Raw genomic sequence first — 115343 nt, forward strand, 5'->3', positions numbered from 1 at the left:
GTCCTGCGCGTCGAGGTCAACCAGATGCGCTTCAACAAGGCCGGCTGGGAACTCGCCAAGGGCACCGTGACGAGCTTCGAGTTCGCCTCGACGCGTCCCGACGGCGACACCGTCGAGGCCCTGCCGATCGCGGTCCCGTCCTACGACGCCCCCGTCGACAACCTCAACCTCGCCCCGAACACGGCCACCGCGTTCCCGGTCGAGGTCGGCCTCGAAGGCCAGGACGGGTACGACCCCGGCGCCATCACGTCCTTCACGGCGAAGGTCTCCTTCGACGCCATCGACTTCATGGGCGGCAAGCCGGTCAAGGACTACACCTGGACCGACGTCCCCGTCGTCAACCGCGACGGGAAGTGGTTCGCCCTCGTCGACAACACCGCCAACGCCGGAGGCATCGCCTCCCTGTGGATCAACACGGTCGACTCGCACGGCACCAAGACCGAGCAGATCACCGTCAACCTCTATGGTGTCGCCTGACATTCGGGCGATAACGGCACAGGGCGGCCGGGCACTCCCCGGCCGCCCTGTGCGTTTGTCGCCGCTTCCCGCATACTCCTTTGCTGTGGAGCTGCGCGCGCTGGGCATCGACGCCGAACAGGAGCGGATCTACCGCCACCTGGTCTCGGCGGGACCGGCGCACGTCCCCGAAGTCGCCGCCGGGTTCGGCCTCGACGAGAACCGGGCCGCGCACGTCCTCGACGCCCTCACCACCGCCGGGCTCGCCAGCCGCGACGACGACCGCTACATCGCCGCCCCGCCGGAGATCGCCCTGCGCGCCCTCCTCGTCCGCCGGCGCGACGAACTCGGCCGCGCCGAGACGGCCCTCGCCGAACTCACCGAACTCTTCCGAGCCTCGGCCGCCGGGCGCTCCGTCCGTGACCTCGTCGAGGTCGTCGTGGGCGTCGACGGCGTCCGCCAGCGCTTCGGGCAGATCCAGAGCGGCGCGGCCCGTGACCTGCGGGCCTTCGTCCGCGCCAACCCCATGGCCGTCTCCGCCGCCCAGAACACCGCCGAAGGCGAGGCCATCCAGCGCGGCGTCCGCTACCGCGTCGTCGTCGAGAAGCCCGTCCTCGCCGAACTCGGCATGCTCGCCCGCGCCGAAGAGTCCCTGGACGCCGGCGAGGAGATCCGGATCATGCCCGAACTCCCACTGCGCATGATCATCGCCGACGGCGAACTCGGCCTCGTCCCCCTCAACAGCGCCGGCGAACCCGGCGCCATCGTCGTCCACCCCAGCGGACTCCTCGACGCCCTCATCGCCCTCTTCGAGTCGACCTGGGACCGCGCGATGGCCCTGCGGCCCGAGGACGGCTCCTACGCCGAGGACCTCACCGACCTCGACCGGCGCATCATCGCGCTGCTCCTCCAGGGCTTCACCGACAACGCCGTCGCCAAACAGCTCGACGTCTCCGCCCGGACCGTGCAGCGCCGGATCCGCTACCTCATGGACGAAGCGCAGGTCAGCACGCGTATGCAACTCGGGTACCGACTCTCGACGCTCCGGCGGCTGAGGCCGGGCGACGCGGGTGGATCACCGGGGCAATAATCTCTTGACTTGGCCACGCCCTCTTCCCGGAGGGAGGTGGATCCCCTCAGGATCCTTCCTGCCTCGTCGACGACCGCCCGCCCGGAGTGCTCCGTTGAGGTCTTACCCCGTCCACACAGGCCGTGACCGCCTGCACGCGCCCGGCCGCCCGGAAGCGGAACCCGTGCCCCCGCTTCACCCGCTCGGTCACGCCGCACACCCCGGACGGCTAGATTGTGAGAACGTCGACGCCGCGGCCCCTCCCCGGCACTCAGCGCCGGGTCGTCCGGGAGGAACCGCATGAGCCCCCGCCGTAACCGGCGCACCTCCGCACCCGGCACCGCCGACCCCGAGAGCGGCCGCCGCAAGGTCGAGGCCATCGAGGACGGCCCCGACGGCGAGCAGTGGTACGTACGCCACATCCCCGGCACCGCCGCCACCAAGGTCTACCGCTGCCCCGGCTGCGACCAGGAGATCGGCGTCGGACTCCCACACGTGGTCGCCTGGCAGGTCGACGGGCCCGTCGACGCCCGCAGGCACTGGCACACCGGCTGCTGGCGGGCACGCGGCCGGCGCTCGCCGAGGCTCTCCCGTCACCGCTGAGAGGCCGCTCCGCCATCACGCGCCCGCACACAGTGGCAGACTCGAAGCGTGACCTTGATCCGCGCGAACTCGATCCTCCCCGCCCGGCGTGAGGCCCTGCGGCTGGAGACCGCCGACGGCCTCGGCCTCGTCGCCGAACTCGCCCGCCCCGCCGACCGCGAACCGGTCGCCACGCTCGTCTGCCTCCACCCGCTGCCCACCCACGGCGGCATGATGGACAGCCACATCTTCCGCAAGGCCGCCTGGCGCCTCCCGGCGCTGGCCGACCTCGCGGTCCTGCGCTTCAACACGCGCGGCACGTCGAGCGTCCAGGGCACCAGCGACGGCGCCTTCGACAACGGCGAGGGCGAGCGCTTCGACGTCGCCGCCGCGCTGGAGTACGCCGAGTTCCACGAGCTGCCGAACATCTGGCTGCTCGGCTGGTCCTTCGGGACCGAGCTGACCCTCAAGTACGGCTGCGATCCGTCCGTCGAGGGCGCGATCCTGCTGTCGCCGCCGCTGCGCACGGCCGAGCCCGCCGACCTCGCGGTGTGGGCCGAGTCCGGACGGCCGCTGACGGCCCTGGTCCCCGAGCACGACGACTACCTCCAGCCGCCCGAGGCCGAGAAGCGCTTCGCGGCGATCCCGCAGGCCGAGGTGGTCGGCGTCCCCGGCGCCAAACACCTGTGGGTCGGGCACGCCGAACTCGTCCTCGACGAGATCGTCCGCCGCGTCAACCCGGCCGTCGCCCTGCCCCTCCCGGGCGAGTGGGACGGCGAGATGACCTACGGCGACGCCAGCGCCTACGCCGACCGCACGGTCGCCGCCTTCGCCGACGTGCCAAGGCCATGACCTCCGCGGTGGTCTACCGGGCTCACGGGGAAGGAACCCCGGTGGTCCTCCTGCACGCCTTCCCACTCCACGCCGGGATGTGGCGGGAAGTCGCCGACGACCTCGCCACCGGCCACCTCGTCATCACCGTCGATCAGCGCGGCTTCGGCGACTCCGCCGACATCGTCCTGCCCACCGCGGCGAGCCTCGACGTGTGCGCCGACGACCTCGCCGGCGTCCTCGACGAACTCGGCGAACCCGGCGCGGTCCTCGTCGGCGTGTCCATGGGCGGGTACGTCGCCATGGCCTTCGCCCGCCGCCACGCCTCGCGGCTGCGCGGGCTGGTGCTCGCCGACACGAAGGTCACCGCGGACACGCTCGACGCCGCCGCCAAGCGCCTGGAGATCGCCGAACAGGTCCTCGCCGAGGGCGACGCGCGAGGCTTCACCGCGTCGATGCTGCCGAAGCTGCTGGGTGAGACCACGCGCGCGGAGAAGCCCGACGTGGTGAAGGAGACCGCCGCGATCCTCGCCGAGGCCTCATCGGAGGCCGTGGCGTGGGCGCAGCGAGCGATGGCGGCACGGCCCGGCTCCGAGACGGTCCTCGCGGGCCTGCGGGGACTGGCGGTACGCGGTGCCGAGGACACGCTGATGTCCGCCGAGGACGCCGACGGCGTGGTCCGCGCGCTCGGAGGCGCGCCCGCGGTCGTCATCCCGGGTGCGGGACACCTGCCGCCGCTGGAGCGGCCGCGCGAGTTCGCGGAGGCCGTGCGGCGGCTGACGCGGGCGGTGTAGCGGAGCGGCCCCGGCCCGAGCCGGAGCCGCCCTTCAGCTCACGCAGTCGGCCACGTAGTCGCGGATCTTCTGCGGCACGCCGTCGGCGCACACGTCGTCGACCTGTTGCAGACGTCCGTGCACCCGGTGGGCCACGACCTTCGTGATGTCGTCACCGGCGCCGGACCCGCCGCGCAGCGGGCTCGGCCCGCGCACGGTCAGCGCCACGAAACCGTCGGCGCACAGGGTCTCGGTCACCGTCGAACCGTCGCCGTACCAGGCGACCGCGGCCGAGGCGAGCTCGTCCTCGGTCGGGCAGGACGTGGCCGTGTCGTCGTTGGTGCGCGTCGCGGCGTAGGTCGCCAGGCTCGCACCGCCCAGGAAGGCCACCGCCAGGGCGGCGACCGCGATCGTCTTCGTCGTGCGCCCCAGCCGGCCCTGCCGGTGCGGCTCGTTCGCCGGACGCGCGGGGATGGCCAGGTCGGTGACCGTGGGCGCCACCGCCGGACGCGGACCGCCCGTCGGCGCCAGTTCGGCCGCGACCGTCTTGGGCCGGCGGCCCGGTGCCGGGGCCGCCGAGATGTCCATCGTCGACAGGGCGTCGCGCAGCCGCGCCGCCGTCGGCCGGATGCGCGGGTCGGCGGTCAGGCACACCGCGAGGATGTCGGTCAGGACCGTGCTCACGCCGGGGATGTCGGGCACGGGAGCGGCCCGCAGCAGCGGGTCGCCGAGACTTCCGCCCTCGGTCGCCAGCCACGGCAGGCGGCCGCCCAGGGCCCCGTAGAGGAGCGTCCCGAGGTCGTAGACGTCGGCGGCGGGGCTGACCCCGAGTTCACCGGCGGAGGCGGCGTCCATGTGCTCGGGAGCCGTGTACGCCGACTTGCGCAGGGGCCTGGCCAGCAGGGGAGCGGTGGCGTCGAAACCGGCCAGCAGGAGCTGGTCGCCACCGCCGAGCAGCGTCGTCGCGGGATGGACGGCGCCGTGGATGAGGTCGATGGAGTGGACCGTGGCCAGGGCGTCGGCGAGCGCGACGCCGAGGTCGCGGCAGAAGCCCGGCGTCAGCGGGCCGGACTGGCGCAGCCGGTCGCTGAGGGAGGTCCGGGTGGTCTGGACGGCGAGGTACGGCCGTGCTTCGCCGGTGAGGCCGACGGCGTGCACCGAGGCGATGTGCGGATGCGCCGACAGCTTGGTGACGCGGCCGGCCCAGTCGAGGAACGTGCTGCGGCGTGCGCCGACGGCGCGTTCGTTGCCGAGCGTGACGACGAGCGGTCCCGGTTCTTCGGGCAGGGAACCGCTGAACACCGCGGCCACGTCGTCGCGATGCAGTAACCGGCGGAGGCGGACGGCGCCGGCGGCGGAGAGGTCGGTCATGCGCGTTTCACCCCCTTCCCGGGGTGACGGGTCGTTGCGGGCACGTTGGGCTCCTAAGCGAGGTCCTGGCGCGGGATGTGCACCTCACGCACCAGCAGCTGTATCGCGGCGACGGCGGGCACCGCCATGAGGGCACCGACGATACCGAACAGTGCGGTACCGATCAGCAGCCCCAGGATCGCGCCCAGGTCGCTGACTTTCACCGACCTGCTCATCATGCGCGGGTAGATGATCCAGTTCTCCAGCTGCTGGTACAGAACGAAGAAGATGATGCACGCGATGCCGACCGGTATGGAGACCGAAAAGCCTACAAGGCTCACGATAACCGCCCCAATCGTCGCGCCGACCTGTGGGATGAGATCGAAAATCGCCACGATGAGGGCGAGCGCGTAGGCGTACTTGATGTCCACGATGAACATGAAGATGAACGAGGTGACCCCGGCGATCGCGGCGATGCCGAGGGCGCCGATCGTGTAGTTGCCGACCTTGGTGAGCATCTCGTCGCCGAGGGCCCTGGCCCGGGGCCGCCGCTCGGCGGGGAGGAGCCGGTAGGCGCCTTCCTTGAGACGGTTGAAGGAGGCGAGGAAGTAGAAGGTCAGGATGACGACCATCAGTCCGTTGAAGACGGTCCCGCCGACCACGCCGAGTACCGAGACGAGTCCGCCGGCGGCGCTGGTGATGTTCTCGGCGCTGGCGGCGCTCTTGAGGTTCTCGATGATCGAGTACTGCTCGTTGAGGTCGTTGATGAAGCGGTTGCCCTTGAGGTTCTCGATGTAGTTGGGCAGCGCGTCGACGAAACTGTTGACCTCCGTGATGAGCGGAGGCAGGAGGGTCGCGAAACCGCCGCACAGGACGATGAACATCACCAGGGCGACGATGGCCACGGCGATGCCGCGCCGCTTCACCAGGCGCTCCACGCGCACGACCATCGGGTTGATGCCGATGGCGAGGAAACCGGCGATGATGATCGCGAGCAGGACGCCCCACGCCTGCTGGAGACCGATGTAGAGCATGTAGGCCACGATCAGGCCGATGCCGGCGAACAGCCCGAAGTGGAAGGGCGTGCGCGCGAAACGGCGCCCCGGGGTGCCGTACGGGCTCTCGGGGGTCTCCTCGGCGCGCGTCTCCTCCGCTTCGGGAGCGGTCGCGGCGTCGGCGTCGGTGGCGCCGGCACGCGGGGTGCCGGGGTCCGGCGGGCTGGCTCCGGCCTCAGTGGACATGCGGCCACTGTAGCGATTATTGAAGGTCAGCGGCGTTGCGGGCGTGTTCGGCACCGGGCGTGGCGGACAGTGTTGTGCGTACGCGGACCGAGCGGTCACTCGCGGTATACCGTGCGGCCTTCCGGTGGTCCCGGCCGCGCGGCGCCGGGCGACTCCGCTTGGCGGAGCGGCCGGGCACGGCGAAGGCGCCGCCGGTTGCCCGGCGGCGCCTTCGGGTGGTCGTGCGGCGCTACTTCTTGCCCGCCGCGGCCGGCTCGCCCTTCTTCTCCTGGGCCTTGTCGGCCCCGGACTCCTCGCCCTCGGCGGCCTCGGCTTCGGCCTTGGCCTCCGGCTCGGCCTTCGCGGCGGCCTTGCCGGGCGGAGGCGTGGGCTTCGGCGCCTTGGCGTCCTTGCCTCCCGCGACCTCGGCCGGGGCGGGCTGCTTGGCCGCGACGGGCTCGGCGCTCGCCTCAAGGGCGTCGTCGAGCAGGCTGTCGGCCTGAGCGCGCGCGGTGTCGAGGATCGCCTCGGCGTCGCGGCGGGCGGCTTCGGCGGCCTGCTTGGCGCCCTCTTCGGCGCGGGCGCGGAGATCGGCGACACGCTTCTCGGCGCGCGAGATGAGCTCGGCGGCCCGTTTCTCGGCGTCGGCGGTCAGCGCCTTGGCCTTGGCGTCGGCCTCGGTGGTGACCTTCCCGGCGTACTCGTCGGCGCCGCCGCGCGTGGAGTTCACGTATTCGTCGGCCGAGGCCCGGTTGGTCTCGGCGTACTGGTCGGCCTCGCCGCGGACCTTGGTGACGTGGGCGTCGGCCTCGGTCGTGGCGGTTCGCGCGGTCTCGGAGGCCTTGATGGTGACCGAGGCGGCGTGCTCCTCGGCCTTGGCGACCATCTCGGCGGCGCGCTTCTCGGCCTCGCCGACGAGCGTGCCGGCCTGCTCGTTGGCGGTCCGGCGCTGCTGCTCGGCGTCGGCGGCGTAGGCGTCGGCCTCCTTGCGGATGCGCTCGGCCTCGCTCGCGGCGTCGGTGGTGATCTTCTGCGCGGCCTGCTCGGTCTCGGCGCGGAAGGTGCGCATCTGCGTCGTGGTCTCGGTGCGGATGCGGTTGGTCTCGGCGAGGGTCTCGTCGCGGACCTTCTTCGCCTCCTGCAGCGCGGCGTCGCGGGTCTGCTGCGCGGTCGCCTCGGCCTCGGCCTGGCCCTTCTCGGCCGCCTCGCGGGCGGCGCGGGTGACCTGCTCGGCCTCGGCGGCCGCGGCCTGCTTGGCCTGCTCGGCCTCGACCTCGGCGGTCTGCTTGAGCTGCTGGGCCTCACCGCGCAGGCGCTCGATGTGCGCGACGAGCTGGCGGGCCTGCTCGTCGGCGGCGGCGCGGATCTGCGTCGCCTGCTCCTGGGCCTGCTGCGCCATCTGCGCGGCCTGCTCCTGAGCCTGGGCGACGATGCCCTTCGCGCGCTGCGTCTGGCGGTTCAGCTCGGCCTCGACGGAGGCACGGCGATCGGCTTCGGCCTTCTCGGCGGCGGTGCGACGGGCCGCCAGAGTGGTCTCGAAGTCACGACGGGCCGCCTCGGCCTCCTCGTTGGCCTGCGCGAGGATCTTGTCGACCTCGGCGCGCTGCCCGGCCACCGCCTGTTCGGCGCGTTTCTTGATGTCCTCGGCCTCCTCACTGGCCAAGGTCAGGATGTGCTCGACCTTGGCGCCGAGATGCTTGTAGGACACCTCCTCGCCGACCGCGGCACGCCTCCTGATCTCGTAGATCTGGGCCTGCATCTGCTGGACCTGGGACACCAGCCCCTCGACCTGCGCCTGCGCTTCGGCCTTTTCGGCCGCAAGGCTGGTCAACTGCGCGTCCATTCTGGCCATGTACGCGTCGACCTGCTTCTTGTCATAGCCGCGCAACTGCTGGTCGAAACCGCCGCCGCCCTCCGCGCCGCCGAAGCCCGCGAAGAAATCTCCACCTGCGCCTTGAGACATAGCCACATCCTCACATGCCAAACCCCGCCTCGCCGGAAGAGATGCCAGATGAACGGCAACCGATTCCGAAGCGGCGGGGTATGGCCTCGCACCCAATTTTTGCCCGAAGCCCTACCGTCAGCCGGCTCGTGACTCATCTGAAGTCAAGCAGCTTAAGCCATGACCGTAGCGCGTGAGGCTGAAAGACTCCTTAAGACGCCTGGGACGAGGCGGAGACCTTCTCGTCGTCGGACTTGTCGGCATCACCGGATTTCCCGGAGTCGCCGGTGAGACCGCCGAGGGCCTCGGCGGGGACGATCCCGGCGAGACCGGAGATCATCTGGCGCAGCTGGGACTGGAGCGAGTCGCGCTTGCGGGACAGCTCGTCGACCTCGCGGTTGGCGGCGGTCGTCTTGGCGTCGGCCTCGGCCTTCGCGTCGGCGACCAGGCGCTCGGCCTCGGCCTTGGCCTCGGAGACGTTCTTGTCGGCGGAGGACTTGGCCTTGTCGACGGTCTCGGTGGCGTAGCGCTCGGCTTCGAGGCGGCGCTGCTCCGACTTCTGCTCGGTCTCCTTGGCGCGCTCCTCGGCGTTGCGCGCGCGGCCTTCGGCCTCGTTGACCAGCTTCTGGGTCGCGGTGACCGCGGCGGTGTGGCGCTCGGACTCCTCGCGCTCGGCCTTCTCCCGGCGCTCGGCCAGTTCGAGGGCCAGGGCCTGGAGTTCCTTGTCGCGCTTCTCCTTGGCCTCGGCGTAGAGCTTGGCGGCCTCGGCGCGCTTCTCCTCGGCCTCGCGTGCGGCCTTCGCCCGGAGCTGCGTGATCTCGCGCTCGGAGGTGGCGCGCATGGTGGCGACCTCGCGCTCGACGGAGGCCTTCAGCTCGGCGACCTCGTGCCCGGTCGACGACCGCAGCTGCTTGGTCTCACGGTCGGCGTCGGCGCGCAGGGTCTCGGCCTCACGGCGGGCCTGCACGCGCAACTCGGCGGCCTCGCGTTCGGCGGCCGTGCGCAGGTTGCCGGCCTCGCGTTCGGCGGCCTGCTTGACATTGGCGGACTCGCCGCGCGCCTTGTCGGTGATCTCACGCGCCTCAAGGCGGGCCGCGGACAAGATGCCCTCGGTCTCGCGCTTCGCCTCGGCCCGGTGCTCATTGGCCTGTTCCTCGGCGAGGCGGAGGATCTGCTCAACACGGGTGCCAAGTCCCGACAGGGTCGGACGGCTGTTCTCCTCAAGCTGCTTGGCCTGGTCGGCAAGCCGCTGCTCAAGGCCGTTGACACGCTGCTCGGCCTGTCGCAGGCGTCGCTGGGCGTCGGTCATCCGCTGCTCGGCTTCGCTGCGCGCGCTCTCGGTCTGCGTGAGCGCGGCGTTCAGCCGCTGAACGAAGTCGTCGACCTGCGCCCGGTCGTATCCACGTAGCCCAACAGTGAAGTCAGGCTTGTTGTTGGCGTTATCGAAGAATGACTTAGAGGGCTGCTGGGGCATTGCCACATCGTTGCAGACAGCGGGTGGGGGTGCGCAACCCCCGTCGGGGTATCTGGAGCTCTCAATTTGCTGAGAGCGCCACTGTGGACACCGGCGCTCAGCGCCCAATGTCTGCTTCGTCCGGTTTAGGGGTGGCTGCAACGCTTCTCGGTGGAAAAGGTTACGGGCATGATCTACCTGAAAACCGGCGCAAGTTTTATTAGGGCCCCGCTGTGGCGAGGCCCTAACATCACGGTCGGTCGCCCCCGGGTCTCAGGAGTCCAGCAGCAGCGCGCAGTGGATGAACCCGAGGTGAGAATACGCCTGCGGGTGGTTCCCCAGTCCGCGCTCGGCCATCGGGTCCCATTGTTCGGGCATCAGACCGGTCGGCCCGGCGCAGTCGATCAGTTGCGTGAACAGCTCCTCGGCGTCGGCCCGCCGCCCGATCTTGAGGTAGGCCTCGATCAGCCAGGCCGCACAGATCAGGAAGCCGCCCTCGACGCCGGGCAGCCCGTCGTCACGGCGATAACGGTAGACCGCCGACCCGCTGCGCAGCGCCGCCTCGGTCGCCTCGACGGTGTCGATGAAGCGCTGGTCGCTCGGGTCGAGCAGCCCGGTCAGGCCGATCCACAGGGTCGCGGCGTCCAGGTCGGGCTCGTCGTAGGCGGCGGTGTAGGTCCGCAGGTTCTCGTCCCAGCCGTGCTCAAGGACGTTCTCGGCGATCGTGTCGCGCAACGCCGCCCAGCTCTCCTTGCGCGGCAGGCCGTGGTTGTCGGCCAGGTAGATCGCCTTGCTGATGGTGTGCCAGCACATGACCTTCGAGTACACGTGGTGCCGCGGGGGGCGGGGTGCCTCCCACAGACCGTGGTCGGGCTCGTGCCAGCGGCGCTCGACGGCGTCGGCCATCGCCAGGATGACCTCCGACTCGAAGTCGGTGAGCCCGCCGCGCAGGTCCGCGACGGCCGCGACCAGGTCGGCCACCGGGCCGAAGACGTCGAGCTGGACCTGCTTGTTCGCCGAGTTGTTGACCCGCACCGGCCGCGACCCGGCGTAACCCGGCAGCGTGTCGATGATGCCCTCGGGAGGCAGCGAGGTCCCGTCGATCGTGTACAGCGGCGACAGCCACTCCGGGTGCCCGGCCGTGGTCTCGATGACGTGCGCGCACCACTTGAGGAAGTTCTCCGCCTCGTGCAGTGAACCCAGCTCGACCAGGGCCTTGGCGGTCATCGCGCCGTCCCGGAACCAGCAGAAGCGGTAGTCCCAGTTCCGCACGCCGCCCAGCTCCTCGGGCAGCGAGGTCGTCGGAGCCGCCAGGATCGCGCCCGTCGGCTCGAAGCACAGGCCACGCAGCGTCAGCGCGCTGCGCATCACCAGATCGCGCTTGAGCTTGGGCAGCTTCAGCTTCGCCGCCCACTCCCGCCAGTCGCCCTCGTTGGACTCCCGGCGGTCTTCCAGCGAGGTTCCCGAGGCCGCCAGATTGTTCGTCCCGGCCCGCATCTCCAGCACGACCCGCCCGCCCATGGCGCCCAGGTCGATGTTCGCCGTCGCGGTGTCGTTCTGCCCGTCGGAGGTCACCTCCCACTCCACACCGGGGGAGCGCAGGACCAGCGGCTCGTTGTAGCCGAGCATCAGCAGCCCGTCGCCGAGCGGCTGGAGCCGCACCGGCAGACTCCCGAACTCCGGCCTCGGCGCGAACTCCACCCGCGCGACCGAACTGCCGGCCAGCTCACGGATGAGCGTCGTGGTGTGCGCGTCGCCCGAACGCAGGTCCGTCCCGTCCAGCCAGTCGGTCACCGACAGGCCCGACCAGCGCGTCTCCACGCTCATCGTCTCGTGCTTGTAGCGCTGCCCCAGGGGAAGGCCGCCCTCGACCGGCCCAACCGTGAAGTGCCCGGCCGTGGTCCCGCCGAGCAGGTCGGCGAACAACGCGCCCGAGTCCGGCTTCGGGTGGCACATCCAGGTGATCCGCGCCTCCGGGCTCACCAGGGCGTTCGCCGCGCCGTCGGCGATCATCGAATGCCGCTCGATCAGCACCGAGCGCTCGCCGTACAGCCACGACCGCCGCGTCTGGAGGAGCGTGGCCAGCAGCTGCGCGACCTCGTAGGTGTCGTCGACGCGGAACTGCGCGAGGGAGTTCCCGTCGCCGACCCGCACGCCCAGGTCGGGGCCGTGCAGGTGCGCGAAGGCGTTTTCGTCGGTCACGTCGTCGCCGATGAACAGCACGGCAGACGCGCCCAGCTGCTGCCGCAACGAGTCCAGCGCGGTCCCCTTGTGCGTGGTCATGACCGACAGGTCGATGACCTCCTTGCCCTCGGTGGACTGCACCTCGGGCCAACCGCCCGGGCCGGCCTTGATCGCCGCGATGACCTCCTCGGCGACGGGACGCGGGGCCGTACGGGTGTGCACCGCGATCCCGGCGGGCTTCGGCTCCAGCCGGATGCCCTCCTTGTCGCGGACGATGTCGGCGATCGCCGCGCTGATCTTGTCGCGCAGCGAGATCTGCTCGGAGGTGAGGGCGTGGGTGAAACTCACGTCGAACTCGGAGCCGTGGCTCCCGACGAGATGGATCTCGCTGGGCAGCCGCGACAGGGCCGCCAGGTCGCGCAGCGCGCGGCCGGAGATGACCGCGACCTTCGTCTGAGGCAGAGTCGCCAGCGCGCGCAGCGCGGCGACCGTCTCGGGTAGAGGGGTGGCCTTCGCGGGGTCGGTGACGATCGGCGCGAGGGTGCCGTCATAGTCACAGGCCACCAGCAGCTGCGGCGTTCTCGCCAGTGCTGCCAGGGACGAGCGGAGGTCGGCGTCCATGGTGGACGACATAATGGTCTCGGTCATGCCTTCAGGCTCCTGCGGGCGTGTCGAGATCACCCGCGTCATGCGCGCTCGGCGGGCGAAAGATCGTTGCGGTCAGGTCGAGTAACGGTTCGCGTGGGATTGCCACGTTATTACCGTCTTATTGCTGTTTCGTTTCGATATTGCCGGGATTGTACGCGGTCGCCGCCTGCGGAACCCCTAGCGCGGTCAGGAAGGCGCTCGCCCAGTGGCGGACGTCGTGTCCGCGAAGATACCGCCGCATGGTTCGCATGCGCCTGACGCGGTCGACGGTATCGGCATTGATGGCGTTCATGAGCGTCGTCTTCAGCCCGTCCAGGTCGTGCGGGTTGACCTGATAGGCCTGCCGGAGGTCCCCGGCGGCACCGGCGAACTCCGAGAGGACGAGGGCCCCGCCGAGATCGGTGCGGGAGGCCACGTACTCCTTGGCGACGAGGTTCATCCCGTCCCGCAGCGGCGTCACCATCATGACGTCGGCGGTCAGGTACAGCGCGGCCAGCTCGGCACGGCTGTAGGACTGGTGCAGGTAGTGGATGGCGGGCAGACCGACCCGGCCGAAATCGCCGTTGATCCGGCCGACCTCGCGCTCCACGGCCGCGCGGAGCGCCTTGTAGTGCTCGACGCGCTCCCGGCTCGGCGTGGCCACCTGCACCATCACCGCGTCGGGCACCCGGAGGCGGCCTTCGGCCAGCAGCTCGCGGAACGCCTTCAAGCGTTGCTCGATGCCCTTGGTGTAGTCCAGCCGGTCCACCCCGAGGATGAGGGTGCGGGGGTCGCCGAGCTCGGCGCGGATCTCCTTGGCCCGGCGCTGCACGGCGCCGCTGACCGCGGTGGCCTCCATCTCGGCGACGTCGATCGAGATGGGGAAGGCGTCGGCGCGTACGACCCGGCCGCCGACCTCGACCTCCTTGCCGCGCGGCTTGAGGTCGAGCAGGTGGCGGGTCAGGCGCAGGAAGTTCTGGGCGGCGAGGGGCCGCTGGAAGCCGACGAGGTCGGCGCCGAGGAGCCCGTCGAGCAGTTCGAGGCGCTTGGGGAGCTGCATGAACAGCTCCACCGGGGGAAAGGGGATGTGCAGGAAGAAGCCGATGCGCACGTCGGGGCGCAGGCGGCGCAGCATCGCCGGGACGAGCTGGAGCTGGTAGTCCTGGACCCACACCACCGCGTGCTTCGCGGCGACCTCGGCGGCCCGCTCGGCGAAGCGCCGGTTGACCCGGACGTAGGCCTCCCACCAGCTGCGGTGGTAGCTGGGCGGTTCCACGGCGTCGTGGTACAGCGGCCACAGGGTCGCGTTCGAGAAGCCCTCGTAGTACGAGGCGAGCTCGTCGGCGCTGAGGGGGACGGGGCTGAGCTGCATCCCGTCGAGCTCGAAGGGGGCGGGGGCCTCGCCGTCGCCGCCGGCCCAGCCGATCCAGGTGCCCTTCTCCGACTGGAGGACGGGCTTGAGGGCGGTGACCAGTCCGCCGGGGCTCTGCCTCCACTCCCGGCCGTCCTCGGTCATGACCTCGTCGACGGGGAGCCGGTTGGCGACGACGACGAAGGGGGCGCCTTCGCCGTTCTGACCGCTTTCAGGAGACACGTTGTGGTTCCTCCTCGATCGTTCGCATGCGTGGCGTGACGAGCCTACTGGCGCACGGTGACAGGAGGCGGGACCGTGATGGGAATCGGGCACGTGATCGTCACGGCGGGAATCCGACCCCAAGTCTAAAGGAGTGTCCGGTTCTTGTCAGCCAGGTTGGTTGGCGCTATGGTTCATCACACAAGTAATGAACCCATATACCCATCGGTCTGCGAGGTGATGCATGTTCGACGACCGGACACCGATCTACCAGCAGATCGCGGCCAGACTGAAGCAGGACATCCTGGACGGCACCCTCGCCGAGGGCGACCAGGTCATGTCCACCAACCAGTACGCCACGTACTACCGCATCAACCCGGCCACCGCCGCCAAAGGCGTCCACCAGCTGGTGGAGGAGGGCGTCCTGCACAAACGTCGCGGCCTGGGCATGTACGTCACCGAAGGCGCCCGCGAGAAGCTCCTCGCGCAGCGCCGGGACCGTTTCTTCACCGAGATGGTCGAACCCATGGCCGCCGAGGCGAGCCTGATCGGGGTACCCCTCGCCGACGTCGTTCGGCACCTTGAAGAGCTGGAGAACCAGAAGAGGCGCATGCGATGAACCCGGGCACCTCCGTCCACGAACAGCCGGAGAACCTCGTCGAGGTCGACGACCTCCGCGTGTCCTACGGCGACGTCACCGCGCTCGAAGGCGTCTCCCTGACGCTGGAGGCGAACAAGATCTACGGCCTGATCGGACGCAACGGCTCCGGCAAGACCAGCCTCCTGTCCGTCCTGGCCGCCTTCCGCCGCGCCGACGCGGGCACCGTCCGCGTCGAAGGCCGCGACCCCTACGAGGACGCCGACATCGTCTCCCGCGTGTGCCTCATCCGCGAGAGCGGCGACCTGCCCGCCGCCAAGATCCGCCAGATCATCGGCCTCTACCGGGAACTGCGCCCGAACTGGGACCAGGAACTCGCCGACCGCCTGCTGAGGCGTTTCGACCTCCCGGCCGGCCGGAACGTCTCGAAGCTCTCGCGCGGCATGAAGTCGGCCTTCGGCTGCCTGCTCGGGCTCGCGTCACGGGCACCGCTGACCATGTTCGACGAGTCCTACCTGGGGATGGACGCCCCGGCACGCTACATCTTCATCGAGGAACTGTTGCGCGACTACGTGGAGTACCCGCGCACGTTCATCGTCTCGACGCATCTGATCGAGGAGTTCGGGAGGCTCTTCGAGGAGGTCCTGATCGTCGACAAGGGCCGGCTGATCGTGCACGACACGGTCGACTCGCTGCGGGAACGCGGTGTGTCGATCAGCGGCCCGGCCGAACTGGTCGACCGCTTCGCCATGGGCCTCGACGTGCTCGGCGAGCAGGTGCTCGGGCCGACGAAGCAGGTCACCGTCTACAGCCACCCGACCGACGACCTGCGCCGCCAGGCGAAGGCGGCGGGGCTGGAGCTGGGCACGCTGCCGTTGCAGGACCTGTTCGTGCACCTGACGACGCGGCCGGAAAGGAACCCCTCGTGACCACCACCACCGCGACCGTCCCCGGCCGTAAGGTCCGCCGTCTGCGCGGTCTGTGGCCGACCTACTTCAGCGTCCTCTTCGGCAACGCCTGGTACGCCTGGTTCTGGGCCGTGATGATCCTCATCTACGCCGGGATCGCCGCCGGTATCGCGCTGTGGGGCACCACGGACATCAGCCTGTGGGAGACCTCCACCAACTCCACCAAGGGCACCATGGCCGCGATGGGCGTCATGTCCGTCCCGGCGTTCCTGCCGCTCATGGTCGCCGCCGGGGTGACGCGGCGGTCCTTCGTCGTCGGCGTGACCGCGGCGATCGGGACCCTCGCCACGGGCTCGTCGCTGCTGCTGACGATCGGGTACGTCATCGAGCGGCCGATCTACGAGGCCTACGGCATTCCCGAGAACCTCAGCACCAACCACCTGTTCACCGACTCCTCGCAGCTGCACCTGATCTTCACCGAGTCGCTGATCGTCCAGCTCGCCTACGCCGTCTCGGGCCTGCTCATCGGTCTCTGCTTCTACCGCTTCGGCCCGTTCCCGGGTCTGCTGCTCATCGCGCCGTGCGCGATCACGGCGGCCGGGACGGAGGTGCTGCTCACCGGCGGCACCTGGTTCGGTCCGGTGGCGGGTGACGCCTTCGGCGCGGGATGGCCGGTCTGGCTCCAGATCGTGGTCCCGGTGCTGGCGATCGCGGTGTCGACGGTGATCCTGCGGGCGGTGGCGATCGGCACGGCCCTGCGGCCGCGCAAGAACTGACGCGAGGGGTGTGACGGTCGTCGCGGCACCTTGGCGTGACCTGAGTTGGTGACCGTGGCGGAGGCTTGACAAGATTGAGCCGCGTGTCCAGCGCAGCAGTCGACAGCAACCGCTACCCAGCTTTGTGAGGAAGACGCCACCGTGGCTCAGTTCATCTACACGTTCGAGAAGGCCCGCCGCGCACTCGGGGACAAGGTCATCCTCGACAATGTCACGCTGTTCTTCCTCCCCGGCGCCAAGATCGGCGTCGTCGGTCCCAACGGCGCGGGTAAGTCGAGTCTGCTGAAGATCATGGCGGGCCTCGACAAGGTCACCAACGGTGAGGCCAAGCTGATGCCGGGCTACACCGTCGGCATGCTCGCGCAGGAGCCCAAGCTCGATGAGACGAAGACGGTCCTGGGCAACGTCGAGGACGCCGTCGCCGACACCAAGGCCAAGCTCGCTCGCTTCGACGCGATCGCCGAGGAGATGGCGACCGACTACACCGACGAGCTGATGGAGGAGATGGGCAAGCTCCAGGAGGAGCTCGACCACGCCAACGCCTGGGAGATCGACTCCAAGCTCGAACAGGCCATGGACGCGCTGCGCTGCCCGCCCGGCGAGGAGATGGTCGCCCACCTCTCCGGTGGTGAGCGCCGCCGTGTCGCGCTGTGCAAGCTGCTCCTCGAAGAGCCCGACCTGCTCCTGCTCGACGAGCCCACCAACCACCTCGACGCCGAGAGCGTGCTGTGGCTTGAGCAGCACCTGGCCAAGTACGCCGGCACCGTCGTCGCCATCACCCACGACCGGTACTTCCTCGACCACGTCGCCGACTGGATCCTCGAACTCGACCGCGGCCGCACGCACCCCTACGAGGGCAACTACTCCACCTACCTGGAGAAGAAGGCCGAGCGCCTGGCCGTCGAGGGCCGCAAGGACGCGAAGCTGCAGAAGCGCCTCAAGGACGAGCTGGAGTGGGTCCGCTCGAACGCCAAGGCCCGCCAGACGAAGTCGAAGTCGCGTCTCGGCCGCTACGAGGAGATGGCCGCGGAGGCCGAGAAGACCCGCAAGCTCGACTTCGAGGAGATCCAGATCCCGCCGGGGCCGCGCCTTGGCAACACCGTCATCGAGGTGAAGGACCTGGTCAAGGGCTTCGACGGCCGGACCCTCATCGACGGCCTGAACTTCTCCCTGCCGCGCAACGGCATCGTCGGCATCATCGGCCCGAACGGTGTGGGTAAGACGACGCTGTTCAAGACGATCGTCGGCATCGAGAAGCCGGACGCCGGCTCGGTCAAGGTCGGCGAGACCGTCCAGCTGTCCTACGTCGACCAGAACCGTGAGGGCCTGTCCGGCGACAAGACGCTGTGGGAGACCGTCTCCGACGGCCTCGACCACATCATGGTCGGCAGGGTCGAGATGCCCTCGCGCGCCTACGTCGCCGCCTTCGGCTTCAAGGGCCCCGACCAGCAGAAGCCGACGAAGGTCCTCTCCGGTGGTGAGCGCAACCGCCTCAACCTCGCGCTCACCCTCAAAGAGGGCGGCAACGTGCTGCTGCTCGACGAGCCCACCAACGACCTGGACGTCGAGACCCTGTCTTCGCTGGAGAACGCGCTGCTGGAGTTCCCCGGCTGCGCCGTGGTCATCTCCCACGACCGGATGTTCCTCGACCGGGTCGCCACGCACATCCTGGCCTGGGAGGGCGAGGAGGTCGACGGTCAGGAATGGCCGACGCCGAAGTGGTTCTGGTTCGAGGGCAACTTCGAGGCCTACGAGAAGAACAAGATCGACCGTCTCGGCCCGGAGGCCGCCAAGCCGCACCGTGTCACCCACCGCAAGCTGACCCGGGACTAGTCCCGACGATGGCCCGGTACGTCTACCACTGCCCCCTGCGCTGGTCCGACATGGACGCGTTCCAGCACGTCAACAACGCACGCTTCCTCACGCTGTACGAGGAGGCGCGTGTCGCGCTGATGTTCAACGGGGCCAAGAAGTTCGGGCTGACCTCCTTCGCCGAGGGCGTCGTCGTCGCGCGTCACGAGATCGATTACCTGCGTCCGGTGGACTACGGGATCGGTTCGGGCGACGGCGACTCCTCGCCGGAGGTGCGCATCGAGTTGTGGGCGAGCGAGATCCGCAACGCGGCCTTCGTGGTGGACTACGAGCTCTTCGACGACCAGAAGTCGGCCGGCAAGGTGGCGAGCCGGGCGAGGTCCGTGCTCGTTCCCTTCGACCTGGTCGCCGGCCGGCCTCGCCGGATCAGCGAGGCCGAGCGGGAGTTCCTGGAGGCGTGGCGCGGATGAGCGGGGTCGATCCTGCCGGGCTGATCGGCGCCGGGAGCGCCGAGGAGGCGGCCGACTTCGCCGCCCGGGCCATGCGGTTCAGTCCCGAGGCCCTCGTGCGGCTGCGGCCGTCGGGGGACGGCACCGGCCGGTTGTGGACGGTGCTGCCGTTTCGCGTGCTGGCCTGCCGGACCGTCGCGACCGCCCATGACGACGACGTGACGGTCCGGGCCGCCGACCTGCTGCGCTCCGGACCGCCCTCGCGCCATGACGGGTCGTGGCGCACGACTCTCCCCACCTCCGACGGCGAGGTCCTGGAGACCCTGCCGGGCGCCGAGGTCGTCCGCCTCGACCGGGCCGCCGGAGAGACCCTCCGCAGCCGTCGCGGTCAGGGCGTCGGCGACCGCCGCCTGCGTGACGCGCTGCTCGACCACGTCGCGGTCACCGTCGTCGGCGACGAGACCAAGCACGAGGTCCCGCTGCGGCTGATCGTCGGGCTGCTGCGCATGGGCCTGCACGACGCCGCCGCGCCGGTCTCCGTGCGTCTCGCCGGCCGCCGGATCGGTCTCACCGGTGCCAAGGGCTCGGTGTGGGGCCTCGAAGCCGGATTGCGCGTCCTCTAGCCGACTGGCGTCCACTTCTTACCGTGTATGGCGAAGGCTCGTACACCATGTCCTTTTCGGAGAGTGACCCAGGTCACCTCGATCGGGTGATTCGCCACGAACGGTGGATTCCAGGCGCATGAGCCGGGGATCCGCCGTTCGGCCGGTTTTCGGCCGGATCAGGCGTGATCGGGACCGCTGACCCTGGCCACGGGCCTTTACGCACCGGTACGGTTCGGGTCGGCGGGCCGCGCATGAGCCCGTCGTTCACGGGAGACGGCAACACCAAGGGGACGGACATGGCATGGTGGCGCAGCCGCCGGGCGGAGCAGGACCCGACCGGCGCGAAGGACGACGTGGTGACGACGGAGGGCTCCTCCGCGGTCACCGAGACGACGTCGATCACGGCGAAGACCGCCAAGGTCCCGCTCCAGCGGGGAGCCGCCGATGACACCGTCCGCGAGAACCGGGTCCCCGACGGGCTCGACCCGAACCTCGCCGCCGACCTCGACCGCCTCACCCGCAACGCGGTGCAGGCGACGACGGTCCGCCGCCTGACGACCGAGCGCATCACCGCGGCCCTCAAGCGCCTCAAGATCCGCTACCTGACCGACGAGAACGGCGCCGTCCTGGCGATGTGGGAGCGGCACGTGCTCCAGATCGCCTGCGAGGGGCCGGGCGGCGAGATCCTCGTACTGCGGGCCCGCGCCTACTCGACGGTCTCGCCGGAGTGGGTCGACCGCGCCTACACCGCGGCCAACGAGTGGAACCGCACCCGCCGTTTCCTGAAGTCCTACGTCGGCGCCGAGACCGAGAGCGGCCAGTTCCCGCTCTACGGCGAGGTGCAGCTCCCGCTGGTGCCGGGTCTGCACGACGCGCTGCTCGACGAGGTCATCGACTGTGCCGCCGCCGTCTCCGGATCGTGGGCCGACTGGCTCCACGACGAGGGAGCCGTGCTCTAAGACCTTCCCCCACCCCCGGTGCCCCGGCTCGACGGACCCCCCTCCGTCGGGCCGGGGCACGTTCTTCGCGCGGGCCCGGCCGACGGGCTCAGGCGCGCGGGGTCGTCGGCGAGTCCAGCCAGGCGTCGATGAAGGCGGTCATGTCCTCGCCCGCGTACTCGCTCACCCAGGCGGTGAACGACGCCCGGTCCTGGGTCGTGTTGCGCTGCTTCTGCACCCAGTCGCGCAGCATCGCGTCGAACTTCTCCGGCCCCATCTCGCCGCGCAGCCCGTGCAGCATCAGCGCGGTGCAGAAGTACACGTTGCCCGAGGCGAAGGCGCCGGGATCGTAGTCGCCGGGCGGACCGTACTCGTCGCGCATGCGCTGGTCCGCGCCCGACCAGACCGCGACCGCGTCCGCCTCGGTGAGCATGCCCTGGTCGACGGCCCACATCGCCTCGGCGTAGGTCGCCACGCTCTCGTTGAGCCACACGTCGCGCCAGTCGCGCGGTGAGACGGAGTCGCCGAACCACTGGTGGGCCAGTTCGTGCAGGATCACCCGGCGGTCGCCGTTTCCTCCGGCCAGGCCCGCGCTGAGGGTGATGGTGCCCTGCGTTTCCATCCCCGACCGCCCTCCGACCGCGACGATGCCGCTGTTGGGGAACGGGTACGGCCCGTACCGGCGCTCCAGCCAGGCCACGAGTTCCGGCAGCTCGGCGAAGAGCGGTTCCCACTGGGCCGCGAAGCCCGACGGGACCCACGAGACGTAGTGGACCTCCCCGGCGCGCTGCTCGTACATCTCGAAGCGGTCCACGGCGAGGGTGGTGACGTAGCTGGCGACCGGATCGGCCGAACGCCAGGTCGTGGTCGTGTACCCGTCGTCGGTCTCGGTGCCCTGGTAGACGCCGGTCGAGACGCCCGTCCAGCCTTCCGGCGTGGTGACGGTGACGTCGTAGAGGGCCTCGTCGGAGGGGTGGTCGTTGACCGGGTACCAGGTGAAGGCGCCGAACGGCTCCTGGAAGGTCCACAGCTCGCCGTCGGCACCGGTCTGCGCGCCGATGCCTCCGGCCATGTCCTCGCGCCGGGCGGGAGCGGGAACCGGTGCGGGCACACCGTTGTAGGCGACGGTCACCACGATGTCGCGGTCCTTGACGACGGCCGCGGTCAGCACGAGGTCGTCGCCTTCGCGTGCGGCGGGCGCAGCGACCCCGTCCACCGTGGACTCGGTCACGGTCAGGCCGGCGGCCAGGTCGAGACGCAGTTCGCCGGCGTCGTGGACCGGGCGGATCGTGAGCTCGGCGAGTCCGTTGAGGACGCGGTCGCCGGGGACATAGGTGAGCGCCAGCCCGTAGTGCAGGACGTCGATGCCTGGGTTGCCCTGCTGCGGGTACAGCGGGTCGGTGACGGGTTCGCTGCGTCCGGCCGACAGCTCCGACGGCGGTTCGGGCGCCGGCGGAGACGGCGGCGGCTCGGGGGAGGTGCAGGCCGAAAGGCCCACGGCCAAGGCGACCGTCAGCGCCAGGGGTGTCGTCCGCGCTCGCATGTCTCCCCGTTCCCGCCGGTCACCGTGGAGTCGTCGGTGAGTCCAGCCACTCGTCGATCAGCCCGGTCAGGTCCTCACCGGCGTACTGGTTGACCCAGGCGGTGAAGCTCTCGCGGTCCTGCTGGGTGTTGGGCTGCTTCTGGACCCAGTCGCGCATCATCTCGGTGAAGCGGGACTCACCGATCTTCGTGCGGATCTCGTACATCATCAGCGCGGTGCAGATGTACACGTTGGACGACGCGAACTGCCGGGCGTCGTACTGCCCGGGCGGGCCGGCCTCGTCGCGGAGGATCTGGTCGGCCGAGCGCCAGTTCTCCACGACCTCGCGTTCGGTCGTGAAGCCCTGGTCGGCGTTCCACATGTCCTCGATGTAGGTCGCCATCGACTCGTTGAGCCACACCCCGCGCCAGTCGACGGGCGTGACGGCGTCGCCGAACCACTGATGGGCCAGCTCGTGCACCATCACGCTCTCGATCAGCTCCGGGCCCATCGTGCCGAGGGCCGAGCTGAAGGTGATCATCTCCTGCGTCTCCATCGCCGACTCCCCGCCGACGAGCACGACACCCGCCGCGTCGAAGGGGTAGGGGCCGTAGCGTTCGGCGATGTAGGCGATGTGTTCGGGCATCTTGCGCAGCGGGGCCTCGAACTCGCGCATGCTCTCCCGTGGGATCCACGCGGTGATCGGCAGCTCGTTCGGGCCGGTCATCTCGATCTTCTCGAACTCGTCTACGGCCAGCGTGGTCAGGTAGCTCGCGACCGGATCGGCGGAGTGCCAGGTGAAGACGGTCCGGTCGCCGTCGGGCGCCTCGCCCATGAAGCGGCCGCTGGCCACGCCGGACCAGCCCTCGGGGACCGCGACGGTGATGTCGTAGAGGGCCTCGTCGGAGGGGTGGTCGTTGACGGGGTACCAGGTGAAGGCGCCGTAGGGCTCCTGCATCGTCCACAGGGAACCGTCGGACTCGGGCCGCATGCCGAGGCCGTCGTCGAAGTCCGAGCGCGTCGTCGGCGCGGGCGCCTGCTCGGGAACGCCCTCGTAGACGACGGTGAGGACGGCCTGCGCCTCGGCGGCGAGGGAGGCGTCGAAGGTGACGTCGTGGCCGGACTGGCTCGCGGTGACCGGCGTGCCGTCCAGAGTGGCCTCGCCGACCCTGAGGTTGTCGGCGAAGTCGAGACGGAGTCCGTCGACGGCCCGCACGGCCCGCAGGGTGATCGTCGCGGTGCCGGCGAGGACGGAGGTCGTGGGGTCGTAGTCGAGGGCGAGTCCGTAGTGGAGGACGTCGACGTCGGCGTTGCCGTAGTCGGGGTACAGCGGGTCGGCGACGGGTTCGCTGCGGCCGGCCGACAGGTCGGCGGGGATGTCCGGCTGCTGCGACGGGGACCCGATGGGCGGGTTCACGTGCGGCGCGGGTGTGCAGGCGGCGAGGACACCGAGCCCGGCGAGAGCGCCGACGGCGCCGCGGATGATTCGTCGCCGGACCATGTCCACCCCACTATTTCCGATGCCGTGACGGATGGCGAGTGTAACCAGCGGCGTCGAGAGCGTGGGGGCGGCGGATCGAAGGACGTCGAAGGCCGACCGTTCGGTCAGCGGGGGAGACTCAGGCGTTCAGCATGCTGTGCTGTTTGCTTCATGCTGAACGGGCGTGGTTACGCGCGATCCGTCTCAGGCGTTCAGCATGCTGTGCTGTTTGCTTCATGCTGAACGGGCGTGGTTACGCGCGATCCGTCTCAGGCGTTCAGCATGAAGTGCGCCGCGCGCTCCAGGTACTCCCACAGCGGCTGCTCCAGCTCGTCGGGGAGATCGAGCGAGTCGACGGCCGTGCGCATGTGCTTCAGCCACGCGTCGCGGGCGGCGGCGTCGACCTTGAAGGGCGCGTGCCGCATGCGCAGCCGCGGGTGCCCCCGCTCGTCGGAGTACGTGTGCGGCCCGCCCCAGTACTGCTCCAGGAACAGCTGGAAACGCCGCGCCGCAGGACCGAGGTCCTCCTCGGGGTACATGGGCCGCAGCAGCGGGTCGGTGGCCACGCCCTCGTAGAAGACGGTCACCAGACGCTCGAACGTCGCCGAACCGCCGACCGCCTCGAAAAAGCTGGTGGGGACGGGTGTGTTCGTCAACGAGAGCTTCGACTGCTCGGGCACGTGTGTCATCCTGCCAGTGGTCGCGTGGTCATGGAATCCAAGGCGGCGCCCGTCACATTTTCTAGGCGTCGGCCTTGGCGGCGTCGGGGCGACCCAGGGGCGAAGGCTTCGGCTCCGCCTCCTTGACTTCGGCGGGCTCGGCCGGTTTCTCCGCGGCCTGCGGCTTGGCCGCCGCGGTCGCTTCCTCAATGGTGCGCGCAGAGGGCCATGTGAGCACAAGCAGACCGACGAGGATCACACCGGCGATTCCCCACAGACCCACCGTCTGGGCCATCGACAGGGACGTATTGGCCACCGCGCCGACGATCAGGACCGCCGCGCCCTGCGTGAGCATCAGCCCGGTCTGCATGACGCCGAAGGCGCGCGCCCGGAAGTTGCCCGGGACGGCCTGAACGAACAGTCCGTTGAGCGCGATGAGGATCCCGACCACGAAGTTCACCAGCAGGTTCAGCGCGAAGACGATCTCGACGCGCGGGCCCAGCAGCGCCGGGATCAGCAGCAGCGGGGCCGCGATCGCCAGCGGCCGGATGAGCTTGAGACGGACCGAGGGCTTCAGGAAACGCCCGATGATCAGGGACCCGAGCGCCGCACCGACGGGCGCCGCGGCCATGATCGCGCCCTGCATGAGCGAACCGCCGCCGAGCTCGGAGGCCCAGGCGGGTGCCGCGGCCTCGGGTACGACCGTGAAGGCCACCAGGACGAACACGAGCAGCGCGATCGACCGCAGGACCCGGTCGCTGAACACCAGCCGCACGCCCTCACCGGTCTCGCGCAGGAGGTTGCGCCGGACGTTGTCGGCGCCCTCCGCGGGCCGGGTGGCGACGAAGCCCCAGATGAGCAGCGCCGAGATCCCGAAGGTCCCGGCGTCGACGAGGAGGGCGAGACTCGCGTTGACCGCGGCGAGGGCACCACCCAGGAAGTAGCCGGAGAGCAGCGCGATCTGGCGCGTCATCCCCCCGACCGAGAGCGCGACCACGTACCGGTCGCCTTCGAGCACCTGCGGCAGGATCGCCGACCGGGCCGAGCGTTCGGCCGGGGTCACCATCGCCACGCAGAACAGCAGCGTCAGCATCGACCACAGGGGCATGCCGGGCACGGCGATCACGCCGATGAGGCACATCCGCAGCACGTCGGCGGTGATGATCGTGCGGCGGTAGGGATAGCGCTCGGCCAGCGCCGACAGGATCGGCGCGCCGAGAAGGTAGGGGGCGTAGCTGACCGCGAAGGTCGCCGCCGTCAGCAGCGTGTCGCTGGTCTGCTGCCAGACCAGGAACGTGACCGCGACGCGGGCGAGCATGTCGCCGAGGACGGACACGGTGTCGGAGAGGAACAGTGCCCGGTACTCGCGTACGGAGAAGATCTCACCGAAGGTGGCCGTACGGTCCCGTTGCCCTTCAGACACCCTGGCTTCGCCTTTCCCGACTTCGATGCGGATCACCGGCCACATCGGACTTACGCCATGGGCCGACATACTTTCGTCACACGAGTCTGCCCTATCGGCTGATGTCTTGGGTAGTGCGGGGACCGATCTGCCGCCTAAAAAATCGCCAATAGTCTGACTTCTGACGATTTTTGGAGCACCTATTTGACCGGAGCGTTACCACCGGACCGGTTCTGGAACTGTGCGTCGGTGAGACCGGAGGCGATCCCGGCGGCCCGCAGCGCCTCGCTGATCCGGCCCCGCAGTTCGCGGCCGAGCGCCCACTGCGAGTCCGGGTCGGTCTTGACGCTCACCCGGAGGTTCGTCGCCATCGCCGTCATGCTCTCGACACCGAGCATCTCGGGCTCGGCGAGCATGACCCGCGACCAGCGGTCCTCGTCGGTCATCGCGTTCAGGACACCGGAAAGGGCCGCGCCGGCCTCCTCCACGCTCTCCGAGGGCGCGATCGGCACGTCGATGATCACCATCGCCCAGCCCTGGCTCATGTTTCCCACGCGGATGATCTCCCCGTTGCGGACGTACCAGAGCGAACCCTTCGCGTCCCGGATCGTGGTCACCCGCAGCCCGACCGCCTCGACCGTCCCGCTCGCCTCGCCGAGGTCGACGACGTCGCCGACGCCGTACTGGTCCTCCAGCAGCATGAACATGCCCGAGATGATGTCCTTGACCAGAGCCTGCGCCCCGAAACCGATCGCGAGACCGGCGATCCCCGCGCTGGCCAGCAGCGGACCGAGGTTGATGTTGAACTCGGCCAGGATCAGCATGAACATGATCGTGAAGACCACGCCGGTCACCAGCGAGCGCAGCACCGATCCCAGGGCCCGGGAGCGCTGGCGGCGGCGCTCACCGACGATGCTGGCCGGGTCGCCGAGGACGTTGGGCACCTTCTCCTTGAGGGGCCGCAGGATCCCCGGCGACTTGCCCTCTCCGTTCGCCCTGGTCATGCGGGTGATCGCGCGGGTGATCAGGTTCCGCGCGACCAGGCAGAGCACGATGATGAGCAGGATGCGCAGGGGCTTGACGAGGAACTCGCTCGACTCGGCCAGCCACGCGTTGCTCGTCCAGTTCCAGATGAGCCCACAGGCCGAGCCGGAGTCGGTGCTGGCGACGCAGGCCGGGGGATCTTTGGTGATCAAGGTGATGGACACGCGTCTGTTCCTACCTCACCCGTCCGGAGGCGTTCCAGGTGGGTGGCGGCGTCGGTGGGCCGTCTCGCACATGCCCTCGGGGACGGCGAACGCGGTCGTGCATCCGAGTGTCCCGGGCGGGAAACCCGGGCTCGGTATGAGGAGTCGCGGTGCCCGGCGGTCACCTCCCGGTCGTGTCGCCCCACCCGTGGACACCCGACGGATTCATATCGCTTGGTTAATGGGCATGCATTTGTTGTGCTCATGAGTAAGACTTGCAGCGGTAACAGGAGGTGAGGCGGTGAGTGGAACACACATACCGAGCCCGGGACCGGCGACCAATGGTCACGCCGCGCTGGTCCTGAACGCCACGTACGAGCCCCTGTGCGTGGTCTCGGTCAGGCGTGCCGCGGTGCTGCTTCTCTCCGAGAAGGCCGAGGCGATCACTCATGGGGAAGGGTTCCTGCAGAGCGCCCTCAAGACCATCCCCATTCCCTCGGTGGTCCGGCTCAACAGATACGTGAAGGTGCCGCACCTGCGGAAGGTGAGCCTGTCCCGCAGGGCGATCTTCGCCCGTGACCGGTGGCGCTGCGCCTACTGCGCCGGCCCGGCCGAGACGATCGACCACGTCATGCCACGCAGCCGCGGCGGCGGGCACGTGTGGGAGAACGTGGTGGCCGCGTGCGCGCGGTGCAACCACAAGAAGGGCGACAAGACCCCCAAGGAGATGGGCTGGCGGCTGGCCACCGCTCCGACGGTGCCGAAAGGCGCCGCGTGGCGGGTCCTGGGCCACCGCACGCCCGACCCCCGCTGGGAGTTGTGGTTAGGCAGCCGTAACTGAGCCGGACGCCCCTCACCGACGTGAGGGGCGTTTGCTCTGTTCAGGTCACGCGGCCCGGTACGGCGTCGAAGGTGAGGTGGCGTTCGCCGGCGACCAGGTCCCGCAGCCGTGACAGTCCGGTGTGGACCTCGGCGAAGGTCGTGTACAGCGGGGCCAGGCCGAGACGGACGCGGTCGGGTGTCCGGTAGTCCGGGACGACCTTGGCGTCGCGCATGGCCTGGGCGATGCGCCAGGCATCGGGGTGGTGGACGGTCACGTGCCCTCCGCGGCGGTCGTCCTCGGCGGGCGTCGAGACGCTGAACCCCAGCGGTTCGAGCCACGACCGCGCCAGCCGCAGCGCGTAGGACGTCAGCAGCGTCGACTTCGCCCGGATCGCCGGCATCCCGGCCTCGGCGATGATCCGCGCGCCCTCCCGCACGGCGGTCACGCCGAGGACGGGCGGCGTGCCGACCTGGAAGCGCTCGATGCCGGGCGCGGGGTCGTAGTCGGCGCCCATCGCGAACTGGTCGCGCTGCCCGAACCAGCCCCAGATCGGCTGCCGCAGCGAACGCTGGAGCTCCTCACGGACGTACAGGAAGGCCGGGGCGCCCGGGCCGCCGTTGAGGTACTTGTAGGTGCAGCCGACGGCGAGGTCCACATCGCACTCGTTGAGGCCGACGGGGACGGCGCCCGCCGAGTGGCACAGGTCCCACAGGGTGAGGACGCCGGCGCGGTGGGCGGCGGCGGTGATCGCGGCCATGTCGGCGATCGCGCCCGAGCGGTAGGAGACGTGCGACAGGCACAGCAGCGCGGTCCGGTCGTCGAGGGCCGCGGCCACGTCGGCGGCGTCGACACCGCGGTCGAGGTCGGTGGTCAGGGTCCGCAGTTCCAGGCCCCGCTGCGCGGCCAGGCCCTGGAGGATGTAGCGGTCGGTGGGGAAGTTGTCGTCGTCGGTGATGATCACCGAGCGGTGCGGGACGGCGTCGAGGGCGGCCGCCGCGAGCTTGTAGAGATTCACGCTCGTCGAATCCGAGACGATCACCTCACCGGGCCGCGCGCCGACGATCTCGGTGGCGATCACGTCGCCGGTCTCGCGCGCGAGGTCGATCCAGTGGTCCCACGCGCCGATCAGCTCGCCGCTCCACTCCTCGTCGACGACGCGCTTGATCGCCTCGCGGGTCGCCTTGGGCGTGCGCCCGAGGGAGTTCCCGTCCAGGTAAATCACGTCGGGGTCGCCGACGACGAAGCGGTCCCGGAAGGAGGCCAGGGGGTCGGCGGCGTCGAGCGCCGCCGCCTCGTCGAGGGGGTGATCCATCGCCATGACGAATATGAGAGCAGATCGCCACCCTGCCGATGTCGGCGAGGCGGCTTCGATTACGGTTAGCTCGGCAGTTTGGACAATCCATCATCGTCGAGGCCACACATGACAGTCCTGGAAGCAGTGCTGGTATTCGCCGGCATCCCACTCGCAGTGGTCCTGATCATCGTCGGGCTGGTCTACGGCCCGAGCACCGGCTCGAAGTCGCGCCGGTACCGGCCGGGACGCCCGTTCACGTTCACCCCGGTGTGGTTCCTGGCACGCCCGGAGGAGATGTCCCTGACCAGCGCGGGCACCGATGTGCTCCCCGCGAGCGTCAAGGCCCTGCCGGCGGGTGAGGACGCGGAGCTGACCGGTCTGGTCACCGCGACGGTCAAGGGAGGCGCAAGTGGCAGCTGGTGAACTCGCCGTCCGCGAGGAGTCGCACGCGACGCCGCCCGTCACGGCCCCCGTGCCGCGCCCGGACGTGCTGGACGGCCCCTTCACGACTCGTCAGCTCCTCCGCATCGACGAGGCCCTGCGTCTCGCCGAGCGCACCGCCGAGACGCTGACCTTCAGCGTCTACGTCGGGCCGCTGCACGAGCCGACCACCGGTGCCGCCCGCAAGCTGCACGACCAGCTCCCGTCGCCGGAGGACTCGGTGCTCATCGCCGTGTCGCCCGAGCAGCGCAAGCTGGAGATCGTCACCGGCACGCAGGCCGCCAAGCTGATCCCGGACCGCTCCGCGGCCCTGGCCGCGCTGTCGATGACCGCGGCCTTCGGCGGCGGCGACCTGACCGGCGGCATCGTCACCGGTCTGCGCATGCTCGCCGACCAGGCCAGCTAAGACGTTTCACGAACGGCCCCGGCTCGCGTGAGCCGGGGCCGTTCGCCGTTTCCTCGTCAGTCGACGAGTCCCGACTCCCACGCCCAGGCGGCGGTCTCGACCCGGTTGCGCAGGCCGAGCTTGCGCTGGATGCTCCCGAGGTGCGTCTTCACCGTCGAGATGGTGATGTGCAGCTGGGCGGCGATCTCGGTGTTCGTGCGGCCGCGCGCGACCAGGCGCACGAGGTCGAGTTCGCGCTCGGTGATGGGCAGGTCCCCGATGGGTTTCCTGGGCGTCGTGAGCTGCTCCAGCAGGCGGACCGTGATGGCCGGGGAGATCATCGCGTCCCCGGCGGCGGCCGCGCGGACGGCCTCGATGAGCAGCGTCGGGCCGCCGTCCTTGAGTAGGAAACCGCACGCGCCGCCGCGCAACGCGCCATAGACGTACTCGTCGTGGTCGAAGGTCGTCACGATGATCACCCGCAGCGGGGAGACCACGCCGGGTCCGGCGACCAGGCGCGTCGCCTCCAGGCCGTCCAGGCGGGGCATGCGGATGTCGAAGAGGCACACGTCCGGCTTGAGTCTGCGCGCGAGTTCGACCGCCTCCACACCGTCGGCGGCCTCCCCGATGACCTCCATGTCGGGCTGCGCGTTGAGGATCATCGCGAAACCGGTGCGCACCATCTGCTGGTCGTCGGCGATCAGAACCTTGATCATGCCCGCGATTGTCCCGCAGGCGGGCCGAGCGGCAGGACGGCGGCCACGCGCCACCCGCCACCGGGCTCGTGACCGGCCACAAAGGACCCGCCGAGGGCGTCGGCGCGCTCGCGCATGCCGGTGAGCCCGAAGCCGCCCGAGGGCGCGCGCGTGCGCCAGCGGGTCGAGGGCGTGCCGTCGTCGATGACCTCGACCCGGATCGCGCCGTCCATGGGGAGGATGCGCACGACGACACGGGTGACGGCGTTGCCGTGCTTGCGGACGTTGGTGAGGGCCTCGGTGACGACCCGGTTGACCGTCGAGGCGACCGCATAGGGCAGACCCGCGCTCCGGACGGCGGGATTGATCTCCAGACTCACCGGGGGACCGACCTTGTCGTACTCGGTGACCAGCCGTTCCAGCTCGCCCAGGCTCTCGGCGGGCGCCGTGGTCGTGGCCTCCTCCGAGCGCAGGACGCCCACGAGACGGCGCATGGAGGCGAGCGCCTCGACACCGCTGTGCTCGATGTCGCCGAACATACGCTCGTAGGTCTCCCGGTCCGGCTCGGTGGTCTGCGCGAGGAACCGTGCCGCCTGCGCCTGGACCACGATCCCGGTGATGTGGTGGGCGACGAAGTCGTGCAGGTCGCGGGCGAGTTCGAGGCGCTCGCCGCGTTTGGCGTCCTCGGTCCGGCGGCGGCGTTCGGTGTCGACACCGCGCAGGTAGAGGCCCGCGGCCAGGCACACCGCGGCCCAGCCGAAGCTGAGGGCGAGGAAGAAGGCGAGCGAGCTGCCGTCCAGTTCCCGCAGCGGCACCGCGATGCCGACTCCCGCGACGGCTACGGCGTAGGCGACGACGATGGAGCGGTCGAGCTCCCGGACGACCGCGAGCAGCAGCAGCGGCGTCCAGAACATGTCGGTGATGCTGTGGGTTTCGATCTCGCCGCCGAGGGCGATCATGAGCACGGTCGTGCCCCCCGACAGGGCGATCGCGACCGGCGCCCAGAGCTGCAGCGGGCGCATCCAGAGGGTGACCAGGACGACGACGCCGCCGCTGGCGGTGATCAGCAGGTCCCACTCGATGGCGGCCGGGGAGGCCAGGCCGGCGAGCATCATGGTGCCGGCGATCCCGGTCGCGCAGAGGCGCAGGAGGATGCCCGCACAGGAGTGGATGCGCGGGGTGAGGCCGCGGAATTCGCCGATCACCTGGCCGAGATTACGTGGCGTGCGGGAGACGGCATCGAACTTTCGGCCGAGGCCGGGGCGCCATGACCGGTCTCTGGTCCGATGTCCCGGACCCGGTCTCGGCCGCAATCTCGAAGCATGACAGCTCTCTTCCAGATAGTCGTTCCCGTCGTCGCGCTTCTCGGGGTGGTCGCCTTCATCGGCGGTGGCATCCTGCTTCCACTTTTCGAGATCCAGGAAGAGCGCGACGCGAAGGCTTCGGCGCGCAAGGTCGCCCGGTGAGCGCCGTGACGGGCGCGCCCGTCCTCAGCGGTGAAGGCCTGGTCAAGCGTTTCGGTTCCACCACCGCCCTGGCGGGCGTCGACTTCGCCGTCGGCCGCGCCGAGTCGGTGGCCATCATGGGCCCGTCCGGTTCCGGGAAGTCGACCTTGCTGCACTGCCTGGCGGGGATCCTCCGGCCGGACACGGGCACCGTCACCCTCGACGGCAAGCGCATCGAGGGTCTCGGCGAGGCGGCCCGCAGTGTCCTGCGCCGGACCCGCTTCGGTTTCGTGTTCCAGTTCGGGCAGCTGCTTCCCGAGTTGCCCGCGGTGGAGAACGTCGCGCTTCCCTTGATGCTCGACGGTGTCCCACGGCGGACCGCCGTGGCCCGTGCGGCCGCCTGGTTCGCGCCTTTGGGTCTGTCGGGGCTGGAGCAGCGCCGTCCCGGCGAGCTGTCGGGCGGGCAGGCGCAGCGCGTCGCCATCGCCCGGGCGTTGATCTGTGAGCCCGCGGTGGTCTTCGCCGACGAGCCGACCGGGTCGCTCGACCAGAACACCGGCGCCGACACTCTGCGGTTGCTGACGTCGGCGACTCGGAAGCAAGGGGCGTGCCTGGTGATGGTGACGCACGACCCGACGGTCGCCGCGGCCTGCGACCGGGTGATCGAGGTGCGGGACGGGCTGATCCGTGGCCAGGGCTCGCCGTCCGCCGCGGCCCCCGTTCACGTCGGGCATGGCTCGCGTGGGGGCGTGGCGCCCGTCCCGGTGGCCGGAGGTCTCGCCGGGCACGTCTCCCCGGCCGTCGTCAACGGCGCGCGGCCTGTCGCCGCGGCCCCGGTGGCGTCGGAAGGCGCACCGTCGTGGCCCGCCACCGACGTCGAGCACCCCGCACCGATCGTCGCCTTCTCGCCCGGCCGGGTCGGCACCGGTTCGCCGGGCGCGCCCTCGCGGCCCGCCCCCGGTCCGCAGCGGCCCTCCGTTCCCGTTTCCGCCGAGACCCACGACGAGCAGGGGGCCCGGAAGTGGTGAAGTCCTTCGCGATCAGCGCCCGCCTGCTCAAGGGCGCCGGTCGCCACGGCCTGCTCGGGACGGCCTTGACGGTCGTCGCGGTCGCCGTGTCCACGATGCTGCTGCTGTCGGCGCTCGCCGCCAACGGCGCCTTCGCGTCCCGCGCCGAACGCACCGCCTGGCAGACGCCCCAGCCCAGCACGAAGGCGTCGGCGTCGGCGGTGATGAGCAGCCGCGTCGAGTACATCCGTGACCAGCCCATCACCGTCATCAGCCTCGCCGCCCTCGGCGCGAGCGCGCCGGTCCCGCCCGGACTGTCCGCCTTCCCGAAGCCCGGCGAGTTCTACGCCTCGCCCGCCCTGACCGAACTCCTCGGCTCGACGCCCGCCGACCAACTCGCCCAGCGCTTCCCGGCCCTCAGCGGCGAAGTCGGCCGCGACGCCCTCGGCGGTCCCGGCCAGCTCGTCGCCGTCCTCGGCCTGGAGGCGGGGGACCCGCGACTGGCGGTCTCGGACGAGCCGCCCTTCGACCCGGAGACGGCACCGGCGTACATCGCCGACTTCAGCGGCACCACCTCGGTCAACGCCTCCATCTACGACCTGCTGCTCAAGATGGCCACCGCGATGGTCGTGGCGCCGCTGCTCATCTTCGGCGCGGCCGCCGCCCGGCTCACCGTCGCCCGCCGGGACACGCGACTGGCCGCCCTGCGGCTGATCGGCGCGACACCCGGGCAGGTCGTCGCGATGACGGTCGCCGAGGCCGTGCTCACCGCCGCCGTCGGGGCCGTGCTGGGGGCGCTCGTCTACGCGGCCGGGTTCGCCGGTCTGGCGCAGATCCCGATGCAGGGTGATTCCTGGTTCACCTCGGACCTGTGGGTCGGTCCACTGTGGCTGCTCGGGGTTCTGGTGGCCGTGCCCTTGCTGACCGGTTTCAGCGCCGTGGTCGGTCTGCGCCGGGTCGTGGTGAGTCCTCTCGGTGTCGCGCAACGCCAGACCCCTCCCGGCATCCGCGCCGTCAGACTCATCGCACTGGCCGCCGCGCTCGTCGCCGCCTCGCTGGTCACGGCCGGCGCCGGGGCCATGGTCATCATGGTGGTCCTCGGTGCGGTCTTCCTGGCGATCAACCTGGTCGGGCCGTGGGTCGTCGGCATCATCGGCCGCATCAGCGCGGCCTTCGCCAGAGGTCCCGCCCGGCTGCTCGCCGCGCGCAGACTCGTCGACGACCCACGCGCCGCCTGGCGCACGGTCGCCGGGGTCGCGCTGACCGGCTTCGTCGCGGGCTTCGTCGGCCTGCTCAGCCCGGGTGTCCTGGACGACGAGGTGGGCGACCGCACCGTCATCAGCGTCCCGGCCGGCGACGCCACCGCCGCCGAACTCACCGCCGGACTGGCCGCCGCGGGTGTCCCCGCCGAGGTCACCGTCGAGGACCCGGACGCCAAGGAGACGACGCTACTGGTCGCCGTCGACAAGGACGTCACGACCGTCGACCGCGCCAAGACGGCGCTCGCGACGCTCGTGCCCGGCCAGGTCGGCATCTCCGACGCCGACATCGTCCACGAGGGACGGATCCTTCTCGGCGACATCCAGGTCGGTGTGCGGATCGTGCTGATCGTGTCCTTCATGGTGGCCATCGCGAGCGCCGGGATCGCCAGCGCCTCCTCGATCCTCGACCGCAGGCGGACCTACGGCCTCCTGCGCCTGGCGGGCACCCCGCTGAAGGTCCTCAACCATGCCCGCTCGATCGAGACGAGGATCCCGCTGCTCGTCATGGGCGGCGGCGCCATCGCCGCCGGAATCCTCTGCGGCCTGCCCTTCGCCGCCGCCGGAGTGTTCAGCCCGACGGGACTGATCACCCTGACCGTCTGCGTGGTTCTCGGCTTCGCAGGAGTCCTCGCCGCCAGCGCCCTAAGCCGCCCCCTACTCAACTCGGTCACCGGAACCCTGACGCCAAGCCCGGACTAACGCCGGGCGACCCGGCCCCCGCCGCCCGCCCTCGCCCCCACCGCCACCCCACCGGCGGCGGGGGCAGGACGGGTTGGCCGCGCCGGACAGACGCTCGCGCGCGCCTGCCCGCTTCCCACGCCGCCGTCACCCGCCTCGGCCTGCGAAACCGCCGCTCTCACCGCCACCAGCGACTTCGAGCGGCGAACACGGCCCCACGACACGGCAGCGGCGAGCTTCCCCGCCGCAGTGTCCCCACCGGGCTCCGGCCTTACCCGCCGCGCCCCACGGATGCATACACCGCCAGACGAGTCTGCCAAGTTCGCCGCCGCAGCTGCCTGGCGCTGACGCCAGTGCCAACCGCCCTCCACGACATGGCAGCACCGAGGCCCTCGCCCCCGCCCGCTTCCCTCGCCGCCGTCACCGCCTCGGGGTGCGAAACCGCCGCTGTCACCGCCACTGGCGACTTCGAGCGGCGAACACGGCCCCACGACACGGCAGCGGCGAGCTTCCCCGCCGCAGTGTCCCCACCGGGCTCCGGCCTTACCCGCCGCGCCCCACGGATGCATACACCGCCAGCCGAGACGGCCGAGCTCCCCGCCGCAGCTGCCCGGCGCTGACGCCCTTGCCAACCCCCGCCGCGCGACACCGACGCCAGTGCCAACCGCCGCCGCCCGCTTCCCTCGCCGCCGCGTGACACCGACGCCCTCGCCCCGCCCGCGCCCGCTTCTCACACCGCCGTCACCCGCTTCGGCGTGAGAAGCCGCTGCCCTCGCCGCCACCGGCGACTTTGAGCGGCGGCCACGGCCCCCACGACACGGCAGCCCTGACCTTCCCGCGCCCGCTTCCTCGCCACCGTCACCCGCCTCGGCGTGCGAAACCGCCGCTTTCACCGCCACCAGCGACTTCGAGCGGCGAACACGCCCCCACGACACGGCGGCGGGCTTCCCCGCCGCAGCGCTCCGACCCGGCTCCGGCCTCACCCACCGCGACCCACGGATGCATACACCGCCAGACGAGATGGCCAAGCTCGCCGCCGCAGCTGCCCGGCGCTGACGTCCCCGCCGCCGCCCGTTCCCCCGCCGCCGTCACCCGCCTCAGCGTGCGAAACCGCCGCCACCGGCAACATCGAGCCACGAAGACGCCCGCCCACGGGACGGAATCCGTGGGCTTCCCGCAGCAGCGTCACCACCACCACCGGCGGCGGCGGGGCGGCCGCGCAACACCGACGCGCTCGCCCCACCCGCTCCGCCGTCAGCGTCACCTGCCTCGGTGTGCGAAACCGCCGCCACCGGCGACTTCCAGCGGCGAAGACCTCCGCCCACAGCTCGGCAGCGGCGGGCTTCCCGCCGCAGTGGCGGCACGGGCTTCGGTCATGTGCGCTCACCGCCGGTGCACGCGCGGACGCGCTCTGCCGGACGACGCCGGCAGCTTCCACCGGACCGGCCCAGCGTGGGGACGCCGGTCCCGGGGCCTCGGACGGACGCGATCGGCTTGGGGGCGAGCTGCCCGCTGCCACCGCGATGCGGGTGCACGCGTCCGGATGAGACTCAGCTGGAGAGGCCACGTGGGAACGCTGGTCCCGTCGCTTCGGGCCAGCAGGAGCGATGGGGAGGCGAGTTGCCGTCGCGGCTGCGTTCGTCGCCGGAGTCGTACGGTGCCGCCGCTGTGGCCACGTGCTGTGCTCGTCCGCCATGGACGGGAGCCTGCTCCAGCGGTCCGCCCGAGTGCTCTGCGCGGCTGCCGGATCTCAAGGCCCCTGGACAAGTGACATCCCGTGGGCGTTTGAGTCGCCTTCCGGAGTCCGCGTGCTGGGCTTTCCGGGCCTCGGCCACCGGTCGTCCGCCAGCAGGCCGGGCCTCGAACTCGCACGAGCGGCGGACCGGTTGAGGCCTCTGCCGTTGCCGCCGGGGCCCCTGCGGCGTCAGCTGCTCCTGGCCGACGCCGTGTCTGTCCACCGTGGACGAGGACCGTTTCGAGCCTTCCGCCGTGGCGCACCAGCTCGGCTGCCGCTCCTGCGCCTTGGCAGGACTTCGCGCCTTTGGCCGCCCGAGGCGGGTTCTGGAGCAGCAGGGCAGGGTCGGGCCTCCGCCGGCCCGGCCAGCGAGGCTGCCGTTTCCACGGCCGTCGACGCCTTGCCGTGCGCATCTGAGAAGACTCCGGAGCCTGCTGCTCGCGGCTCCGGGTTTCAGTCGCCCGCCGCCTGCTCCCCGTGGGCACCGATATCGCGTGAGCGGCGTGCGGCGGCTTCCGCCGCTGCCCCTGGTGCTGTTGCGGTGTTCGCCCGCTTCGTAGCCGTCGGCGGGTTCTCGCCGAAGTGGCCCACTGAGGCTGCTGCACCTGTGGCCCTAAGCGGACGCCGAAGTCACACGAGCGCCGTGCGGGCAGGGGCGTGCTGCCGCCATCGCCGGTGCTGCGCGGCGCGGTGTGCCGACTGCTTCGCCTGGCCGGCTCCCTACGGCGAACCGGAGCCTGTCCAGCGCCCCGCCCGGCCTCAACCCCCTCACCCCTCCCCACCCGCCGGCACCACGGCCACCGTCACCCACTGCACGACCGTCGCCAGGAACGGCCCCGCCTTCAACGCACCAAGCCACTCCTCGCCGTCGTCGGGCGTCATGTAGCCCGCGTCCACGGCCCGTCGTGTCGTCCGCTGGAACCCGAAGATCTGGTCGGCGGTGTGGGGGTCGCGGAAGGTGGGCGTCACGGGGATCACGGTCGGTACGTCGAAGCCCGCGTTCTCGGCCAGGCGGTGCAGTTGCCGGCCGATGGTCGGGTTGCGGATGACCTTCTCGACCACGAAACGGGTGTACGCCGTCGCCAGCTCCGGTCTCGGGTGGTCGATCGCGAGTGTCTCCCAGTCGGGCTCGCCGGTCACGAGGCGGCCGCCGGGACGGAGTACGCGCATCGCCTCGGCGAGCACCACCGTGGGGTCGTCGACGTGTTGCAGTACGCGGTCGGTGCGGACGCGGTCCACTGTGGACTCGGCGAAGGGCAGGGCGTGGGCGTCGCCGTGGACGACGTCCAGTCCGGTGCGGGCGGCGGCTGTCGCGGCCATGTCCGGGTCGCTGTCGAGGCCGATGACGTGGGCGGCGGCCGCGGCCATCGCCGGGAGGTCGGCGCCGGTGCCACAGCCGAGGTCGAGAACCGTGTGGGTGGGGCCGATGTCGAGGGCGTCGAGGAGCAGCGGCTTGTAGGCGCGCCCGGCCTCGGAGGCGGCGGCCCTGTCCAGGTACTCGGCGCGCCCCGGCGCGCTGGCCTCGAACACCTGCGACATGGCGCGCAGTCCCCGGTCGAGTTCGGCGCGTCCGGCGTCGGTCAGGCGCATCGGCCGACGGCGAGCCGTGGCGGCACCCGCGCTGTCGGGCTCGACGAGCCCCTTGCCTTCGAGCCGGGACAGGGCGCCGTAGAGACTGCCCTGGCCCAGCCGCTCGCCCGCCGTCCGTTCGATGGCCGCGTTGACGGCGTAGCCGTGCAGGGGACCGTCGGCGAGCGCCGATAGCACGAGGAACTGCGCGTCGTTGGTTCGCATCCGCGCATAGTACGCGGCGCGTACTACGGGTGCTGCACCCGAATGGCGCGGCTCAGCTCGTCGCGGCCCTCGGTCACCAGGCGCCGCAGGTGGGCGGGCCGGCCGGGCTCGGCGAGCCAGGCGTCGATGGCCTCGACCGTCGCGGCCTCGGCGGGCAGGAACGGCGTCGTGTGCCCGAGTTCGGAGGCGCGTTCGAGTTGCCCGGCGGCGGCGAGCTCACCGATCAGGTCCAGCATCCGCAGCACGTACGGCCGCAGCACCTCCGGCTCGCCACCCCGCCAGAACCCGGCGAGCGTCGCCCGCTGCAGGCGCGTCGGCGCGTCCAGCGGCGCGATCGCCGCCCAGGCGACGGCCTTGTCGACGGCGTCGGGCAAGGTGGCCCGCGCGGTCACGGCGCTGTCGCGGCCCGAGGTCGTGTCGTCGCGCGCGACTTCGGCGTCGATCGCCGCCGAGTCGATCGCGCCCGACGCTGCCAGGCCGCTCAGCAGCGTCCACCGGACACCCGCGTCGAGCGTCAGCCCCTCGGGCACGTCCACGCCCTCAAGCCACCCGCGCATGCGCGCGACGTCGGCCTCGCCATGTGCGTTGGCCGCATACGACTTCAGCCACGTCAGCTGCGCCCCACCGCCCGCGGGCACCGTCCCGATCGCCCCCAGGGACGCCGCCGCGACCAGCTCCCGCGCGGCCGCGCGCTCGCCCTCGGGCGTGTACCAGTGCAGCGCGAAGTCGGTGAACCGCCGCATGATCGACAGGATCCCGGCGTGCGACTCGCCGGGCAGGCACGTCGCCACGAGCCGCAGGAAGTCCGCGGCGGGCATCGTCCCGTCCCGCAGCATGTTCCACGCCGTCGACCAGCACAGCGCACGCGGCAGCGACTCGGTGAACGCGTTCATGTGCGCGGACACCGTCGCCAGCGTCCGTTCGTCCAGGTGCGTCTTGGCGTAGGTCAGGTCGTCGTCGTTGAGCAGCAGCACGTCGGGCTGCCGTTCGCCGACGAGTTCGGGCACCTCGGTGCGCTCGCCCGACACGTCCAGCTCGATCCGCCGGCGCCGGGTCAGCACGCCGTCGGCGAGGTCGTAGAGGCCGACCGCCATGCGGTGCGTCCGCAACGTCGGCCCTTCCTCGGGCGCGGTCTGCACCACCGCGAAGGTGGCGTAGTCGCCGTCGGCGAGCGTGAAATCGGCCGTCAGCGTGTTGACCTCGACGGTCTCCAGCCACCGCGCCGACCACTCCCCGAGGTCGCGGCCCGACGCGGTCTCCAGCGCCTCGCGCAGGTCGGCGAACCCGGCGACGTCCCACTGGTGCTTCTCGAAGTACTCGTGCAGCCCGGCGAGGAAACCTTCGAGGCCGACATAGGCGACGAGCTGCTTGAGCACGCCCGCGCCCTTGCTGTAGGTGATCGCGTCGTAGTTGGCGCGGCCGGCGGCGACGTCGGGGATCTCGGCGCGGATCGGGTGCGTCGTCGACAGCTGGTCCTGCCGGGTCGCGCTGTTCTTCCCGCCGACCTGGAAGGTCGTCCACGCCTGGCCGAAGCGCGTCGCCTCGGCCGTCGCCCAGTACCCGGCCCAGGTCGCGAAGGACTCCTTGAGCCACAGCTCGTCCCACCAGGCCATCGTCACGAGATCGCCGAACCACATGTGCGCCATCTCGTGGTACATCACGTAGGCCCGGAACTCCCGCTCGGCGTCGGTGACCTGCGAGCGGAACACGAAGTACTCCTCGGCGAAGGTCACCGCGCCGAAGTGCTCGGTGGCGCCGGAGTTGTACTCGGCGGCGGCGACCTGGTCGTACTTGCCGAGTGGGTAGCGCACGCCGAAGTTGGTGTTGAAGTGGTCGAGACCGGCCTTGGTGAGGGCGAACAGCTCCTCGGACTCCAGGTGCCCCGCCATCGACCGGCGGCAGTAGAGACCCAGGTCGATGCCGTCGTGGGTGTCGCGGACCTCGTGGTACGGCCCCGCGCACAGCGACGTGATGTAGGTGCTCATGCGCGGGCTGACGGCGAAGGCGACGGTGCGGGTGTCGTCGGCGGCGACGTCGGAGACCCCGGACATGTTCCCGATGGCCCGCCAGTGCGCGGGCATGGTCACGGTCAGCGCGAAGGTCGCCTTCAGGTCGGGCTGGTCGAAGCACGCGTACATCAGCTGCGCGCCGTTGGACTCGAAGTGCGTGTACAGGTACGCCTCGCCGTCGACCGGGTCGACGAGCCGGTGCAGGCCCTGTCCGTCGCGCGAGTAGCGGCACGTCGCGTCGACGACGAGGAGGTTGTCGGCGGCCAGCCCGGGCAGGCGCAGCCCGGCCTCGGGGGAGTAGTCCGACACGTCCACCGGCCGCCCGTTGAGGACGGCCGAGCCGATCTCGGCGGCGCCGAGCTCGATGAAGGTCGCGGCGCCCGGCTCGGAGCACGTGAAGCGCACCTCGGTGCGGGAGCCGAACAGCTCCGCCCCCAGCGTCAGGTCGAGGCCGACGACGTAGGAGTCGACCGTCAGCAGGCGAGCCCGCTCGGCGGATTCGTCGCGGGTGAGGTTGTGCACGTGTGCCACTGCTGCTCCGAGGGGTCGGTGTGTTGTCGCGAACTCCGCCCGTGGGCTTCGCGAAGGACTTTACGCAACTCGCCGGGCGTCCCGGGCCCTGTCGCGCGGATGCTTCGGGGGTACGCGAAAGGGGCGCCGAACAGGGCCGGCGCCCCTTTCACGTCGTGCTATTCGGCCTGCGCGTCGCGCGCACGCGCGGCCAGACCGCGCGCGATGTCGTCGCGGCCTTCGGCGATGAACCGGCGCATGGCGTCGGGACGGTCGCCGTCGGCGAGCCACGCGTCGACCAGCGCCAGCGTCGGCTCGTCGACGTAGAGGCGCGGGAAGCCGATGGACGCGTACTCCATGGCCACGGTCGTGTTGCGCATCTCCCACACCACCGGCACCGAGTCGAGGAACTTCGACACGTACTCGGCGGTCAGCTCACGCTGGTCGGGGTGCCAGAAGCCCATCTGCATGGACCGCTGAGCCCAGTTGGCCAGCTCGGGGTCGGTGGTGAGCCGCTCCCACACCTCGGCCTTCGACGCCGCGTCGGGCAGGGCGGCCTGGGCGATGGTGGCCTTGCGCTGACCGTCGGCGGTGTTGTCCCGCTCCAGCTCGGCGTCGAGCTCGGCGCGGCCGACGGCGCCGTTGCCCGCCAGCGAGATGAGCAGGTGCCAGCGCAGGTCGGTGTCGACCGTCAGACCCGCCGGGACGGCGTCGCCGTCGAGCCAGCCGCGCAGCATGGCCAGGTCGGCCTCGTCACGCGTCAGGTCGGCGAAGGCCTTCGTCCACTGGAGGTGGAAACCGCTGCCCGGCTCGGCGGCCAGCATCGCGCCCTTGGCGGCCTCGGCCGCCAGCGACCGCAGCGCCGGAGCGTGCTCGGGCGTCGCGTACAGGGAGATCGCCGTGCCCAGCTGGCGCAGGATCGCGGTGACGATGTTGATGTCCCGCTCCGAGGGCAGACCGCTGACCACGAGCTTCACGAAGTCGCTCGCGGCCATCTCGGCGTCGCGGACCATGTCGAAGGCCGCGGTCCACACCAGCGCGCGCGACAGCGAGGACTCGAAGGACGCGACGTGCTCCACGACCGTGCCCAGCGAGCGCTCGTCGAGACGGATCTTGGCGTAGGTCAGGTCCTCGTCGTTGAGCAGCAGCACGTCGGGCTGACGCACGCCCGCCAGCTGCGGGATCTCGGTGAGGTCACCGGCCACGTCGAGTTCGATCCGGTCGCGCTTGACGAGCTTGCCGTCGGCCAGGTCGTACAGGCCGACGCCGATGCGGTGCGTGCGCAGGGTCGGGTACTCCGCGGGGGCCTCCTGGCGGACCGCCACCGAGGTGTAGTTCCCGTCGCCGTCGACCGACACCTCCGGGCGCAGCGTGTTGACCTGCACGGTCTCCAGCCACTGCGCGGCCCAGTCGCGCAGCTCGCGACCCGAGGCCGACTCCAGCGAGGACAGCAGGTCGCCGAAGGTCGCGTTGCCCCACTGGTGCTTGCCGAAGTAGTCGCGCAGACCCGCCAGGAACGGCTCGATGCCGACGTAGGCGACCAGCTGCTTGAGGATGCTGGCGCCCTTGGCGTAGGTGATGCCGTCGAAGTTGGCCGCGACGGCCTCCAGGTCGGGCATGTCGGTGTAGACCGGGTGCGTCGAGGACAGCTGGTCCTGGCGGTAGCCCCAGGTCTTGCGCAACGACAGGAACGTCGTCCACGCCTCGTTGTACTTGGTGGCCTCGACGTTGGCCCAGTGCGAGGCCCAGTCCGCGAAGGACTCGTTCAGCCACAGGTCGTCCCACCAGCGCATGGTCACGAGGTCGCCGAACCACATGTGCGCCATCTCGTGCAGGATCACGTTGGCGCGCTGCTCCAGCTCGAAGTCGGTGACCTGCGAGCGGAACAGGTAGCTGGCCTCGGCGATCGTGACGCAGCCGTAGTTCTCCATCGCGCCCATGTTGTACTCGGGCGCGAAGACCTGGTCGTACTTCGGCAGCGGGTAGCGGACCCCGAAGTTCGCGTGGAAGTGGTCGAAACCCTGGCGGGTGATCTCGAACACGCCCTCGGCGTCGAGGTACTGCTTCATCGACTCACGGCAGTAGAGGCCGTAGACGATCCCGTCGTGCTCGGTGGTGACCTCGTGGTACGGGCCGGCGCACAGCGCGTACAGGTACGTGCTCATGCGCGGGGCCTTGTCGAAGTGCACGATCTTGGCCTTGTCGTAGGCCCGCTCCAGGGGCTCCTCCGACCTGACCGGCATGTTCGAGATCGCGCGCCAGTGCTCGGGGACCGTCACGCGCAGCGTGAACTCGGCCTTGAGGTCGGGCTGGTCGAAGCAGGCGAACATGCGCTGCGCGTCGGCCACCTCGAACTGCGAGTACAGGTACACCTCGCCGTCGACGCCGTCGACCATCCGGTGCAGACCCTGACCCGCGGTGCTGTACGCGCAGTCGGCCTCGATGACGAGGGTGTTGTCGGCCGCCAGGCCGGTCAGCGTCAGACCCGCCTCCGGCGTGTAACCGGCGGTGTCGACGGGCTCCCCGTTGAGCGTGGCGGACCGGATGTTCTCCGCGGCCAGCTCGATCGCGGTGCTCGCGCCCGGCTCGGAGCAACTGAACTCGACCGTCGTGAGCGACACGAAGGTCTTGTCGCCGACCGTCAGGTCGAGCGCCACGTCGTACGCGGCGACCTCAAGGAGGCGCGCCCGCTCGGCGGCGTCGGTTTGTTTGAGAATGCGGGTCCCCGCCACGTTGCGACTCCCTCGTGAGGTTGATGGTCCCCGCGAGTCTGACACGATCGCTCACTGTGCGGACACCGGCCGCCGGGTGAGTGGTGGATCGAATGCGCACAGGCACCGACGTCGGCCGCGCCCACCCCGATCGCTACCCTCACCGGGTGACTCGAGCAGCGCACCCGATCAAAAAAGCCTGGTTGTCGACCACCGGAGACACCGGCGCGCAGAACTACGACGAGTTCGCCAATGACGCCGAAATCACTGACATCATCACCGCCAATCCGGCCTCCGCACTAGCGGTCGAAATGCCGCATCTGACGCCCGAGGCGCTCGCCGCCGGGCTCACCTTCGAGCAGGCCCTCCCGCAGGCCGCCGAGCGCCTCGCCGCGCTCCAGGCCGCCGGCCGCTTCACCGGCCACGACGACGTCGTCGTGGTCTACCGCATCTCCGATGAGCAGCAGGCCGCCTACGGCGTGTGGTGCCTGGTCGACACCGACCAGATCTCCACCAGCGCCGACGAGCCGGGCCTGGTCATCCGCAACGAGGACGTCTTCATCGAGAAGGTCCGCCAGCGGGCCGCGCTCACCGCCGAGCTCGGCAGCCTGCTGTCGCCGGTCCTGTTGATGCAGACCGGATCCGGCAAGGAACTGCACGCCGCACTCGCCGAGCTGTCGGCGACCCTCGGGGACCCCGCCGCCGTCGACGTCGACCCGGCCGGGCGACGCCACGAGATCTGGCCGGTCACCGGCCCGGCGGCCGACGCGATCCTCGAACTGGCCACCGGCGGGGACCTCATCGTCGCCGACGGGAACCACCGCAGCCTCGCCGCGCAGATCGGTGAACTGCCGCGCTTCCTGGCCGTCGTCACGACACCGGAGTCGGTGGCGATCCAGCCCTACCACCGGCTGATCGCGAAGCTCCCGGTCCCGCTCGCCGACCTCTTCGCCGCCCTGCACGGGGCCGGCGTCGACGTCGTCGAGGTCGACGGCCCGCCCGCGGTCCCCGCGGTCGGCGGTCCGGTCCGGTTGTACACCGACGGCCGTTCCTTCGATGTGACTCTCCCCACGGGTGACGGCAGTGTCGTCGACCAGCTCGACCACGCGCTGGTCGAGCGGCTGATCCTGCGCGGCGCCCTCAACCTCGACCCGGGTGACAAGCGCGTCACCTATGTCGGCGGCGACTACCCGCCGTCGTGGCTGGCGGGGGAGGTCGACGAAGGCCGCGCCGACGTCGCCGTCCTCATCGCGCCGGTCACCGTCGAAGACTTCATCGCGGTCAACCTCGACCGGCTGAAGATGCCCCGAAAGAGCACCTGGTTCACCCCGAAGGCCCGTGCCGGGCTCGTCCTGGCCCAACTGGAGAACTGATCTGAAGATGCGCGTCTACCTCGGCTCCGACCACGCCGGATACGAATTCAAGGAGCACCTGGCCAAGCACCTGAACGAGAGCGGTCACGACGTGATCGACGTGGGCCCGAACGCCTACGACGCCGAGGACGACTACCCGCCGTTCTGCCTGGCGACGGCCGCGCGGGTCGTCGCCGACCCGGGCAGCCTCGGCGTGGTGATCGGCGGTTCCGGCAACGGCGAGCAGATCGCGGCCAACAAGGTCGCCGGCACGCGTGCCGCGCTGGCCTGGAGCGAGGAGACGGCGCGCCTGGCCCGTCAGCACAACGACGCCAACGTCGTCTCCATCGGCGCCCGCATGCACGGCGCCGAGGAGGCGGTGGCGATCGTGGACGCCTTCCTCGCCACGGACTTCAGCGGCGAGTCGCGGCATTCACGACGGATCGGGCAACTGGCCGAGTACGAACGGACCCGGGAGCTTCCGGCACTGCCGGGCTAACCTGGAATCAGCGACGAGGGAGGGGCGATGAGGCAGGGTTCAAGGGATTGGGAGACGACCCGGCGCACGCCCCACCCTCCACAAGAGACGCAGGACACGTCGCGCACCCGGCGGCTGCACCCGTCGCCGGAGGAGTCGACCCGCACCGAACGGATCCCGCGCGGCCCGCAGCGGCCGTACGAGAGCCCGGTGAGCGGGCCGCCGGTCTCGCCGGCCGGCCCGACGATGCGCGGCCGCGCCACGGTCCCGTCGCAGCGGCCGCAGTCGGCGGCGCACGTCGAGTACGACACCCTGACCGACCTGCCGCAGCGGCACAAGGTCCCGTGGTTCGGTCCCGACGGCCGCCTCGGCGGTTCCCGCCGCGGTCTCGAACTGTCGATCGCGGCCGGGCTGTTCGCCTTCGTCGCGTGGGGCGTGTGGGCCTTCGACAACAACGTCGGCAGCTTCGTGACGCACGTCGTGTTCTTCCTGTTCGTGGTGCTCGTCGCCGTCGGTGTCTTCTGCGCCGCCCGGCTGGCCGGCTACTACCTGTACTCGCGGGTCCTGCGCCGCCGCCGCGGCAGCGCGCGCCTGTCACACCTGCTGACGGCGGTGTTCCTGGTGATGGCCGGGATCGGCTGGCTCAAGGACGTCCGGGTCATCGCCGAGGGACTGGACTGGATCAAGGGGCTCATGTGACGCCTGAGGTGTCCTGAGCGGGAAACCAGTGGTCCACGACACGAAACTTTGTCGGCGTCTGATACAACGAAACCCCCCCTGGGACCGTCTCTATTACGGACCCCTTTACAGGAGGAACGACGTTGTCTACCCCCACTCAGACGCTCGGCATGACCAAGGAGCAGCGCGCGGACTTCGAGCGCGACGGCTTCATCATGCTCAAGGGCGCCCTCACCGCCGATGAAGTGGCGACGTACGCCGCGGGCATCGACCGCGTGTACGAAGAGGAGAAGGCCGCCGACCGCTTGAGCCCGCAGGGCTCGATGCACAAGCTGTCGGCCGTGACCAGCTGCCCCGAACTCGCGCCGCTGCTCAACCACCCCAAGACGTTCCCCATGGTCTGGTCGATGATCGGCTGGAACGTGCACGTCTACCACTCGCACCTCGACAAGCACCCGCCGATCCCGGGCCGCCGCCCGCCGCGGTTCGAGTGGCACCAGGACGGTGGCCGCCAGAACCGCGAGCTGGAGACCGACCCGCGGCCGCGCCTGTCGGTCAAGCTCGCCTACTGGCTCTCCGACGTGTCGGAGCCGGGCCGCGGCAACCTCAAGGTCGTTCCGGGCAGCCACAAGACCAACTGGATCGAGGGTCCGCCGAAGCGGGACATGGAATGGCCCGACCCGCCCGGCGCCATCGAGGTCACCGCCGACGCCGGCGACGTGATCTTCTTCGACCGCCGCATCTGGCACGCGCGTTCCGACAACTACTCCGACGTCACGCGCAAGGTCGTGTTCTTCGGGTACACCCCGCGCTGGATCACCGTCCGCGACGAGGTCCACCACCTCCCCAGCGAGTCGTGGTGGAACGACCTGGACCCGGTCCAGCAGCAGCTCCTCGACGGCATCAGCGACAACGGCGACCACCACTGGGGCCACTGGCCCAAGGAGGTCCCGCTGTACAACTGGCTCGCCGAGCGCGACCTGTTCGACGCGGACAACCCCCCGCTCAAAGCCTGATGGCCAATCTGGCATCGCGCCTTCACGCGCGTTCGCACCTGACCGGCAGCTTCACGCTCCGGTCAGGTGCCACCACGACCGAGTACTTCGACAAGTACCTGTTCGAGTCCGACCCGAAGCTCCTCGACGAGATCGCCGCGACGCTCGCGCCGCTGGTGCCTCCCGGCGTCGACGCGCTCGCCGGACTCGAACTCGGCGGGATCCCGATCGCCGTGGCGCTGTCCATGCGGACCGGACTGCCGATGCGCTTCGTGCGCAAGGAGGCCAAGCCGTACGGCACCTGCCGGCTCGCCGAGGGCGGGCGCATCGACGCGATGCGGCTGCTGATCGTCGAGGACGTGGTGAGCACCGGTGGCGCGATCCTCGACGCCGTGCGCGAACTGCGGGCCGGTGGCGCGAAGGTCGTCGAGGCGTTGTGCGTGATCGACCGCGAGACGGGTGGCGTTGAGAACCTGGCGGCCGAGGGCGTGCGCCTGCGGGCGCTGTACCGCATGTCGGAACTGGTGGCCTAGGGCCCGCCGCGCGGGTGGGCGTAACCCGGTCGCGCGGTCTCGGCGGTACCGGTTAGTCTGGTACCGCTCGCGGGCGTAGCTCAATGGTAGAGCCTCAGTCTTCCAAACTGATTACGCGAGTTCGATTCTCGTCGCCCGCTCGGTACGAACCCCACGTCCTGGACGTGGGGTTCTTTCATGTCTTCTTCGAGCAGGTCAGGACGATCAGGGCGTCGGCGGGGACCTTGTCGCCGGGCTCGTGGGACTGCTCGACGACGGTCCAGTTCGCCGCGATGATGACGAGGGTGTCCTCGGCGTCGGCCGAGCCGAGCTCGATGTCGGTGAAGCCGAGACGTTCGAGTTCGTCTCTGGCGATGGCGGCGTTCTGGCCGACGAGGTCGGGCATCGCGATGGGCTCGGGTTCGGCCGCCGGGGGCGTACTGGCGGCCGGCGTCTTCTGCTCGCCACCGTCGCCGCCGCCCGTCGCCAGCCTCCCCACGACGATGCCGAGCACACAGACGAGCAGGATCGCGGCCGCGACCGCCGCGCCGATCAGCAGCGACCTTCCACTGGGGCGGTGCGGGCCCCTGGTCGTCGGGCGTTCCACGAGGCGGGCTCCTCTCGGGCGTCCTCGTTCCATGGTGAGGGCTCGGGCGCGGGTGCGCAACGGGCGTTCCGCCGGTCGCGTCCATAACCCCCACGACGCCGTTCGCGCCGTGTTGTACGCTTCCTCCGTCGGTGGCCGCCCTGGCGACACCGGCACCAGCACCCACCGCGGCTCCGCATCGGACCGCCGCGCCGCGGGTCTGACGCAAGCCCGTGCGTCGCACGGATTCGGGACGTGGCGCAGCTTGGTAGCGCACCCGCTTTGGGAGCGGGGGGTCGCAGGTTCAAATCCTGTCGTCCCGACAATTCGCCCGGCCGGCGCCAACCTCACAGGTGGCATCGGTCATGCTCCATGGGGGAGTGCTTTCACCGTGGCCTAGACTCGGGCGGGGCCCGCATGCTCCCGCCACGATTCGCATGCCACACGCACAACACTCACCAATGCCACGTACCAAGGAGTCACGCCTGTGAAGAGCACCGTTGAAACCCTGAGCGAAACTCGGGTTCGACTCAACGTCGAGGTGCCTTTTGAGGAGCTTGAGCCGCAGCTGCGTCAGGCGTACAAGAAGATCGGTGCCCAGGTCCGCATCCCCGGCTTCCGTCCCGGGAAGGCGCCGGCGCGGATCATCGACCAGCGCGTCGGGCGCGGCGCCGTCCTCGCCGAGGCGATCGACGCCGCCCTCCCCGAGCAGTACGTCGCCGCGATCAACGAGCACGACATCAAGGCCCTCGGCCGGCCGACGATCGAGCCCGGCGACATCGAGGACGGCAAGCCGCTGACGTTCACCGCCGAGGTCGACGTGGTGCCCTCGTTCGAGCTGCCCGACCTGAGCACCCTGACGGTCACCGTCGAGGAGCTCAAGGTCGAGGACTCCGAGGTCGACGAGCAGCTGGAGAGCCTCCGACTCCGCTTCGCCACCCTCAAGGGCGTCGAGCGCGCCGCCGCCGAAGGCGACTTCGTCTCGATCGACCTGGCCGCGACCATCGACGGCGAGGAGATCGAGGGCGGCTCCGCCACCGGCATCTCCCACGAGGTCGGCGCCGGGAACCTCCTCGACGGGCTCGACGAGGCCCTCGTCGGCATGAGCGCGAGCGAGACCAAGACCTTCGTGACCAAGCTCGTCGGCGGCGACCGCGCCGGTGAGGACGCCGACGTCGAGGTGACCGTCCGCAGCGTGCGCGAGCGCGAGCTCCCCGAGCTCGACGACGACTTCGCCACCCTCGCCAGCGAGCACGACACGATCGAAGAGCTCCGCGACGACCTGCGCGCGAACCTGACGACGCGGGCCACGCAGACGCGCGCCGAGCAGATTCGCGTCAAGGCCGCCGAGGTCCTCGTCGAGGCCTCCGGTGTGCCGACGCCCGAGGGCGTCGTCGCCGACGAGGTCGAGCACCGCAAGGGACACCTCGTCGAGCAGATCCAGCAGCTCGACTCGACCCTTGAGGACTTCCTGGCCCGCCAGGAGAAGACCGTCGAGGAGTTCGACGCCGAGCTCGCCGAGCAGGCCGGGACCGCCATCCGCAACCAGCTGGTCCTGGACAAGCTCGCCGACGCCGAGAACACCGAGGTCAGCGACCAGGAGCTCACGTTCGCCGTGGTGCAGCAGGCGCAGCGCCAGGGTGTGCCGCAGGAGCAGCTCCAGCAGTACGCCGACCAGCTGATGCGCTCGGGACAGCTCCGCAGCCTCGTCGCCGACCTCCGCCGCTCGAAGGCGCTGGAGTCGGTTATCGAGGCCGCGACGGTCGTCGACACCGCCGGCTACACCCTGGGCGAGGACGAGCTCTTCCCCGGCCGCCGCGAAGCCCGCGAGGCCGAGAACACGGTCTCGGCCGTCGCCGACGCCGAACTGGCCGACGAGGCCGAGGGCGCGGACGCGGGTGCCGTTGCGGACTCGGACTCGGCTGACGAGAGCAAGTAGCAGCGCGACGCGCGGCCGCCCGTAGGCGGCCGCGCGGAGTGCGCGACGGCGCCCGCCCGGGAGGGCGGGCGCCGTTTTCGGTGGGTGGGTTCGGGGCGGCGGTTTGGGGGCGGCCGGGTTCCCCCGCGCGGTTCCCCGGCCCGCCGCTTGCTTGCCAGGCGGTGCCTGCCGCGTTCCTCGCCCTGTCCTGTGTCCTGCCCTGCCCTGCCCGCACGCCCCGCCAGGGCCGTCCACTCTGCCCGGCCGTCTGCCCTCGCCCCGCTCGCCACGTCCGCCCGGCACCGCCTCCTTTCGCTGCCCCCGGCCGCCCGGCTCCGCGCGGTTCCGCTCGCCTGGCCGCGAAGCTGTGTCGGCCCGCTTGCTCGCCTGTGACACCGTGTTGGCCCGGCCCGCTCGCCGACGGTTGTGTCCTCCCGGCCCACCGCTTGCTTGCCAGGCGGTGTCAGCCCGCGCCCGCTCCGCCCGCTGGCCTTGCCCTGGCGTCTTGCGCTGTCGTCTTGCGCTGTCGTGCCGCCTTGCTCTGCCGTGCCCGGCTCCGCCCACTTGTTCGCCCGCCGGGTGCTCCCCGGCCCGCCGTTTGCCAGCCAGACCTTGTCGCCACGCTGGGCCGCCTGCCGCGTCTCCCGCCCGTTCGCCTGCCCTCGTTCGCTCGCACGCCACGCCGCTCGTCCGGCCGCCGAGCCTTCCTTGGCTCGGCGTCCGTCCGCTACGCCGTGTCGGCCCCGTTCGCCCGGGTCCGCTCGTCGTGCCCGGCTGGCCCTGGTTCCGCTCGCCAGCCCGCGCCGTCGCCCTGCCGTTCGGGCGCCACGCCCGCACTTCCCGCCCTGTCTTCCCTGCCTTGCCGGTCGCATGTCATGCCACGCCTGCTCCGCGCTGCCCACACGGCTTGACCCGCCCTGCCGTCCTGCCCGTCGGCCCGGCCCTACTCGGGCGCCTTGCACTGCCCTGCCCGGCCCCGCCGGGTGGTCCGCCTGCCGTGTCTTCCCCGCCCATCGCGTGCCCGCTGCGCCGTGTCCGCCGCCGCGCCGGCACCGGCCTCTCACTCGTTCGCCCGCTTGCGCCCCGCCGCTCGCCCGCCCAGGCTCGCTTGGCCACTGCGCTCTGCCGTGCCGGCCCTACCGGTCTGTCTCGCTCGCTTCCACGCCTCCGCTTCCGCATCGGGCTCCCGGCTCCGCGGCTGGTTCGGCTCGGGTGAGGTTCGCGGGTGGCCTGTCGGTTCGCACGGCCGGTGACGGCTGTGGCGGACGGGGTCGCGGCTCCTGCCGAAGCCGGATCGGGTGGGTTGTCCTTCGCTGATCCGGTGCTCGCGAGCCGAGCGCAGGTGATCCGCAGGCGTGCTCTGAGCGGAGGCGAGATTCGCGTGTCCCCCACACCACCGTCCGGCGTTGGCGCGGGTATCCGGCCGAGTCTTGGCGGGTGGCTCCCCGCCGGTCCGCGTGGGCTGGAGTCGAGCCCTGCGGCTCGCGGGCGGGAGGCGGCCCCCGCCCCGCCGTCAGTCTCACGCCGAGGTCTGGTGCAGGTGCGGTGCCCCCGCCGGTCCGTGCCCCCACGGCGAGCTCACGTCGGCGGCTCGCCCTCGCGCCTCCTCGCCCCGAATGTCCGAGCGCGAACGACCCCCGTCCCCTTCTATTCCGCTTCACCCCTTTGCTGCGCTGACAGCGAACAAACGCCTGCCGCTCCCGGATTTCCGGCCGCCACCGACTAGGGTCGGCGATGCGACAGACATCCACTACGGACCTGAGAGGGCGCAATGAGCGATCTGACTCTCCCCAGCGCAGCGATCGTCGCGCGCGCCGCCGAGACCGGCAGTCTCGACGACCGGGTGTTCGACCGGCTGCTCAAGGAGCGCATCATCTTCCTCGGCAGTGAGGTCAACGACGAGGTTGCCAACAGGCTTTGCGCCCAGTTGCTGCTGCTTGCCGCCGAAGACCCCGAGCGCGACATCCAGCTCTACATCAACTCGCCCGGTGGTTCCGTCTACGCCGGTATGGCCATCTACGACACGATGCAGTTCATCCCGAACGACGTCGCCACGCTCGCCATGGGCATGGCCGCGTCGATGGGCCAGCTGCTCCTGTGCGCCGGAACCCCCGGCAAGCGGTCCGCCCTCCCGCACACGCGGGTCATGATGCACCAGCCTTCGGGCGGCATCGGCGGCACGGCGTCCGATGTGGCCATCCTCGCCGAGCAGATGCTGTACACCAAGAAGATGTTCCAGGAGCGGGTCGCCCACCACACGGGGCGGACGGTCGAGGAGATCGAGGCCGACTCCGACCGCGACCGCTGGTTCACCGCCGAAGAGGCTAAGGACTACGGATTCATCGACAAAGTCGTGACGGGTGCGGCTCAGCTGCCGTCGAACGGGTAAGGATTTAGACGTGTCTGACTTCTACAACTTGCACAAGGCCGTCTCCGGGGTCCAGAGCGCGCCGGCGGTGCAGAACCGGTACATCATCCCGTCCTACGTGGAGAAGACGTCGTACGGGGTGAAGGAGATGAACCCGTACAACAAGATGTTCGAGGACCGCATCATCTTCCTCGGCTCTCCCGTCGACGACACCTCCGCCAACGACATCATGGCGCAGCTGATCGTGCTGGAAGGCAACGATCCCGACCGCGAGATCACGATGTACATCAACTCGCCCGGTGGCTCGATCACCGCGCTGATGGCCATCTACGACACGATGCAGTACGTCCGTCCCGACATCCGCACGGTCTGCATGGGCCAGGCGGCCAGCGCCGCCGCCGTCCTGCTCGCCGCCGGTACGCCGGGCAAGCGCATCGCGCTGCCGAACTCGCGGATCATCATCCACCAGCCGGCCACCGAGGGCACCTACGGCCAGGCCTCCGACATGGAGATCCAGGCCCGCGAGATCCTCCGCATGCGCAAGCAGCTGGAGATCGTCCTCGCGCTGCACACCGGCAAGTCCCAGGAGCAGGTCCGCAAGGACATCGAGCGGGACAAGATCTTCACGGCCGAGGACGCCAAGGAGTACGGTCTGATCGACAGCGTGCTCACGTCTCGGAAGAAGAACGCGGTCGCATCGGCGAGCTAAGCTCATCCGCCGGGGCGATGAATTCCTTCGCCCCGGTGCGATGGCCGCAAATGCGGTCGATCGCGAGACGACCGGGTACGGTCAAACAGGAGCGGACAGGCGACGCCGGGCGAGCCCAGCCCGGTGCTTGAGACGGCAGGGAGACCCAGGTGGCACCTCGCATCGGAGAGAGCGAGCTACTGAAGTGCTCCTTCTGTGGCAAGTCGCAGAAGCAGGTCAAGAAACTCATCGCAGGCCCGGGGGTCTACATCTGCGACGAGTGCATCGATCTCTGTAACGAGATCATCGAAGAGGAGCTCGCCGAGGCCGGCGAGGTCAAGTGGGAGCAGCTGCCGAAGCCCAAGGAGATCGTCGAGTTCCTCGACCAGTACGTGGTCGGTCAGGATCACGCGAAGCGGTCCCTCGCCGTGGCGGTGTACAACCACTACAAACGGGTGCAGGTCGAGGCGACCTCCAGTCACCGCGGTGACTCGGGCGTCGAACTGGCCAAGTCGAACATCATGATGATCGGCCCGACCGGCAGCGGCAAGACGCACCTCGCGCAGACCCTCGCGCGCATGCTGAACGTTCCCTTCGCCATCGCCGACGCGACCGCCCTCACCGAGGCCGGGTACGTGGGCGAGGACGTCGAGAACATCCTCCTCAAGCTCATCCAGGCCGCCGACTACGACGTCAAGCGCGCCGAGACGGGCATCATCTACATCGACGAGATCGACAAGGCGGCCCGCAAGTCGGAGAACCCGTCGATCACCCGCGACGTGTCCGGCGAGGGCGTTCAGCAGGCGCTGCTGAAGATCCTCGAAGGCACCGTCGCCTCGGTCCCGCCGCAGGGCGGGCGCAAGCATCCACATCAGGACTTCATCCAGATCGACACCACGAACGTGCTGTTCATCTGCGGTGGCGCCTTCGCGGGCCTCGACCAGATCATCGACCAGCGCATCGGCAAGCGGACGATCGGTTTCGCCGCCCAGCTGCGCACGGTCGACGACAACTCCTCGGACGACATCTTCGCCGAGGTCATGCCCGAGGACCTGCTGAAGTTCGGGCTGATCCCGGAGTTCGTGGGCCGTCTGCCGATCATGACGACGGTCAAGAACCTCGACAAGCTGGCGATGCTGCAGATCCTCACCGAGCCGCGCAACGCGCTGACCAAGCAGTATCAGCGCCTCTTCGAGCTCGATGGCGTCGAGCTGGTCTTCGACGACGACGCGCTCGAACCGATCGCCGACCAGGCCATGCTCCGGGGCACCGGCGCGCGCGGTCTGCGCGCGATCATGGAGGAGGTTCTCCTCCCGGTGATGTACGAGGTCCCGAGTCGCGCCGAGGACGTCGCCCGGGTGGTCATCACCCGCGACGTGGTCCTGAAGAACGTCAACCCGACGATCGTGCCGCGTGACCGCCTGGTCAAGCGCCCGCGCATCCGCCGGGACAAGTCGGCCTAGGCCGCATCGCAACGACCCGACGGGGCCGGTCCGCAGCACGCGGACCGGCCCCGGGTTCGTTTCAGGGGCGTGGCCGGAAGGTGTAGTCGACGGCCTCGACGGCGGGCGTGAAACCGATCCGGCGGTAGACGCCGTTGGAGGTCGGGTTGTCCAGGTCGGCGTAGAGGATGCAGCGCTCGACGCCGGGGGTGGCGAGCAGTCGTTCGCACAGTCCCGCCACCGACGCCGCCGCGTAGCCGTGGCCCCGGTGCTCCGGCGGGGTGTAGACGACCGAGATCTTCACGATGCCCTCGACCACTCCGGTGCGCAGAGCCATCGACACCGGCACGCCGTCGTCCTCCCACAGCCAGAGCATGCCGCGCTCGATCCGGCGGGCGGTGTACTCCCGGCGCTGCTCGGGGGTGCGCTCGACGGGGCTGTGCACGTCGGCGGAGAAGGCGGCCACCCAGTCGGCGAGCGTCTCCAGGTCCCCGGGCGCGGCCTGCCGCGGGGTGCCGGATACGCCTTCGGGTGCCTTCAGATCGGTCAGTTCGTAGATCATCAGGGCCGTGCCGCGTTCGGCGGCGGCTCCAGTCCGGACGCTCCAGCGCGCCACGAAGCGCTCGACGGTCGCGCGGGGACCGGTGACGCCGGGGAGGGCCGTGCCGCGCTCGGCGAGGGTGTCGGCGAGGGCGACGACGGCCTTCTCGGACAGGACGGGGACGCAGAGCATGTGCGGGGGAGTGACCATCGCGACGCCGGTGAGCGCGTCGCCGTCGAGGACGCGGATCCACAGGGCCCCGGGTTCGAGCTCGTTGAGGCCGTCGAGGCGGGAGCGGACGTTGCCGGCGATGAGGTTGCCGGCGACGGGATCGCCGCGCAGCCAGGGCAGGGCGCCGGCGGCGAAGGCGGACAGGTCGGGTTCGGTCTCCACGCGCATCCCGGCAGTGTTCCAGGCGTGCGCGGCGCCTGTCACGCTCCTTAGAGGTAGGACATGAAGCCTCGGATGAGGATCTCGATGCCGCGGTCGAAGCGCTCGTCCTTCTCGGCGTGGACCATGAGCGTCGGGCCGATGTCGGTGAGGTTGGGGTAGTCGTCGGGGTCGAGGTCGCCGAAGTAGTGGGCGACGGACTCGGCGACGTTCTCGCGTTCGGTGGGGGTGAGGCGGCGCATGCGCTCCTCCCAGACCTGTTCCTCGGAGACGTATCCCTCGATGAAGGTCGACATGTGGTCGCCCGCGGCGGCGATGATCGGCTCGGGCAGGCCGACGGAGCGGAAGAAGGCGATGATCCGCTCCAGTTGCGGCAGCGCCTCCGGGATGAAGGGGTGCTGGCCGGCCGAGACGCGCGCGAGGTCGCGGTGTTCGCGCAGGGTGTCGCGGATCGAGTGCATCCAGGTGCGCAGCCGCCGCGCCCATTCCTCGGGGTCGGAGGTCGGTTCGGGGACCTCGGAGGCGAGGAAGCTGCGCAGCCAGATCTGCCGGATCAGCTCGTCCTTGTTGGCCACGTGCGTGTACAGCGAGGAGACGGCGACGCCCAGCTCGGCCGCGACGGCCCGCATGGACAGCTTCTCGTGGCCTTCGCGGTTGAGGACCACGTAGGCGGCGTCGACGATCGCGTCGACGCTCAGCCGCTCGCGCGCGGGGGTCTCCCGGCCCGCGGGGGTGATCCAGGGCAGGGAGGACTGCTTGCTCATGGGGACAGACTAGCCCATGCCGAACAATGTACGGGCGGTTCCGAACAGCATTCTTGACGCCGAACAGCGTTCGGTGGTAGAACGGTGTTCGTAGACATCCGAACACTGTTCGTTCATGGGAGAAGAAACCGCCATGGTCACCGAGACCACCGCCCGGGCCGACACCGCGCCACCGGACACGCCCGCGTACCGCCTGCGCTGGGCGGCCCTCGCCGTCCTGATCGTCGCCGAGATCATGGACCTCCTCGACGCCACGATCGTCAACGTCGCCGCACCCGGCATCCGCGCCAGCATCGGCGGCGGCCTGTCCACCATCCAGTGGGTCGTCGCCGCCTACACCCTCGCTCTCGCCATCGGCCTGATGATCGGCGGACGGCTCGGCGACATCCTCGGCCGCAAACGCATGTTCCTCATCGGCGCCGCCGGTTTCACGATCTTCTCGGCGGTCTGCGCCGCCGCGAACGGACCGGCCATGCTCATCGGTGCCCGCTTCGTACAGGGCCTGTTCGGCGCGGTCATGATCCCGCAGGTCCTCGGCCTGATCCGGGCCATGTTCCGGGGCAAGGAGGCCGGCGCGGCCATGGGCGTGTTCGGTCCCGCCATGGGCCTCGCCGCGATGGGCGGTCCGCTGCTCGGCGGCTGGCTCGTCGACGCCGACCTGTTCGGCACCGGCTGGCGCGCGATCTTCCTCATCAACATCCCGGTCGGCCTCGTCGTCATCCTCGCGGGCGTGAAGCTCGTCCCCGAGGTCCGGCAGCCCGCGCCGCCACGCCTCGACGCGATCGGCGCCGTGCTGGCCGCGCTGGGCGCCTTCCTAGTCGTCTTCCCGCTCGTGCAGGGTCGCGAGGAGGACTGGCCGGCCTGGACCTTCGTCAGCCTCGGCGCCTCGGTGCTCGCCTTCGCCGTCTTCGGCTTCCACCAGGTGCGGCGCCGCCGTAAGGGCCGGGACCCGCTCGTCGAACCCGCCCTGTTCCGGCGGCGCGAGTTCGTCGGCGGCGTCCTGGTGACCACCATCTTCTTCGGCGCCATGGTGGGCTTCATGCTGGTGTTCAACCTGTTCGGCCAGATGGCGCTGCACTTCACGGCCTTCGAGGCCGGGCTGTCCCTGGCGCCCTGGTCGCTCGGCACCGCCATCGGCGCCGTCGCCGGAGGCGGACTGGCCGCCAAGCTCGGCAGGCACGTCATGCACGCCGGCCTCGCGATCATGACCGGCGGGCTGCTGCTCCTGTGGAACACCCTCGACGGACTGCCCCTGCCCGGAACGGGTGGCGACCCCACCCCGTGGACCTTCACGCTCGGCACCGGGGTCAGCGGCCTCGGCATGGGCATGGTCTTCGCGCCCCTGTTCGCGATCATCCTCAACGCCGTCGACGACGCCGAGATCGGCTCCGCCTCGGGCGTGCTGACCTCCATCCAGCAGTTCGGCGGAGCGGCCGGGACCGCGGCCCTCGGCACGCTGTTCTTCGAGCTCATCGGCCCCATGGACCGGCCCGACTTCGGGCACGCCGTCCAGGTCACCGTGCTGGTCTGCGCGGGCCTGTTCGCCGTCACCTTCCTGCTGGGTTTCCTGCTCCCGAAGAAGGCCCGGGCCGACGTCCACTGACCCCTCGACGACGCGCCGCCCCCACGCCGGGCGGCGCGTCACGCCGCGCACGGCCCGGACCACGGCCGACGCGCGGAAAATGCAAGACTTGTCGACATGACGCAGCCCAACCTAGGCAACTCCATCTTCACCCGGGGAGCCGTCGACCTCTCCGGACTAGGCACGCCGCGGCCCGCGCCGCAGGCCCCGCAGACCGGCGCCACCGCCGCCGGTGGGGGAGTCGCCGTCATCGACGTCACCGAGGCCACCTTCCAAGGCGAGATCCTCGACCGCTCGATGAGCACGCCCGTGGTCGTCCTCTTCTGGGTCGAAGGCGACCCGTCCTCGGCGCAGCTGATCCCCGTCATGGAGCAGCTCGCCGCCGAGGGCAACGGCCTGTGGACCCTGGCCAAGGTGGACGTCGACGGCGGCCAGCGCCTCGCGCAGGCCTTCGGCGTCCGCGCGGTCCCGACCGCCGTGGCCATCGTCGGCGGACAGCCCGTCAACGCCTTCGAGGGCCCGCAGCCCGAGCCCGCCCTGCGCCAGTGGATCGCCGACCTCCTCCAGGCCGCCGGCGTCGACGCGCCCCAGGCCGAGATCCCCCTCGACCCGCGCCTCGCCGAAGCCGAGGACAAACTCGCCGACGGCGACTACGACGCCGCCGAGGCCGCCTACCGCAAGTATCTGGGCGAGAACCCCGGCGACGGCGAGGCCGAGGCCGGGCTCGCACAGGTCGGTCTCCTCCGCCGCACCGAGGGCGCCGACATCGAGGCCGCCTTCGCCGCCGCCGAGGCCGCCCCCGGCGACATCGCCGCCCAGACCCTCGCCGCCGACCTCGAAATCCTCACCGACCAGGCCGCGGCCGCCTACGCCCGCCTCATCGCCCTCGTCGCCAAGACCGGCGGCGCCGAACGTGAGACCGTGCGCAAACACCTCGTCGAACTCTTCGGCCTCGCCGGACCCGACGACCCGGCCGTCGCCAAAGCCCGCAGACAACTCATGACAGTGCTTTTCTAGAGCACATGAGACAGCTCGCCGTGCTCGATGCGCCGTCGAACCTCGGGCTGCGCCCACCGACCCCCACCGCCGTCCCCGGGTGCGCGAAGGCGCCCGGGGCACTGCGCGACCACGGGCTGGTCTCCCGCCTGTCGGCGCACGACGCGGGCTGTCTCACCGCGCCCCGCTATGACCCCGGCGACTGGAAGCCCGGCGACGGTGTCTGCCACGCCGCCGAGATCGCCTGGTACTCCCGCCGCCTCGCCGACCGCGTCAACGCCCTCCTCGACGCCGACTACCAGCCCCTCGTCCTCGGCGGCGACTGCTCCATCCTGCTCGGCACCGCCCTGGCCATGCGCCGCCGCGGGAAACGCGACGACGCCCGCTTCGGCCTCGTCTTCATCGACGGGCACTCCGACTACCGCCACCCCGGCAACTCGCCCTACGTCGGCGCCGCCGCCGGGGAGGACCTCGCCCTGGTCACCGGCCGCGGCCAGCCCGACCTGACCGATGTGGACGGACTCCGCCCCTACGTCGCCGAACAGGACGTCGTCGTCCTCGGCATCCGCGACTCCGACGCCCACCGCGTCGAACTCACCGCCGCCGGCATCGCCTACCGCACCGTTCCACAGCTGCGCGCGGCCGGCGCCAACCGCACCGTCGAGTGGGTGGGGGAGCAACTCACGCAATTGGACGGGTTCTGGTTGCATGTGGATGTCGATGTCCTAGATCCGTCCGTCATGCCCGCCGTCGACGGACCCGATCCGGGGGGCATCGCGCACAGTGAACTCGAACAGCTCGTTCGTGAGCTGACCAGCGAAGACACCTGCCTCGGCCTGGAGGTCACGGTCTTCGACCCCGACTACGATCCCGACGGCACACTCGCCGGAGACGTGGTTGACACCATTGTGCGGGCACTCACCTGATCGTCTCGGGAGGGCCCCGACGTAGGCTCATTGTCGGAGCGGTCCACAACGGTGTGGATCTTCACTCGGACTGGAGACCCGATGTTGCCTGTGGTGTCAGACGACGAAGCTTCCGAAGGCAATCTGGACGACGAGGTTCCCAACAGGGAACGACTCGTCGCCGACGCGGTGGCCTTGACCGGTGGCGATACCGACCTCGCGGAACTGCTGCGGCTGTACTGGCGGCTGGTGCCCGACGAGGACCTCGTCGGACGTGAACCGGCCGACCTCGTCGCCATCACCGTCCACCATCGCGAACTCGCCGCCCAGCGCCTTCCCGGCGAGGTGAAGCTCGCGGTCTCGGCCACCGAACCCGGTCCGCCCGAAGCCCTCTACGACGGTGCGCGCACGGTCATCGACCTCGTCACCGACGACATGCCCTTCCTCGTCGACTCCCTCACCGCGCTCTTCACGCGCAAGGGCGTCGAGGTGCACCTCCTCGTCCACCCCCAGGTGCAGGTCAAGCGCCAGGTCATGGGCGCCATGGAGTCCGTGCCGGCCGACTCCGACCCCTCGGGAGTCGCCGAGAGCTGGATGCACATCGAGATCGAGCGCCAGCGCGAGACCGCCGACATCGAAGCCCTCCACAACGACATCCTGCGCGTCCTCACCGACGTCCGCGAGGTCGTCGAGGACTGGCAGAAGATGCGCGACCAGGCCCTCGGCCTCGCCGACGAGCTCAGCCGCGGCGAAGGCTCGCTGCCGGTGCCCGGCAAGGACATCACCGACGCCGTCGACCTCCTGCGCTGGCTCACCGACGACCACTTCACCTTCCTCGGCTACCGCGAGTACCGCCTCCAGGAGCGGGAGGACGGCACGTCGCTGTGCGCCGTCCTCGGCACCGGCCTCGGCATCCTCCGCCAGGACCAGGTCACGCCCAAGGCCCTGTCGTCGATGGCCCCCGAGGCCTACGAGAAGGTCCTTGAGAAGCGCCTGCTGATCATCACCAAGGCCAACTCGCGCTCCACGGTCCACCGCAACGCCTACCTGGACTACATCGGCTTCAAGGTCTTCGACGACGAGGGCAACGTCATCGGTGAGCGCCGCTTTCTCGGCCTGTTCACCTCGGCGGCCTACCTGCACTCGGTCCGCGAGCTGCCGGTGGTGCGCCGCAAGGTCGCCGAGGTCCTCCAGCGTTCCGGGCTGGCCGCGACCGGGCACTCCGGCAAGGACCTCCTCGCCACGATGGAGACCTACCCGCGCGACGACCTGTTCCAGATCAGCACCGACGAGCTGTACCGCACGGTCATGGGCGTGCTGCGCCTGGCGGGCCGGCGGCGGCTGCGGCTGTTCCTGCGCCGGGACGCCTACGGCCGTTTCATCTCGTGCCTGGTGTACCTGCCGCGGGACCGCTTCAACACCGACAACCGGCTGCGCATCGAGAAGATCCTGGAGGAGCGGCTCAACAGCGAGGGCGTCGACTACACCACCCGGGTGGGCGATTCGCCGCTGGCGCGGATCCACTACATCATCCACACCGATCCGAAGCGGCCCCTCGGTGAGGTCAACGTCGAGGCGATCCAGGACGAGCTGACCGAGGCGACGCGTTCGTGGGACGCCGACTTCGGGCTGCTGCTGGACCGCAAGCTCGGCGAGGAGCAGGCGCACGACCTGTACCAGCGTTACGTCGAGGCCTACTCGCAGACCTACAAGGACGAGCACACGCCCTTCGAGGCCGCCAAGGACATCGCCAAGCTGGAGCTGCTCGACGAGCCCGGCGAGCTGGCGCTGCACCTGTTCCGGCACCGCAAGCGCGACGACGACGTCCGCTTCAAGGTCTTCCGCTACGGCGAGCCGATGATGCTGTCGGCGGTGCTGCCGGTGCTGCACTCGCTGGGTGTGCAGGTCGCCGACGAGCGCCCGTACGAGATCAACCGCGAAGACGACGTCATCTACGTCTACAACTTCGGCCTCAAGCTGCCCGCCGACGTCGAGATCCAGGTCCCGCAGGTGCGCGCGAAGGTGGAGAACGCCTTCTCCGCGGCCTGGCGCGGCGAGTCCGAGGTGGACGGTTTCAACGAGCTGGTGCTGCGGGCGAACATGACCTGGCGCGAGGTGGTGATCCTGCGCGCCTACGCGAAGTACCTGCGGCAGGCCGGGAGCATCCACTCGCAGCGGTTCATGTGGGAGACCTTCCGCAACCACCCGAAGATCGCCGCGTCGCTGGTCGAGCTGTTCCAGACCCGTTTCGATCCGGAGCTCCAGCTGACCGCGCAGGCGCGCGAGGAGGCCGCCGGGGCCATCGTCGAGCACATCCGCGGTGAACTCGACCAGGTCGCCAGCCTCGACGCCGACCGGATCATGCGGGCCTTCCTGCTGCTGATCGAGTCGACGCTGCGGACCTCGTTCTTCCAGCGCGGGAACGGCCGTCCGAAGCCCTACGTGTCCTTCAAGCTCGATCCGCAGAAGCTCGCCGAGCTGCTGCCGGCGCCGCGCCCGAAGTACGAGATCTTCGTGTACTCGCCGCGCTTCGAGGGCGTGCACCTGCGCTTCGGCGCCGTCGCGCGCGGCGGTCTGCGCTGGTCGGACCGCCGGGAGGACTTCCGCACCGAGGTCCTCGGCCTGGTCAAGGCCCAGATGGTGAAGAACTCGGTGATCGTGCCGGTCGGCGCCAAGGGCGGCTTCGTGCTGAAGAACCCGCCCGCGGATCGCGACGCGCTGTTCAACGAGGGCGTGGCCTGCTACAAGGCCTTCATCTCGGCGCTGCTGGACATCACCGACAACCTCGACCCCTCCGGCAAGGTCGTGCCACCGGTCGAGGTCGTGCGCCACGATGGCGACGACCCGTACCTGGTGGTCGCCGCCGACAAGGGCACCGCGACCTTCTCCGACATCGCCAACGAGATCGCGGTCTCCTACGGCTTCTGGCTCGGCGACGCCTTCGCCTCGGGCGGCTCGGCCGGCTACGACCACAAGAAGATGGGCATCACCGCCCGTGGCGCGTGGGAATCGGTGAAGCACCACTTCCGCGAGCTCGGCACCGACACGCAGTCGGAGGACTTCACCGTCGTCGGCATCGGCGACATGGGCGGCGACGTCTTCGGCAACGGGATGCTGCTCAGCGAGCACATCCGCCTGGTCGCGGCCTTCAACCACATGCACGTCTTCATCGACCCCGAGCCCGACGCGGCGGCGTCGTTCCCGGAGCGGCGGCGGCTGTTCGATCTGCCGCGCTCGACCTGGGACGACTACGACAAGTCGCTGATCAGCGAGGGCGGCGGCGTCTGGTCGCGGTCGCTGAAGTCGATCCCGATCACCCCGCAGGTGCGGGAGGCGCTCGGGCTCGACGAGACCGTGACGCGGCTGGCGCCCAACGACCTGATCAACGCGATCCTCAAGGCCCCCGTGGACCTGCTGTGGAACGGCGGGATCGGGACCTACGTCAAGGCCGCGTCGGAGTCGAACGCCGAGGTCGGCGACAAGACCAACGACACCCTGCGCGTCAACGGCGGGGAGCTGCGCGCGAAGGTCGTCGGCGAGGGCGGGAACCTGGGCCTGACCCAGCTCGGCCGGATCGAGTTCGCCCTCGCGTGCGGGAACATCGCCACCGACTTCATCGACAACTCGGCGGGCGTCGACTGCTCCGACCACGAGGTGAACATCAAGGTCCTGCTGTCGCGGGCGATCACCTCCGGCGAGCTCGACCAGGCCGACCGGGACGCGCTGCTGGCCGAGATGACCGACGAGGTCGCCGAGCTGGTCCTGCGCGACAACTACGACCAGAGCACGGCCCTCGGGGTCGCCGGCGCGCAGGCGCTGACGCTGCTTCCGGTGCACCGCAGGCTCCTGGCTTACCTGGAGAAGCACGCTGGCCTGGACCGCAAGCTGGAGGGGCTGCCGACCGACAAGGAGCTCACCCAGCGCACGTCCTCGGGCCGGGGGCTGACCCGGCCGGAGTTCGCGGTGATGCTCTCCTACGTCAAGCTCGACCTGGAGAACGAGATCCTCGACGGCACGCTGCCCGACGACGCCTGGACGAAGGCCGTGCTGACCGAGTACTTCCCGCATCCGCTGCGGGAGCGTTTCGCGCGGATCATGCCCGAGCACCCGCTGCGCCGGGAGATCGTGACGACGGCGCTGGTCAACGAGGTCGTCAACCACGGCGGCACGTCCTTCGTCTTCCGCATCATGGAGGAGACGGGGGCCTCGGCCGACGACGCGATCCGCGCCTACGCGATCATCCGCAAGGTCTTCGGTCTGTCCGAGTTGTGGACGGCGATCGAGGAGCTCGACAACGTCGTGCCGACCGAGGCGCAGGTCGCCGGGCTGCTGGTGGTCCGCCGTCTGGTCGACCGCGGCGTGCGCTGGCTGGTGCAGAACCGGCGGGTGCCGCTCGACGTCGAGGCCGAGGTGAGCCGCCTGAGCGAGGGCGTGTCGGCGCTGCTGCCGCGCATGCCCGAGCTGCTGCTGGGCAGCGAGCGCGAGTCGATGCACGGCTACGCCTCGAAACTGGCCGCGACGGGACTGCCCGGCGAGCTGGCCGAGCGCCTGGCCTGCCTGATCTACGGTTTCGGGCTGATAGACGTGGTCGAGGTCGCCAACGCCAGCGGCCACGACCTCAACGAGGTCGCCGAGGTCTACTTCACCATCGGTGAGCGCTTCACCGCCGACACGGTGCTGAACAAGATCTCCGACCTGCCGCGCGAGGACCGCTGGCAGACCCTGGCCAGGATGGCGTTGCGCTACGACCTGTACGCGGCCGTGGCGGCGCTGACGGCGGAGGTGCTGACCTCGACGGGTTCCGAGGAGCCTGCCGTCGAGCGGGTCGCCGAATGGGAGAAGCAGAACGCGCCGACGCTGGTGCGGGTGCAGAACGCGATGGGCGAGTTCGTCCACTCGCGGGCCGACCTGGCCGCCCTTTCGGTGCTGCTGCGCCAGATCCGGACGCTGGTGCAGGCTTCGGCCTCGTCGGGCTGACCGGGCCGGAACGAAGACTGGAGAGGCGGACGCGACGGCGTCCGCCTCTTTCTTCGTCCCCGTCCTTAAAGATCGCCTTAACGCTGAACTCCGGGCTCGCGGCCGCCTACCTGCCGTTCCTTCACTACGTCACCTTTCAGCGACCGATCACGTCTTTCCCGCGTGCGTTTCGGCGTGGTAGGAAGACTCCTCAAGCGGCTAGCTACCGGTAAGAAAGCTCCAGCAAGCGGAGGTAACTGCGGATGTCCCCTGATCCATTAATGTCGCGCCGGAACATCTTCCGGGGAGCCGTGGTCCTCGGGACCGCGGCCACGGTCGGCGGCTTCACCGTCTCGACGGCGAGTGCGGCCGTGCCGAACCCGGGGATCGCGAGCTGCGCGACCTGGGGTGCCCGGGCGGCGAGCGGACTGTCGCAGATCGCCACCGACGCCAACAAGATCGTCATCCACCACACGGCGACGGCGAACCAGACCGACGTGTCGCAGGCCGCGGCCTACCGGCTGGCGCGGTCGATCCAGAGCTACCACATGGACAGCAACGGCTGGGCCGACACCGGCCAGCACTTCACCGTCAGCCGCGGCGGGTACGCGATGGAGGGGCGCCACTACAGCCTCTCGCACCTGACCAGCGGCAACGGGATGGTCGTCGGCGCGCACTGCCCGGGCCAGAACAGCCAGGGCATCGGCATCGAGAACGAGGGCACCTACACCAGCGCGACCCCGCCGGACGCGCTGTGGGCCAAGCTCGTCGACGTGTGCGCCTACATCTGCCAGCAGTACGGCATCGCGCCCAGCAAGATCTACGGCCACCGCGACTACGTGGCCACCTCCTGCCCCGGCGACAAGCTGTACAGCATGCTCCCCTCGCTGCGCACGGCCGTCGCCGACAAGCTCAACGGCGGCACGACACCGACCTTCCAGGTGGTCATCGACAACGGAAGTGCCGGTTTCACCGCGAGCGCGAACTGGGCGGTGTCGTCCTACTCGGCGCAGCGCTACGGTTCGAACTACCACTACGCCAACCCCGAGGCGGTCTCCGACGGCGCGTACTACCGCGCGACGCTCCCCGCCACGGGCGACTACAAGGTCGAGACCTGGTACCCCGCCGACGCCGGTTACAACGCCACCGCGCCCTTCGTGGTGTTCGCCAGTGGAGGCAACAAGACCGTCACCGTGAACCAGCAGGGTAACGGCGGCAAGTGGGTCGACCTGGGTACCCACGCCTTCGGTTCCGGTGCCCGCGACATCGTCGCGGTTAGCCGCTGGAGCTCCGGCGCGGGTTACGTCATCGCCGACGCGGTCCGGGTGACCCGCGTCTGATGGACTCGGTCCCGCCGGGCGCCGTCGCCACGGACCGGCGGGACCGGTTAGTCTGTTTTGGACGTTCTACTGCCGGACCCCGGTTGTTCGCCGGGGATTGGTACGGAACCGATTGGGTGGGCCCGAGTTCACTCCAGGAGGTATCCATGCGACGCCGCACTCTCGTCACCGGGACACTGTCCGCCGCCGCGGCGGCATTCGTCGTCACCGGCGCCGGTTCCCCCGCCCAGGCCGAGGAGCGATCCGTGAGCAACGGCCGCAAGCCGAAGCACCGGGTCCAGATCGTCGGCCACCGCGGTTCCTGCGGCTACCGGCCGGAGCACACCCTGGAGTCGTACCGGCTCGCGATCCGGCAGGGCGTCGACATCATCGAACCCGATCTCGTGCCGACCAGCGACGGTGTCCTCGTCGCGCGTCACGAGCCCGAGATCGGCGGCACCACCGACGTCTCGTCGCGGCCCGAGTTCCTCGACCGCCGGACCACGAAGGTCATCGACGGACTCAACGTGACCGGTTGGTTCACCACCGACTTCACCCTCGCCGAGCTGAAGACCCTGCGGGCCAAGGAACGCCTCCCGCAGCTGCGCCCGGCCAACACCGCCTACGACGGTCTGTGGGAGGTCCCGACCTTCGACGAGATCGTCGCGCTGCTGCTCGCCGAGCGCCGTCGCACGGGCCGCCACATCGGGATGTACCCCGAGACCAAGCACCCGAGCTACTTCCGCTCCATCGGCCTCCCGCTGGAGGACACGCTGGTCCGGACGCTGCGCAGGAACCGTCTCGACGGCAAGAAGTCGGGCGTGCTGCTCCAGTCCTTCGAGCAGGACAGCCTCCGGCGCCTCAAGGCGAAGGTCGGCAACCGCCTGCACTGGGCGACCGAGACGACGCCGACGGCGGCGGTCCTCGACGCCTACGCCGAGCTGGGGCACGGCATCAACTTCACCAAGAACCTGATCATCCCGCGCGACGCCGCCGGCAACCTCACCACGCCGACCACCGTCGTCGCCGAGGCCAAGGCGAGGGGCCTCACGGTGCACGCCTGGACCTTCCGCAGTGAGAACAACTTCCTGCCCACCAACCTGCGCGTCGGCACCGACCCGGCCGCCTGGGGCGACTTCCGCGCCGAGTACGACGCCTTCCTCGCCACCGGCATCGACGGCCTGTTCACCGACTTCCCCGACAAGGCCATCGAGGCCCGCGACGCGGCCTGCGAGGACTAGCCCCGGTCGTGCGAAAGCCTGAGCGGCACCGGATTCACCAGGTCCGGTGCCGCGGTGCGTCGGTGTTTCGACACCGTCTCGGCGGACGGGCGGATACGCTGGATCCCCATCCGACCAACGAGGCCACACGCAGTCGAGTCGGTCGGCGCGCCTTGAGGATTGCCGACGGTGCCTGCCCATGAATCATTTAGCCGCTGAATCCCCCGAGCCCGTGCCAGCCTGGACACCGCCCGAGGACCGGCACGTGTTCAACGAGGATTTTCCCTGGGACGCGTTCGACTCCGAGTGGTACCACTCCCTCAACTACGCGACCCTGCGCGACGACGACCACGACATCCTGACGATCGTGCGGGACTTCTTCACCGAGGCCCACGCGCAGGACCGTCCCGAGCGCGCCTGGAGCGGCCTCGACGTCGGCACCGGCGCCAACCTGTACCCGGCCCTGTCCATGCTGCCCTTCTGCCGGCGGATCCGCCTGCACGAGTTCTCCGCGAGCAACGTCTCGTGGCTGGAGCGCGAGATCGGCGGCGGCTTCCGGCCGAGCTGGGATCCTTTCTGGGCGGCGCTGTGCGAACGCGAGCCCTACGCGGCGGTCGCCGATCCCCGCGCGAGGCTGCGGGAGGTCGCCGAGGTCTGCCAGGACAGCGTGTTCACGCTGTCCGACGGTGCGGAGACCGGTCCGCGGGACGTCTTCAACGGCCTCGCGGTGCGGACCTGGGACGTTGGCACGATGTTCTTCGGGGCGGAGTCGATGACGACCGACTTCGTCGAGTTCAAGCTGGCCGTCGGCCGCTTCATGCACTCCCTGCGGCCGGGCGCGCCCTTCGCGGCGGCGTTCATGCGCGACTCGAAGGGCTACACCGTCGGGGACGTCGACTTCCCGGCCGTCGCGATCAAGGAGCAGGACGTCGCGGAGTGCCTCGAAGGCCTCGCCTCGCGCGTGGAGGTTCAGGTGACGGGACTGGAGGCGACCTTGCGGGCCGGGTACGGCGGCATGATCGTGGCGACCGGCCGGGCGGCCGACGGGAGAGCCGGCTGGCGGTGACCGCGGCCCGGGCCGCGCGAAAACGCGCGGCCCGGCGGCACACCGTCCATGCGGGATATGCGCGCGTCGCTCCCGTACGAGGGCTTGCCCTCGTACGGACGGAAACCGTGCGGTTCTCGGCGATGCCCAACGTCACCCGTGCCCGACGCTGTCCTCGCATACGGATGGAATAGGGGCACTCGGCCCGGTCATGGGGTTTCCTCGCCGACGCGGCACCGGCGACTCGGCGCCGACCGCGACGCGATCGCCTCGCCGATCACGTGATCCGATTCTTTGCCTCCTTCGCGGCGGACGGAATGAGGAACCGTGACTCCGTCCGGGCGTTGAGCCGGACACCCGCCGTGGAAGTGGCGGCCCGTCTTCATTCCGCATGGGAATCCTTCCCATGCGAGTCCGCAAAGGACACGATGCGTTCTCTTTCGCGGCACGCCCGTCCGTGCCGAAAAGGGCGGAATCCCATTGTCGGCGACTTGCCTCCCATTGCCCGACAGGCGAACTCCAGATCGTCCCGGTGGCAATGGTTCGACCGCGTTACGGCGGTCCTTTTCCCGTTTCTCCCGCGAACTCCGGGTGACTCCCGGTTCCGCAGCGTCGGCTCCGCTTCACGACGCCATGCCCGAGCGCGTTTGAGTAACGTGAATCATTGGGTATGTAGTCATCGACACCTGTCCGTCGCCATAGGACTGAGGATCAGGACGCATGGTGACGCGGTGACGAGATCGCGTCCCGCTCACCGTCGTGGGTGGACGGGTCCGCCGGTCAGGTGGGGTGGCTCCCACGGTCGGGGGATGCCGGCCGGCCGCTCGGCCCGGGTTCAGTGATCGGCGGCGGACGGCGCACCCGGGTGTCCGCCGAGGTGGGCGGCGACCGTCGGCCGGTCTCGATCGCCGGCCCCTATATGGAACTGTGATGCGACCTTCGGTCGCGCAACCCGAGGTCGTTTGGGTGCGTGTAAAGGGATCCGTGCTTCGGTGCCGATCGGGCCCCGACAGTCCCTTGTAGAACCGAAGCTAATGTGGATAGATGGTCGATCAGGCCGGCTCGCACTTCGCGGTCGGTCGGCGACCCACGATGATCTTGTAGGAGCTCATCCATGCATCCTCTCCGTGAGGACCCTGCTACGGAGCGGGGTAATATCCCCTCCGTGACCGAGCCAGCACTGTCCCTTAGTCGCAACGACGACTTTGTCTGGGACACCTTCAATGCCGCGTGGTACCAGGAGCACAACTACGGGACCCTGCGTCCGGACGACGAGGAGATCCTGCAGACGGTGCGCGACTTCTTCGCCGCCGTCTACGCCGAGGACCGGCCGACGCGAAAGTGGCACGGTATCGATGTCGGCCCGGGAGCCAATCTCTATCCCTCGCTGTCGATGCTGCCGTTCTGTGAGAGCATTCGCCTTCACGAATACTCCGAGAACAACGTCGCCTGGCTTCGCGCGGAGATCCAGGGCGGCTACGGAGAATCCTGGGACGCCTTCTGGAAGATCCTCACCGAGAATCCCGCCTACCGTTCGGTCGAAGACCCTCGCGCGGCCCTGAAGAAGATCGCCGACGTCAACAAGGACAGCGTCTTTCGCCTGGACGAGGTCAAGGTCGAGGGCGGCAGTCTGCTGGATCTGCCCGCCGAGCAATGGGACGTCGGCACGATGTTCTTCGTCGCCGAGTCGCTCACCGGTGAGAAGGCCGAGTTCGAAAAGGCCGTCCGCAAGTTCGTGCACTCATTGCGCCCCCGTGCACCGTTCGCCGCGGCGTTCATGAAGGATTCGGCCGGCTACTTCGTCGACGACCAGCGCTTTCCGGCCGTTGCGATCACGGAGGCCGATGTGAGAGAGTGCTTGACAAGCCTCGCGTCCAATGTGGATGTTCGGGTGCTGGGGCAAGACGCCTCCCTGCGGGACGGTTACGGCGGGATGATCATCGCGACCGGGAGGGCGGGCGACAACTGAAGCTGTGACGGGAGGATGGTTGAGGTCCCATGAGGATTCAACCGAGACAGCACCTGCTTGAGATCTGGGAAGCGCTCATCCGTTCGTCCTATGTCAAGGACGAGAGTTCCAAGGAGAGCCACTGGGCGTGGGGCGGTGCCGACAGCGACGATTCGGTCTATGACACGCAGCAACTCCTCTGCCTGATGTTCCCGGCGGCCGAGGTGCCCGCGTTCGCCCTGGAGACCCCCGACGAGACCATCGACGCGGTCGTCGGCGTGCTCGCCCCCTTCGGGACCGCCATTCAGATCCCGCGTGTCCTCACGCGGATCCTCACCTCCTACCTCGAACGCCACAGCGACACCGATGGCAATCCGCGCTTCGCGGGAGGGGGGTACTTCGTCAGCGACACCGGCGAGTCCCCCTCCGAGGAGCAGCGCACCCTCGACGTCACCGAGTCCTTCGCGCTCTCGATCACGCTGACCCTGGCGATCCTCGGTTTCGCGCGCAAGTTCCGTGAGGGGCTGCGCAGCAAGAGCTACATCGCCGAGGCCGAGAAGCTGGAGGCCCTGGCCAGTAAGCGGCTCACCGCCGCCATGGTCGGCCTCCTGCGAAGTTTCACGGTCAACGCCTTCGAGGCCGAGTCCCCTGAGGGCCGGCTCCTGCTGGCGTCGATGAACGAGACGAACCTGCCGACGCGCCGGCTCGTCGAGGAACTGCGCCGCGAACTCCGTGACGTCAACGCCGGTCTGCGCGACCTGACCATCGGTTCGGGCCGCGAGGCCGAACTCGAAGGCCAGACGACGCTCTTCGAGTGCGGCTGGTCCTGGGGCGTCATCGACGGTGCCCCCGAGATCGTGGACGCCACCGCCGGCGGCACCCAGCGTCCCGGCGTCGCGCAGGACGCGCCCTACCTGTACTTCACCACCGTCGCCCTCGACGGCATCGCCGACCTGTTCTCCACCCGTACCCGCGTCCTCGGCCTGCTCGACGCCGAACAGCGACGCCTCGCCGACTCGCTCCAGCTGCGCTGGGAGATGACCCAGCGCTACTGGGCGAAGCTGGCGACCTTCGGTGTCGGCGACCGCTGGCCCCTGGAGAGCATGCCGTGGAACACCACCGACGCCGAGCACTCCGACTACTTCAGCCTCCTGGTGTCGGCCATCGTCACCCGTGACATGGTCGAGCGCCGCGCCTCCGACGAGCGGCTCAGCCGCCTCGGCCGCGTCCTGGCCGAACTCGCCAAACGCGGTCGCGTCACCGAACGCGCCGAAGGCGCCGACCCCGCCGTCCGGCTGCACTCGCCCGGTCTGCGCGTGGGTCTCGGCGGAGCCGACAAGGTCGGCGGGCCCCAGCTGTACTGGCAGGTCTCGGACTTCGGCGCCGTTCTGCTCAAGCGCATCGTGCGGATCGCCGCCCTGATCGACGACGTGGAGCTGCGCGACGAACTGCTCCGCCTCGGCGACCGGGTATGGGACCACCTCGTCCAGCGGCGGCTGAGCGCCGGCGCGTTCAAGGACCTGTGGGACGAGCCGTCCAATGTGTACGCGCAGCTCGGCGAGGGTCACTCGCTCACCGCTTCCTGGCACCACACGATCCGTGTGGTCGAGAGCCTCGTCGGTGCCGCCGAGCTCGTCCGAAGCGACCCGCCGCGCAGCGAGTTCATGATCCGCCAGGCACAGCACTCGATCAGCGAGGCCGAGCACCTCTACGACCAGGAACTGCTCGACGGGGGAGCCGAGAGCGGCAAGTCGATCCGCGACCTGCTGCAGACGGTCCACGCGAACCTGTTGCGCGCCAAGGAGATCCAGTACGAGCGCCCGGCCAGCGCGGTGGCCATCGTGCAGAAGGTGCTTCGCGAGCTCGACCGGCTCGCCGCGGCCCGTCAGGACGCCAAGGGGAGGTAGAGGTGCTGGTCTTCGCCACCTCGGACAAGGGCGGCACCGGTCGATCGGTGACCAGCTGCAACATCGTGTACCGCCACGCGCTGCACGGTGGCAATGTCGCGTACCTGGACTTCGACTTCGGTTCGCCGACCTCGGGTGCCATCTTCAACATCGACGGCGCGACGCGTGGGACCACCCGCGGCGGGCTGCACAAGTACCTGCTCGGCGAGATCCCCGAGCCGACGCGCCTGGAGATCTGGGACGAGTCGGACCGCTCCAGCCTGCGCGGCCGTCCCGACGGCGCCGGGCGCCTGACGCTGTTCCCGGGTGACGAGGGCGGCGGCGAGTTCGCCGCCAGCCCGGAGATCGTCGGCCGCTGCATCAGCCTGTTCTCGCGGCTGGAGGAGGAGTACGACCTCACGCTCGTCGACTTGAGCGCGGGCCGCTCCTACGCCACCGACATCGTCCTGCGCGCCACCGCAGACCCGTCCCTGTCGAAGGTCATCTCGCGCTGGCTGATCTTCCACCGCTGGACCCGGCAGCACGTCTACGCCGCCGCCGGCCTCGCCTACGGCGACCGCGGGATCATCAAGTCCGGCGAGGAGCGCGGGCACGACCACGACAAGCTGAAGGACACCATCCGCTTCGTGCGCACGGCCGTGATGGACCCCCGCTCCCAGGAACTGTCGGGACTGCGGGCCGCCCAGGTCGCCTGGCTCAACGACGTCAACGACGACCTGCGCGAGCTCGCCGGGCGCCTGCAGATCGGGCGTACGACGATGCTCGGCTCGGTCCCGATCGACCCGGTGCTCCAGTGGCGCGAGCAGCTGATCTCCGACACCGACACGATCACCCGCCAGATCGCCAACCCGGCCACCGTGGACGCCTTCGTGACGCTGGCGAAACGGCTGACCGATGAATGGCCGGACCTGTGAGCGGCCCGGGGGCGACGACCTTCTCGGAGTCCACCAACGAACCGAAGATCGCCTCGACCCCGCTGGCGCACCTGTCGATCGAGCTCGGCCACCTCTACATGGAGGACTACGCCGCCGGGATGGACCGGCTGGTGTCGCACTTCGCGAAGGTGAAGACCTGGGCGGCGACGGCTGAGGCCGACGCCGCCGAGGCACTGCGCAGGGTCGGCAAGACGCCCCGGATCAGCACGTGCTTCCTGATCGACGACTACTTCACGCGCTTCTCCACCCCGGGCAAGGTCATCGCCGACGTGCTGACCGCCGCGGAGGCCAACGAGGTCCGGATCGACTACGTGGCGCGCGAGGCCGGTTGCGCCCAGGCGGGGGAGGTGTCTCCGGCGAGTCTGGTCGAGGCGCGGCTGGTCGCCGACCCGCCGCCGGGCACGAACGGCCACCGGCCGCCGGTCGGCGTGGTCGGCTGGCTGTCCAACGGGCAGCGCAGTCCCGCCGCGGGCAGTGAGGCGATGGAGGCGCCGACGAAGTGGCGGCCGCCCTCGGAGAACGCCGCGAACCGGCACTCGATCTTTCTCGACGTGGAGTTGTGGGACGTCAAGGGCGGCGAGCGGACCTGGTCGTGTCCCTTCCTGGCGGCGGTGTGGCAGCTGCTGCGCCTCGGCCTGCTGCGCGACAAGGGGGCCGTCGTGGCCGCGCCCGTGCTCTGCCCGGAGCTCGACACCGCCGCCGCGTGGTCCGACATGCCGGTGGTCATGCAGATGGACCAGAAGGCCCCGCCTTTCGCGGCCTACCGGACCTTCTCGATCCTCGACTCGCGCTTCCTGCACATCGAGCACGCCGTCCGCACGATCCTGAGCCAGGTCGCCGTCGAACGCGCGGTCGCCGAGCTGGTCGCCGGGCGGGCCGCGGGCGAGAGGCTGGACTGTCCCGCGACCGTCGTCGAACGGCTGGAGTACTTCTTCACCGGCCCCCGCTGGACGGCCTAGGCGGTTTCGCCCGGCTGCCGGACCGCGGCGATCTGGCGCCGGAACGGCACCGCGTCGTCCCACAGCGCCTCGAAGTCCTCGACGCGTTTGGTGAGCCTCTCGGGCTTGTTCATCAGGCGTGTGTTGACGATGACCGGGTCGGTGTCGCCGGTGTGCTGGGAGGCCGGCGTGGTCTCGTAGCTGACCTGGTTGTCGAAGAGTACGAAGTCGATGAGCGCGTCGTGCTTGGCCGGGTTGAGCACCCGGACGTCGATGCCGACCTCCAGCTGCCGCTGGCAGATCTCGTGCAGGATCTCCTCGTCGGGGTCGTGCGGGTCGAGGACGTGGATCCGGCGGATGTGCACGCCCCGTTTGACGGCCTTGGCCTGCTCGGCGATGTAACGTCGCCCCAGGTCGCTGAGCAGGAAGTGCCGTCCGCCGACGTCGACGGTGTGCAGCGAGATGGCGTTGACGGCCTGGACGGAGTTCTCGGTGAGGATGAGCAGCCAGTCGCGGTCCTCGCCGTCATAGGTGGTCTCGCGGTTGTGGATGAGCTCGTCGACGAAGGTCCGCAGGCCCATGATCCGTTCCAGGATTAAGCCGTAGACGAGCGGATCGACGGCGCGCGAAACCCGGGTCATGCTTTGTATGAGAAGCAGCTGTTCCTCGTTCGGCAATGCCGAGGCCTCCATTCGCTCGAACAGTCCGGAGGCCTCGTTCAACTGCGAGAATTCCTTGTGGATCATCTTCTGGGCGTTGGTGCTCTCGGTCTTATAGGTGTACTCGACCGAATCCAGGCGCCTCTCCACGTCGGTCAGGAACTGGGTCACGAAGGCCACCGAACCCAGAAAGACCGAGGCCATCCACGACCATGCCCCGTCGGGCAGGATCAGCTCCGTCAAGCCGAATCCGAAGGCGCCGATGATCCCGGTGACCAGCACCTTTCGCAGGATTGTCGACTTGTATTTACGCGGCGGATCAGGACTGCTCACGCGTACCTCGCAAAGGGTGGTGCCGCGACGGTCAGGCCTCGCCCGCGTGGCCCCCACCGGAGGCGATGGTGGCGAGCATCATCTGGTCGCGGATACGGGAGATGAGGGTGTTCCACTGCCGGGTGAACCCCGGCCGCCGCTCCAGTTCGTCCCAGAGCGCCGCCGGCTCGGGCTTCAGGCGCGCGGCGGGCATCCACAGGTGGAGCATGTGGTCGATCACCGGTTGCAGGGCGCGGACGACCCCGGCGCGTTCGCCGGTGCCGATGCGGGCGCGCTCGACGTAGCCGAGGACGGTGGTGAGCAGCCAGTCGTGGACGGCGATGTCCTCGCAGAGGGCGGCGAGATCGGGAACGTCGCTGTTCCCCGCCTGCACCCGGGCCGTGCGGGTGACGCTGTCGTCGATGCTGAGCACCATCGTCGCATGTGGACCGCCGTGCTCAACGGCCCAGCGCAGCCGGGTCCGCGCGCTGCGGAACGGTGGTCTGCGGTCGACGTGTTCGGCGAACTGCACCTCGTCGACGATCCGGCCGCTGATCGCGCCGAGGTCGAGGGAGCCGTTGCCGGGCGACGAGTCACAGAATCCCTTGGCCAGCCGCGCGTCGTCGGTGCGCCCGAGGTACTCGATGACGCCCGGGCGGGCGAGGTAGTGGGACCACGGCATGCGCCGCCGGTGCTCGCTCGGCACGACCTCGGCGAAGCTGGATCCCTGCAGGAGATGGCCGCCGGTGAGCAGCGCGCGGGTGACCGCCGTGCCGATTCCGCGCACCGTTCCGCCGGAACCCGTGGGCAGGCCGCAGTCGACGCCGGTCAGGCGCTCGGGCGAGACGGCGTGCGCGATCGGGCGTTCGGAACGACGTACTCGGTCACCGCGCACCAACGTCAACAGATCGGCCGTGAATTGCCCGGAGATCGCCGATGAATGCTGCAGCAGACCGGTGTGAACCTCCCCGATCGTGATCATCTTCGCCGACGCCTTCCCCTTCGTCGCGTGAATATCCTTGAGCATACCCGCCAACACTGTCCACCTAGGACTGTCGGATTCCTTATTCTCAATCCGCGCGCGGACCGCTAGCGTTGTCAGATGGTGCTCATGGGACGGACCGACGTTGTCGTGATCGGCGCGGGCATTTCCGGGCTGACCACCGCGGTGACATTAGCCGAGACAGGCCTCTCGGTGGGGATCCTCGCCGAGCGGGATCCCACGCGAACGAATTCCGCCAAGGCGGGCGCCAGCTGGGGCCCGTACATGGTGTCCGACGACCGGGTCCTGCGCTGGAGCAAGGAGACCTTCGGCGTGCTGGCCGGGATCGCGGCCGGGGCGGGCACGGGTGTGCGCATGGTGCCCGGCGTGGAGGCCTTCGAGGAGCAGGTGGCCGAGCCGCCGAGCTGGGCGCTCGAAGTGCCCGACTTCGTGCGCGGGCTGCCGCCGGGGCTCCCCGCCCACTACGTGGACGGCTGGCGCTACACGGTCCCCATCGTGGACATGCCCGTGTACCTGAAGTACCTCAGCCGGCGCTTCATCGAGGCCGGAGGGACTCTGGAGATCGGGCGGGCCGTCACCGGGTTCACCGACGTGGCCGCCGATCGCCGGACGGGCACGATCCTGGTCAACTGCACGGGAGCGGCCTCGCGGTACCTGGTGCCCGACGACAGCCTCACGGCCGTGCGCGGGCAGCTCGTGCTGGTCGACAACCCCGGGATCGGTGAGTTCTTCCAGGACAACCCGCACGGCTCGGACCTGACCTGCATCTTCCCGCACGAGGACTACGTGGTCCTCGGCGGGAACGCGAGCCCCGACGTCGCCGACACGGCACCCGACCCTCGGGTCGCCGCACAGATCCTCGAACGCTGCCGGGAGGTCGATCCCCGGCTGAACGACGCCCGCGTCATCGGCCACCGCGTGGGTCTGCGGCCCAACCGGCCGAGCGTGCGCGTCGAGTGGGACGAACGCACCGACTTCCCGCTCCTCCACAACTACGGCCACGGCGGTTCGGGCGTCACCCTCTCCTGGGGCTGCGCCTTCGAGGTGCTGGAACTTCTGCGGAGCCGGCGCCCGGCCTGAACCCGCGGTGCCGGTACGAGCGGGAAACCCCGCCCGTACCGGCACCGCGGACCGTCCTAGTTCCCGAGCAGGGCCTCCGTGGCAGCCTCGGCGTTGACCGGGGCGGCGCCGTAGGTCGCGACGTAGGCGGCGGCACCGGCGGGACGCCAGCGGGCCGGCCAGCCCATCTCGACCAGCACGGTCGGGATGCCCGAGGCGGCCACACCCTCCACCAGCGTGCGTGAACGGTGGTGGCGGTGGGTGTCGCGGGCGACGACGACGACCGAGCGGCCGTCGGCGCGGGCCGTCACCGCCGAGGTGTCGGCGGTGTCGTGGTCCAGGTACAGCGTCTCGCTCTCGGCGAGGCGCTTGGCCAGGAGCGGCGTCACGCCCCACGGCACGTCGCCGACGGCGATGTTGCCGGGGGTGTCGATGTGCACGATCAGGGCGTCCGACAGGTTCGGCACCGTCCCCTCGACGTGCACGGCGCGACGGGCGGCGTCCGGGCCGACGCTGGCGGCGGTGTGGACGCCGTTGCCGTTGCCCTGGGCGCCGACGAGCCACGAGCGCAGCTCGTCGCCGCGGCGGGCCGCGTCGTGCAGGCGCTCCTCGGGCAGCTCGCCCGACTTCACCGCGGTCAGGATCGCGCCCACGGTCGCGTGCACGAGATCGGTCATGGGCCCCTGCTTCTGCGTCTCGCCGCCGAAGCAGATGAGGTCGCACCCGGCCCCGATCGCCTGCGCGATCGCCGCCGGGATCCCGCGCGTGCCGGACACGCCCCGCATCTCCACGGCGTCGGTGATCACCGCGCCGCCGAAGCCGAGCTCGCCGCGCAGCAGAGTGGTCAGCGCGGCGGGGGAGAGGGTGGCGGGCAGCTCGCCGGTCAGGGAGGGAACGCGGATGTGGCCGGTCATGACCACCCGGGTGCCCGCCGCGATGGCGGCGGCGAAGGGCACGAGCTCGCGCTCACGGAGGGTTTCGAGGGACACGTCGACCATCGGCAGCGTGTGGTGCGAGTCGTCGACGGTGGCGCCGTGGCCCGGGAAGTGCTTGGCGCAGGCGGCGACACCGGCGTCCTGCAGTCCCGCGATGGCGGCCGCGGCGTGCCGGGCGACGAGGTGGGGGTCGCGGCCGAAGGAGCGGGTGCCGATGACGGGGTTGTCGTCGGCCACGTTGATGTCGACGGCGGGGGCGCAGTTGAGGTTGACGCCGACGGCGTGCAGCTCGTCGCCGATCGCGCGGTGGACCGCGCGGGTGAGCTCGACGTCGTCGACGGCGCCGAGGGCGGCGTTGCCCGGGTAGGGGCTGCCGGCGGCGTGGTGGAGGCGCGTGACGTCGCCGCCCTCCTCGTCGGCACCGATGAGCGCGTCGGGCCGGACGGCCCGCAACTGGGCGGTCAGCTCGGCGACCTGTCCTGGGTTGGCGATGTTGTAACCGAACAGGACGTAGCCGCCGATGCCTTCCGCGAGGAGGTCGAGTGCCCACCGGGGAGCGGTGGTACCGGAGAAACCCGGCAAAAGGGTACGAAGTGCCAGTGCTCGCAAGTCCTGATCGGTCATAAGGGACACCATTCGGGGAGGGTATTTGCTTAGAAACTTGCCAATAAGAATAGACGGTCGGTGCCACTTCGCGCCGCCGTGGACTCGGTACGCAAAGATGCTGGTTAGAAACCCAGCCCCTACGACCATGACGAAGGGCGACCACTCATGGCGACTCGCCGTTTCCCGGGTATTCCCAGCCTGTTGCGCGTACTGAACGACCGTGCGGCACTAGAGCTGCTGTTGCACAACGGCCCGATGACCAGGGCCGAGCTGGCCGCAGAGACCTCGCTGTCCAAGGTGACCGCGTCCCAGATGGTGGAGCGGCTGGAGGCGCGCGGTCTCGTCACGGTCGTCGGCAGCCGTCCCGGAGGGCGCGGGCCGAATGCGACGGTGTACTCCGTGGTGCCCGGGTACGCCTATGTCGTCGGTGTCGACGTGGGTCCCCGCACGGTGACCGCGGCCCTTGCCGACCTGACCGGCTCGGTGTGCGGACGTGTGCGCATCGACACCGGCGATGGTGACGACCCCGTGCAGGTGGTGCACAGAGCGGTGTTCGACGTTGTCGAGGCCGCCGACGTGCCCCAGGACCGGATCCGCCGGATCGTGTGCGGCACGCCCGGGCTCGTCGAGCCCGACAGTGGCGACCTCGGCTTCTCCTGGGAACTGCCGAGCTGGCACCACGGTCTGCGCGCGGCCCTCACCGAGGACCTCAAGCGGCCGGTCGTCTTCGAGAACGATGTGAACCTGGCCGCCGTCGCCGAGCACCGCGACGGAGCCGCCGGAGGTGTCGACGACTTCGTCTACGTGTGGTTCAGTCGCGGCCTCGGCGTCGGCGTGATCCTCAACGGGCGCCTCCATCGCGGCGCGACCGGCGGGGCCGGCGAGATCGGCTACCTGCCGGTGCCCGGCGGCCCACTGCCGTCCGGCTCGGTCGCCCGCCGGGCCAAGGGCTCCTTCCAGCAGCTCGCCGGTGCCGACATCGTCCGCAACCTCGCCCGCGACTACGGCTTCGACCGCGTCAACGGCGCCAAGGCCGTCAAGGCCGCCGTCGCCGCGGGCGCGGAGGGCGAGGCCTTCCTCGACGAGCTCGCCTCGCGTATGGCGCTGGGCGTGGCCTCGGTCAGCGTCGTCCTCGACCCGGGCCTGGTCGTGCTCGGCGGTGCCGTCGGCTACGCCGGTGGCGAGGCCCTGGCCACGCGCGTCGCCGCGCAGGTCGGCAAGCTCGCCCCGGTCCGGCCGCGTGTGGTGGTCGGGACGGTCCCAGAGGACCCGGTGATGCGCGGCGCGATGTTCGTCGGCCTCGACGCCGTTCGGGAGGAGATCTTCGACGAGGAGGCGTGAGGCCCGGGGGAGGGCGGCGTCCCTCTCCCCCCCCCCCCCCCCTCGTTCCGGTGACGCGCGGCCGATCTCCCCGAAGATTGACCGAGTTTCACCTAAAGTGCCGGATATGTCTTTTGCTCGTGTTGTTCGTACGCTGACCGTGGCGGTCGCGACCGGCGCGATCCTGACCGCCTCCGTGCTCGGCGCCGCTCCGGCCGGCGCCGACCCGTCCGATTCCGATCCCGGCGCGCCCGGTGACAAGGGCGGCTCCGGCCTCGCCGACCCGCCCTCGGCCCTCCCCGGCGCTCCCGAAGACCCCGAGGCCGCGACGACCGACTACAAGGCCGCCGACTGGACCGCGGCCAGCAAGAAGAACTACACGGTCGCCGACCGCCCGAAGGACCACAGGATCCGCTACGTCGTCATCCACGTCATGCAGGGCACCTACGAGGGCACCAAGGCGTGGTTCCAGAACCCGAAGGCCGAGGTCACCACGCACTACATCATGCGGGCCAAGGACGGCCACGTCACGCAGATGGTGCGCGAGAAGAACATCGCCTGGCACGCCGGGAACTGGGACGTCAACACCGAGTCCATCGGCATCGAGCACGAGGGCTGGGTGAGCGAGAAGAAGTGGTTCACCGACACCGTCTACAAGTCCTCGGCGGCCCTGGTCCGCAACATCTGCGCGCGCTACAAGATCCCGATGGACCGCGAGCACATCATCGGCCACGTCGAGGTCCCCGGCGCCGACCACACCGACCCGGGCAAGTACTGGGACTGGGACCGGTACATGAAGTTCCTGCGCGCCGACGACGATGACGACGAGGAGCCCGGCATCGTCGTCGACGACGCCACCGAAGGACGCGTCACGGCCGGCGCGAGCTGGTCGACGGCGTCGATGAGCGGGCAGTGGGGCGAGTCGGTCCGCGTCGCCGACCCGGTCGCCAAAAGCGACCCGCTGTGGTTCAAGGCGGCCGTGCCCTCGTCCGGTTCCTACCGCGTCTACGCGCGCTACCCGGCCGCGAGCGGCAACAACGACAAGACGCCCTACATCGTCAACACCGCCGACGGCAACACGTCGGTGTACGTCGACCAGAGATCCGGCGGCGGGGAGTGGCGGTCCCTCGGGGTCTTCGCCCTCACCGCCGGCGACCACGACGTCGTCGCCGTCAGCAGGTGGACCGGCGGCAAGGGCCGGATCGTCGCCGACGCGATCCGCCTGGTCAAGCAGTAGCGGTGAAGAGGCCCGCCCCCGATGGGGAGGCGGGCCTCTCGGTGTCCTGAGCGCGTCAGTTGCTGGCGACGTCCCGGCGCTTGAACACCAGCGCCGCGACCGCCACCAGCGCGGCGGTGAACAGCACCAGCGCGCTGATGCCGCCGAAGGCGTTGATGTCGATACCGCGATCCTGGTAGTCGCCGTAGTAGTCGTCGTAGTAGTAGCTGTTGTCCTCGATCTGGTAATGCCCGTCCAGCCACGCCACCACGTAAGGCGACAGCAGCAGCGCCTCCAGGTAGTACAGGCCCGGCAGGAGCTGCGCCAGCAGCCGCAGCCCGAACTCGAAGACGACGGCGTAACCGGCGAGCGCGCCGAGGGCCGCGGCCGTGCGGCGCCCGAGCATCGCGACGGCGAAACCGATCAGCGTGAGCAGGACCGGCAGCACCGCCATCCGCAGGCACTGCTCGACGAAGTTGCCCAGCCAGGCCCCGCTGAAGTCCCCGACGTACCCGCCGACCGAGGTGATCACCCACAGCAGGAACAGGAAGACCGCGCTCAGCCCGATCGCGCCCGCGGTCACCGTGATGACCGCGGCCCCGAGCTTGCTGAAGAAGATCTCCATCCGCCGCGGCTTCCACAGCATCAGGTTCGTCATCCCGCCGCTCGGCCACTCCGCGCCGATGAAGGACGCGGCCGTGACCAGCCCCGCCATCGCGATGAGCGACCCGAAGGCGTACATCAGCGGGGGCGCGTCCTGGGTGAAGGTGATGACGTTCTCAAGGTAGTCGGCGGTGTCGACGAGGTCGGGGTCGTACGTGGAGCAGTCCTCGCCGGCGAAGTAGTTGTACTCCCCGTTGATCTCCGGCGGCAGGCCGGTCATCTCCAGGCACTCCGCCTGCTGCGCCGCCGCGTCGACGCGCGCCCGGTTCGCCTCGGCCTCGGCGTACTCGATCTCGGAGGCGCTCGGCTTGTGCGAGTTGGCCATCGACACGACCAGGATCGCGCCCATGACGCCGATCGTGGCCAGGGACATGACGAGGCCGAAGCGGCGCGTGAAGAAGCGCCGGACCTCCACCAGGAGGAGTCTCATCGGGCGGTCTCCTCTCCCGGGGCGGCCGGCTGCGGCGGCGGCTCGGCTGCCACGGTCACGGGCACCTCGCCCAAGGGTGGTGGCGGCGGGGGCGGGGGCCCGTGCATCGGCACGGGGACGATCACGGAGTCGTCGACCTGCGGGTAGCGGCCGTCGACCGGCGCGGTCCCCGTCAGCTGGAGGAACACCGTCTCCAGGTCGGGACGGATCTGCACCAGTTCGGACACCCAGATGTCGCGCTCGCCGAGCGTGCGGGTCACGAAGGCGGGGTCCTGCATGCGGGGGACGACGATGTGCCGCTCGACCTGGTGGGCCTCAAGCCCGGCCTCGGCGAGCACGGCGAGGGCGGCGGCCGGGTCGGGCACCTGCACCCGCACGTCACCGGTGTACTGCGAGGCGAGGACGTCGTCGACCTTGCCGGTGTGGACCCGGCGGCCGCGCGACACGATCGTCACGGTGTCGCACAACTGCTGGACCTCGCCCAGCAGGTGCGAGGAGACCAGGACGGTGATGCCGTTGGCGGCCAGTCCCTGCATCAGCTCGCGCATCTCGCGGATGCCGGCCGGGTCGAGGCCGTTGGCGGGCTCGTCGAGGATCAGCAGCTCGGGCTTCTTCAGCAGCGCCGAGGCGACCGCCAGCCGCTGCCGCATGCCCAGCGAGTAGGCCTTGACCTTCTGCTTGGCCCGGTCGCGCAGACCGACGATCTCCAGGACCTCGTCGATGCGCTGCCGGGGGATCCCGACCGAACGGGCCAGCAGGTCGAGTGTCTGGAAGCCGGTGAAGTTCCCGAAGAAGTTCGGCGCCTCGACGATCGAGCCGACCCGGTTCACGACCTGCGGAAGTTGCTGCGGCACCGCGTGCCCGAAGACCCGCATGATGCCCGCGTCGGCCCGGACCAGGCCGAGCAGCGCGCGCAGGGTCGTGGTCTTGCCACAACCGTTGGGACCGAGGAACCCGTGCACCTCTCCCTTGTGGACGACCAGGTCGAGTCCGTCGACGGCGACCACCCGGCCGCGGCGCAGTGTACGGAACTCCTTGCGCAGTCCGCTGATTTCGCAGACGACTGTCACCTGCATCACCTCCGGTGGCACACCATACGTTGTGCGCACCACTTCCCGCCCTCCCCGAAAGGTCGTGATTGGATTAGCCCGTGCCAGAGCCGACAGATCTCGTCATCTCCGTGGACTCCGCCGTCGTCCGCCGCGGCCGCAGTCTGCTGCTGCGCGACCTGAGCTTCCAGGTCGAACTCGACGAACGCTGGGTCGTCCTCGGGCCCAACGGCGCCGGGAAGACGACCCTGCTCAACCTCATCTCCGGCCGGATGCATCCGACCTCGGGCACCGTCGAACTCCTCGGCGAGCGCCTCGGCCGCGTCGACATCTTCGAACTGCGGCCCCGCATCGGCCTGGCCACCGCGCAGCTCGCCGAGCAGATCCCCGGCGACGAGACCGTCGCCAACGTCGTCATCACCGCCGCCTGGTCGGTCCTCGGCCGCTGGCGTGAGGAGTACGACCCGGTCGACGAGCAGCGCGCCCGCGCCCTCCTCGGCCAGCTGGGCATGGCCGAACTCGCCGACCGGACCTACGGGACGCTGTCCGAGGGCGAGCGCAAGCGCACCCAGATCGCCCGCGCGCTCATGACCGACCCCGAACTGCTGCTCCTCGACGAGCCCGCCGCCGGGCTCGACCTCGGTGCCCGCGAGTCGCTCGTCGCGCGTCTTTCGGAACTCGCCTACGATCCCGACGCGCCGGCCCTGGTTCTCGTCACGCACCATGTGGAGGAAATTCCGCCCGGGTTCACCCACGCGCTGCTCCTCAGCGACGGCGGTGTGGTCGCCGCCGGGCTCATCGACGAGACGCTGACCAGTGAGAACCTCACCAAGACCTTCGGCGTGAAGCTCGAATTGACCAAGAACGCCGACCGCTACACCGCCCGGGCGATCTGACCGTCGCCCGCGGAGCAATGATCAAAGCGGGCGGAGTTGTCCGGTCACGGTGTTATACAAGCTATGTGAGCGGTTGGCGGGAGCGGCTTGAGGCACGGTTGAGGTTGGCCGTGCTGCTGGCGCTCGCCGCCGTCTCGGTGGTGACGATCCCGAGCCTGTTCTACCCGACGAACGCGGCCGCGCCGGTGGGCGCGGACCCGGCCGACGAGCTGGCCGGTTCGCCGCTCGACGTCATCCCGCGCAACCTCATCGACGTGATGCTGCCGCCCGCGGTCGGCGCGCTCCCGGCGGCCGACGCGGCGCTGGCGGTGGCGGAGGACCCGGACCTGTCGGTGGCGGCGGTCGAGCGCGACCCCTCGGACCTGCCCGGCGATCCCTTCGCGGCGGCGATCAGTCTGCTGTCCCACCAGGACACCGAGGCCTCGTCGGTGCGGCGGTTCTTCGCGGCGATCTCGGCGGAGGTCGCCGATTGGGCGGCGGTGCTGTTCCCCGACTCGATCGGGAACCTCGACGGCGCTCCCTATCCGACCCGCGTCGCCGCCAACCGGATCCGGCTGACCGCCGAGACGGCGAGCAGCACGCGGGTGCCGGTGCCGGTGTGGACACCGCCATCGGAGCTCGCGGCGCTGCCGTACGCCGAGTTCTTCGCCGGCGCCAACGCGCGCGGGCACGACCTGATCTATTTCGACCCGAGCGCCAACAACGGCCAGGGCAGCTGGGCGGAGCTGATCGGGGACCTCGACACCGCCGACCGCGTCGGTCTGATGGTCCCCGGCGGGAGCGCGTCGGTCGTCAGCGACAACTTCATCCGCTATGCCCTGCGCGCGGAGAGTTTCGTCAACGCGCCGGAGGCCGACGGGAAACTCGCGATCATCGTGTGGGCCGGCGCGGAGTTCCCCAGCGGGTGGCTCCAGGAGGGCGCGTCGACCTACGCGGAGCGCGCGGCGCCGCGCCTGGCGGCCTTCAGCCAGGACCTGCGGGCGCGGTTGGCTCCGGCGACGACGGTCGTGGCGATCGGGCATTCCTACGGTGGCCCGGTCGTCGGGCTCGCCGAGACCGAGGGCCTGTCGGCCGACGTGGTCCTGCACCTCGCCTCGGCGGGGTCGGGACACGGCGTGAAGGGGATCGAGCAGCTCGACGAGCCGTGCCGCCCGCGCTACTCGATGACCGCCCCGGCAGACCTGATCGGTTACGTGCAGGGCTCGGGCGACGGGCCGGGCATCGGTCACGGCCTCGACCCCGACGAGATGCCCGGGACGATCCTGCTCGACAGCGGCTTCCACGTCGACGACCCGAACGCCCCCGACGACATCGGCCGCCCGCTCGGTCCCCTCGCGGGGACCGAGATCCGCGGGATCCACGCGCACAGCGAGATCTTCAATCCGGGCTCGGGCGGCTGGCGCAACGTGCTGGGCGTGCTGACGGGTGGGCCGCTGGTGCTCGAACCCGGCGCGCAGCCACCGGTCGCGGAGGGGTGCGCGCCTTAGGGCGTGTCAGAGGACGAGGTCGGCCGGGCGGATGGCGACGGGGAAGGGGGTGGTCGCCGTCAGGACTTCCTCGCCGGTCGCCGAAAGGGTCTCGACGTACTGGGCGCCGTCCAGCTCGTTGATCGCGATCGTCTCGCGTGCGGGGTCGACGACCCAGTGCGACATGATCCCGCTCTCGGCGTAGGTCTTGCGCTTGAGGTTGAGGTCGACCAGGGCCGTGCCCGGGGACAGTACCTCGATGGCCAGGACGGGTGGACGGATGAGCCTCTTCTCGCCGATGTCCTGTTTGCGTGCGACCAGGACATCCGGCTGGAAGGAGCGGCGGATGTTCGGCTGGAAGTCGATGGGGGCCACGAAGACCTCCAGATGGGCAGGGCAGGCGGCATCCAGCCGCATGGCGAGCCGCAGGACCGCTCGCTGGTGGAGCGGGGTCGGCGCAGGCGTCACCAGCAGCACCCCGTCCGCGAGTTCATAGCGCAGGCCGTTGTCGGGCAGCCGCTCAAGGTCGTCGACTGTCCAGTCCGTGTGGTCGTCAAGTCCCATCACCGGCACAGTACTCATTCTTCCCCTTTCGGGTTGTTCACGTCATCCAACGAGCGGATGATCACCGGGTTGCCGTCCTGTCGGCGAACCGACAGGGCGACGTGACCCGGTCCCTCACCCCGGCTTCAGCGAAGGCGAGTACTCCTCCAGCCACACACCCAGGTCCAGTGCCAGCTCCAAGCCCAGGCGCGTCCCGATCTCCAGTGCCCCTTCCCCGTTCGCCGCCGCCGTGAGCCGCTCGCGGTCGACGAGGTCGAACAGCCGGTGTCCCGGCTCGTCCAGGTACCGCCGCGCCAGCGTCCGCAGTGCCGTGGAGTAGCCGGCGTCCTGCGTCTGCGGGTAGTGGCTCTTGACGCGGTCGAGAACGGACCGTGGCAGGACGTCGGCGACGGCGGCGCGCAGCAGGCTCTTCTCGCGGCCGTCGAAGGTCTTCATCGCCCAGGGGACGTTGTGGACGTACTCGATGAGGCGGTGGTCGCAGTAGGGGACGCGCACTTCCAGCCCGGTGGCCATGCTCATCCGGTCCTTGCGGTCGAGCAGGAGCGGCAGCAGGACGGTCAGGTGCAGGTGGGAGTCCTCGCGCATTCGCCGCTCAAGGCCGCTCTCGCCGGGCAGTCGCGCGGTGCGGGCGCGCGCTTCGGCGTAGCGGTCGTGGACGTAGTCCGGCAGGTCGAGTGTCTCGCGCAGCTCGGGGGTGAGGATGCCGTCTCGCGGTGGGACGAGCGTCAGCCACGAGAAGGTCTCCGGCTCGCGCTCGGCCGACCAGTGGGTCCAGCGGTAGCCGCCGAAGACCTCGTCGGCGGTCTCGCCGGACAGCGCGACGGTCGAGCGCTCGCGGACGGCCTGGAACAGCAGCAGCAGGGAGGCGTAGGCGTCGCCGCCTCCCCATGGGACGTCGTTCGCCCGCACGACCCGTTCGCGCAGCGCGGGGTCGGTCAGCATGCCGGTGTCGAGGGCGATCTCGTGGTGGTCGGTGCCGGCGTGGGCGGCGACCTCGCGGGCGAAGGCGGTGTCGGAGGTGCCGCGCAGGTCGTCGGCGATGAACTCGCCGAAGCCGACGGCGAAGGTGGCGAGCCGGCCGTCGCGGGCCTTGGCGGCCAGGGCGGTCAGCGCACTGGAGTCAAGGCCGCCGGACAGCAGCGAGCACAGCGGGACGTCGGCGACGAGCTGGCGGGTGACGATGTCCTCCTGCAGTTCGCGGATGTGGGAGACGGTGGTGTCGAGGTCGTCGGTGTGCTCGGTCGCGGGGAGCGTCCAGTAGACGTCGGTCCGGATCCCGCCGCGGTCGACGGCGACGACCGTGCCGGGCTCGACGGTGCGCATGCCGGCCCAGAAGCCGTGCCCGGGGGTGCTGATGAAGGACACGACGTCGCGCAGGCCGTCGGTGTCGAGGGCCGGTTCGGCGAGGGGATTGGCGAGGATCGACTTGGGCTCCGAGCCGAAGAGGACCCCGTCGGGGGTGGGGAAGTAGTAGAAGGGCTTGACGCCGAGCCGGTCGCGGACCATGACCAGCCGTTCGGTCCGCCCGTCCCAGATCGCGAAGGCGAACATGCCGTTGAGGCGCTCGGCGAGGGCGGGGCCCCATTCGAGGTAGGCGCGCAGGACGACCTCGGTGTCGGAGGCGGTGGTGAAGCGGTGGCCGCGCCCGCGGAGTTCGGCGCGCAGCTCGGTGAAGTTGTAGGTCTCGCCGGCGTAGACGAGGACGACGGGACCGTCGGGGGTGTCGGCGCGCATGGGCTGGGCGCCGCCGTCGATGTCGATGATCGCGAGACGGCGGTGGCCGAGGGCGGCGTGTTCGCCGGCCCACACGCCTTCGTCGTCGGGGCCGCGGCGGGCCATGGTCGCGGTCATGGCGTCGAGGGTGTCGCGCTCGGCGCGTAGATCGCGGTCGTAGGAGACCCATCCGGTGAATCCGCACATGGGGTTCGTTCCCTCCGGTTGACTGAAGTAACTACAAAAATGTAGCAGCTTCAATTAAGTGGTCGCTGTAGTAAGGTCTCGGCATGACCGAAGGCGCCGCTCAAGGCATGCGCGAACGCAAGAAGCAGCGGACCCGGCGCGCGGTCGTGGAGGCGGCCTACCGCCTCTTCGACGAGCGCGGATACGAGGAGACGACGATCAACGAGATCGCCGCCGCCGCCGACGTGTCCCCGGGGACCTTCTTCAACCACTTCCCGGCCAAGGAGGACGTCGTCTTCTCCGAGCCCGGGCAGATGGACTTCGTCCTGCGGACCATCGGCGAGCGCCACGACGGCGAGACCGCCGCCGCGGTCCTCGTCCGCGCGATCGGCTCGGCCCTGACCGGGCCGCGCGACCCCCGCGACGAGCTGGAGCTCCTGCGGCTGCGGCTCACCCTCACCGTCCCGGCGCTCCAGGCCGCCGTCCTGCAGCGCCTCTTCGACGCCCAGGAGCGCCTCGCCGAGGCTCTGCGCGCCACCCGGCCCGGTGAGCTCGGCGAGCTGGAGTCGCTCGCCCTGGTCGGCGCGGTCAGCGGCGCGATGATCGCCGCCGCGAGGGGCGCGCTCGCCCGCGAGCTGCCGGTCGCCGAGGCGGTCGAGGAGGCGCTGTCCGGTATCGCCGCGTCCCAGGCCGCAACAGCCCCGGGCCGACGCGTCTAACTCCCCGGTAACATCCCCTCCATGACCGAGTTCGTACGCCTCGAAGTCACCGGCGGCATCGGCGTGATCCGCCTGTCGCGACCCCCGATGAACGCCCTCAACATGCAGGTCCAGGAGGAGCTGCGCGCCGCCGCGCACGAGGCGAGCGCCCGCAGCGAGATCCGCGCGGTGGTGCTCTTCGGCGGCGAGAAGGTCTTCGCCGCGGGCGCCGACATCAAAGAGATGGCGGACATGGACTACGTCGACATGACCGCGCGCGCCCGCGACCTGTCGAGCGCCTTCGACGCCGTCGCGCGCATCCCCAAGCCGGTCGTCGCCGCCATCACCGGTTACGCCCTCGGCGGCGGCTGCGAGCTCGCGCTGACCGCCGACCTGCGGGTCTGCGCCGACGACACCAAGCTCGGCCAGCCCGAGATCCGTCTCGGCATCATCCCCGGCGCGGGCGGCACGCAGCGGCTGCCGCGCCTGATCGGGCCGGCCAAGGCCAAGGACCTGATCTTCACCGGCCGCATGGTCGACGCGCAGGAGGCCCTCGCGATCGGCCTCGTCGACCGCGTCGTCCCCGCCGACGATGTCTTCGACACCGCCGTGGAGATGGTCAAGTCGTACGCGAAGGGCCCGGCGCAGGCGCTGCGGGCGGCGAAGGCCGCCATCGACGGCGGCCTGGAGATGGACCTCGCCAGCGCGCTCAACTGGGAGTCGCAGCTCTTCGCGGGCCTGTTCGCCACCGAGGACAAGAACGTCGGGATGAAGGCGTTCATCGACAAGTCGAAACCGGAGTTCACCGGTCGATGACCCTCTACGACGAGCTGCGCGACGACCCCAAGGCCGCCAACATCGCCTACCACGACTGGGAGGCGGAGACCTACGACGAGAAGTGGTCGATCTCCTACGACGACCGCTGCGTCGACTACGCCCGTGAGCGCTTCGCGCTGATGGCCGGGCGCGAGGGCTGGCCCTACGGCGACGCTCTCGAAGTCGGCTGCGGCACCGGCTTCTTCACCCTCAACCTCATGCAGGCCGGGGTGATCGAGCGCGGGCACGTCACCGACATCTCCCCGCGCATGGTCGAGACCGCCTGCCGCAACGGCGAGGCCCTCGGCCTCGACGTCTCCGGCCGCGTCGCCGACGCCGAGGAGATCCCCTACGAGGACGCGTCGATGGACCTCGTCGTCGGCCACGCCGTCCTGCATCACATCCCCGACGTGGAACTCGCCTTCGGCGAGGTCCTGCGGGTCCTCAAGCCCGGTGGCCGTTTCGTCTTCGCCGGCGACCCGACGCGCGTCGGCGACTTCTACGCCCGGCGCCTCGGCCGGCTTACCTGGTGGGCGACGACGACCGTGACGAAACTGCCCGGCCTGGAGGGCTTCCGGCGCCCGCAGGTGGAGCTCGACGAGTCCTCCGAGGCCGCCGCGCTCGAAGCGGTCGTGGACCTGCACACCTTCGTGCCCGGCGAGTTGCGCGACATGGCCGTGCGGGCCGGCGCGGCCGACGTCGAGGTCAAGACCGAGGAGCTGACCGCGGCGATCTTCGGCTGGCCGGTGCGGACCTTCGAGGCCGCCGTCCCGCGCGAGCGGCTCGGCTTCGGCTGGGCGAACTTCGCCTACCGGAGCTGGCAGGCACTGTCGAAAGTGGACGAGGCCCTCTCCGGGGTCCTGCCGCGGGACCTGTTCTACAACGTCCTCATCACGGGTACAAAACCGCGATGACCTGGTGGCGGCGGCTGGTCTGGGCGCTGCGCTTCGCGCGCGTGCGCCTGACCGGACCGCACGTCCAAGTCTCCTGGCCGGTCTACCTGGGCCGCGGCGTGCGTCTCCACGCCCGCCGGGGTCACGGCCGCCTCATCATCGAACCGGGCGTCCACATCGGTGACGGTACGGCGATCCGCGCCCACGAGGGGACCGTGCGCATCGGCGCCGAGACGGTGCTCGCCGCCCGCGTCACCGTCAACGCCTACCTCGACGTCCACATAGGACGGGCGTGTCTGCTGGCCGACGAGGTCTACGTCATCGACTTCGACCACCGGATCGCCGAGCTCACGCGTCCCATCAAGGACCAGGGGATCGTCAAGTCGCCCATCGAGATAGGCGACGACTGCTGGCTGGGCACCAAGACCGTCGTCACCCGTGGAGTCCACATCGGACCCGGCGCGGTCGTCGGCGCGGGAGCCGTGGTGACCCGCGACGTCCCCGCCCGTGCCGTCTTCGGGGGAGTACCGGCCCGGCGAATCGGTCACCGCGCGCCGAACGAGGCTACCGGCGCGTAGTCTGCGTGGGAGCGGTGTCCGTCGCAGGCACCGAGACCTGTCGGCCGTCAACGAGGACGTGCACATGGAAGGCACCGGTGGCGATCTGGCCCTGGCGACCCTGCGGGGTCACGGCGTTCGCGAGATGTTCACCCTGTCGGGCGGGCACGTGTTCCCGCTCTACGACGCGGCCGTCAAACAGGACGTGCCCATCTACGACGTGCGCCACGAGCAGACGGCGGTCTTCGCCGCCGAAGCCGTCGCGCGGCTGGGCAGACGGCCCTCGCTGGCCGTCCTGACCGCCGGACCCGGTGTCACCAACGGGATCTCGGCGGTGACCACGGCGAAGTTCAACGGCTCACCGGTGGTCGTGCTGGCCGGGCGCGCGGCCATGTGGCGCTGGGGCGCGGGCAGCCTCCAGGAACTCGACCACGTCCCCATCCTCGCCCCCGTCACCAAACACGCCGCGACGGTCACCGACACCACCGCCATCGTGTCCGATGTGGACGACGCGGTCCGCCGCGCGCTCGGCGCCCACCGCGGCCCGGTCTTCCTCGACCTCCCACTCGAAGTCGTCTTCTCCCGCGCCGAGACCGAGATCCCCGACGCGGTCGCGCCCGCCGTCACCGAACCCGACCCCGACGAGGTCGCCCGTGCCGCCGCGCTGCTCGCGCGCGCCGAACGGCCCGTCGTCATCGCCGGGTCCGACGTGTACGCCGCCGACGCCTTCGCGGCCCTGCGCGAATGCGTCGAGGCGCTGCGGATCCCCTTGTTCACCAACGGGATGGGCCGTGGCGCGCTGCCGCCCTCGCACGACCTGGCCTTCGCCCGCAGCCGCCGCACCGCCATCAAGAGCGCCGATGTGGTCGCCGTCATCGGCACCCCGCTCGACTTCCGGCTCGGTTTCGGCGACTTCGGCGACGCGCAGGTCGTGCACATCGTCGACGCCGAGAGTCAGCTCGCCACGCACGTCACCACGGCGGCGGCCCCGTACGGCGACCTGCGTCTCGCGCTGACGCAACTGGCCTCCTACAGCGGCCTGCGCGCCGACCACGAGGTGTGGATCGCGTCGCTGCGGACCGCCGAGGACGCCGCCGCGCACAAGGCGGGCGAGGAGATGTCGGCCGAGACCGACCCGATCCGGCCCGCCCGGGTCTACGGCGAACTGCGCCGGGCGCTCGACGCCGACGCGATCACCATCGGTGACGGCGGCGACTTCGTGTCCTACGCGGGCAAGTACCTGGAGCCCTCGCGGCCCGGATGCTGGCTCGATCCCGGCCCGTACGGCTGCCTCGGCACCGGCATGGGCTACGCGATGGGCGCGCGGGTCCTCGCGCCCGGCCGCCAGATCTGCGTGCTGCTCGGCGACGGCGCGGCCGGTTTCTCCCTGATGGACGTGGAGTCGCTGGTGCGCCAGAAGCTCCCGGTGGTCATGGTCTGCGGCAACAACGGCATCTGGGGGCTGGAGAAGCACCCCATGAAGGCGATGTACGGCTACGACGTCGCCGCCGACCTCCAGCCCGGGCTGCGCTACGACCAGGTCGTGTCGGCGCTCGGCGGCGCGGGGGAGACCGTCGAGAAGGCGGCCGAGCTCGGGCCGGCGCTCAAGCGCGCCTTCGAGGCCGGTGTGCCCTACCTGGTGAACGTGCTCACCGATCCGGCCGACGCCTACCCGAGGTCGGCCAACCTGGCCTGAGAGCGTCGCGGGCCCAGGAACACGGCGACGTGACCGGCCCACAGGGCCGGGTTCTCGAAATGCGCCATGTGCCCGGCCGCCGGGATCACCGCGAGCACGCTGCCGGGGACCGCGTCGCGCAGTCGTTCGGCGAGGGGCAGCGGGAAGCCCATGTCCTGCTCGCCGTGCAGGATGAGGACCGGCCCGCCCCATTCGCGCAGGGTCCGGGCCGGATCGGCCGGGCGCCACGGGCGCAACAGGCCCCGTCGCCACGGTGCGAGCCAGTCGCCGGTGAACCGCACGCCGTCAAGGAGGCGGAGGTAGTCGTCGACGCGGCCGAGGTCCCAGATCGCCGTGACGGCACCGGATCGCGCGTCGTGGACGGTCCACTGTAGATCCGTGCAGTCGGCGGGCGGGTCGGTGACGGTCGCCGTCCGCCGCTCGTACTCGGGCCAGTCCGCGAGGTGCTCGCTCACGTCACCGTAGGCGGTGGTGGAGGCCAGGACCAGCCGCCGCACCCGTGCGGGATGGGCCTCGACGAACAGCTGCGCGACCTGTCCGCCGGTGGAGAAGCCGAGCAGGTCGACGGTGTCGTGCCCGAGCGCGTCGATCAGGCGCAGGGTGTCCTCGACGACCAGGTCCGGCTGGTAGCGCTCGGCCGGCAGGTCGCGGGTGCTGCGCCCGCAACCGCGCATGTCGAAGGCGATGACCTCGCCGGAGCGCGCGAGCGGGACGAGCCCGGGAAGCAGGTAGGAGTGGTCCCAGCTCGGCCCGCCGTGCAGGACCACGAGCGGCGGCCGCCCGGGGACGGGCTCGCCGAGCCGGCGGACGTGGAGGGAGACGTCGCCGACGGGGATGAGTTCACCGGGGTACATCGGTGGAGTGTGGCAGGGGGCCGGTTCAGGCCGCCCGGGTCTCCGCCTCCTCGCCGCCGCAGGTTCCCGCCAGGTCGTCGAGGGACAGCCCGAGCGTGCCGGCGAGCCCGGCGATGGTGAAGAAGGCCGGGGTCGGGATCCGGCCGGACTCGATCTTGCGCAGGGTCTCCACCGAGATCCCGGCGAGCGCGGCGACCTCGGTCGCCTTTCGCGCGCCTCTGGCCTGCCGCAGCAGCAGTCCGAGGCGCACCCCGCGCCGTCGCTCGGCCTCCGTCAGTCTGTCCCGCACCATGATGCAATAATAATACGGTATTAGTATTGGTGCGAGGTCGCCCGTGGAGAGCGGCCGAACGGGATCGGAGTGGGACCGTGGTCGAGTTGAAGACGCCCTCGGAGATCGCCCTCATGCGAGAGGCGGGACGGGTCGTCGCCCAGGCGCTGACCGCCGTGCGCGAACGCGCCGCCGTCGGCGTCTCGCCGAAGGAGCTGGACGACGTCGCGGGCCAGGTGATCGCCGACGCGGGCGCGACCTCGCCCTTCCTCGGCTACGTGCCGGGCTTCGCCAAGACGCCCTACCCCGCGGTGACCTGCATCAGCGTCAACGACGCCATCGTGCACGGCATCCCCGGCGCCGAACCCCTCGCCGAAGGCGACCTGGTCAGCGTCGACTGCGGAGCCGTCCTCGGCGGCTGGTGCGGCGACTCGGCGATCAGCTTCACCGTCGGCGCCGCCGACCCGGCCGACACCGCCCTCATGGAGGCGACACGGCGCGCGATGCACGCCGGAATCGCCGCGGCCGTCCCCGGCGCGAAGATGGGCGACGTCTCGGCGGCGATCGGCGAGGTCGGCCGCGCCGCCGGATACGGGCTCCTCGCCGGGTGGGGAGGCCACGGCATCGGCCGCAGCATGCACGAGGACCCGCACGTGCCCAACGAGGGCCCCGCCGGTCGCGGGCTGCGCCTGCGCGCCGGACTGGTGATCGCGATCGAGCCGATGTTCAACATCGGCGGCCGCGACGACTCGCGCCTCGACACCGACGGCTGGACGCTCCGGACCACCGACGGCACCCGCGCCGCCCACTTCGAACACACGATCGCCGTCACCGAGGACGGGCCGCGTATCCTTACGGCCCTATGAGCGACATCAAGATCCGCCGCACCGTCGAAACCGACATTCCGACCGTGCTCAAGATGGGCGACGACGCCGTGTCCTGGCTGGTCTCCCAGGGCCGCACCGGACAGTGGGGCGAGAAGCCCTGGACCGGCAACCAGGCGATCACCCAGAAGATGCACGCCCGGCTGACCACCTGCGAGTTCTACCTCGCCGAGATCGACGGGGAACCCGCCGGGGCGCTGGCCGTCAGCCGCGAGGCGCAGCCCTACGTCGCGGTCGCCGAGGAGCCGGAGCTCTACGTCCAGTTCCTCATCACCGCCGGGGCCTTCCGCGGCCACGGCGTCGGCGCCCGCCTGCTGGCGCACGCCCGTGAGCGTGCCGAGGCGTGGGGCGTGGCACAGGTCCGCGTCGACTGCTACGCCGGCGACGACCGCAAGCTCGTCGCCTTCTACGTGTCGCAGGGCTTCGCGCCGATCGAGACCTTCACCGTCGGCGAGAAGAACTGGCCGGGTCAGCTGCTGGGCTACCGGCTCTGACCCGTCCCCGAACTCTCCCGCACGGTCAGGCGCGGCGCCAGCAGCGTCTCGCCCGGCGCGACGCCACCGTCCAGTTTGGACATCAGTAGCGCCACCGCGCGCTCGCCGAGATCCTCGGCCGGGATGAGCACCGAGGACAGCGCCGGCGAGGTCCGCTCGGCGACGTCCTCGGGGCAGATCGCGACCACCGCGATGTCCCGGCCGACCTTGTGCCCCAGGGCTTTCAGCTCGGCCAGTACGTGACCGACGGCGGCCTCGTTGTGGACCGCGAGGCCGGTCGTGCCCGGATGGTTGGCCAGCACACCGCGCACGGCACCGGCCGCCGAGGCCGCGTCGTCCTCGCAGGGCACCGCGGCGGCCTCGATCCCGCGCGCGGCGGCGCGTTCGAGGAAGCCCGCGCGGGTGCGGCGGGCGAAACCGGTGTCACGGCCGTAGACGACCGCGGGGGCGCCGAGCAACGCCACCCGGGTGTGGCCGAGCTCGGCGAGGTGGTCGGCGCAGGCCGCGCCCGCCGCGGCGAAGTCGAGGTCGACACAGGTCAGACCCGTGCCGTCGGAGGGGATCCCGATGAGCACGCTGCACAGGTCGAGTTCGCGCAGCAGCGGCACACGCGGGTCCTCCCACTCCACGTCCATCAGGATCAGACCGTCCACCATGGACCCCGCCGCGAGTCGCCGCAGCCCGTCGGGACCCTCGTCGGCGGTCACCAGGAGCACGTCGTGATCGTGCTGCCGCGCGGTGATCGCGACGGCCGTGGCGAAGCGCATCAGCACCGGCATGTGCATCCCCGACCGCAGCGGCAGCACCATCGCGATCACGTTGGACCGCTTGCTGGCCAGGGAACGCGCGCCCGCGTGCGGGTGATAGCCCAGGACCCGGATGCTGGCCAGGACGCGCTGCCTGGTCGTCTCCGAGATCATCCGCTTCCCACTGAGCACATAGGACACGGTGCTCACGGCGACCCCGGCGTGCCCGGCGACGTCGGCGATGGTCACCGATCCCGGGCGTTGCGCGCGTTTGCGGCCGGCCTCGGTCATGTGCTCTCCACCCGGAAGTCCAGTCGGCCGACCACGATGCCGGCCGTGCCGTAGACAAGGTACAGATCCCCGGCCCCCGGCGCGGCCGGCAGCGGGGCGTCGAGCACCGCGAACTCCTGCGGGCCGCCCGTCGGCGGGACCGTGAAGGCCGCCAGCACCGGCCCGGCGTGCGGGTCGAAACGCCGCAGCGTCACCGTCGCCGGGATCGGCGAGGGATTCGCCGCCCGCATCCGGCATGCCGTGACCGACGGATCGACCGTCACGTCGTGGAACGCCGTCCACGCGCCGTCGCGCGTCGCGGCCACCGCGTCGCCCGACAGCGGGGTCTCCGGCACCAGGCCCGCGTCGCAGTAGTCGTCGTGGTCGGCGGCGAGCAGCTCGCCGAGCAGGACCCTGGGCGACGGCGCCTCCCCACGGACGGTGATCGTCGCCGACAACTGGATGTCGGTCGCGGCCCGGCCCACCTGGAGCCGGTGCCGTGCCGCCGGGACCGTCCACCGCCCGGCGCCCACGTCCCAGTGCCCCAGCTCGGCGGCGTCCACCCGCAGGGTCACCGAACGCGACTCGCCCGGCGCCAGCCGCACCTTCGCGAAGGCACGCAGCTGCCGCAGCGGCGTCGGGATCCGGGAGCGCGCGCGGTGGCCGTACAGCTGCACGACCTCGACGGCCGGCCGCTCACCGGGATTGGCCAGGACGACTTCGGCCTCGACCGTCCCGTCGGCGTCGACCGTGTCCGTCGAGAGGCGGAGTTCCTTGTACTCCACCGTTCCGTAGCCGAGCCCGTGGCCGAAGGGGTACAGCGGCGTGCCGCGGAAGTACAGGTAGGTCGCCTCTCCCGCGATGACGTCGTAGTCGAGGAGGTCGGGAAGGTCGGCGGCGTCTCGGTACCAGGTCTGGGTCAGGCGCCCGCCCGGTTCGGCGTCGCCGTAAAGCACCTCGGCGAGGGCATGGCCGTACTCCTGCCCGCCGTGCGCCGACCACAGGATCGCCGGGAGCCTGTCCTGTGCCCAGGTGATCGCGTACGGGTAGCTGCTCTGCAGCACCAGGACGGTTCGCGGGTTGGCCGCGTGCACGGCCTCCAGCAGCCGCTGTTGCGCCGGCGGCAGGGCGAGATCGGGCCGGTCCTCGGTCTCGCGGCCGTTGACGAGCGGATGGTTGCCCAGCACGACGACGGCCACGTCGGCCTCGGCCGCCAGCCGCGCGGCCTCGGCGGCACCGTCGGTGAGGACCTCGACGGTGAACACACCGGCGGCGGTCTCACTCGCGTCGGCGCGCAGGATCCCGTCATCGCCCGCGCGCAGCCACTTCCCGGAGCCGGGGTGCCGCAGCCGCAGGCCGCCGTCGGCGAGGTAGCCGGGCACGAAGGTCTCGCGCACGACCCACTCGTGCGGGCCGGGGGAGGTGTCGCTCAGGGTCCCGTCCTCGGCGACGGTCACGAACCGTCCACTCGCGACCGACAGCAGCGTCCACTGATCCCCGCCCCAGTCGTAGGCGGCGAACGCCGTCGGAGGGCTCGGGGCGAGCCGCAGCGCGCCGAGGCCGTCGGAGACGACCGCCAGGCCGTTCGAGGACAGCGCGATCGTGTCGGCGCCGTCGGCGGCGGTGACCTGGTCGGCACCGAGCCGCGCGGCCAGCCCGTCCTTGGCGGTCACCGCGTAGGGGAGCGTGCCGCTGTACCAGTCGGTGAGCTGCCGGTCGCCGAGCGGCCCGAGGACCGCCACGGTCCTCGACCGCTCCGGGGCCAGGGGAAGCAGCCCGCATTCGCGCTTGAGCAGGACGAACCCGTCGGTGGCCGCCTCCCGGGCCAGCGCCCGGTGCCCGGGGGAGTCGATGACCTCGGCGGGGATCGCGGTGTACGGGTTGAGCTCGGGCGGGTCGAACTCGCCGAGCCGGAAGCGCAGGGTGAGCAGCCGCCGGACCGCGACGTCCACATCGGACTGCTCGATGAGTCCCTTGTGGAGGGCCTCGGTGACGCGGGCGATGGTGGGCTCCGAGTCGGCGCTGTTGTCGGTGAAGCTGTCGATACCGGCGCGCAGCGCGGCCGCGTGCGAATGGGCGTGGTCGTCGAAGTAGTGCTGCGGGTCGACGAGATTGGACGGCGCCTGTGCGTCGCTGACGACGACCACGTCGGGCTGCCATTCGCGCAGCACCTCGCCGATCAGCGGCGACACGTGCGCGGGACGCCCGTTGATCAGGTTGTAGGAGGCCATCACGGCGACCGCGGCACCCTCCGTCAGGGCCTTGCGATACGCGGGCAGCTCGTACTCGTGCAGCACGCGCCGCCCGAGGTTCGACGAGGTGACGCAGCGGTCGGTCTCGTTGTTGTAGGCCAGGAAGTGCTTGAGGGTGGGCGCGGTCTTCAGATAGACCGGGTGGTCCCCGCGCAGCCCGCGAGAGTACGCGGTGGCGAGCACACCGGTGAGCCACGGATCCTCGGCGTGGCCCTCCTCGTTGCGTCCCCAGCGCGGATCGCGCAGCGGGTTGACCACCGGCGCCCAGACGTTGAGCCCGCAGCGGCCCGTCGCGTGGTGGAAGGCGCGTACCTCGTCGCCGACGGCGGCCCCGACCCGCTCCATCAGTTCCGGGTCCCAGGTGCTCGCCAGCCCGACGACCTGCGGGAAGACGGTGGCCGGACCGAGCCAGGCCAGTCCGTGCGCGGCCTCGGTCCCGGTGGTGAAGGCGGCCGTCCCCAGGCGCTCGACCGGGGGCTGGTGCTGATGCAGGAAGGCGACCTTCTCCTCGAAGCTCAAGGCGCCGAGGAGGGCGTCGACGCGTTCGGTCAGGGGCCGCGTGTGGTCCAGGTGGACGGATGCGTTCATCGACGGTCCTTTGCCTGTGTCGAAGCGCTTCGACGACGTGCCGGGCCGAGCCGGCCGGAAAGGCGGCGGCGAACGGTTCATCGAAGCGTTTCGACGGATATCCGGAGAGGTTTCGGTTCTGTTTCGGCGGCGGTGCATTGAGGCTGGCACCGCGACGACGCGGCGGTCAAGGCCGCCGTGGGTCTCTTTTCGGTAACACGCCCGTCCTGAGTGGACCTCAGACCGAGAGTTTGGCGTAGTCGACGGCGTCGAGAACCGAGGCCGCACCGCCCGAGGCGGCCGCGGAGTGCGCCAGCTCGGAGACGGCCAGGCGGCAGCCGCCCGCGTCGGGCGCGATGACCCGCCGGTTCAGCTCGGCCTGCGCGCTCGGCAGCAGCCACGCCGCCAAGGGCACGTAGTGGCCGCCGAGGACGATCAGCGAGGGGTTGAGGACGTTGGCGAGGACCGCGACCCCGCGGCCGAGCAGGCCGCCGATCTCGGTCAGCGCGTCGACGACCACCTTGTCCCCGGCCTTGGCACGCCGGGCGATCTCGGCGACCTCGGGATCGAGGTCGCGCAGGGCCTCCTCGGTGTTGTCCGGGTCGATCCGGCGCACGATCGCCGCCGTGCCCGCGACCGCCTCCAGGCAGCCGCGCCGGCCGCACGCGCACAGGGGCCCGTCGGCGACGACCTCGACGTGCCCGATCTCGCCGGCCGCGCCCCGGGCGCCGCGCACGAGCTGCCCGGCGATGAGGATCCCGGCGCCGAGGCCGAGCTCACCGGTGAGGTACGCGCTGTCGGGATGCCCGGCGGCGGCCCCGTAGCGGTACTCGGCGAGCGCGCCCAGGTTGGCGTCGTTGTCGACGGTCACGGGGTAGGCGGGGTTGCCGAGGGCCGAGCGGAGGGCGGCGGCGAGGTCCACATCGGACCAGCCGAGGTTGGGGGCGTTGGCCACCACGCCAGCCGGGGTGACCAGTCCGGGCACGCCGACGGTGAGGCCGATGATGCGGCGGTCCTGCCGGTCGATGCGGGCGGCGGCGCGGCGGGCGAGTGCCGCGATCGCGGTGGCCGCGCGGGCGGCGGTGGAGTCGAGGCCGTCGAAGGACCGGCGCCAGGAGAGGATCCGCGCGCCGCCGAGGTCGATCGCCGACAGCGCGAGGTAGTCGGTGTTGACCTCGATCCCGAGCGCGACGTAGGGCTCGCCGTCGAGCACGAGCATGGTCGCCGGGCGGCCGATACGGCGTTCGGTGAGGCCGGTCTCGCGCAGCAGGCGGCGGTCGATGAGGTCGGCGACGAGGCTGGAGACGGTGGCCTTGTTCAGGCCGGTCTCGGCGGCGATGTCGGCGCGCGAGCAGGGGGCGTTGGCGTGGACATGGCGCAGCACCACGGCGAGGTTCGTGGCACGAACCACGGCGAAATCGGCCGGGTTGGGACCGGTCGGCATGTCGGCGTACTCCGTTCGCGATGGTGGCCGGCGCCCCGTGGCGGGGCCCCGTGTTCATCATGCCGTGCCGGTGGGCGGCGCACCGCGCGCGTACCCGGCCGAGACGGCCTTGTGGCCTCCGCCACCATGGACTAGTTTGTTTAGACGATAGCCCAACTAATTCTACCGAAGGCGTCCTCCCACGCCATCCGGTGACACGCTTCGAAAGGAGCGACCAGACGTGAAACGACCCCTCACCGCGGCGGCGGTCGACCGGCGCGGTTTCCTCTCCCTGCTCGGCGTCGGCGCCCTCGCCACCACCTCCGGCGGCCTGCTCGCCGCCTGCGGATCCGGGGGTGGCGGCGCCGGTGACCAGGGCATGGCGACCCAGACCGACAAGCTCCTCCAGCTCATGCCCACGTACAAGCCGGTCGAGCTCATCCCGCCGGACATCGCCGGCGTCGGCGGCGCCCCGAACGGGTACCTCAGCTACCCGAGGAATCTGGTCCAGGCGATCACCGAGACGCCCGGCACCAGCGGCAAGGAGATCTCCGCGATGGCCCCACATTGGGGGACCGTCCCGCCCGCCCTCGGCGGCAACGCCTACTACGACGCGATCAACACCCGCCTCGGCGTGCCCGTCAAGTTCTCCCTCCAGGACGGCGTCACCTACTACGAGAAGCTCAACACCATCCTCGGCGCCAAGGACGTGCCCGAGGTCTTGAGCATCCCCTCGTGGAACGTCGCCGGGCTCGCCCACTTCAGCGACGCCGCCGAGGCGCTGTTCACCGACCTGACGCCGCACCTCCAGGGCGACAAGGCGCTGACCTACCCGATGCTGGCGAACCTCCCCACCAAGTCGTGGCTGGAGTGCATCTGGAACGGCAAGCTCATGGCCGTCCCCTTCCCCTCCGACGGTTTCGCCTGGGGCTTCTTCTACCGCAAGGACATCTTCACCAAGCTCGGTGCCGTGCCTCCCACCACCGCCCAGGAGCTCTACGACCTGGGCAAGGCCGTCACCGACCCCAACGCCAAGCGCTGGGCCTTCGGCGCCATCACCTGGGAGGTCGAGCGCCTCTTCGGTTCGCCGGGAACCCAGGAGGGCTGGCGCAAGAACCCCGACGGCACGGTCGTCAACAAGATCGAGACGCCGGAGTACGCCGCGGCGATCGAGTTCATGACCAAGCTGTTCACCGACGGTCTCGTCCACCCCGAGATGATGAACAGCACCGGCGACGCCAAGCAGCTGTTCAACAGCGGCGAGATGCTCATGACCACCGACGGTTTCGGCGGCTGGGAGGGCGCCCTGGCGACCGAGCCGGCGATCAACCCCGAGTTCGACATGCAGCCGGTCCTGCCCTACTCCCACGACGGGAAGGCCACGCCGATCATTCGCGGCGGCGGCAAGGTCGTGTTCTACAGCTTCATCCGCAAGGACCTGAGTGAGGACCGGGTCAAGGAGATCCTGCGGGTCATGAACTGGTGCGGCGCCCCCTACGGTTCGCAGGAGGCGGAACTGATCCAGTTCGGCGTCGAAGGACAGCACTTCACCAGGGGCGCCGACGGAACACCGGTGAAGAACGACCTGGGCAACACCGAGGTCGCCGCCCCCTACGCCGGCATCAGCGGCGCCCCGGCGATCATCACCCCCGCGAAGTACTTCGACAAGGTGCAGGCGCGCGTCGACTGGAACAACGCCGCCATGCCGTTCATGGAGAAGGACCCGTGGGAGGGCATCCGCCTGGAGATCCCCTCGAAGGTGGCGGCCCTCAAGCAGCCGACTGAGGACAAGATCAACGACATCATCCGCGGCCGCACCCCGCTCTCGGAGCTGGAGAGCATCAAGAAGGAATGGCTGCAGAAGGGCGGCGAGGAAGGCCGCGAGTTCTACGCCAAGGCCCTCAGCGACAACGGCCGGTGAGCCGGTGTCCACAGTGCACAACGGGGGATCCGGCACCGGCCGGATCCCTTCCCTCCCACGTCGCCGGGCCGATGGGGGACCGCGATGCCGACGATTACCGATGAACGGGCCTCCGGTGCGGCACCGGTGACGGCGGCCCCCGCCGTACGCCGGCGCCGGCGCACACCCCTGGCCGCGAGACTCCGCCGGGACTGGCCGCTGCTGGCCATGACCGTGCCCGCAGCGGGCCTGCTGGTCGTCTTCCACTACATCCCGACCCTGTGGAACGCGATCGCCTTCCAGGACTACAACCCCTACGCGGGCGTCGGCGGCAGCGCGTGGGTCGGGCTCGGCACCTTCGAGCGCATGCTGAGCGATCCGGGCTTCTGGGACGCGACGGTCAACACCCTGGCGCTGACCGGTTTCCAGCTGGTGTTCTTCTTCCCCATCCCGATCGCGCTGGCCCTGCTGCTCAACTCGGTGCTGTCGCGGCGGGTCCGCAAGGTCATGCAGAGCGTGGTCTACCTGCCGCACTTCTTCTCGTGGGTCCTGGTCATCTCCTTCTTCGAGCAGATGCTCGGCGGCGCCGGGCTGCTCGCTCAGGAGATGCGCGAACTGGGCATGGAACCGCTCAACATCATGAACAACCCCGAGACCTTCCCGCTGCTGGTCACCGCCCAGTCGGTGTGGATGGACGCGGGCTGGGGCATGATCGTGTTCCTCGCGGCCCTCTCGGCGATCAACCCGAGCCTCTACGAGGCCGCGGCCAGCGACGGCGCCGGACGCCGGCGGCGCCTGTGGCACGTCACGCTTCCCGGCCTGCGGCCGGTGATCGTGCTGCTGCTGATCCTCAAACTCGGCAACGCGCTCTCGGTCGGCTTCGAGCAGTTCCTGATCCAGCGCGACGCCGTCGGCGCCGGGGCCGCCGAGGTCCTCGACACCTACGTGTACTTCCAGGGCGTCGTCGTCGGCGACCTCAGTTACGGCGCAGCCGCCGGAATCTTCAAGGGCGTGGTCGGCCTCGTGCTGATCCTGGTGGCGAACCGGGTGGCGCACGCCCTCGGCGAGCAGGGGGTGTATTCGAAGCAATGACGACCGCGACCATCAAACGCAGGCATCCCGAGCGTCCCGTGTGGGAGGAGGAACCGTCCCCGGTCGGCAAGGGCCTCAAGGGGATCGCGCTGACCGGCATCGCCTTGGCCGTGGTGTTCCCGATGTGGGTGGTGCTCGTGACGAGCCTGTCGCCCGAGCGGGTCATCAACGAGTCGGGCGGCCTCGTCGTCATCCCCGGTGAACTGTCGCTGCGGGCCTACGAGCAGATCCTGTCCGGTGGGACCGTGACCCGCGCGGTCCTCGTGTCGACGGGCGTCACGCTGGTCGGCACGGTCTTCAGCGTCGTCCTGTCGGTGCTGGCCGCCTACGGCCTCTCACGCCGGGGATCGGTGCTGCACCGGCCGCTGCTGTTCGTCTTCCTGCTCACCTTCCTCTTCGGGCCCGGGCTCGTGCCGTCCTACCTGATGGTCACCGGACTCGGCCTGAAGGACAGTTACTGGGCGCTGATCCTGCCCAGCGCCATCAACGCCTTCAACCTGGTGGTGCTGCGCGCGTTCTTCATGGCCATCCCGCAGGAGCTTTTCGACTCGGCGCGCATCGACGGCGCCGGCGAGGTGCGCATCCTGACCCGGATCGTGCTGCCCCTGTCGAAGGCGGTGACGGCCGTCGTGGCGCTGTTCTACGCCGTCGGCTACTGGAACGCGTTCTTCAACGCCGTCCTCTACATCGACGACAACTCCATGTCGCCGCTCCAGGTCCTGTTGCGCGGCATGGTCCTCCAGGGCACCAACCCCACCGGCTTCGCCGGACCGACGCCCGGAACCGCCGTCGTCGCACCGAACCTGGCGATCAAGATGGCGGTCGTCATGCTCGCCGTCGTGCCCGCGCTGCTGGTGTTCCCCTTCGTGCAACGCCACTTCACCAAGGGTGTCATCACCGGCGCCGTCAAGGGATAGGCTCTGTCACCATGTGGTTTGACCTCTCGCCAGAGAAACTGCGTGATTACCGCCCCGACCGCGAAGAACCCGGCGATTTCGATCGCTTCTGGCTCGACACCCTCGCCGAGGCCAGGACCCACGAGCTCGCCGCGACCTTCCTGCCCTTCGACTCCCTCCTCGCGACCGTCGACGTCTTCGACGTGACCTTCGCCGGATACGCCGGCGATCCCGTCCGCGGCTGGTTCATCGTGCCCAGGGGACTCCCCGATGAGCCGCTGCCCTGCGTCGTTTCCTACATCGGCTACGGCGGCGGGCGTGGCAAGCCGCACGAGCACCTGTTCTGGAGCGCGGCGGGCTACGCCAACTTCGTCATGGACACCCGCGGCCAGGGTGGCCGCGGCTACGGCGGCGGAGGGGCGACGGGTGACCCCGACCCGGTCGGCGCCTCGGCCAACGACGGGTACATGACCCGCGGGATCGAAAGCCCCGACACGTACTACTACCGGCGCGTGTTCACCGACGCCGCCCGGGCGATCGAGGCGGCCCGCTCGCACCCGCGCGTCGACGCGTCGCGGATCGTGCTGGCCGGCGGGAGCCAGGGCGGCGGGATCACGCTCGCGGCGGCGGGTCTGGTGCCCGACGTCGCCGCGGCCCTGCCCGACGTGCCATTCCTGTGCCACTTCCGCCGCGCGACGACGCTGGTGGATCAGGAGCCCTACAACCAGATCGGGAACTTCCTGCGCAGCCGCCGCGATCTGGTGGAGACGGCCTACGAGACCCTTTCGTACTTCGACGGCATGAACTTCGCCGCCCGCGCCACGGCGCCCGCGCTGTTCTCGACCGCGCTGTGCGACCAGATCTGCCCGCCGTCGACGGTGTTCGCGGCCTACAACCACTACGCCGGGCCGAAGGACATCAAGGTGTGGCACTTCAACGGGCACGAAGGCGGCGGGCCCTACCAGGCCGAGGCGCAGCTGGAGTTCCTGGCCAAGTCCGGCCTGCGTTAGCGACGACGACCACGAGGGCCGCTCCCACCGGGAGCGGCCCTCGTCGTGTTGCCACGGCTTCCTACCGTGGAAGGCGTGCGCGCAGCCGAGAACACCGCGGTCATCGAACTGGCCTCCGCCGTCCACCACGCCCGCGCGGCACGCGACCGTGCCGAACGCGAACGCGCCCGGCTCGGCCTGAACCGCGACGGCGCCGTCGAGCTGTCGGAAGCGCTGGACACGGTCGTGGACCTCGCCGAGGGCCTCACCCGCGCGATCGTCCACGACTGGCGGCACGTCACTCACAACAGCGGCCTCATCAGGGCCTTCCGTGCGTTCACCTCGGCGGAGGACACCCTCGACGCGGCCCTCTACGGAGGCGCCGACACCCCGGTCCGCCCACGGCACGGAGCACCCCTCGCCGACGTGATCGCCGGAGCCGCCGAACACGCCCGTACCGCGGCCGCGATCGTGTCCCGACGGCGCTACCGCTGGCACGACCCGCGCGGCCTCGCGCTGCATCTCGACGCGACCGGCTCCCGGCTCACCGCGATCGTGGCCCGTCGGCTGCCGTCCGTCGCGGGCAGGCGCGTCGGGCTCGGCCCGGCGTCCGCCGTCGAGGCGTGCGCCATCGCGCACTCCCTGGTGCACGCCGCGCACCCGGAGCCGGGAGGGGAGACGGGATCCGCCCTCGCGCGCTTCGACGCCCTGCACCGTCTCTTGTGGAGGGATCTGGTCGCCGCCGGGATCGAGGCGCCCGACGCGCGTCCCGGGGGCGTCCCCGGGCAGTGCGACGGCCTCTCACACCCCGAACTCGGCGTTTCCGGTGCGGTGATGGCACTGCTCGCACGGGTCGGGCACGATCCCGTCGCGGCGAGGCTTCTCGCCTAGATCGCCGGCACCGCCCCGAAAGGCGGTTACCGGACCCGGCTCTCGGTGTCGAGTGCCGCCCGGATCCGGCCGAGCCATTCCACGCCCATCCGGCGCCCGTCCGGGAACCGGTCGTCACGATCCCAGCGCCAGGTCGTGATCATCGCCAGCACCAGGATCCGGCACTCGCGCAGCAGGTCGTGATTCACGCCCGGATAGTGCTCACCGACCTCGTCGGGCGCGTGCGCGAGGTCGAACTCGACCGGCCCGCGGCAGCACGTCTCCAAGTCGATGAACAGCGTCCCCTCATCCGTGGCGAGCAGGTTGCCCGGGTGCGGTTCCCCGTGCAGCAGCTGCTCGCCGCCGCGCGCGCCGATCGTCCGCCGCAGGTCCCGCAGGGTGCTCGCGAGTAGTTCCCGGTCGGCGTCGGCAAGTTCCGGGGTGCGGCCGGGATCGGCCACGAGCCGCTGGGCCTCTTCGACGCGATCGGTGAAGTGGGGGGCCGTGACGTCGACGGTCCGCATGCCGGTGTGCAGCCGGGCGAGAGCGTCGGCGTAAGCGGCCGGCGGGACCTCCTGGTGGGCGGCGGTTTCGTAGTGGGTCCAGAACGTCACGACGAAGCCGTCGCGCACGTAAGCCGCCGGTTCCACCCGGGGGTCGAGCGCCGCCATGGGACATCCGGCCTCGGTGAGCCGCCGGGCGAGGTCGATCTCGAAGGGCGCGATCTGTTCGGCCACGGGCGCCACGCGGGCCAGCACATCGCAGGGCAGCAGCCGCAGGGTGAGTTTGTTCGAGTCGTGGAGGACGATCGCGTCGTCGACCGCCAGTCCGAGCGTCGTGGCGATCGCCGTCGCCGCGGCCTTCGCGCGTGAGGCCTCCATCGTTCGCATCGCCGCCCGGTTCCCTTCGTCAAGATCACGTTCCGAGATCCGCGAACCGTACCAAGCGACCGGCGGACGGGCCACCGAAAATCCTGTCCCGCAAAGCTTCGAAGAGCCCTTTCATTGCGGACCGTAGCTGTCCGCAAGGCCTCATAGATTGAGGTCATGACGAAGACAGAGACGAAGAACCGATACGCCTACCTCGGCCTCGCGGCCGTCATCGCGGCCTGCGTGATGGACCTGCTCGACTCGACCGTCGTGCAGCTCGCCGCCCCCTCGATCCGCGGTGAACTCGGCGGTTCCGAGGCGAGCCTCCAGTGGATGACCGCCGGGTATACCATGGCGATGGCCGTGGGTCTGCTCGTCGGCGGACGGCTCGGTGACATGTTCGGCCGCCGCCGCGTCCTGCTCATCGGCATCGCCGGCTTCACCGCCGCCTCGCTGCTCTGCGCGCTGGCCTGGAGCCCCGAGTCGCTGATCGGGGCGCGCGTTCTCCAGGGCGCCTTCGGCGCGACCATGCTCCCGCAGACCTTCGGTCTCCTGCGCGAGATGTTCCCGGGCGAGCAGATGGCCAAGGTGTGGGGCGTCTTCGGGCCGGTCATGGGCCTGTCGGCGCTGCTCGGCCCGATCCTGTCGGGCGTCATCATCGACGCCGACATCCTCGGCACCGGCTGGCGCGCGATCTTCCTGCTGAACCTGCCCGTCGGCCTCTTCGCCCTCGCCGCCGGCGCCCGCTTCCTGCCGAAGGCCGCCGCGACCCTCCGCGATGGACGCCTCGACCTCGGCGGCATCGTGTTCGCCGCCGTCGGCATCTTCCTGCTGGTCTTCCCGCTCGTCCAGGGCCGCGAACTCGGCTGGCCGCTGTGGACGAAGCTCTCGCTCGCGCTGGCCGTCCCGATCCTCGCCGCCTTCGGCCTGCACCAGGTCCGCCGCAGCCGGGCCGGCCGCGCGACCCTCGTCGAGCCGAGCGTGTTCCGCAAGCGCCCCTACGTCTTCGGCGCGATCGTCGCGGTCGCCTTCACCGCCGCGATGGGCGGCACGATGCTGATCCTGAGCCTGCTCATGCAGATCGGCCTCGGTTTCTCGCCGCTGCGGGCCAGCCTCTCGACGCTGCCGTGGGCGCTGGGCACCATCGTCAGCGGACAGCTGATGGCCCGCCACGGCCGCCGCCTCCTGCACGTCGGTCTCGCGGTGATGGCCACCGGCCTGGTCGCCCTTCTCGTGACCTTCGAACTGGCCGGGACCTCCATCGGCAGCTGGCACTTCGTGATCCCGACCCTGATCGGCGGCGTCGGCATGGGCCAGGTCTTCGGGCCGCTGTTCGACATCATCACCGCCGGCGTCGACGACCGCGAGGTCGGCTCGGCTTCGGGCATCCTCCAGTCGGTGCAGCAGATCGGCATGTCGCTCGGGATCGCCGCCCTCGGCACGATCTTCTTCGGGCTCGCCGCGGCGACGCCGGCCGCCGACGCCGTGTCACACCGCCAGGTGTTCCTCGACGCGGCCAACACGACCGGGCTGCTCACGATCGGGCTCCTCGCGCTCGCCTTCGCGCTGGCCTTCCTGCTTCCCCGGCACGCCAGGGGACACGGCACGGCCGAGAGCGCGGCACCGTCCGCAGCGGACGCGACGGCGGCGGACCGGCGGGAGCTGGTCGCGGTCTGAGGGAACGGGGACGGCTTTCCCGGTAACGGGATCCGCGCGTCAGGGCTTCGGCCCTGACGCGCGGATTCTCGTTGCCGTGCGGCCGTGGGTACGGCCTAGTAGTCGTTGTACCAGCAGGCGGTGTTCTTGGAACCCCAGTAGACCCCGTTGTCGGTCAGGAAGATCTCGAAGCAGATCGTGGTGTTCTCCGGCAGGTTGAACGGTCCGCCGTCCGAGGCGCCGCGGACGTTCTCCATGCCGTAGCCGGATGCGGCGAAGCCGTAGACGAAGTCGTTCGCGCCGATGAAGACGTCGATCCACACCGACCGGCCGTCGGGATCGCCGTCGAACAGCCAGACACGGTCACCGTGCTCGGTGAAGGACATCGATCCGCTGCCGTTGAGGGTGTTCATGCTGTGGTAGGAGTCGCTGGCCGACGCGGGACTCGCGACGGTGAACGAGGCGACGGCACCGACGAGGGCGACGGTGGCGGCGCACAGTGCTTTCTTCAGCATGGGCGGCCTTTCTGTGGGGGCGGGGTGGGGCGGCCCGTGCCGCCCGGCCTCCCTGATGCGCCGGAGGCGGCGCGAGCAGCCCGGTGATCATATGGGATCGCTCCCATCCCCCGCCAAGGCGCCCGATCTCCACGCAGACCGGGCGCCTTCGCGCGTCACCGTTGCGGCAGGGAGGCGACCAGGAGCCCCTCGGTCACCTCCAGCACCGCCTCGGATCCGTTGAGGGACACCGAAGCCGGCCGCTGCCCGCCGTCGACCCGGGCGAACACCAGCCGCCGGACCTCGGCGGGGCCGCTGGTCCGCAGGTCCAGGTGCGCGCCCGCCGAGGTCACCGTGATCTCGGTGTCCCCGCCGACGTCGCGCAGCCCGAAACGGCCGCTCGCACCACCCCAGGTCACCACCGTCAGCGGACCGAAGGGACCGTCGCCGACGTGGTCACCGGCCTCGACGGTGGGGATCACCGCGCCGTGCCGGACGAAAAGTGGGATCCGTTCCAGCGGAACCGACACCGAGACGTGGCGCCGTCCATGATGGACACGACCGGTCCAGTAGTCGACCCAGTCGCCGTCGGGCAGGTAGACCTGCCGGGTGCCGTCGGGGTCGGTCATCGGCGCGACCAGCAGGTCGCGGCCGAGACGGTAGGCCAGATCCTCGCCCCAGGCGGCCGGATCGGCGGGGGAGTCGACGAGCAGGGCCCGCATCATCGGCTCACCGGTCCGCGCCGACTCCACCGCGGCGCTGTACAGGTACGGCATCAGCTCGTAGCGCAGGCGGATCGCGTCGGCGACCGCGTCGGCCACCGCCGGGAAGTCCCAGGGCAGGCGGCTGGTGGTGCCGTGGAAGCGGACCAGCGGCGACAGCGCGCCGAACTGCGCCCACCGCAGGTACAGGTCGTCGGCGGGCCTGCCGGTGAACCCGCCGGCGTCGTGGCTCCAGAACGGGACCCCCGACAACCCGTGCGAAAGCCCGCCGCGGATCGTGCTGCCCAGCGAGGCGAAGGTCGTGTTCACGTCGCCGCTCCACTGCGCCGAATGGCGCTGCCCACCCAGGTAGGACGAGCGCGCCCAGACCAGCTCGTGGCCGTTCACCTCGCGGGTCACCTCGACCGTGATGTCGTTGTACAGCAACGTGTACACGTTGTGCAGCTCGGCGCCGGTCATGCCGTTGGACGCGACCGCGTCGGCCGGGACGCCCTCGGCGAAGTCGGTCTTGAAGGCCGCGACGCCCTGCTCCAGCAGCGGCCGCACCATCCCGCGATACCAGTCGCACGCCGCCGGATTGGTGAAGTCGATGATCCCGCCGGCGTTGTAGTTGCCGTGCCAGACGTCGGCGACATAGGTCTCGCCGTCGGCGCGGCGCAGGAAGTACCCGGCCTCGGCGCCCTCGGCGAACACCGGGGACCGGGCGCTGACATAGGGATTGATCCACAGACAGACCTTGAAACCGAGCTCGGCCAGCTCGGCCAGCATCCCGCGCGGGTCGGGGAAGTTCTCCTCGTCCCAGCGGAAGTCCGACCAGTTCCCGGCCACCTGCCAGTAGCAGTCGAGGTGCAGCACGTCGGCCGGGATCCGGTCGGCCCGCAGCCGCCGCGCCCGCGCCAGTACCTGCTCCTGAGTGTCCACATAGAAGCCCGAGGACACCCACGTCCCGAAGGCCCACTTCGGCGGCAGCGAAGGGCGCGAGGTGAGCGCGTTGTACCGGTCGAGGACCTGCCCGGGCGTCGGGCCCGCCAGCACGTAGTAGTCGACCAGGTCGTCGGGCACGAGGATCTGCACCACCGAGTGCGTCGACTGCGCCAGGTCGAACTCCACCGGCATCCCCGAGTCCACCAGCACGCCGTACCCGCGGCTCGACAGGTACAGCGGCACGTTCTTGTAGGCCCGGTCCGACTCGCCGCCGAAGGCGTCGAAGTTCCACATCAGCGCCCGCTGGCCGCGTTTGTCGAGCGTCGAGAAGCGCTCGCCGAGGCCGACGAAGCGCTCGTCGGCCCGCGCGTCGAAGGACTCGTGGTAGGCGACCGGCACACCGTCCACAAGCGACCGTCCGAAGGGGAGGTTGCGTTGCCGCCCGCTGATGTCGGCCTCACCGCGGTTCTGGGCCAGCAGGACGCGGCCGGCGGCGTCGGTGAACACGATCCGGAAGGGATCGAGGGTCACCTCGGCGACGAGGGCCCCGGCGTTGACGCGGACGCGTCCCTCGGCGACCGTGACCGCCGTGTCGGTGAAAGACCCCGGGTGCACCAGAGAGATGGCCGCCGCGCTCCGGCTGGACGCCTCGGGCTCGGCGGAGAGGCGGACCCGGACGATGCCCTCGCCCGCCGCCGCGACGCGCGCGAAGAGCGTCTCCCCGGCCGAGCTCTCCGCCTTGAGGGACAGTTCGCCGGCCCCGGCGGCCAGCACCTCGGCGCGGGCTATCGCCGAAAGCCCCTGCTCACCGGGGGCACGGACGGGAAGCTCCGGTGGATCGGCGACGAAGGTCTCGTGGGGCACCAGGGGTGGGCGGTAGATCATCGGCGGGTCCTTAGCTGAATCGGTTGTCGGGCCGGCGGGGCGCGGGGCCCGGGACGCCGTACCCTTAGTTTGTTTGCAATCCCAACGAAAGTCAACGCATCCCGTACCCCGGGATGATCGCCGCGAAGGACGGACCGGGCATGGTGGAACGGCAGCACGGAGAAGCGGGTTTCGGTGCGCCCGAAGGCGACGGAACGACCGATCGGTTCGCCTCCCTCCCCACCCTCGCCTACGGCGGCGACTACAACCCCGAGCAGTGGCCCCCATCGGTCTGGCGCGAGGACATGGCGCTCATGCGCCGGGCCGGGGTCAACCTGGTGAGTCTCGGCGTCTTCGCCTGGTCGCGCCTCGAACCCCGTGCGGGCGTGTACGACTTCGCCTGGCTCGACGAGATCCTCGACCTCCTGGCGGGCAACGGCATCGGCGCCGCGCTCGCCACGCCCACCGCCTCGCCGCCGCCCTGGTTCTCCCTCGCCCATCCCGACGCGCTGCCGGTCCGCGCCGACGGCACACGATTGACCCACGGCAGCCGCGACACCTACTGCGTCTCGGCTCCGGCCTACCGCGAGGCCTGCGCGCGCATCGCCGGCGCGCTGGCCGAGCGCTACGGCGGGCATCCCGCCCTGCGCCTGTGGCACGTCCACAACGAGTACGGGACGTGGTGCCACTGCGCGCACACCGAGGCGGCGTTCCGTCGCTGGCTCATCGACCGCCACGGCGATCTCGCCGCGCTCAACGAGGCCTGGACGACGGCCCACTGGGGACAGCGGTATTCCTCGTGGGAGGAGATCAACGCGCCTCGCGCCACCCAGTACCTCGCCAATCCCGCGCAGTCGCTCGACTTCCGCCGCTTCACCTCGGAGGAGATGCGCGCGGCCTACCGGGAGCAGCGGGCGATCCTGCGCCGCCATGCCCCCGCCGTCCCGGTGACCACGAACTTCGTCCTCGGTGACTGGGTGCCGGTCGACCACGCGCGCTGGTCGTCCGATGTGGACATCGTCGCGATCGACCACTATCCGGGCGCGGCCGGGCGCACCGCCGAGGAACAGACCGCGATGGCGGCCGACCTCGCCCGATCCTGGGCGGGCGGCGGGAAGTGGCTGCTCATCGAGCAGGCCGCCGACCTGGTCTACGCCGACGGCCGTGCCCTCGCCAAGGAACCCGGCCGGATGCGACGGCACAGCCTCTCCCACATCGCCCGCGGCTCGGCGGGCGCGATGTTCTTCCAGTGGCGGGCACCGCGCGGCGGTTCGGAACGCTGGCACGCGGCGATGCTCCCGCACGCCGGGCCCGACACGCGCGTCTTCGAGGAGGTCGCCGGGTTCGGCGCCGAACTGCCCGCACTGGCCGAGACCGACGGCTCCCGGGTGCACGCCGAGGTCGCGATCCTCGCCGACGTCGAGGCCGACTGGGCCTTGTCCCAGCCGGGCATGCCCTCGGCGGACCTGTCCTACGAGGCGGCCCTGGCGCAGGCCCACCGGGTCGCCGGACGGGCCGGTCACACCGTCGACTTCGCCGCGCCCGGCGCGGACCTGTCGCGCTACAAGCTCGTCCTGGTACCGAGTCTCTACCTGGTCACCGACGCCGACGCCGACAATCTGGCCGCGTACGTGGAGGGTGGCGGACACGTGCTGATCTCCTGCTTCTCCGGTGTGGCCGACGAGCACACCCGGGTCCGCACCGGCGGCCACCCGGGCGCCTTCCGGGACCTGCTCGGCATCCGGGTCACCGAGCTGCGGCCGCTGCCCCTGGGCGAGCGTGTCGTCCTCGACGACGGCCGCGTGGGGACACTGTGGACGGAGGAGGTTCGCCTCGCCGGGGCCGAGGCGACCGCGTGCTACCCGTCGGGCGAGCCGGCGGTGACGCGCAAGTCGGCCGGGCGCGGCGTGGCGCGATACCTGTCGACGTGCCTCGACGACGAGGGTTACGCCGCCGAGTTCACCGTCGCGGTGACGGCCGCGGGTGCCTCGCCGGTGCTTCCCGGGCTCCCCGCCGACGTCGAGGTCGTGCGCCGGGCTGGTGGGGGGCGGGTCTGGCTCTTCGTTCTCAACCATGCCGTCGACGAGCGCCGGATCGGCGGCGTGCGCGGGCGGGATCTGCTGTCGGGGAGAGCGATCGCCGGGGAGCTCGTGCTGCCCGGTGGTGACTGCGCGGTCGTTCGCCTGGGCTGAGTCGAGGCTTGCCCAGCTGCACTGAAATCGTTCGTTCGCACGCCAAACTATTGACTCGACTCGGGCCCGGCGGGACGCTGGACGGCATGAGACACCGACTCTTAACCGCCTGCGCGGCGGTCGCGGCCGTGCTGGTCTCGGCCGCCGCGCTGAGCCCGCCCGCAGCCGTCGCCGATCCCGTCTCGACCGGGGACCCCGCCGCCCAGGCCGCCTACACCTGGCGCAACGCCGAGATCGTCGGCGGCGGCTTCGTCCCCGGGATCGTCTACAACCGTGCCGAACAGGGCCTCGTCTACGCCCGCACGGACATCGGCGGCGCCTACCGCCTCGACAAGACCACGAAACGCTGGATTCCGCTGCTCGACTGGGTGAGCTGGGACCGGTGGGGCTGGACCGGCGTGGCCTCGCTGGCCACCGACGCCGTCGACCCGAACCGCGTCTACGCCGCCGTCGGGACCTACACCAACAGCTGGGATCCCAACAACGGCGCTATTCTCCGCTCGGCCGACCGGGGCGCGACCTGGCAGGTCACGCCGCTGCCCTTCAAGGTCGGCGGGAACATGCCGGGCCGCGGCATGGGCGAACGCCTCTCGGTCGACCCGCACAACAACAACATCCTCTACTTCGGGGCTCCGAGCGGCCAGGGCCTGTGGCGCAGCACCGACAAGGGCGCGACCTGGGCGAAGGTCACCGCCTTCCCGAACCCGGGGAACTACGCGCAGGACCCCGGTGATCCCAACGGATACCTTTCCGACAACCAGGGCGTCACGTGGGTGACCTTCGACCCCACCTCGGCGACCGGCACCGGCACCACCCAGACGATCTACGTCGGTGTCGCCGACAAGCAGAACACCGTCTACCGGACGACGAACGGGGGCGCCGGTTGGGAGCGCGTCCCCGGGCAGCCGACCGGCTACCTCGCCCACAAGGGCGTCCTCGACGAGGTGAACCACAACCTGTACCTGGCGACCAGCGACACCGGTGGCCCCTACGACGGCGCCAAAGGCGACGTGTGGCGCTTCAACACCGCGACGGGCGTGTGGACGCAGGTCAGTCCGATCCCGTCCAGCAGCGCCGACGACTACTTCGGCTACAGCGGCCTCACCGTGGACCGGAAGAAGCCGGGCACACTCGTCGTGGCCACGCAGGTCTCGTGGTGGCCGGACGTCATCTTCTTCCGGAGCACCGATTCCGGCGCGACCTGGAGCCGGATCTGGGACTGGAACGGCTATCCGAACCGCACGAAGCGCTACAGCCTGAACATCACCGGCGCGCCCTGGCTGAACTGGGGCGGTGCGGGGACCGCCCCGGAGGACCAGCCGAAGCTGGGGTGGATGACCGAGTCGGTCGAGATCGACCCCTTCGACTCCGGCAAGCTCATGTACGGCACCGGAGCCACGATCTACGGGACCGACAACCTCACCGCCTGGGACACCGGCGGCACGGTCGACATCTCCGTGCGGGCGCAAGGGCTTGAGGAGACGGCGGTCAACGACCTGATCAGCCCGCCCGCCGGGGCGCCCCTGATCTCGGCGCTCGGCGACATCGGCGGCTTCCGGCACGACAGCCTCACCACCGTCCCGGCGAAGATGCACCTCAGTCCGACGATCGGCTCGACGACGAGTCTCGACTACGCCGAGCTGGCGCCGTCGACGATGGTGCGGGTCGGCAACGCCGACGGCGTCAACATCGGCATCTCCTCCGACGGCGGCTCGAACTGGTACGCCGG

General features: G+C 70.5%; 92 protein-coding genes, 2 tRNA genes and 1 pseudogene (2 of these 95 running past the window's edge). 60 read left to right on the forward strand and 35 right to left on the reverse strand.

Translation table 11 applies throughout. The features are described from left to right. The 5 genes from HNR73_RS00450 to HNR73_RS00470 form a co-directional block, all read left to right on the forward strand. Positions 1 to 477 carry the 3' end of a S8 family serine peptidase gene (locus HNR73_RS00450; RefSeq protein ID WP_184785176.1) on the forward strand. Its footprint begins 2877 nt before the window's first position, so the window shows 477 of its 3354 coding nt (coding positions 2878-3354); its start codon lies off the left edge, out of view; the stop codon is at positions 475 to 477. An 85-nt stretch (positions 478 to 562) separates the two neighbouring features. Continuing rightward, positions 563 to 1546, forward strand: a complete 984-nt coding sequence (locus HNR73_RS00455) for a helix-turn-helix domain-containing protein (RefSeq protein ID WP_184785177.1) — start codon at positions 563 to 565, stop codon at positions 1544 to 1546. A gap of 279 nt (positions 1547 to 1825) precedes the next feature. After that, positions 1826 to 2128: an Rv1322 family protein gene (locus tag HNR73_RS00460; RefSeq protein ID WP_184785178.1), complete on the forward strand. Its 303-nt coding sequence runs from the start codon at positions 1826 to 1828 to the stop codon at positions 2126 to 2128. 48 nt (positions 2129 to 2176) lie between these two features. Beyond that, positions 2177 to 2959, forward strand: coding sequence for an alpha/beta hydrolase (locus tag HNR73_RS00465; RefSeq protein ID WP_184785179.1), 783 nt, complete (start codon positions 2177 to 2179; stop codon positions 2957 to 2959). Positions 2960 to 3000: 41 nt separating this feature from the next. Continuing rightward, the gene (locus HNR73_RS00470) at positions 3001 to 3732 is read left to right on the forward strand and encodes an alpha/beta fold hydrolase (protein WP_203686579.1); all 732 of its coding nucleotides are present in this window, start codon (positions 3001 to 3003) and stop codon (positions 3730 to 3732) included. Between the two features lie 33 nt (positions 3733 to 3765). On the opposite strand, the gene HNR73_RS00475 is transcribed toward HNR73_RS00470, so the two are convergent. The 6 genes from HNR73_RS00475 to HNR73_RS00500 form a co-directional block, all read right to left on the reverse strand. Next, complete coding sequence (locus HNR73_RS00475) at positions 3766 to 5082, reverse strand: protein kinase domain-containing protein (protein ID WP_184785181.1); 1317 nt, start codon at positions 5080 to 5082, stop codon at positions 3766 to 3768. 53 nt (positions 5083 to 5135) lie between these two features. After that, on the reverse strand, positions 5136 to 6302 hold the full coding sequence (locus HNR73_RS00480; RefSeq protein WP_184785182.1) for an AI-2E family transporter: 1167 nt from the start codon (positions 6300 to 6302) through the stop codon (positions 5136 to 5138). A gap of 229 nt (positions 6303 to 6531) precedes the next feature. Then, positions 6532 to 8244 (reverse strand): coiled-coil domain-containing protein, encoded by a 1713-nt coding sequence (locus HNR73_RS00485; protein ID WP_184785183.1) that lies wholly within the window; start codon positions 8242 to 8244, stop codon positions 6532 to 6534. 190 nt (positions 8245 to 8434) lie between these two features. Continuing rightward, entirely contained in the window at positions 8435 to 9697 is a 1263-nt protein-coding gene (locus tag HNR73_RS00490; RefSeq protein ID WP_184785184.1) for a DivIVA domain-containing protein, read from the reverse strand. A 252-nt stretch (positions 9698 to 9949) separates the two neighbouring features. Beyond that, on the reverse strand, positions 9950 to 12508 hold the full coding sequence (otsB, locus tag HNR73_RS00495; RefSeq protein ID WP_184785185.1) for a trehalose-phosphatase: 2559 nt from the start codon (positions 12506 to 12508) through the stop codon (positions 9950 to 9952). A gap of 118 nt (positions 12509 to 12626) precedes the next feature. Beyond that, positions 12627 to 14081 (reverse strand): alpha,alpha-trehalose-phosphate synthase (UDP-forming), encoded by a 1455-nt coding sequence (locus tag HNR73_RS00500; RefSeq protein ID WP_275414577.1) that lies wholly within the window; start codon positions 14079 to 14081, stop codon positions 12627 to 12629. A 223-nt stretch (positions 14082 to 14304) separates the two neighbouring features. Between HNR73_RS00500 and HNR73_RS00505 the strand changes: the two genes are divergently transcribed. The 7 genes from HNR73_RS00505 (at position 14305) to HNR73_RS00535 (ending at position 20167) form a co-directional block, all read left to right on the forward strand. Then, on the forward strand, positions 14305 to 14679 hold the full coding sequence (locus tag HNR73_RS00505) for a GntR family transcriptional regulator (protein WP_184785186.1): 375 nt from the start codon (positions 14305 to 14307) through the stop codon (positions 14677 to 14679). Further along, positions 14676 to 15587 (forward strand): ATP-binding cassette domain-containing protein, encoded by a 912-nt coding sequence (locus tag HNR73_RS00510; RefSeq protein WP_184785187.1) that lies wholly within the window; start codon positions 14676 to 14678, stop codon positions 15585 to 15587. Before HNR73_RS00505 ends, HNR73_RS00510 begins: the two co-directional genes overlap by 4 nt. Beyond that, entirely contained in the window at positions 15584 to 16342 is a 759-nt protein-coding gene (locus HNR73_RS00515) for a hypothetical protein (RefSeq protein WP_184785188.1), read from the forward strand. The genes HNR73_RS00510 and HNR73_RS00515 overlap by 4 nt, the downstream gene beginning before the upstream one ends. Positions 16343 to 16483: 141 nt before the next feature. Next, the gene (gene ettA, locus HNR73_RS00520) at positions 16484 to 18175 is read left to right on the forward strand and encodes an energy-dependent translational throttle protein EttA (RefSeq protein ID WP_184785189.1); all 1692 of its coding nucleotides are present in this window, start codon (positions 16484 to 16486) and stop codon (positions 18173 to 18175) included. A gap of 8 nt (positions 18176 to 18183) precedes the next feature. Beyond that, positions 18184 to 18624 (forward strand): acyl-CoA thioesterase, encoded by a 441-nt coding sequence (locus HNR73_RS00525; RefSeq protein ID WP_184785190.1) that lies wholly within the window; start codon positions 18184 to 18186, stop codon positions 18622 to 18624. Next, positions 18621 to 19226 carry a DUF8185 domain-containing protein gene (locus tag HNR73_RS00530; RefSeq protein WP_184785191.1) on the forward strand — a complete coding sequence of 202 codons (606 nt, stop codon included), beginning with the start codon at positions 18621 to 18623 and terminating at the stop codon, positions 19224 to 19226. Before HNR73_RS00525 ends, HNR73_RS00530 begins: the two co-directional genes overlap by 4 nt. Positions 19227 to 19504: 278 nt before the next feature. Continuing rightward, positions 19505 to 20167, forward strand: a complete 663-nt coding sequence (locus HNR73_RS00535; RefSeq protein WP_203686585.1) for a type III secretion system chaperone family protein — start codon at positions 19505 to 19507, stop codon at positions 20165 to 20167. 88 nt (positions 20168 to 20255) lie between these two features. Here the strand turns inward: HNR73_RS00535 and HNR73_RS00540 are convergent, their stop codons facing one another. The 5 genes from HNR73_RS00540 to HNR73_RS00560 form a co-directional block, all read right to left on the reverse strand. Next, positions 20256 to 21689, reverse strand: coding sequence for a M1 family metallopeptidase (locus tag HNR73_RS00540; protein WP_184785192.1), 1434 nt, complete (start codon positions 21687 to 21689; stop codon positions 20256 to 20258). Between the two features lie 19 nt (positions 21690 to 21708). Further along, complete coding sequence (locus HNR73_RS00545; protein ID WP_184785193.1) at positions 21709 to 23169, reverse strand: M1 family metallopeptidase; 1461 nt, start codon at positions 23167 to 23169, stop codon at positions 21709 to 21711. A 248-nt stretch (positions 23170 to 23417) separates the two neighbouring features. Beyond that, positions 23418 to 23837, reverse strand: a complete 420-nt coding sequence (locus HNR73_RS00550) for a globin (protein WP_184785194.1) — start codon at positions 23835 to 23837, stop codon at positions 23418 to 23420. A 52-nt stretch (positions 23838 to 23889) separates the two neighbouring features. Continuing rightward, positions 23890 to 25230 carry an MFS transporter gene (locus tag HNR73_RS00555; protein WP_184785195.1) on the reverse strand — a complete coding sequence of 447 codons (1341 nt, stop codon included), beginning with the start codon at positions 25228 to 25230 and terminating at the stop codon, positions 23890 to 23892. Between the two features lie 179 nt (positions 25231 to 25409). Further along, positions 25410 to 26417 (reverse strand): mechanosensitive ion channel family protein, encoded by a 1008-nt coding sequence (locus HNR73_RS00560; RefSeq protein WP_203686581.1) that lies wholly within the window; start codon positions 26415 to 26417, stop codon positions 25410 to 25412. A gap of 295 nt (positions 26418 to 26712) precedes the next feature. Here HNR73_RS00560 and HNR73_RS00565 point away from each other — a divergent pair, with 295 nt between their 5' ends. After that, complete coding sequence (locus tag HNR73_RS00565; protein ID WP_184785696.1) at positions 26713 to 27237, forward strand: HNH endonuclease; 525 nt, start codon at positions 26713 to 26715, stop codon at positions 27235 to 27237. A 40-nt stretch (positions 27238 to 27277) separates the two neighbouring features. On the opposite strand, the gene kynU is transcribed toward HNR73_RS00565, so the two are convergent. Then, positions 27278 to 28537 (reverse strand): kynureninase, encoded by a 1260-nt coding sequence (kynU, locus tag HNR73_RS00570; protein ID WP_184785196.1) that lies wholly within the window; start codon positions 28535 to 28537, stop codon positions 27278 to 27280. A 102-nt stretch (positions 28538 to 28639) separates the two neighbouring features. Here kynU and ctaJ point away from each other — a divergent pair, with 102 nt between their 5' ends. Next, on the forward strand, positions 28640 to 28936 hold the full coding sequence (gene ctaJ / locus HNR73_RS00575; protein ID WP_184785197.1) for an aa3-type cytochrome oxidase subunit CtaJ: 297 nt from the start codon (positions 28640 to 28642) through the stop codon (positions 28934 to 28936). Between the two features lie 49 nt (positions 28937 to 28985). Further along, the gene (locus tag HNR73_RS00580) at positions 28986 to 29360 is read left to right on the forward strand and encodes a DUF5130 family protein (protein ID WP_239122235.1); all 375 of its coding nucleotides are present in this window, start codon (positions 28986 to 28988) and stop codon (positions 29358 to 29360) included. A gap of 56 nt (positions 29361 to 29416) precedes the next feature. Here the strand turns inward: HNR73_RS00580 and HNR73_RS00585 are convergent, their stop codons facing one another. Both HNR73_RS00585 and HNR73_RS00590 read right to left on the reverse strand, forming a co-directional pair. After that, a complete protein-coding gene (locus tag HNR73_RS00585) occupies positions 29417 to 30055 on the reverse strand; it encodes a response regulator (protein ID WP_184785199.1) in 639 nt (212 codons plus the stop codon). After that, on the reverse strand, positions 30052 to 31239 hold the full coding sequence (locus HNR73_RS00590; protein ID WP_184785200.1) for a sensor histidine kinase: 1188 nt from the start codon (positions 31237 to 31239) through the stop codon (positions 30052 to 30054). Before HNR73_RS00590 ends, HNR73_RS00585 begins: the two co-directional genes overlap by 4 nt. 117 nt (positions 31240 to 31356) lie before the next feature. Here HNR73_RS00590 and HNR73_RS39350 point away from each other — a divergent pair, with 117 nt between their 5' ends. Genes HNR73_RS39350 through HNR73_RS00600 form a run of 3 tightly spaced genes read left to right on the forward strand, consistent with a single transcriptional unit; the run spans position 31357 to position 34447 of the window. Next, positions 31357 to 31500, forward strand: coding sequence for a hypothetical protein (locus HNR73_RS39350; RefSeq protein WP_239122234.1), 144 nt, complete (start codon positions 31357 to 31359; stop codon positions 31498 to 31500). Further along, positions 31497 to 32507 (forward strand): ABC transporter ATP-binding protein, encoded by a 1011-nt coding sequence (locus tag HNR73_RS39355; RefSeq protein WP_444544126.1) that lies wholly within the window; start codon positions 31497 to 31499, stop codon positions 32505 to 32507. The genes HNR73_RS39350 and HNR73_RS39355 overlap by 4 nt, the downstream gene beginning before the upstream one ends. Further along, complete coding sequence (locus HNR73_RS00600; RefSeq protein WP_203686583.1) at positions 32501 to 34447, forward strand: FtsX-like permease family protein; 1947 nt, start codon at positions 32501 to 32503, stop codon at positions 34445 to 34447. The genes HNR73_RS39355 and HNR73_RS00600 overlap by 7 nt, the downstream gene beginning before the upstream one ends. 2482 nt (positions 34448 to 36929) lie before the next feature. On the opposite strand, the gene HNR73_RS00605 is transcribed toward HNR73_RS00600, so the two are convergent. The 3 genes from HNR73_RS00605 to pepN (HNR73_RS00615) form a co-directional block, all read right to left on the reverse strand. Further along, a complete protein-coding gene (locus HNR73_RS00605) occupies positions 36930 to 37955 on the reverse strand; it encodes a methyltransferase domain-containing protein (protein WP_184785202.1) in 1026 nt (341 codons plus the stop codon). Positions 37956 to 37978: 23 nt separating this feature from the next. Next, positions 37979 to 40486, reverse strand: coding sequence for an aminopeptidase N (pepN, locus tag HNR73_RS00610; RefSeq protein ID WP_184785698.1), 2508 nt, complete (start codon positions 40484 to 40486; stop codon positions 37979 to 37981). Positions 40487 to 40653: 167 nt separating this feature from the next. After that, positions 40654 to 43206, reverse strand: a complete 2553-nt coding sequence (pepN, locus tag HNR73_RS00615) for an aminopeptidase N (RefSeq protein ID WP_184785203.1) — start codon at positions 43204 to 43206, stop codon at positions 40654 to 40656. A gap of 146 nt (positions 43207 to 43352) precedes the next feature. On the opposite strand from pepN (HNR73_RS00615), the gene HNR73_RS00620 reads away from it, so the two are divergent. The 6 genes from HNR73_RS00620 to HNR73_RS00645 all read left to right on the forward strand — a co-directional run bounded on the left by HNR73_RS00620 (position 43353) and on the right by HNR73_RS00645 (position 47361). Continuing rightward, positions 43353 to 44558 carry a DUF1015 family protein gene (locus HNR73_RS00620; RefSeq protein WP_239122236.1) on the forward strand — a complete coding sequence of 402 codons (1206 nt, stop codon included), beginning with the start codon at positions 43353 to 43355 and terminating at the stop codon, positions 44556 to 44558. A 7-nt stretch (positions 44559 to 44565) separates the two neighbouring features. Further along, positions 44566 to 45036: a ribose-5-phosphate isomerase gene (locus tag HNR73_RS00625; protein WP_184785205.1), complete on the forward strand. Its 471-nt coding sequence runs from the start codon at positions 44566 to 44568 to the stop codon at positions 45034 to 45036. Between the two features lie 27 nt (positions 45037 to 45063). After that, positions 45064 to 45714, forward strand: a complete 651-nt coding sequence (locus HNR73_RS00630) for a hypothetical protein (protein WP_184785206.1) — start codon at positions 45064 to 45066, stop codon at positions 45712 to 45714. Positions 45715 to 45836: 122 nt separating this feature from the next. Beyond that, positions 45837 to 46709, forward strand: coding sequence for a phytanoyl-CoA dioxygenase family protein (locus tag HNR73_RS00635; RefSeq protein WP_239122237.1), 873 nt, complete (start codon positions 45837 to 45839; stop codon positions 46707 to 46709). Next, positions 46709 to 47221, forward strand: a complete 513-nt coding sequence (gene pyrE, locus HNR73_RS00640) for an orotate phosphoribosyltransferase (protein WP_184785207.1) — start codon at positions 46709 to 46711, stop codon at positions 47219 to 47221. The genes HNR73_RS00635 and pyrE overlap by 1 nt, the downstream gene beginning before the upstream one ends. Positions 47222 to 47290: 69 nt before the next feature. Then, positions 47291 to 47361 (forward strand) — tRNA-Gly (locus HNR73_RS00645). Positions 47362 to 47396: 35 nt separating this feature from the next. Here the strand turns inward: HNR73_RS00645 and HNR73_RS40565 are convergent. Beyond that, entirely contained in the window at positions 47397 to 47807 is a 411-nt protein-coding gene (locus HNR73_RS40565) for a PASTA domain-containing protein (RefSeq protein WP_184785208.1), read from the reverse strand. 228 nt (positions 47808 to 48035) lie between these two features. Here HNR73_RS40565 and HNR73_RS00655 point away from each other — a divergent pair. From HNR73_RS00655 to clpX, 5 genes are all read left to right on the forward strand, one after another. Continuing rightward, positions 48036 to 48109 (forward strand) — tRNA-Pro (locus tag HNR73_RS00655). Positions 48110 to 48273: 164 nt separating this feature from the next. Next, positions 48274 to 49725 (forward strand): trigger factor, encoded by a 1452-nt coding sequence (gene tig, locus HNR73_RS00660; protein ID WP_184785209.1) that lies wholly within the window; start codon positions 48274 to 48276, stop codon positions 49723 to 49725. 1750 nt (positions 49726 to 51475) lie between these two features. Beyond that, on the forward strand, positions 51476 to 52093 hold the full coding sequence (locus tag HNR73_RS00665; protein WP_184785210.1) for a ClpP family protease: 618 nt from the start codon (positions 51476 to 51478) through the stop codon (positions 52091 to 52093). A 10-nt stretch (positions 52094 to 52103) separates the two neighbouring features. Continuing rightward, complete coding sequence (locus HNR73_RS00670; RefSeq protein WP_373316626.1) at positions 52104 to 52781, forward strand: ATP-dependent Clp protease proteolytic subunit; 678 nt, start codon at positions 52104 to 52106, stop codon at positions 52779 to 52781. A gap of 149 nt (positions 52782 to 52930) precedes the next feature. Then, complete coding sequence (gene clpX, locus HNR73_RS00675) at positions 52931 to 54223, forward strand: ATP-dependent Clp protease ATP-binding subunit ClpX (protein ID WP_184785211.1); 1293 nt, start codon at positions 52931 to 52933, stop codon at positions 54221 to 54223. A 61-nt stretch (positions 54224 to 54284) separates the two neighbouring features. Here the strand turns inward: clpX and HNR73_RS00680 are convergent, their stop codons facing one another. Next, complete coding sequence (locus HNR73_RS00680) at positions 54285 to 55142, reverse strand: GNAT family N-acetyltransferase (RefSeq protein ID WP_184785212.1); 858 nt, start codon at positions 55140 to 55142, stop codon at positions 54285 to 54287. 41 nt (positions 55143 to 55183) lie between these two features. Next, the gene (locus HNR73_RS00685; RefSeq protein WP_184785213.1) at positions 55184 to 55897 is read right to left on the reverse strand and encodes a TetR/AcrR family transcriptional regulator; all 714 of its coding nucleotides are present in this window, start codon (positions 55895 to 55897) and stop codon (positions 55184 to 55186) included. Positions 55898 to 56012: 115 nt separating this feature from the next. Here HNR73_RS00685 and HNR73_RS00690 point away from each other — a divergent pair, with 115 nt between their 5' ends. From HNR73_RS00690 to HNR73_RS00740, 11 genes and pseudogenes are all read left to right on the forward strand, one after another. Continuing rightward, on the forward strand, positions 56013 to 57500 hold the full coding sequence (locus tag HNR73_RS00690) for a DHA2 family efflux MFS transporter permease subunit (protein ID WP_239122238.1): 1488 nt from the start codon (positions 56013 to 56015) through the stop codon (positions 57498 to 57500). Positions 57501 to 57596: 96 nt separating this feature from the next. Beyond that, complete coding sequence (locus tag HNR73_RS00695) at positions 57597 to 58496, forward strand: tetratricopeptide repeat protein (RefSeq protein WP_184785214.1); 900 nt, start codon at positions 57597 to 57599, stop codon at positions 58494 to 58496. A 5-nt stretch (positions 58497 to 58501) separates the two neighbouring features. After that, a pseudogene (locus HNR73_RS00700) lies at positions 58502 to 59395 on the forward strand (arginase family protein); the annotation flags it as partial. Between the two features lie 99 nt (positions 59396 to 59494). Beyond that, the gene (locus HNR73_RS00705; RefSeq protein ID WP_239122239.1) at positions 59495 to 64357 is read left to right on the forward strand and encodes an NAD-glutamate dehydrogenase; all 4863 of its coding nucleotides are present in this window, start codon (positions 59495 to 59497) and stop codon (positions 64355 to 64357) included. A gap of 260 nt (positions 64358 to 64617) precedes the next feature. After that, positions 64618 to 65676: a golvesin C-terminal-like domain-containing protein gene (locus HNR73_RS00710; protein ID WP_260336850.1), complete on the forward strand. Its 1059-nt coding sequence runs from the start codon at positions 64618 to 64620 to the stop codon at positions 65674 to 65676. A gap of 146 nt (positions 65677 to 65822) precedes the next feature. Beyond that, positions 65823 to 66896 carry a glycerophosphodiester phosphodiesterase family protein gene (locus HNR73_RS00715; RefSeq protein ID WP_184785218.1) on the forward strand — a complete coding sequence of 358 codons (1074 nt, stop codon included), beginning with the start codon at positions 65823 to 65825 and terminating at the stop codon, positions 66894 to 66896. Positions 66897 to 67140: 244 nt separating this feature from the next. After that, entirely contained in the window at positions 67141 to 67941 is an 801-nt protein-coding gene (locus HNR73_RS00720; protein ID WP_203686587.1) for an SCO2525 family SAM-dependent methyltransferase, read from the forward strand. Between the two features lie 1144 nt (positions 67942 to 69085). Beyond that, positions 69086 to 69889, forward strand: coding sequence for a hypothetical protein (locus tag HNR73_RS00725; RefSeq protein ID WP_203686589.1), 804 nt, complete (start codon positions 69086 to 69088; stop codon positions 69887 to 69889). A gap of 29 nt (positions 69890 to 69918) precedes the next feature. Then, on the forward strand, positions 69919 to 71775 hold the full coding sequence (locus tag HNR73_RS00730) for an SCO2524 family protein (protein WP_184785221.1): 1857 nt from the start codon (positions 69919 to 69921) through the stop codon (positions 71773 to 71775). Between the two features lie 2 nt (positions 71776 to 71777). Beyond that, positions 71778 to 72689, forward strand: a complete 912-nt coding sequence (locus HNR73_RS00735; RefSeq protein WP_184785222.1) for an SCO2523 family variant P-loop protein — start codon at positions 71778 to 71780, stop codon at positions 72687 to 72689. Next, positions 72674 to 73669 carry an SCO2522 family protein gene (locus HNR73_RS00740; RefSeq protein ID WP_184785223.1) on the forward strand — a complete coding sequence of 332 codons (996 nt, stop codon included), beginning with the start codon at positions 72674 to 72676 and terminating at the stop codon, positions 73667 to 73669. Before HNR73_RS00735 ends, HNR73_RS00740 begins: the two co-directional genes overlap by 16 nt. Here the strand turns inward: HNR73_RS00740 and HNR73_RS00745 are convergent. Both HNR73_RS00745 and HNR73_RS00750 read right to left on the reverse strand, forming a co-directional pair. Then, on the reverse strand, positions 73666 to 74640 hold the full coding sequence (locus HNR73_RS00745; protein WP_184785224.1) for a DUF6879 family protein: 975 nt from the start codon (positions 74638 to 74640) through the stop codon (positions 73666 to 73668). The genes HNR73_RS00740 and HNR73_RS00745 overlap by 4 nt on opposite strands. 31 nt (positions 74641 to 74671) lie before the next feature. Continuing rightward, on the reverse strand, positions 74672 to 75646 hold the full coding sequence (locus HNR73_RS00750) for an SCO2521 family protein (protein ID WP_184785225.1): 975 nt from the start codon (positions 75644 to 75646) through the stop codon (positions 74672 to 74674). A gap of 75 nt (positions 75647 to 75721) precedes the next feature. On the opposite strand from HNR73_RS00750, the gene HNR73_RS00755 reads away from it, so the two are divergent. Continuing rightward, positions 75722 to 76702: an FAD-dependent oxidoreductase gene (locus HNR73_RS00755; protein WP_239122240.1), complete on the forward strand. Its 981-nt coding sequence runs from the start codon at positions 75722 to 75724 to the stop codon at positions 76700 to 76702. A 56-nt stretch (positions 76703 to 76758) separates the two neighbouring features. Here HNR73_RS00755 and HNR73_RS00760 read toward each other — a convergent pair whose 3' ends face one another. Continuing rightward, complete coding sequence (locus HNR73_RS00760; RefSeq protein WP_184785226.1) at positions 76759 to 78240, reverse strand: glycoside hydrolase family 3 protein; 1482 nt, start codon at positions 78238 to 78240, stop codon at positions 76759 to 76761. Between the two features lie 147 nt (positions 78241 to 78387). Here HNR73_RS00760 and HNR73_RS00765 point away from each other — a divergent pair, with 147 nt between their 5' ends. Both HNR73_RS00765 and HNR73_RS00770 read left to right on the forward strand, forming a co-directional pair. Continuing rightward, complete coding sequence (locus HNR73_RS00765; protein WP_184785227.1) at positions 78388 to 79563, forward strand: ROK family transcriptional regulator; 1176 nt, start codon at positions 78388 to 78390, stop codon at positions 79561 to 79563. Positions 79564 to 79702: 139 nt separating this feature from the next. Continuing rightward, positions 79703 to 80779, forward strand: a complete 1077-nt coding sequence (locus HNR73_RS00770; protein WP_203686592.1) for a golvesin C-terminal-like domain-containing protein — start codon at positions 79703 to 79705, stop codon at positions 80777 to 80779. A 55-nt stretch (positions 80780 to 80834) separates the two neighbouring features. On the opposite strand, the gene HNR73_RS00775 is transcribed toward HNR73_RS00770, so the two are convergent. Both HNR73_RS00775 and HNR73_RS00780 read right to left on the reverse strand, forming a co-directional pair. Then, positions 80835 to 81851 carry an ABC transporter permease subunit gene (locus HNR73_RS00775; RefSeq protein ID WP_184785229.1) on the reverse strand — a complete coding sequence of 339 codons (1017 nt, stop codon included), beginning with the start codon at positions 81849 to 81851 and terminating at the stop codon, positions 80835 to 80837. Then, a complete protein-coding gene (locus tag HNR73_RS00780) occupies positions 81848 to 82921 on the reverse strand; it encodes an ABC transporter ATP-binding protein (protein WP_184785230.1) in 1074 nt (357 codons plus the stop codon). The genes HNR73_RS00775 and HNR73_RS00780 overlap by 4 nt, the downstream gene beginning before the upstream one ends. An 80-nt stretch (positions 82922 to 83001) precedes the next feature. Between HNR73_RS00780 and HNR73_RS00785 the strand changes: the two genes are divergently transcribed. Both HNR73_RS00785 and HNR73_RS00790 read left to right on the forward strand, forming a co-directional pair. Then, on the forward strand, positions 83002 to 83796 hold the full coding sequence (locus tag HNR73_RS00785; RefSeq protein WP_184785231.1) for an ABC transporter ATP-binding protein: 795 nt from the start codon (positions 83002 to 83004) through the stop codon (positions 83794 to 83796). A 65-nt stretch (positions 83797 to 83861) separates the two neighbouring features. Beyond that, complete coding sequence (locus tag HNR73_RS00790) at positions 83862 to 85283, forward strand: alpha/beta hydrolase (protein ID WP_184785232.1); 1422 nt, start codon at positions 83862 to 83864, stop codon at positions 85281 to 85283. A 6-nt stretch (positions 85284 to 85289) separates the two neighbouring features. On the opposite strand, the gene HNR73_RS00795 is transcribed toward HNR73_RS00790, so the two are convergent. Beyond that, positions 85290 to 85826 carry a Uma2 family endonuclease gene (locus HNR73_RS00795; protein WP_203686594.1) on the reverse strand — a complete coding sequence of 179 codons (537 nt, stop codon included), beginning with the start codon at positions 85824 to 85826 and terminating at the stop codon, positions 85290 to 85292. 114 nt (positions 85827 to 85940) lie between these two features. Beyond that, positions 85941 to 87746 (reverse strand): asparagine synthase (glutamine-hydrolyzing), encoded by a 1806-nt coding sequence (gene asnB, locus HNR73_RS00800; RefSeq protein WP_184785234.1) that lies wholly within the window; start codon positions 87744 to 87746, stop codon positions 85941 to 85943. Positions 87747 to 87829: 83 nt separating this feature from the next. On the opposite strand from asnB, the gene HNR73_RS00805 reads away from it, so the two are divergent. The 5 genes from HNR73_RS00805 (at position 87830) to HNR73_RS00825 (ending at position 92385) form a co-directional block, all read left to right on the forward strand. Then, on the forward strand, positions 87830 to 88444 hold the full coding sequence (locus tag HNR73_RS00805; protein WP_184785235.1) for a TetR/AcrR family transcriptional regulator: 615 nt from the start codon (positions 87830 to 87832) through the stop codon (positions 88442 to 88444). Between the two features lie 21 nt (positions 88445 to 88465). Continuing rightward, positions 88466 to 89239 (forward strand): enoyl-CoA hydratase/isomerase family protein, encoded by a 774-nt coding sequence (locus tag HNR73_RS00810; protein ID WP_184785236.1) that lies wholly within the window; start codon positions 88466 to 88468, stop codon positions 89237 to 89239. Next, positions 89236 to 90153 (forward strand): class I SAM-dependent methyltransferase, encoded by a 918-nt coding sequence (locus tag HNR73_RS00815; protein WP_184785237.1) that lies wholly within the window; start codon positions 89236 to 89238, stop codon positions 90151 to 90153. Before HNR73_RS00810 ends, HNR73_RS00815 begins: the two co-directional genes overlap by 4 nt. Then, on the forward strand, positions 90150 to 90710 hold the full coding sequence (locus HNR73_RS00820) for an acyltransferase (protein WP_184785238.1): 561 nt from the start codon (positions 90150 to 90152) through the stop codon (positions 90708 to 90710). The genes HNR73_RS00815 and HNR73_RS00820 overlap by 4 nt, the downstream gene beginning before the upstream one ends. A gap of 64 nt (positions 90711 to 90774) precedes the next feature. Further along, entirely contained in the window at positions 90775 to 92385 is a 1611-nt protein-coding gene (locus tag HNR73_RS00825; RefSeq protein ID WP_184785239.1) for an acetolactate synthase, read from the forward strand. On the opposite strand, the gene HNR73_RS00830 is transcribed toward HNR73_RS00825, so the two are convergent. Next, positions 92358 to 93239, reverse strand: coding sequence for an alpha/beta fold hydrolase (locus HNR73_RS00830; RefSeq protein WP_184785240.1), 882 nt, complete (start codon positions 93237 to 93239; stop codon positions 92358 to 92360). The genes HNR73_RS00825 and HNR73_RS00830 overlap by 28 nt on opposite strands. Positions 93240 to 93264: 25 nt before the next feature. Then, entirely contained in the window at positions 93265 to 93531 is a 267-nt protein-coding gene (locus HNR73_RS00835; RefSeq protein WP_184785241.1) for a helix-turn-helix domain-containing protein, read from the reverse strand. A gap of 77 nt (positions 93532 to 93608) precedes the next feature. On the opposite strand from HNR73_RS00835, the gene map reads away from it, so the two are divergent. Next, positions 93609 to 94376 (forward strand): type I methionyl aminopeptidase, encoded by a 768-nt coding sequence (gene map / locus HNR73_RS00840; RefSeq protein WP_184785242.1) that lies wholly within the window; start codon positions 93609 to 93611, stop codon positions 94374 to 94376. After that, positions 94373 to 94888 carry a GNAT family N-acetyltransferase gene (locus HNR73_RS00845; RefSeq protein WP_184785243.1) on the forward strand — a complete coding sequence of 172 codons (516 nt, stop codon included), beginning with the start codon at positions 94373 to 94375 and terminating at the stop codon, positions 94886 to 94888. Before map ends, HNR73_RS00845 begins: the two co-directional genes overlap by 4 nt. Here HNR73_RS00845 and HNR73_RS00850 read toward each other — a convergent pair. The 3 genes from HNR73_RS00850 to HNR73_RS00860 all read right to left on the reverse strand — a co-directional run bounded on the left by HNR73_RS00850 (position 94876) and on the right by HNR73_RS00860 (position 100167). Then, on the reverse strand, positions 94876 to 95925 hold the full coding sequence (locus tag HNR73_RS00850; RefSeq protein ID WP_184785244.1) for a LacI family DNA-binding transcriptional regulator: 1050 nt from the start codon (positions 95923 to 95925) through the stop codon (positions 94876 to 94878). The two genes, HNR73_RS00845 and HNR73_RS00850, sit on opposite strands and share 13 nt — an antisense overlap. Then, positions 95922 to 98744: a glycoside hydrolase family 3 protein gene (locus HNR73_RS00855; protein WP_184785245.1), complete on the reverse strand. Its 2823-nt coding sequence runs from the start codon at positions 98742 to 98744 to the stop codon at positions 95922 to 95924. The genes HNR73_RS00850 and HNR73_RS00855 overlap by 4 nt, the downstream gene beginning before the upstream one ends. A gap of 217 nt (positions 98745 to 98961) precedes the next feature. Continuing rightward, entirely contained in the window at positions 98962 to 100167 is a 1206-nt protein-coding gene (locus HNR73_RS00860; protein WP_184785246.1) for an ROK family transcriptional regulator, read from the reverse strand. 220 nt (positions 100168 to 100387) lie between these two features. On the opposite strand from HNR73_RS00860, the gene HNR73_RS00865 reads away from it, so the two are divergent. The 5 genes from HNR73_RS00865 to HNR73_RS00885 all read left to right on the forward strand — a co-directional run bounded on the left by HNR73_RS00865 (position 100388) and on the right by HNR73_RS00885 (position 105914). Then, on the forward strand, positions 100388 to 102067 hold the full coding sequence (locus tag HNR73_RS00865) for an extracellular solute-binding protein (protein ID WP_184785247.1): 1680 nt from the start codon (positions 100388 to 100390) through the stop codon (positions 102065 to 102067). Positions 102068 to 102151: 84 nt separating this feature from the next. After that, the gene (locus tag HNR73_RS00870; protein ID WP_184785248.1) at positions 102152 to 103138 is read left to right on the forward strand and encodes an ABC transporter permease; all 987 of its coding nucleotides are present in this window, start codon (positions 102152 to 102154) and stop codon (positions 103136 to 103138) included. After that, positions 103135 to 104055: a carbohydrate ABC transporter permease gene (locus HNR73_RS00875; RefSeq protein WP_184785249.1), complete on the forward strand. Its 921-nt coding sequence runs from the start codon at positions 103135 to 103137 to the stop codon at positions 104053 to 104055. Before HNR73_RS00870 ends, HNR73_RS00875 begins: the two co-directional genes overlap by 4 nt. Before the next feature lie 11 nt (positions 104056 to 104066). Beyond that, a complete protein-coding gene (locus HNR73_RS00880; RefSeq protein ID WP_184785250.1) occupies positions 104067 to 105044 on the forward strand; it encodes an acetylxylan esterase in 978 nt (325 codons plus the stop codon). Positions 105045 to 105119: 75 nt separating this feature from the next. Further along, positions 105120 to 105914, forward strand: coding sequence for a hypothetical protein (locus HNR73_RS00885; RefSeq protein ID WP_184785251.1), 795 nt, complete (start codon positions 105120 to 105122; stop codon positions 105912 to 105914). A gap of 26 nt (positions 105915 to 105940) precedes the next feature. Here HNR73_RS00885 and HNR73_RS00890 read toward each other — a convergent pair whose 3' ends face one another. Then, positions 105941 to 106783 carry a phosphotransferase gene (locus HNR73_RS00890; RefSeq protein ID WP_184785252.1) on the reverse strand — a complete coding sequence of 281 codons (843 nt, stop codon included), beginning with the start codon at positions 106781 to 106783 and terminating at the stop codon, positions 105941 to 105943. Between the two features lie 156 nt (positions 106784 to 106939). Here HNR73_RS00890 and HNR73_RS00895 point away from each other — a divergent pair, with 156 nt between their 5' ends. Further along, the gene (locus HNR73_RS00895; RefSeq protein WP_184785253.1) at positions 106940 to 108439 is read left to right on the forward strand and encodes an MFS transporter; all 1500 of its coding nucleotides are present in this window, start codon (positions 106940 to 106942) and stop codon (positions 108437 to 108439) included. 95 nt (positions 108440 to 108534) lie between these two features. Here HNR73_RS00895 and HNR73_RS00900 read toward each other — a convergent pair whose 3' ends face one another. Both HNR73_RS00900 and HNR73_RS00905 read right to left on the reverse strand, forming a co-directional pair. Then, entirely contained in the window at positions 108535 to 108933 is a 399-nt protein-coding gene (locus HNR73_RS00900) for a hypothetical protein (protein ID WP_184785254.1), read from the reverse strand. Positions 108934 to 109088: 155 nt separating this feature from the next. After that, positions 109089 to 111443 (reverse strand): TIM-barrel domain-containing protein, encoded by a 2355-nt coding sequence (locus HNR73_RS00905; RefSeq protein ID WP_184785255.1) that lies wholly within the window; start codon positions 111441 to 111443, stop codon positions 109089 to 109091. A 140-nt stretch (positions 111444 to 111583) separates the two neighbouring features. On the opposite strand from HNR73_RS00905, the gene HNR73_RS00910 reads away from it, so the two are divergent. Further along, entirely contained in the window at positions 111584 to 113614 is a 2031-nt protein-coding gene (locus HNR73_RS00910) for a beta-galactosidase (RefSeq protein ID WP_184785256.1), read from the forward strand. Between the two features lie 86 nt (positions 113615 to 113700). Next, positions 113701 to 115343 carry the 5' portion of a cellulose-binding domain-containing protein gene (locus HNR73_RS00915; RefSeq protein WP_184785257.1) on the forward strand. It continues 1015 nt past the right edge of the window, so the window shows 1643 of its 2658 coding nt (coding positions 1-1643); it begins with the start codon at positions 113701 to 113703; the stop codon falls past the right edge of the window.

This window comes from Phytomonospora endophytica (assembly GCF_014202425.1).
Taxonomy (GTDB): Bacteria; Actinomycetota; Actinomycetes; order Mycobacteriales; family Micromonosporaceae; genus Phytomonospora; species Phytomonospora endophytica.

Bases quoted from the DNA above. Each gene is read 5' to 3' on its own strand.
- HNR73_RS00680 (WP_184785212.1), bottom strand. From the start codon at position 55,142: ATGCGCGTGGAGACCGAACCCGACCTGTCCGCCTTCGCCGCCGGCGCC.
- HNR73_RS00900 (WP_184785254.1), bottom strand. From the start codon at position 108,933: ATGCTGAAGAAAGCACTGTGCGCCGCCACCGTCGCCCTCGTCGGTGCC.
- HNR73_RS00685 (WP_184785213.1), bottom strand. From the start codon at position 55,897: ATGAGCAAGCAGTCCTCCCTGCCCTGGATCACCCCCGCGGGCCGGGAG.
- HNR73_RS00910 (WP_184785256.1), top strand. From the start codon at position 111,584: ATGGTGGAACGGCAGCACGGAGAAGCGGGTTTCGGTGCGCCCGAAGGC.
- HNR73_RS00505 (WP_184785186.1), top strand. From the start codon at position 14,305: ATGTTCGACGACCGGACACCGATCTACCAGCAGATCGCGGCCAGACTG.
- HNR73_RS00480 (WP_184785182.1), bottom strand. From the start codon at position 6,302: ATGTCCACTGAGGCCGGAGCCAGCCCGCCGGACCCCGGCACCCCGCGT.
- HNR73_RS00825 (WP_184785239.1), top strand. From the start codon at position 90,775: ATGGAAGGCACCGGTGGCGATCTGGCCCTGGCGACCCTGCGGGGTCAC.
- HNR73_RS00805 (WP_184785235.1), top strand. From the start codon at position 87,830: ATGACCGAAGGCGCCGCTCAAGGCATGCGCGAACGCAAGAAGCAGCGG.
- HNR73_RS00540 (WP_184785192.1), bottom strand. From the start codon at position 21,689: ATGCGAGCGCGGACGACACCCCTGGCGCTGACGGTCGCCTTGGCCGTG.
- HNR73_RS00870 (WP_184785248.1), top strand. From the start codon at position 102,152: ATGCCGACGATTACCGATGAACGGGCCTCCGGTGCGGCACCGGTGACG.
- HNR73_RS00490 (WP_184785184.1), bottom strand. From the start codon at position 9,697: ATGCCCCAGCAGCCCTCTAAGTCATTCTTCGATAACGCCAACAACAAG.
- kynU (WP_184785196.1), bottom strand. From the start codon at position 28,537: ATGGCGATGGATCACCCCCTCGACGAGGCGGCGGCGCTCGACGCCGCC.
- HNR73_RS00750 (WP_184785225.1), bottom strand. From the start codon at position 75,646: ATGCTCAAGGATATTCACGCGACGAAGGGGAAGGCGTCGGCGAAGATG.
- HNR73_RS00710 (WP_260336850.1), top strand. From the start codon at position 64,618: ATGTCGCGCCGGAACATCTTCCGGGGAGCCGTGGTCCTCGGGACCGCG.
- HNR73_RS00630 (WP_184785206.1), top strand. From the start codon at position 45,064: ATGAGGCAGGGTTCAAGGGATTGGGAGACGACCCGGCGCACGCCCCAC.
- otsB (WP_184785185.1), bottom strand. From the start codon at position 12,508: ATGACCGAGACCATTATGTCGTCCACCATGGACGCCGACCTCCGCTCG.
- HNR73_RS00460 (WP_184785178.1), top strand. From the start codon at position 1,826: ATGAGCCCCCGCCGTAACCGGCGCACCTCCGCACCCGGCACCGCCGAC.
- HNR73_RS39350 (WP_239122234.1), top strand. From the start codon at position 31,357: ATGACAGCTCTCTTCCAGATAGTCGTTCCCGTCGTCGCGCTTCTCGGG.
- HNR73_RS00665 (WP_184785210.1), top strand. From the start codon at position 51,476: ATGAGCGATCTGACTCTCCCCAGCGCAGCGATCGTCGCGCGCGCCGCC.
- pyrE (WP_184785207.1), top strand. From the start codon at position 46,709: ATGGCCAATCTGGCATCGCGCCTTCACGCGCGTTCGCACCTGACCGGC.
- HNR73_RS00830 (WP_184785240.1), bottom strand. From the start codon at position 93,239: ATGTACCCCGGTGAACTCATCCCCGTCGGCGACGTCTCCCTCCACGTC.
- HNR73_RS00820 (WP_184785238.1), top strand. From the start codon at position 90,150: ATGACCTGGTGGCGGCGGCTGGTCTGGGCGCTGCGCTTCGCGCGCGTG.
- HNR73_RS00545 (WP_184785193.1), bottom strand. From the start codon at position 23,169: ATGGTCCGGCGACGAATCATCCGCGGCGCCGTCGGCGCTCTCGCCGGG.
- HNR73_RS00860 (WP_184785246.1), bottom strand. From the start codon at position 100,167: ATGCCGACCGGTCCCAACCCGGCCGATTTCGCCGTGGTTCGTGCCACG.
- asnB (WP_184785234.1), bottom strand. From the start codon at position 87,746: ATGTGCGGATTCACCGGATGGGTCTCCTACGACCGCGATCTACGCGCC.
- HNR73_RS00850 (WP_184785244.1), bottom strand. From the start codon at position 95,925: ATGACCGAGGCCGGCCGCAAACGCGCGCAACGCCCGGGATCGGTGACC.
- HNR73_RS00530 (WP_184785191.1), top strand. From the start codon at position 18,621: ATGAGCGGGGTCGATCCTGCCGGGCTGATCGGCGCCGGGAGCGCCGAG.
- HNR73_RS00535 (WP_203686585.1), top strand. From the start codon at position 19,505: ATGGCATGGTGGCGCAGCCGCCGGGCGGAGCAGGACCCGACCGGCGCG.
- HNR73_RS00625 (WP_184785205.1), top strand. From the start codon at position 44,566: ATGCGCGTCTACCTCGGCTCCGACCACGCCGGATACGAATTCAAGGAG.
- HNR73_RS00550 (WP_184785194.1), bottom strand. From the start codon at position 23,837: ATGACACACGTGCCCGAGCAGTCGAAGCTCTCGTTGACGAACACACCC.
- HNR73_RS00525 (WP_184785190.1), top strand. From the start codon at position 18,184: ATGGCCCGGTACGTCTACCACTGCCCCCTGCGCTGGTCCGACATGGAC.
- HNR73_RS00775 (WP_184785229.1), bottom strand. From the start codon at position 81,851: ATGAGACTCCTCCTGGTGGAGGTCCGGCGCTTCTTCACGCGCCGCTTC.
- HNR73_RS00760 (WP_184785226.1), bottom strand. From the start codon at position 78,240: ATGACCGATCAGGACTTGCGAGCACTGGCACTTCGTACCCTTTTGCCG.
- HNR73_RS00835 (WP_184785241.1), bottom strand. From the start codon at position 93,531: ATGGTGCGGGACAGACTGACGGAGGCCGAGCGACGGCGCGGGGTGCGC.
- HNR73_RS00510 (WP_184785187.1), top strand. From the start codon at position 14,676: ATGAACCCGGGCACCTCCGTCCACGAACAGCCGGAGAACCTCGTCGAG.
- HNR73_RS00890 (WP_184785252.1), bottom strand. From the start codon at position 106,783: ATGCGAACGATGGAGGCCTCACGCGCGAAGGCCGCGGCGACGGCGATC.
- HNR73_RS00845 (WP_184785243.1), top strand. From the start codon at position 94,373: ATGAGCGACATCAAGATCCGCCGCACCGTCGAAACCGACATTCCGACC.
- HNR73_RS00485 (WP_184785183.1), bottom strand. From the start codon at position 8,244: ATGTCTCAAGGCGCAGGTGGAGATTTCTTCGCGGGCTTCGGCGGCGCG.
- HNR73_RS00880 (WP_184785250.1), top strand. From the start codon at position 104,067: ATGTGGTTTGACCTCTCGCCAGAGAAACTGCGTGATTACCGCCCCGAC.
- HNR73_RS00905 (WP_184785255.1), bottom strand. From the start codon at position 111,443: ATGATCTACCGCCCACCCCTGGTGCCCCACGAGACCTTCGTCGCCGAT.
- HNR73_RS00875 (WP_184785249.1), top strand. From the start codon at position 103,135: ATGACGACCGCGACCATCAAACGCAGGCATCCCGAGCGTCCCGTGTGG.
- HNR73_RS00895 (WP_184785253.1), top strand. From the start codon at position 106,940: ATGACGAAGACAGAGACGAAGAACCGATACGCCTACCTCGGCCTCGCG.
- HNR73_RS00605 (WP_184785202.1), bottom strand. From the start codon at position 37,955: ATGCGAACCAACGACGCGCAGTTCCTCGTGCTATCGGCGCTCGCCGAC.
- HNR73_RS00585 (WP_184785199.1), bottom strand. From the start codon at position 30,055: ATGATCAAGGTTCTGATCGCCGACGACCAGCAGATGGTGCGCACCGGT.
- HNR73_RS00740 (WP_184785223.1), top strand. From the start codon at position 72,674: ATGGCCGGACCTGTGAGCGGCCCGGGGGCGACGACCTTCTCGGAGTCC.
- HNR73_RS00795 (WP_203686594.1), bottom strand. From the start codon at position 85,826: ATGGGACTTGACGACCACACGGACTGGACAGTCGACGACCTTGAGCGG.
- HNR73_RS00755 (WP_239122240.1), top strand. From the start codon at position 75,722: ATGGTGCTCATGGGACGGACCGACGTTGTCGTGATCGGCGCGGGCATT.
- ctaJ (WP_184785197.1), top strand. From the start codon at position 28,640: ATGACAGTCCTGGAAGCAGTGCTGGTATTCGCCGGCATCCCACTCGCA.
- HNR73_RS00815 (WP_184785237.1), top strand. From the start codon at position 89,236: ATGACCCTCTACGACGAGCTGCGCGACGACCCCAAGGCCGCCAACATC.
- HNR73_RS00855 (WP_184785245.1), bottom strand. From the start codon at position 98,744: ATGAACGCATCCGTCCACCTGGACCACACGCGGCCCCTGACCGAACGC.
- HNR73_RS00475 (WP_184785181.1), bottom strand. From the start codon at position 5,082: ATGACCGACCTCTCCGCCGCCGGCGCCGTCCGCCTCCGCCGGTTACTG.
- HNR73_RS00715 (WP_184785218.1), top strand. From the start codon at position 65,823: ATGCGACGCCGCACTCTCGTCACCGGGACACTGTCCGCCGCCGCGGCG.
- HNR73_RS00690 (WP_239122238.1), top strand. From the start codon at position 56,013: ATGGGAGAAGAAACCGCCATGGTCACCGAGACCACCGCCCGGGCCGAC.
- HNR73_RS00810 (WP_184785236.1), top strand. From the start codon at position 88,466: ATGACCGAGTTCGTACGCCTCGAAGTCACCGGCGGCATCGGCGTGATC.
- HNR73_RS00695 (WP_184785214.1), top strand. From the start codon at position 57,597: ATGACGCAGCCCAACCTAGGCAACTCCATCTTCACCCGGGGAGCCGTC.
- HNR73_RS00730 (WP_184785221.1), top strand. From the start codon at position 69,919: ATGAGGATTCAACCGAGACAGCACCTGCTTGAGATCTGGGAAGCGCTC.
- HNR73_RS00765 (WP_184785227.1), top strand. From the start codon at position 78,388: ATGGCGACTCGCCGTTTCCCGGGTATTCCCAGCCTGTTGCGCGTACTG.